The following is a 112,860-nucleotide window of genomic DNA, read 5'->3' as shown; positions in this document are numbered from 1 at the left end:
CCGGCTCGTGCTCGACGCCGTACGCGGCCAGCCGGGCCAGGATCTCGTCGAGACCGGACACCCCGAATGTGATCATGGTCCCGCCCACCCGCGCGGCCCGCATGTGCCGGTCGTCGATGACGACCCACGCGTTCTCGCCGACCTGCCACAGGTACTCCTCGCCGATGATCTCGTCCGCCGGGCGGCCGAAGAACACCTCGTACCACTTCTGCGACGCCGCCCGGTCGCGCACGCACACCACGCTGTACAGATCCACCGGAATCACTCCTTCGCCATCGGTTCTGGAGGAAGACCTCACCCGTGGCCGGAACTCATCGGGGCGCGGGCCGGACCCGGTTCAGATCACGCACTCGTCGTCGTGGAGGGGCCCGGCGGCCGTCTCGGCGATCCGCCGGTAGTCGGGGCACTGGGTGAAGTCGTCGGCCGCGCACTGCATCACGTGCTCGATGAGCGTCTTGGAGGCGGCGATCTCCTGCAACCGGCGTTCCAGCTCGGCGTGGTGCCGCCGCAGCAGCGCCCGGCGCTCGGCCTGGCCGGAGACGGTGAGGATCTCGCGGATCTGCTCCAGGCTCATGCCCCCGGCCTTGGCACGGATGATCGTCAGGACGCGGACGACGTGGTCACGGGTGTAGCGGCGGCGGCCGTTGACCCTGGCGGCGGGGGCCAGCAGGCCCATGGCCTCCCAGTGGCGCAGGACGTGCGGAGCGAGGCCGAACCGGTCGGCGAGCTCCCCGATGCGCATGTCGGCACTTGACTTCATGTTGACATTAACTTGCAGACTTGCCACCACGTCAAGCTGATTCGGAGGCAAGGACAATGTTCGACGTCGTCATCGTCGGCGGGGGACCGGCCGGCATGGCCGCCGCGCTGGCACTCGGCCGGGTCCACCGGCAGGTGTCGCTGATCGACGCGGGGGAGGGGCGCAACGCCCCCGCCGACAACGTGCACAACTTCCTCACCAGGGACGGAACGCCCCCTGCCGAGCTGCGCGAGCTCGGCCGCCGGGAGCTGGCCGCGTATCCGTCGGTGCGGATCACGACGGGCGCCGTCACCGGCGTCCGCACCCTGGACGACGGCGTCTTCCGCCTCGCCCTGTCCGGCGGCGGCACGGCGGACGCGCGGCGGCTCCTGCTGGCCACCGGTCTGGCCGACGAGCTGCCCGGCCCGCGCGGGGTGGAGGCGCTGTGGGGCCGTTCCGCCTTCCACTGCCCCTACTGCCACGGTTACGAGTGCACCGGCAGGCAGGTCGCAGTACTCGGCACGGAACCGGCCCGCGTACGGCTGGCGCTCCAGCTCAGCCGGTTCGCCGCCCACGTCGTCCTCTGCGCCGACGGCCGGCCGCTCGACCAGGGGACACGGGACCTGCTGGAGGCCAACGGCGTCGCCGTACGCTGCGAGGCCGTCGCCCGTCTGGAGGGCGCGGACGGGCGGCTGGAGCAGATCGTGTTCGAGGCCGGCCCGCCCCTCGCGCGGGACGCGGTGTTCGTCGTCAACGTGCCACGCCAGCGCTCCGACCTGGCCGGACGCCTCGGCTGTGACACGTTCGCCGACGGCTGCGTGGAGGTGGACGAGTTCGGCAGGACCAGCGTGCCCGGCGTGTACGCGGCCGGCGACATGGCCCACCGGGCCAGTGTGCCCATGCCGTTGGCGGCCGTCGTCGCCGCGGCGGCCAGTGGCGCCGTCGCCGCCGCGGTCATCGACCAGGAACTGCTGTCCGCCGACTTCGGCCTGCCCGACCCGCTCGCGCGGGCGAAGGGCTGACGGCGATGTCCGTATCCCTCACCCAGGCCGCGCCCGCCGACCCGGCCGAGGGCGGTGGCAAGGTGGCGCTCGCCACGGCCGGCCTGCTCATCGGCATGTTGCTCTCGGTCCTGGACCAGACGGTGGTGGCCATCGCGCTGCCCGACATCGCCGCCGACCTGGGCGGCATGGACGCGATCGGGTGGATCGTCACCTCCTACGTGCTGGCCTCGACCGCCACCGGCGCGCTGTACGGCCGCGTCAGCGACCGGTTCGGCCGGCGTCCCGTGTTCGTCACGGCGGTCGCGGTGTTCGTCGCCGGATCGGCGCTGTGCGGCCTGGCCCAGACGGTCCCGCAGCTCATCGCCGCCCGGACCCTCCAGGGCGTCGGCGCCGGAGCGCTGTTCGTGTTGCCCACGATCACGTTGTCGGAGCTGTACCCGCAGCGCCTGCGCAGCCGGGTCCAGGGTTTCACCGGCGGCGTCTTCGCCCTGGCCAGCGTGGGCGGCCCGCTGGCCGGCGGCGCCGTCACCGACGCTTGGGGCTGGCGCTGGATCTTCTACGTCAACCTGCCGCTCGGCCTGCTCGCCATGGCGCTCACCGCGTACGCGCTGCGGCTGCCCAGGCAGGGCGGGGGCGGCGGGGTCGACCTGGCCGGCGCCGCACTGCTCGCGGGCACGATGGTCAGCCTGCTGCTGGTGGCCGAATGGGGCGGCCGCACGTACGCCTGGACGTCCGGGGTGATCCTGGCGCTGATCGGCGCGACGGTGCTGCTGGCGGCCCTGTTCGTGTGGTGGGAACGCCGGGCGGCCAACCCGCTGCTGCCGCCGCGGCTGTTCGCCGGCCGTGCCCTGCGGGTCGCGCTGCCCGCCACGGCGCTGCTCGGCGCGCTGCTCGGCGGCTCGATCGTCTACCTGCCCACCTATTTCCAGGCCGCGTACGGCATGGGGGCCACCCAGGCGGGGCTGGCGCTCAACCCGTACGTGCTGACGTTCATGGCGGTCTCCTCGCTGGCCGGTGCCCGCATCGGCGCGAGCGGGCGGTTCAGGCCGTACCTGATCGCCGGGGCGGCGGTCGTGGTGCTGGGGTTCGCGCTGCTGAGCCGGCTCACGCCCGGCACGCCGTACGCCGTGCTGGCCCTGGAGCTCGCGGTGCTGGGGGCCGGGTTCGGGCTGCTGATGCAGAACCTGGTGGTCGTCGCCCAGAACGCCGCGCCGCCCGCGGACCTGGCCGCCACCACGTCGGCCACGGTGTCCGTCCGGGGGCTCGGGCTGTCGCTCGGCGTGGCGGTCTTCGGTGTCCTGCTCACCCGCGAACTCCACGACCGCGGCCCGGGTCCGGCGGCGACCGCGGCCGCCATCCCGGACGTCCTGTTCTGGGGCGTTCCGGCGGCCGCCGTCCTGGTGGTGCTGACGGTCCTGCTGCCGCGCCGGACCCCGGCGGAGGGCTGACAGCGGGCTGTGTGCGGTTTGTGAGCGGGAGGCCGGAGGGTGGGGGCGTTCGCGTCACCCGACTTCCGGAGGAACCGGTTCATGTCCCGTTGTGATGTCTCGTCCCGCCGTGCGGTGCGGCCCCGGTGGCCGCGCGTGCTCGTGGCCGCGGTGCCGGCCGTGGGCCTGGCCCTGGCCGCCGCGTTCCCGGCGGGCGCCGTGGCCGCGCCCGCCGGGAACGAGACGCAGGCCCGGCTGCGGCAACTGGCCCGGGAGGTGGTGGCGGCCGGGGCGCCCGGCGTGCTCGTACGGGTCGACGACGGCCGCGGCCGGCCCGTCGAGATCGCCGAGCAGGCCGCCTGGACCAGGCGGGACCACGTGCTCAAGGCCGGGGACGAGTTCCGGATGGGGTCCAGCACCAAGACCATGATGGCCGTGCTCGTGCTGGGCCTGGCCGCCGAGGGCAGGCTCGCCCTGACCGACCCGGTGGACAAGTGGCTGCCGGGCAAGGTGCCGGGCGGCGCCTCGATCACCCTGCGCATGCTGCTGAACCACACCAGCGGCCTGTACGACTACACCGGCGACCCCGCGATCCGCCCCTCGATGCTGGGCACGGACCGGCGGCGGTGGACCCCGGAGAAGCTGCTCGCCGTGGGGGTGAAGCACAAGCCGCTGTTCGCGCCTGGCACACGATGGTCCTACAGCAACACCGGCTACGCCGCCATCGGCGCCGTCCTGGAACGGGTCACCGGCACGAGCCTGGCCGACCTGGTCAGGGACCGGATCACCCGGCCGCTCGGCCTCGACCACACCTACTACGCCACCGATCGCTCCTGGCGCGGCCCGTACGCCCGCGGCTACGAGCCGGACGCCGCCCACATGCCGCCCGCGGTGCCCGCCGCGTTCCGGCGCTTCGCCGGGCCACGCCACGACGGTCATGTGGACGTCTCCGGCCACGACCCGGGGTGGGGCGGCCCGGCCGGGGCGGTGGTGTCCACCACGCGGGACTGGGCCCGCTTCCAGTCCGCGCTGATGTCCGGCAAGCTGCTGCCCGCCGACCAGCTCGCCCAGTTGCGCACCACCGTCCCCATGGACGCGCGACACCCGGACGGCCCCGGCTACGGCCTGGGCATCCAGACCGCCGCCCATCCGTGCGGCACGTTCTGGGGACACGACGGCGGCATGCCCGGCTACCTGACCACCGGCCTCACCGACCGCACCGGCGGCCGTACGGCGGCCGTCCTCGTCTCGGCGGAGTTCTGGGCCGAGTTCGAGGCCGACCCCAAGCTCGCCAAGGCCGCCCAGGCTCTCCAGACGGCCGTGACCTGCGCGATGTTCGGCAAACCCGTACCGGGCGCTAGCTGACCGGCGCGGTGATGACCGCGGAGACCAGTCCCTCGGCCCCTGCCCGCGACATCGCCGCGCCCGCCGCGTGCTCGGCCGCGAACCCGGCGGCGCCCAGGACGGCCTCGGCCCGCCGGGTGAGCCGCCGCGCGTCGGCCTCGCCGGGCCCGGCCCAGCCGCCCAGCACGGTGCCGGCCCCGAGCAGCCGCCCCGCCCGCTCGGGCCGGTCGCGGCCCAGCTCGATCGCGGCGGCCACGACCGCGGTCGCGGCGGCTACCGGCGTGTGCCAGGTCAGCGTCAGGCGCACCGCCGGGTGGTCGAGCCGGCGGGCCGCCCGGTCGGGGAGACCCTCCGCCAGGTCCGCCTGCGCGAGCACGCCCAGCAGCAACGCCGTCAGGGGCGGCGTGGTGGACCGGCCGGGCGGCGCCCCGGCGAGGCCGGCCAGGGCGTGCGCGCGGGCCGCTTCCGTTCGCCCGGCCGTCCATTCCAGGCGGGCGAGGCCCAGGCGCACCTGCGTGCGCGATTCCGCCGACCCGGTCCGCTCGGCCTGGTCGAGCAGGCCGGACAGGTGCCGCCGCCCGCCGTCCACGTCGCCGGACTCGGCCCGGTGCAGCGCGGCGGCCACCTCGTTCTCCATGGTGTGCTCGGGCATGCCGAGCTCGCGGAAGTAGCCGGTGGCGCGTTCGGACAGGGCGGGCGCGCCGGCCGGCTCGCCGGAGCGGATCAGCGCCGAGCCGAGCGCGCTCAGCGTGATCGCCACGCCCCACCGCTCGCCGAGTTCCTCGAAGCCGGTCAGCGCGCGGGACAACACGTCCCTCGCCTCGGCCGCGTGGCCGGTGTTCATCGCCAGTACGCCCGTGACCAGCAGGGACAGCGACCGGCTCCAGGGATCGTGCCCCTCCTCTGGTACGGCCCGATCACCCTCGGACACGATGCCGAGCGCCAGCCGGGCCATCGTGGCGATGGGATGCGTGCCGGGGGCGAGGCCGGCCAGCGCCGTCCTGATCCGGTCGAAGGCCGCCTCCGCCTCCTGCGGCCCGGCGGCCTCGGTGGTGGCCAGCGCGTGGGCGGCGGCGACCAGCGCGCGGGCCTGCGGCTCGGCCGGTCCGCGTACCTGGAGCATCCGGCCGAGCAGGTCGAGCGAGTCCGGCGGGAAGTCCTTCAGGAACCAGAACCAGCACAGCGCGACCCCGAACCGGACCGCCAGAGCGGCGTCCCCGGACTCGGCCGCCCAGCGGATCGCGGCCGACAGGTTGTCCCGCTCGGCGGACAGGCGGGCCAGCGGGCGGAGCTGACCGGACGTGCGCAGCCCCGGATCGGCGTCCTCGGCCAGCCGCAGGAAGAACCGGGCGTGCCGGTCCCGCGTACCGGCGACCTCGTCGCGCCCGGCCAGCCGCTCAAGGCCGTACACGCGGATGGTCTCCAGCAGGCGGTAGCGCGGTTCGGCCGGGTCGGCGGACTCGGCCGGGTGCAGCAGGGACTTGTCCACCAGCGCCGCCAGCAGCTCCGGCGCGTCGCCGGTCCCGCCGATCGCCGCCGCGGCGTCCTCGGTGAAGCTGCCGCGGACGACCGACAGCCGTTCCAGCAGGGCGCGTTCGCCGGGGTCGAGCAGGTCCCAGCTCCAGGCGACGGCGGCGGCCAGGGTGCGGTGGCGCGGCAGCGCCGTACGGCTGCCGCCGGTCAGCAGCCGGAACCGGTCGTCCAGCCGGGCCGCGACCGCCTCGACCGGCAGGGTGCGCAGCCGGGCGGCGGCCAGCTCGATCGCCAGCGGCAGGCCGTCCAGGCGGCGGCAGATCTCGGCGACCGCGGTCAGCGCGCCGCCTTCCAGGGCGAAGCCGGGCCGTACGGCGGCGGCGCGGTCGTGGAACAGCCGGACCGCCGCGCTGACCCGGGCCCGTTCCGGCGTCGAACCCGGTTCGGGCCGGTCCAGCGGGAGCACCGGGTGCAGGGTCTCGCCGTCGATCCGCAGGGGTTCGCGGCTGGTGGCCAGCACCCGCAACTTCGGGCAGCGGCCCAGCAGGGTTCCGGACAGGCTCGCGGCGGCGTCGATCACGTGCTCGCAGTTGTCCAGCACGAGGAGCAGGTCGTCGTCCGCGATCGTCTCGGCCAAGTGGTCCAGCACCGCCTCCGGGGTGACCGGGCGTGCCGGCGTGCCTTCCTCGCGGGAGCGCAGCAGGTCGAGCAGCACGCGGGGCACGTCGTCCGCACCGGCCGCGGCCAGCGGGACGAACCACACGCCGCCGGACGGTGTGAGCCGGCGGCCGACCGTGTTGGCCAGCCTGGTCTTGCCCGACCCTCCGGGGCCGACCAGCGTGACCAGCCGGACCCGTTCGAGCAGGCCGGCCACGCGCCGCACGTCGCCGTCCCGGCCCACGAAGCTGGTGAGCGGAACGTCCAGGTTCCCGTGCGCCCGCCGGGGCCCTGGCGGAGCCGCGCCCGCGTCCGCCGTCCGGGGGCGGGGTGGGGCGCCGCGCAGGACCGCCAGGTGGGCCTCCTGGAGGTGGGGGCCGGGGTCGCTGCCGAAGTCGTCGGCCAGCAGGGCGCGGACGCGCTCGTAGGCGGCCAGTGCCTCGGCGCCGCGGCCGCTCATGGCCAGGGCCCGGATGAGCTGGGCGTGCAGGCGCTCACGCAGCGGGTGCGCGGCGGCCAGCGCCTCCAACTCGCCGACCAGGTCGAGGCCCAGCTCCACCGCCAGGTCCGTTCCTACCGCCAGGTCGGTACCCACCGCCAGGCCCGCCCCCACCGCCAGGTCCGTGCCCGGCGCGGGGTCCGCCTCCGATCCGAGAGCCGCCACAGCGAGGTCGGCCTCGATGCGGTCCTCCAGGGCGGACAGGCGGGCCCGTTCGAGCCGTTCGGCCTCGGCGGCGGCGAACGGCGCGGCGCGTACGTCGGACAGCGCCGGCCCGCGCCACAGCCCCAGCGCCGCGCGCAGGACCGCGGCCGCCTCGGCGGGCCGGGACCGCGCGGACGAACGCCGCCCCTCCCGGGCCAGCCGCTCGAACCGGACGGCGTCGACCGCGTCCGGCTCGACCGCCAGCCGATACCCGGCCGGCCCCGAGACGAGCAGCCCGGGATCCCCGAGGACCCGCCGCAACCGCGACACCAGCGACTGCAGCGCGTGCAGAGGCGCCTCCGGCGGCTCCTCGCCCCACAACGCCTCGGCCAGGGTCTCGGGCCGTACGGCCCGCCCGGCGTCCAGCGCCAGCCGGGCCAGCAACACCCGCAGCCGTACGCCCCCGACCCCCGCCGGACCGGCGGCGGTGTCCAGCGTCACCGGACCGAGCACGCCCACGAGCACCCGCCCGCCCGCCCCGGTCACCTCCGCCATGGCCAGGAGTCTGGCACGCGATCAGGCCGTCTCGGCACCAAGGGCGGCCGCCACCGGACGCCGGGCCGCCAGGCGCGCGGGCACGGCGGTGAACGCCGCCGTCGCCAGCAGGATCGCCAGGGCCGCCCCGAACAGCCAGGACGACGCAGGCATGACCACCCTCCCGGGACTGAGGACCGAGCACAACACGACGCCCAGGGGAACGCCGGCCAGCGCGCCCGGCAGCGCCGGAAACAGCTGGGCCGCGGCCAGCCCGGCGGTGACCTGCCCCGGGGTGGCCCCGAGCGTACGGGCGACGGCCATGTTCGCCCGCGCCTCCATGGCGGTGGTCCAGGTGAAGGTGACGGTGTTCACGACGGCGAGCGCGACCAGCAGGAGGGCGACGGCGAGCATCAACCGGCGGTCGTGCTCGCCCCGCAGGTTGGGCAGGGCGGCGGAGCCGTCCAGGCCGTAGCCCCTCTCCGGCTGGGCGTACAGGGCCAGCAGGGCGACGATCGCGATCACCGTGGTCGCGGTGGCGCACGCCTGGAGCACGGCCCGTCCCGGCCGGCGGGCGGTCAGCCGCAGCCCGAGCAGGAACGACGTGGGCAGCAGCGCCGACAGCGCGGTGAGCCGGGGACGGTGACGGGGCTGGTGGGCGGTGACGGACAGCGCCGTGACGGTCGCCGTACGCAGGGCCCGCAGCGTCGGACGCAACGTGGACAGCACCGCCACCGCCACGGCGAGCACGGTCGCCGCGGCGACGGTCGCGCCGGTCAGCACGACGGCGTCGCCGATCCGGCTGGCGGTGGGACTGGCGACGGCGGGCCCGGCCAGGCCGGCGATCGTCAGCCCCAGGGCGTCGCCGGCCAGCGCCAGCGCCAGGTACTCGGTGAGCAGGACGGTGGCGATCAGCCCCGGCGTCGCGCCGACGGCCTTGAGCAGCCCGGCCCGGCGCGTCTGCTCGGCGGCGCGGCCCGCGGCCAGCGCGGCCACCCCGGTGACGGCCAGGAAGCCGAGCAACCAGCTGCCGACGACCAGGATCGGCCGGCTGGACCGCAGGATGACGGTGTCCTGCTGGGCCATGAACTGCCAGGAGTGGAAGTTGATCCGCGCGCCGGGGTCCCGGTGGGCGTCGCGGAAGGCCGTGACGGCGGCGGGGTCGCGCAGCTTGAGGTCGATGGCCAGGCTCACCGGCAGATCCCGCGACGCAGCCAGTGTCCGGGCGTCCGACCGGGTCATCCAGGCCAGGCCGGTGTAGTCGGTGGGGCCGCCGCCCGGCCCGATCTGCGCCGCCCAGGGGTAGATGGAGGTGGCCGCGGTGACGGCGATCCCGACCACGGGGTACGACCGGCCCGCGATGGTGACCCGGTCGCCGACGCCGACGCCCAGCGCGGTGGCGAAGCCGCGTTCGAGGACGGCGCCGCCGGGACGCACCCAACGGCCCGAGGTCAGCAGCGGCCGGTTGACCGTGCCGGGCTTCTCAGCGAAGCCGTGCACGACGACGGGGGAGGACGTGGCGTCGCGGGTGGTGAGGTCGGCGTAGACGATGCGGTAGGGGCCGTGGTGGGCGGTCACCTCGGAGGCCTTCGCCAGCGCGGCCAGCGCCGAGGTCACGGTCCGGCCCGTGTCGCCGGAGAGCGCCACCACGTCGGGCCCGGCGGTGGCCGCGCGGGTCTGCTCGTACAGGGCGTCGCTCGCACCGCGCAGGGACAGGCCGAGGGCCATCGTGGCGGTGGCCACGGCGACCGCGAGCAGCAACATCGCGGCCTGGACCCGGTGCCGGCGCACGTCGGCCAGCACCAGACGTACGACGAGCACGACGGAGCCCATGCCGGTCAGCCCTCCAGCCCGATCAGCCCGCCGAGCCCGCCCGTGGAGGAGCCGGCCAGCCGGGTGTCGTCGACGAACATCCCGTCGCGCATCGAGACCAGCCGGTCGGCGGTGGCCGCGACCCGTTCGTCGTGCGTGACGATCACGAGGGTCTGTCCCGCGGACCGCAGGCCCTCGAAGATCCGCAGCACGTCGAGCGTCGCGGCGGAGTCGAGGTTGCCGGTCGGCTCGTCGGCCAGCACGACCAGCGGGTCGTTGGCGAGGGCGCGGGCGATGGCGACCCGCTGCCGCTGCCCGCCCGACAGTTGCGAGGGCAGGTGCCGGGCACGCGAGTCGAGCCCGACCCGTTCCAGCAGCAGGCCCGCGCGCCGCCTGGCCTCGCGCGGCGAACGCCCGGCCAGCAGTACGGGCAGCTCGACGTTCTCGGCCGCCGACAGCTCCTCCACCAGGTGGAACGCCTGGAAGACGAACCCCACGGACCGGCGCCGCAGCCGGGCCAGGGCCCGCTCGCTCAGCGTGTCGATGCGCCGCCCGGCCAGCCACACCTCTCCGCCGGTCGGCCGCTCCAGGCCGCTCAGCAGGTGCAGCAGCGTGGACTTGCCGCAGCCGCTCGGGCCCATCACCGCCACGGTCTGCCCTTCGGGCACCTCCAGGTCGACCTCGTCCACCGCGCGGACCCGGCTCTGCCCCTGGCCGTGCGTCTTCACCAGGCCGTGGGCCCGTAACACGTTCATGCGTCCTCAACTTCGTCGTCGGCCTCGGACCAGGCGCGTTCGCAGGCGTCCAGCCAGCGCAGGTCCGCCTGCAACCGCAGTACGACGCCTTCCAGCAGCAGGCCGGCGCCCGATCCCGCCGGTTCGGCCAGCGCCGCCCGCTGCGCCTCGCTCAGGCGGCGCATCAGCTCGCGGCGCTGCGCCGCCACCAGCCCGACCGGGTCGGCGAGCCGGGCCGCCGCGGCGGCGACGAGCTTGAGATGGAACTCCGCCAGGTCCGGTTTCGGCCAGCCCACCTCGGCCAGCCAGGCCGCGACCCGGCGCTGACCGGCCGGCGTCAGCGCGTAGACCTTGCGTTCCGGCCGTTCGGGCAGGCCGTCGGCGCGTTCGCAGACCACGAGCCCGGCCTTCTCCAGCCGGGTCAGGGTCACGTAGATCTGGCCGGGGTTCATCGACTCGCCCAGCGGCCCGAGGCTCTGCCGCAGCCGGGCACGCAGGTGGTAGCCGTGCGCCGGCTCCTTGGCGAGCATCGCCAGCACCGCGTCCTGCACGCCACCACCCCCTAACGGTTAGCCAATAGATAGCGGTTAGCCGTACGGGGTGTCAAAGGCGGCGGGCGCGGAAGGTGCGGCGGTAGGCGTCCGGGGGCACGCCGACGGTGCGGTTGAAGTGGCGACGCAGCGTGGCCGCGGTGCCCATGCCGGTGGCCTCGGCGATGGCGTCCACGCTGTCGTCGGTGGTCTCCAGCAACTCCTGGGCGCGGCGGATGCGCTGGGTCAGCAGCCATTGCAGCGGGGTGGTGCCCGTCATGGACCTGAAGTGGCGGCCGAGGTGGCGGGAGCTCATGTTCGCCCGGCGGGCCAGGTCCTCGACCGTCAGCGGCTGGTCCAGGTGGCGGCCCGTCCAGGCCAGCAGGTCGCTGAGGGGGTGGCCGCGCGGCTCCGGGACCGGGGTGGCGACGAACTGGGCCTGGCCGCCGGGCCGGTGCGGCGCGACGACCAGCCGCCGCGCGACCGCGTTGGCCACGGCCGCGCCGTGGTCGCGGCGGACCAGGTGCAGGCACAGGTCCAGGGCGGCGGCCTTGCCCGCGGCGGTGAGCACGCGGCCCTCGTCCACGTAGAGCACGTCCGGATCGACGTCGACGCGGGGATGGCGGGCGGCCAGCGTCGCGGTGTGGGCCCAGTGGGTGGTGGCGCGCCGCCCGTCCAGCAGGCCGGCGGCGGCCAGGACGAAGGCGCCCGTGCAGAGCGAGGCCACCCGCGCCCCGGCCTCGTACGCCGCCCGCACCGCCTGGACGAGGTCCGCCGGCGGCTCCACGTCGACCTCGGCCCAGCCCGGGACGATCACGGTGTCGGCCCGTACGAGCCGGTCGAGCCCGGCGTCGGGTTCGAGCAGGAAACGCCCGTCCGCCCGGACGGGACCCGCGCCGCAGATGACGACCTCGTACCAGCCCTCCACGGGCACCGGCGGGGGCGAGCCGAGCAGTTCGCAGGCCAGCGCCAGTTCGAAGTGCAGGATCCCGTCGGCCACGGCGACAGCGACTGTGCTCACGTCCGGAATTGTACGCATCGTGTCGTTCCGGACGCTCGCGCCGGGATCGCGCTGGTTGCCACGATGTCCGGGTGAATGATTCGGACAGGAGAAAGACCATGACGACGGATTCCACGGTGGCGGTCTACGGCGCGTACGGGCACACGGGCCGCTTCGTGGTGGCGGAGGCATCGCGGCGCGGACTGGTGCCCGTTCTGGTGGGCCGGGACCCCGAGGCGTTGCGGGCGCTGGCGGAGTCGTACCCCGGGGTGGAGGCCAGGCAGGCGTCGGTGGACGATCCCGCCGCGCTGGACCGGGCGCTGGACGGGGCCGACGCGGTGATCAACTGCGCCGGGCCCTTCGCCGTCACGGCCGGTCCCGTGATCGAGGCGGCCCTGCGCGCCGGCATCCCCTACGTGGACGTCGCCGCCGAGATCGAGGCCAACCTCGACACCTTCGAGCTGTACGCCGCCCGCGCCGAGGCCGCGGGGACCGTGGTCGTGCCCGCGATGGCCTTCTACGGCGGGCTCGGCGACCTGCTGGTCACGGCGGCGATGGGCGACTGGACCGAGGCCGACCAGGCCCACATCGCCTACGGCCTGGACAGCTGGCACCCCACGAACGGCACCCGCGCCGCCGGCCGGGTCTCCCGGGAACGGCGCGAGGGCCGGCGCGTCCGCCACTCCGGCGGCCGGCTGGAGTACCGCGACGACGAGGCGCCGGCCGAGAAGTGGTTCTTCCCCGAGCCGACGGGGGCCCGCGACGTCATCGCGGAGTTCTCCATGGCCGACATCGTGACCGTCCCGAGCCACCTGGCGATCCCCGAGGTGCGCACGTACATGACGGTCGAGGCGGCCAGGGACATCGCCAGGCCCGACACCCCGGCCCCGGTCGCGGCCGACGAGCACGGGCGGTCGGCGCAGTCGTTCGTGGTGGACGTCGTCGTGCGTTCGGGCGCCGGGGAACGCCGGGCGGTGGCCAGGGGCCGGGACATCTACGCCGTCAGCGCGCCGCTCGCCGTGGAGGCCGTGCAGCGCGTCCTGACCGGCCGGACCAGGGCCGCCGGGGTCGCCTCGGCGGGGAGGATCTTCGACGCGCCGGACTTCCTGCGGGCGCTGTCACCCCACATCGAGGTCGAGTTCGGCACCACCGGCGAGCACTGACCCACGACCGGGGCCGGGCTCACCCGGTCAGGCGGCGGATTCAGCGTGGCGACGGCAACACGGACAGCTCGCAGGCATAGGAGTCGGTCGCCGTGGCCGCGGGGTAGACCGTGGCGACCCGGACCCCGTGGACGGCCTCCTCCTCGCGCAGCGAATCGGCCAGTTCCCGCAGCGCCGCCTTGCTGGCGACGAACGCCGACCAGCGGGCGACCCCGGTCAGCCCGGGGGAGGCGTTGACGAAGATCACGTGCCCCTTGGCGCGCCGCAACGCGGGCAGCGCGAGCCGTACCAGCTCGGCGGCGGAGGCCACGTTCACCGCCATCGTGCGCCGCCAGGTGTCGGGCCGGACTCGGCGACGGCCTCGACGGGCGAGATCCCGGCGCAGTGCACCACCGCCCGTACGTCCGTCAGCTCTCCCACTGCGATCACCCGGTGCCCGGCCGCCTCCAGGGCGCTGACCAGCGCTGTTCCGATGCCTCCTGTGGCCCCTGTCAGCAGCACGTTCCCCATGCGGGCTCCCCTCTCTCCACGGCGCGAATGACTGATCATCGCCACCGGGGGAGCGGCGCACAACCCGCGACCGGACTCTCGCCGGACGGAGATCCGGAGGGTCGTTCCACATTCACCTCTGGTGCACCGCGCGTATTCAGCGTACTTTACTCAGCACTCAGTATTCAGAGTGTGACATGCTACAGATCCAAGAGGTCACCGTGAAGATCCACAGAATCGCGGCCGGGCTGCTCGCCACCGGACTTCTCGCTGCCGGCTGTGCCACCGGCGGCACGGGCGCGGGCCAGCGCCCTGCCCCCGCGATCGCCGCGTCCACCCCCGCCGAGCTGTCCGGCGAGGTCAAGGTGTGGTCGTTCGACGTCGGCGCCACGGCGCTGAAGCGGCTCGCGCCCGAGTTCACCAAGCTCCACCCGAAGGTGAAGATCGACGTGACCGACGTCGGCTACGACAACATCTACGAGAAGGTCACGGTCGGCCTCCAGTCGGGTACGGGCCTGCCCGACGTCGTGCACCTGGAGGACGAGCGGGTCCCCGGCTACGCCAAGAACTTCCCCAACGGCCTGGCCGACCTCGGCCCGGTCGCCGGCAAGCTCAAGGCGGACTTCGACCCGGCCAAGTGGCGGACCGCCTCCGGCGAGGGCGGCAAGCTGTTCGCGATGCCCTGGGACTCCGCGCCGGTCGGGCTGTTCTACCGGCGTGACTACTTCGAGCAGGCCGGGATCAAGGCCGACGACATCCAGACCTGGGACGACCTGGTCAAGGCCGGCGAGACGCTGAAGGCGAAGACAGGCAAGAAGCTGATGGTCTCCGACCTGGGCAACAGCGCGCCGTTCTTCACCACGCTGTTGCAGCAGCAGAAGCAGGGCATGTTCGTGGACGGCAAGATCGCGGTCAACACGCCCGCCGCGGTCAAGGCGCTGACGTTGATCAAGACCCTGAACGAGAAGGGCCTGCTGCAGAACGAGAAGGGCTGGGACGGCCGGGTCACCGCGACCAAGGAGGGCAAGGCGGCCGTCGCCCCCACCGCGGTCTGGTGGACGGGCACGCTGACGTCGGAGATGCCCGAGCTCAAGGGCAAGTTCGGGGTGATCCCGCTGCCCGCGTTCGAGGCGGGTGGGGTCCGTACCTCGGCCAACGGGGGTTCGATGCTGGCGGTCACGGGCCAGACCAAGAACCAGCAGGCGGCGTGGGCGTTCGTCGAGTTCGTCACGGCGAACAAGGACAGCCAGTTGTCGATGATGAAGCAGGAGTCGCTGTTCCCGGCGTACCTGCCCGCGCTGGCCGACCCGTACTTCTCCGAGCCGGTCGAGTACTTCGGCGGGCAGCCGGTCAACAAGATCTTCGCCGACCAGGTGCGCGACATCCCGGCCGTGGAGTCGACCGATGACGACGCCGAGGCCAGTGAGCTGCTGAAGAAGCTGCTCCAGCGGGCCGTGGTGGGCGGGAAGGACCCCAAGGCCGTGCTCGACGACGCGGCGGAGCAGCTCGCGTCCGCGACGAAGCGGGAGATCGCGTGATCGTTCGGCGCCGTCTGGTCCCCTGGGTTTTCGCGGGGCCCGCCGCTGCGCTGCTGGCGCTCTTCTTCGCCTACCCGCTCGGCGCCAGTCTCTGGCAGAGCCTGCAACGCACCGAGGACGGCGTCACCGAATGGGCGGGCCTGGACAACTACCAGCGGCTGCTGCACGACGACAGGTTCCTGCAGTCCCTGATCAACGTCGGGCTGATCCTGGTCATCCAGGTGCCGATCATGATCGGGCTGGCGCTGGCTCTGGCGTTCGTGCTCAACCAGTCGTGGTTGCGGTTCCGTTCCACGTTGCGGATCGCGTACTTCCTGCCCGCCGTGACGACGCTGGTCGCGTACGCGGTGGTGTTCCGGGTGCTGCTGCGTACCGACGGCGGCATGGTCAACCAGTTGCTCGGCGTCGAGATCGCCTGGCTGGACGACCCCCTCTGGGCACGGGTGGCGCTGATCGGGTCCATCACCTGGCGGTGGACCGGCTACAACATGATCATCCTGCTGGCCGGGTTGCAGGCGATCGGCAAGGAGCAGTACGAGGCGTCCGCGATCGACGGGGCCGGGCCGCTGCGCACGTTCGTCAGCGTGATCGTGCCGCAGCTCAAGCCGGTGATCCTGTTCTGCTCGATCACCTCGACGATCGGCACGCTGCAACTGTTCGACGAGAACAAGCTGCTCACCGACGGCGGCCCCGACGACGCGACCACGTCCCCGATCCTGCTGCTCTACCAGGTCGGCTTCAAGCAGTTCGACTTCGGTTACGCCGCCGCGATGGCCTGGGTGGTGGTGCTGCTCATCGGGGTGCTCTCCTACGCCCAGTTCAAGTGGTTCGGGAAGGAGAAGGCATGAAACGCCTGCTGCTCTGGCTCTTGATGGCAGTCGGCGCCGTGATCAGCATCGCGCCGTTCTACTGGATGTTCGTCGCCTCCACGCACGACACGACGGAGTTGTTCCGCAGCCCGCCGCCGTTCCTGCCCGGCGACGACCTGCTGGCGAACCTGAAGTCGCTGGAGGAGACGATCGGCTTCTCCCGCGTGGTGCTCAACAGCCTCGGCACGGCCGTCGTCTACACGGCGCTGTCCGTGCTGGTCAGCGCCATGGGCGGGTACGGCCTGGCCAAGTACCAGTTCCGCGGGCGCGGCCTGCTGCTCGCGGTGATCCTGGCGACCATGATGATCCCGTTCCAGGTGCTGCTGGTGCCGCTGTTCCAGATGATGGCCAGCATCGGCTGGGTCGACTCCTACGAGTCGATCATCATCCCGTTCCTGGCGAACTCCTTCGGCATCTTCCTCATGCGTCAGGCCTTCCTCGACTTCCCCGACCAGCTCATCGAGAGCGGACGCCTCGACGGGGCAGGCGACCTGCGCATCTTCTACCGGATCGTGCTCCCCGTCGTACGGCCGCAGCTCGGCGCGCTGGTCATCTTCACCTTCATGAGCCAGTGGAACTCCTTCATCTGGCCCCTGCTCATGCTCACCAGCGAGGAGAAGTACGTGTTGCCGGTCGCGCTCAGCCACCTCACCGGGCTGACCCGCGTCGACTACTCCGGGCTGATGCTGGGCGCGCTGCTCGCCACGCTCCCGCTCATGCTGATCTTCTTCGTCTTCCAGAAGCAGTTCGTCTCGGGGCTGCTCGGCGGAGCGGTGAAGGGATGAGCCGCCGGCCGCGTCCCTGACCGCGGCCTGCCGGAGTGGCCCGTACCCGAGCGCCACTCCGGCCGGCGAGCCCATCAGCGCGGTGGCTCGGCCGGGCCCTGCGCGGCGATCGCCGCGAGCCGGTCGGCGAGGCTCCTGAGCGCCCCTCGCAGTTCGTCCGGCTGGTGGACGGTGAAGGGCCATTCCAGCGAGGCGAGCAGGTGTGCCACGCTGTCCAGCCGCTCCGCCCGCGTGCGCAGGAGAACGCCGCCGGGCCGCGTGGTGAGGGTCACCGCCGAGCGCGGCACCCGGCGGGCGATCGCGTCGAGCGGGCCGTGGACCGTCACCTCGACCTGCCAGCGGTAGGTGCCCTGGGCCAGGGTCGAGGTCAGGTGGGCCACCGGGTCGAAGCCGTCGGGGGCGGCGAAGCGGCGGTCCCGGGGAGTGAGGGAGACGATCCGGTCGATGCGGAACGTCCGCAGGCCGTCGCGGAGATGGTCGTGGCCGACGACGTACCAGCGGCCGGTGTGGAAGACCACGCCGTAGGGGTCGAGGTCGCGTTCGGTGTGCTCCTCGCGCCAGGACCGGTGGCCGATGCCGACGGTCGTACGGGAGCGGGAGGCCTGGGCCAGCGACAGCAGGACCCTGGTCTCGGGCGCCTCCCCGCTCACGGCGTTGGCGGTGAACGACAGCGTCTCTCTCATGGCGGCGAGCGGTTCGCGCAGGGCGTGCGGAAGCACCCGCTCGATCTTGACCAGGGCGCCGGCGCTGGCGGGGGCGGCCGTGCCCATGCCCAGACGTTCCGCCGCGAGCAGGCCGAGGACGACGGCCAGAGCCTCGTCGTTGGTGAGGACCAGGGGCGGCATCCGGTAACCGCGGGCCAGCCGGTAACCGCCGTACCGGCCGCGCTCGGCCTCCACCGGGATGCCCAACTCCCGCAGGTGGGCGGTGTACCGGCGCACCGTGCGGACGTCGGTGTCCAGCCGCTCGGCCAGCTCCGCCCCGGTGAGCCGGGCGTTGGACTGGAGCAGCTCCAGCAGGGTCAGCACACGGGTGAGGGGATGCGACATGGATCACTCGGCATTTGAGGGCGGATTCTGTCCTGTATTGACTATACGCTCCCCGGCAGTACCTCACTTCTGGGAGATCACATGGCCAACTTCGTCCTCGTCCCCGGTGCCTGCCTCGGGGCATGGGCCTGGGAAGACACCGCCCTCGCGCTGCGGAAGCAGGGCCACACCGCGTTGCCGCTGACCCTCACGGGCCTGGCCGAGCAGGGCGTCCTGGGCGGGCCGCAGACGGACCTGAACACGCACATCGAGGACATCACCGCATTCGTCGAACACGACGACCTGCGCGACGTCACACTGGTCGCCCACAGCTACGCCGCCGCCCCGGTCACCGGAGCGGCCGGACGCCTCGGCAACCGGCTGGCGCGCGTGGTCTACGTGGACGGCGCCCCGTTCGCCGAGGGCATGAGCATGATGGACCTCATACCGCCCCAGGCGGCAGAGCGACTGCGCGAGCAGGTCGCCGCCTCCGGCGATGGCTGGCGGCTGTCGTTCGAGACGGTCCTGGGCCTGTCCAGCAGCACCGACGGCCTCGACGCGGACCGACTGGACGTGCTGCGCGCGCGTGCCACCCCTCAGCCGTTCGGCACCTTCACCCAGCCCCTGACCGGGCCGGTCGAGCCCGGCGCCGACGTGGACCGCGTCCTGATCGCCTGCCACGACTTCACGCGCCTGCTGGACGCCGGTCTGCCCATGCTCGCCTACCTGAGCCGGTCTCCGTGGCGGCGCTTCGACCTGCCCACGGGACACTGGCCGATGGTGTCGGCCCCCGTCGAGCTCGCCGACCTGCTCGGCAAGGCCGTCTCCTGACCGCCCGCGGCCGCGTATGACGTAACTCACCCTCGCCGAAACCCTCTCGCACGTCACATCTCGGCGGCCGATGCCGTCAAGAGGGCGAAGAGGAAACGAGGAGGGTCCCATGCGCTCGCCGGTACGCAAGCGTCTGTCGTCAGGGCTCGGTCATTGGTCGTTCATGTTCGGCGAGGTGGCGATCTGGTCCTTCGCCGTCCTGCTGCTGACCGGGGTGTTTCTCATGGTGTTCTTCGACCCCGACATGTCCCCGGTGCTCTATCAGGGCGTCTACACGCCGCTGAACGGCGTCCCGGTCAGCCGGGCGTTCGACTCGGCGATGCGGCTGAGCCTGGAGGTGCGCGGCGGCCTCTTCGTCCGCCAGGTGCACCACTGGTCGGCGCTGGTGTTCGTGGCGGCCGTCGCGCTCCAGTTGTTGCGGATGTTCGTCACCGCCGCGTTCCGCCGGCCGCGCATGCCGCAATGGCTGATCTGGGTGACGCTGCTGCCGCTGGGGATGGCCGCGGGGGAGACCGGCAACGTCCTGCCCGACGACATGCTCTCGGGCGGGAGCCTGTGGCTGATCCAGTCGGTCCTGCTGTCCATCCCCGTCGTGGGTTCGTACGCGAGCCAGCTGCTCTTCGGCGCGCAGTTCCCCGGCGACACCATCATCCCCACGATGTACTGGGCGCACGTGCTGGTGGTCCCGGCCGCCATCGCCGTGCTGCTGGCCGCCCGCGAATGGCTGGTGCGGCGGCACGGGCACTCGCGGTTCGGCGCGTCGGCGCAGGGCCGCCCCGGCGCCCGCCCGCTGATGGCGGGCGCGACGATCGGGGTGCTCGTCATCCTGGGGCTGGCCTTCCAGATCGCCCCGATCTGGCTGTACGGCCCCGCCGGCCCCGGCCAGATCTCGGCCGGGTCGGTGCCCGACTGGTACATGGGCTTCCTCGACGGCGCCCTGCGGATCATGCCGGGATGGGAGCTGACGATCGGGGGGTACACGCTCAGCCTCGCGGTCCTGGTCCCAGCGCTGGTGATGCCCGGTGTGTTCTTCACCGTCCTGGCCGGTTACCCGCTGGGTGAGCGGCTGGTCCTGCGGCGCCTGACCCGGCGGGACGCGCTCGGCCGGCCCAAGAGCCGGAGCCGCCTGGCCGCCGAGCTCACCGGTCCCGCCGTACTGGACCGGCCGCGCGAGGCGCCCGTACGGACCGCCGTCGCGGCGGCCGGCGTCGGTTTCTACGGGCTGCTGTGGGCCGCGGCGGCCAACGACCAGCTCGCCCACCAGTTCCACCTCTCGGTGGAGGCCGTGACGATCTTCTTCAGGTACGCCGTGCTCCTCGGCCCGGTCATCGCGTTCTGGCTGACGTACCGGCTCTGCCTGGGCCTCCGGCTCCAGGACCGGCACGTCCTGGAGCACGGTCAGGAGAGCGGCGTGATCGTCCGCGACGCGGAGGGCGGGTTCCACGAACGTCCGATGCCCGTCGAGCACGAGCGGCAGCCGGCCGCCCTCAGCCCGCGACGGCCTTGACGAAGAGGTCGCCGGTCGCGGTCTTGACCAGGTCGGCCTTCCCCGTGACGGGATCGACGACGGCCACGTCGGCCGCTCCCTCCAGCGGGACCACGATCCGGCCCCCGCTGAACGCGATCCCCCTCTGGACGGTGTGGGCCAGATAGTCGCCCGCGAGCCTGCGGTCGGCGGACGGGTCCTTCGGGGACAGCAGCAACAGGGTCGGGTCGTTGGGATCGCTGCCCAGGGCGGCCACCCGGCCGTCGGCGGAGGCGGCCAGGTCGGCGTCCCACGGCGATCTGAGGGTCGTCACCGTGCGGATGGGGTCGAGGGTGAGGTCGTAGAACCGCAACCGGCCGCACTGCGGCGCGAACACGGCCAGACCGGTACGCGGGACGTACACGAGGCTGTCCCCGAAGCCGGTGCACGGCCTGCCGTCCTCGTCCTCGGGCGGCGGGAGGCGCACTCCGGCCAGCCGCGCGGCCGTGACGTCGCGCAGGACGGTGACCGCGCCGAGGGGCGCGTCGTCGCGGGAGCCGACGTCCTGGCGGCCAGGCCCGTCGTCGTGATCCTCGGGGGCGACGACCGCGAGGCCCACACCGCCGCCGGCGAGCGGGCCGAGGGCGAGGCGGTCGCCGAATCGGTCGGCGACCTCCGAGTTGCCCGGCACGCCGGGTGTGTCCTGGGTGATGCGCCGGACGAACGAGCCGTTCCTGAACAGGTAGACCGCGCCGCCCGGCCGCTCACCGGGCGCGCCGATCGCGACGAGGTCGCCGTAGGCGGCGACGGACTCGCCGAACGCCGCGTCCTCCTGCGGCCTGGGCGAGACGAGCCTGCGCGGCGGCGCGGCGGCCCCGCCGTGCAGCACGTAGACCGCGCCCGCCCCCTTCCTGCCGGCCACGGTGAGGGTACGGGTGCCGACGACGAGATCGGCGCAGCGGTCGTCGTCGACCCGGGCCATGGTCACCGACCAGCCGAAACCCTTCATCCTGTTCCCCGGCGGCGTGGGGACGCGGATGACCTTGCCCGCCACCAGGACGTCCACCTGACCGGTGGTGCCCAGGTAGCCGAGGGCGATGTCGTCGCGGCCGTCGCCGTCGAAGTCACGGGCGCCCGCCCGCGAGCAGTCGCTCCGCACCGGGCCTACGAGCGGGGGACGGGACACGGCCGCGACGGGGGCGGCGGCGGCCGTCACACCCGCGGGCGGCGCGGCACCCGGCGCGGAACAGGCGGCCAGCCCGGACACCAGCACCACCGCGAGCGAACGGCCGAAGGACGGCAACCGGCGACACCCCCTTGTCGATCACGCCATCCTTCCCGCAACCCCGAGCCCCCGGCAACCGCCCAGCACCGCGAGACACCGGGATCCGGGCGTACGGCCGCGCTACGGCAGCAGGGCGCGCACACTCTCCTCGATGGAGGCGGCCGCCGCGGCGAAGGCCGAGAAGCGTTCGACCCCCGAGCCGAGGACGCCCAGGAAACGCAGCACCCGGCCGGGCGCCTGCTCGCCGCCGTCCAGCTCGCGGCCGACCTCCTCGGCGGCCTCGATCGCCTCCCTCAGCTCGGGGTGGCGCTCGACGTCCGCGCGCAGGTCGGCGAGGAGGGCGTCGAGCCGGGTGCGCACGTCGCCGAAGCGGCGGTGGTCCTCGATCTTGTGGGAGTGCGCCTGGGCATGCGGGCCCGCCGCCATGGCGTCGGCCCGGACGTGGGCGTGGCCGCTGATGTGGATGCCGTGGTTGTCGCTCATCCCGCGCTCCGCTGCGCCGCCGAGGCGGCCTGGCCGAGCCCCTGCCTGATGCGGCTCTCCGCCCGCGCCACCGCGCCCGTGCCGGCCGCCATGCTGTTGGTGGTGACCTGGGCCTGGCCGGTGACGAAGATGCCGTTGTTGAGGATGGTCGTCTGGCGGTCGCGCAGGTCGCTCACGTCGACGTTGTGCTCCTCCAGGAAGTCGGCGACGGCGTCCATGATGCGCTGCTCGGCGGCCTTGACGTACATCTCCTTGTCGAGCTGCTGGAAGTAGCGGTGGTAGAGGTTGTCGGTGGCGCGTTCGCGGGGGTTGTGGGCGGCGCCGTAGTTGAAGGTGTGGCCGCGGATGGCCTTGATGCCGGCCCGGTGCTGCCGCCTGCGCCTGCCCGGCTCCGACACGGCGGCGACAGTGTTGGGGACGGCCAGCAGCAGCCCGCCGAACGTGCGGCCCAGCGCGGCCACGGCCAGCCGGGCCATCCGCTGCGCCGGCGGGTGGTTGACCAGCCGGTCGACCTCGCGGTACGCCTCGCGCAGCGGCGGCAGCAGCGAATAGCCGGCCTCGGTGAACATCATCCCCTTCTCGGCCAGCAACACGAACCGCAGGAAGATCGAGATGACCACCTCGCCCTCCCAGCCGGTCACGCTCACGGTGAGGTACGGGCGGGCGCGGGTGCGGGGGTTGTCGCGCAGCTCGTGGATGAACCGTTCGCTCACGATCGGCACGGGCGGCAGGAGGGCGTCGGGGAGCACGGCCGCCTGGAGCTCGGGGTCGGTCTCGTAACGCAGGTCGAGGCCGTTGACGAACAACTTGTTCTCGACGGTGAGACCGGGCAGGCCGAGGGCGCCGATCTCGGCCCCCACCCGGTCGTAGAGCTCGCCGACCGCGAAGGGCACGACCGTCTCGCCCGGCCTGGCCTTGGCGACGTTCATGGTGAAGGACCAGTTGTTGATCCTGCTGCCGTGGCCGACGAACGGGGAGTAGTCGGCGAACACCGTGACGTTCCCGGCGCCGCGGTCGGCGATGTCGACCAGGTGGTCGCGCATCGAGGGCGAGCTGGGGAGCGGCGCGTCGGCCGGGTCGAAGGAGTCGCGGGTCAGCTTGGTCAGGATGACCGACTCGTAGGCGTCGTAGAGCTCGACGAAGACGACGAGCCAGGCCAGGAACAGCGGCAGCAGGACGAGCGAGCTGGACAGCGTCAGCAGGGTGACCACGGCGAGCACGGCCAGCACGGCGTCGCGTACGCGCTGGCGTCTTTGGGCCATCAGCGCGTATTTCAGCATCGTGGCCAGGTCGACGCCGGGGGACTGGGCGACGGCCCGGAACCGGTCATGAAGAATGGAGCGAATGGTGGAATTACGCACTTTCGCATCCATCAGCATGGCTATGCAGAGATATCTGGTCACTTCTGTCGCGGCAGGGCGATCGCCCTGAAAATGGCGGCCGCAATTCGCGCAGACCTGGGAGTCGGGGAGGTTGGGGCTGTCGCAGTGACCGCAGTTCATCGGCTCGTCCTCTGGTCAGGGCATTCGTGGAGCCTGACGTTACCCCGACTTTAACGAGCGCGGGCTCCGCGCCGCCACGCGAATAGAATGCGCCTTGCCGACATTATTCATTAAATGCCGATAAATAAACCGTGGCGGTCCGGGCGCGTCACACGGTTCTCAGGGGTGCCAACCTTTCGCCACGCCCACAACGTCTGGAGGGTATCGAGATTGAGGAGAGACGTTGGATCGCGACACCGCCTTCCGGGCGTTCGTGGAGGCTCACCAACGCGCGTTGACGCGCCTGGCCTACCTGCTCACCGGAGAGGAGCACCTCGCGGAGGACCTCGTGCAGAGCGTGCTGGTCCGCCTGTTCGGGCGATGGTCGAGGTTGAGCCACGTCGGCAACCTTGACGCCTACGCGCGCAAGGTGATGGTGAACCAGTACATCTCGTGGCGGCGGCGGCGCGGTTCGGACGAGGTGCCGACCGCCGAGCCGCCCGACCGCGCGTACGTGAGCGAGGACTCCGCCGTGCTGCGGATCGTCCTGCGCCAGGCGCTCATGCGGCTGACGCCCAAGCAGCGCGCCGTGCTCGTCCTGCGCTTCTACGAGGACCGGCCCGAGCGCGAGGTCGCCGACCTGCTGGGATGCTCGGTCGGCACTGTCAAGAGCCAGGCGCACCACGCGCTGGCCCGCCTACGGACGCTGGCGCCCGAGCTGGCGCCGAGACTGCCCGCCCTGGACGACCCGGCCCACAGTGAGGGGGCACGCCGATGACCTGGCTCGGAGATCAGCTCGGCCGCATCGCGGACGACATGCCGGAGCGCGACCTGGCGACCAGGGCGATCGAGGCCCATCAACGCAGGCGGCGCAACGTCATGACCTTGGCCGCCGCCGCGGTGGTCGTCGTCACCGTGCTCGCCGCCACCGTCGGCGTACGGGCGCTGCCCGGCGAGCCGCACACCGCCGTACGCCCGGCGCAACCGCCCGAGCGGTCCGTCGTCAAGGTCGGCGTGGTGCCGAGCGTGGAGTCGGCGCCCGTGTACGTGGCGCTGGAGCAGGGCTATTTCGCGGAGGAGGGCCTGACGGTCCAGCCGCGGATCGTCAGCGGCGCCGCCGCCGCAGTACCGGAGCTGGCCATGGGCACACTGGATCTGGCGCAGACCGACTACGCCACGCTCTTCAAGACCGACGAGCTCGGCAAGTCCTTCAGGATCGTCTCCAGCCTCCACCAGGCCGCGCCGGGGAGCTTCGCGATCGCGGTGGCCCCCGGGTCGGGGATCCGCACCGCGGCCGACCTCAGGAAGAAGAAGATCGCGGTCCCGAACCTCGCGGGGCTCGGGCAGCTGGCGCTGGCGGGCGTACTGAAGCGGGCCGGGCTGACCTTCCGGGACGTCCTGCTGGTCGAGAAGCCCTACCCCGAGATGCTCCTCGCCATGGACAAGGGGCAGGTCGACGCCGCGCTGCTGGCGGAACCGTACGTCACCGTCGGCCGCGAGAGCGGGCGCGCGCGGATCGTGGAGGACCCGATGACCCGCGAGTTCGCGAACGTGTACACCGCGGGCATGTCGGCCACCGACGAGTGGATCAGGGCGAACCCCCGCACGCTGGCGGCCTTCCGGCGCGCGCTGGTCAAGGCACAACGCCTGATCGCGACCGACCCCCAGCAGGCACGCGACGCGCTGACCCGCTACACGAAGATCACCACGGCGTCGGCGGCACACGTCGCGATCGGCTCCTATCCGGCCGAACCGGACCTGGCGCAACTTCAGCGGGTCGCCGACCTGGCCCGCGCGTACGGGCTCCTGGTCCGCCCGGCGGACCCCGCGGACACCGTCGCGAAGGGCGGCTGACCTCAGATCTCCTTGAGGAAGACGATCGCGTCCGCCTGGTGGACGGTGGCGGGGTCGAGGGCCAGGTAGGTGTGGTCCACCGGCACCCGGGGCGCCGGCTTCTCGCCGAGCGCCGCGACCAGGCGGGCGGGATCGACGACGGCGCGGGCGTGGGGAAGGGCCGACAGGATCCCTTCGAGGGTGCCGGGCGCGGGCACGTCGGCGCCGCGCGTGCCGAACGTGGCGGCGGCGAAGGCGTACGCGTCGCCGAGGCGGGTGGCGAGGATGGCGCCCGCGCTCCACCACTGGAGGGGCACGTTCGCGAACCACAGGTGGCTCTTGTCGCGTTGCAGGTGGCGGTTGTGGGCGAAGGCGAGCGTGGGGCCGCGCCGGGCCTCGCGGCGGACGACGGCGTCCAGGTTGCCGGCCATCATCGCGTCACGTTGGCTCATGAGCCTGCCGAGTCGGGCGGACGAAGGGTCGGCCATGCCGGCGTGGTAGCGCAGCAGCCCGGCGGCGGTCCGCGCGTACAGGTCGGCGCGCCACCAGTCGTCGTGGGACGTGGCGGCCGTCAGGTGGGGGGCGTGCGCGGTCAGCAGCGCGCCGAGGTCGTCGGCGATCAGCCGCAGCTCCTTGACCTCGGGCCCGCCGCCGACGGACCGGGCGGGGTCGGTGAGCGCGGCCGGGTCGGTCCAGGGCTCGTCGGGGCCGAGCAGCCCGTCGAGGGTCTCGCGCGTCACGGGCAGGTCGAGGTGGGCGGAGAGGTAGTCGTGCACCGCGGTCAGGACCGGGCGGGGACCGGCCGGGCCGGCCAGCTCCAAGGGCGCGTCGAAGCCGTGGAAACGCAGCCGGTCGTACGCGGCACGCCGCTCGTTGTACGCGCGCATCCAGCTCAGGAGCTCGCGGTTGGCCGCCGAGGCGCCGAACCCGTGGCTGAAGCCGCGGCTCATCGCCTCGTCGAGGGTGCCGGCCCCGCCGCCGGCGTACGCGTCGGCGGCCAGGCCCGCCAGGCAGTCGCTCTCCAGGGCGATCGAACGGTAGCCCTCGTGCTCGACGAGGTGGCGGAAGATCTCGTTGCGCACTTCGAGGAAGGCTTCGACACCGTGGGTGGGCTCGCCGAGGCCGAGCACGCGGACGCCGGGGGACAACAGCGCGGTGAGGGCGCCGCCGGTGAGCTCCCGGGCGGCGTCCCGGATCGAGGTCGTCATGCCTTCAACCGTATCGTTGAACCAGTCGTGTAAACTTTGGCCGACCTTTCGGCGGTTGCGAAGGACGTACCTTCAAAATGCGGTTGCGACCCATCGATCTGGCGCGCGAGCACGGCCTGTCCACGCAGGCCGTGCGCAACTACGAGGACGCGGAGATCCTTCCGCCGGCCGGGCGTTCCCCGCACGGCTACCGCGTCTACGCCCCGCGCCACGCGGCGGCGCTGCGCACGTTCCTGGCGCTGCTCCCGGCCCACGGCCACGCGACGGCGGGGGCGATCATGCGGGCCGTGAACGGCGGCGCGACCGAGGAGGCGCTGCGGCTGATCGACGACGGCCACGCCCAGCTCGCCGGCGACCGGCTCACGCTGGAGGCCGTGGAAGAGGCGCTGCGCGACCTGGCGCCGCCGAGCGAGCCGGCGCCGGGGGTGACGTTCATCGGGCCGCTGGCCCGGCGGCTCCGGATCAAGCCGGCGACACTGCGCAAATGGGAGCGGGCCGGGATCACCGTGCCCCGGCGCGACCCGCGTACCGGCTACCGCGTCTACACCTCCGCCGACGTGCGCGACGTGCTGCTGGCCCACCAGCTCAGGCGCGGCGGCTACGGCCTGGAGCGCATCCGCCAGGTGCTGGAGCAGGTACGCGCCGCGGGCGGCCCGGAGCCGCTGCAGGCGACGCTCCAGGAGTGGCACGACCGGCTCACCGCGCGGGGCCTGGCCATGCTGGCGGGCGCCGCGGCGCTGGACGCCTACCTCCGGACGCCCGGCGGCCCGATGCCCGGGAACTTCCGCGGCCCGGCCGGCATCTAACACGCCGTGGACGCGTCGAACACCGGGGAACCGCAGCACATCGGGGAATACTGGCTGGCCGGCCGGCTCGGCTCCGGCGGCCAAGGCGTGGTGTACGACGCCTACGACCGCGAAGGCCGCCGGGTCGCGCTCAAGGTCCTCCACATGGCCGACAACCAGGCGAGCCGCGAACGGTTCGCCAAGGAGGCGACGGCGGCCGGGCGGGTGGCCTCGTTCTGCACCGCCCGGGTGCTGGCCAGCGACCTGTCGGGCAGCCGGCCGTACATCGTCAGCGAGTACGTGCCGGGGCCCAGCCTGCGGCGGGCGGTCGAGCAGGGGCGCAGGTTCGCCGGGGACGACCTCCACCGGCTGGCCACGGCGATCGCCACCGCGCTGACGGCCGTGCACGACGCGGGCGTGATCCACCGGGACCTGAAGCCGGACAACGTGCTGCTCGGTGCCGACGGCCCGCGCGTGATCGACTTCGGCATCGCCCGTACCGAGGACATGTCGCTGACCAGGACCGGCGAGGTGGCCGGCACGCCGACGTACATGGCGCCCGAGGTGTTCACCGGGCAGCGGGCGGGGGCGCCCGCCGACGTGTTCGCCTGGGGCTCGATCGTGGTGTTCGCCGCCACGGGCGAGGACCCGTTCCGCGCCGACAACCTCGGCGGGGTCATGCACCGGGTGTTGTCGAAGCACCCCGACCTGGGCGCGCTGCCGCCGCGCCTGGCCTCGCTGGTCTCGGCCGCGCTGGAGAAGGACCCGGCGGCCCGTCCCACCGCCCGCGACCTGCTGCTCGCCCTGGTCAGCGGCAACGACCCCGACCTCCGCGGGCTGCTGACGGCGGGCAGCCGCGCCGCCAGAGGCGTGCACGTGCCTGACCGGGCCGACCCGGCGCTCGGCACGATCGCCGAGGACGCCTACGGCGCGCTCGCCCCCGAGGAGCGGGAGCTGGCCGCCGAGGTGTTCCTGCGCCTGGTGACGGTCACCGACGACGGGCACGAGACCGCACGCTGGGCGCTGAAGCAGGACCTGCTGGCCGGCCGCTCGGAGCGGGAGACCCGGGCCATCGAACGCATCCTCCAGGCGTTCTCCTACCTGGTGACGCAGAAGGACGACGCGGTGGCGCTGTCGCGTCCCGCGCTGCTGCGCGCCTGGCCGCGGCTGCGGGTCTGGGTGGACGACGACCGCGACGGGCTCGCCGTGTTCAGCCAGCTCAGCGACGCCGCCCGCCAATGGGCCGACCACGGCCACAAGGACGGCGACCTGCTCCAGGGCAGCCGCCTGGACCAGGCGCTCACCTGGGCCGCCACCGGCCGCAGGCACATCACCCTGACCCCGCTCGAACGCGACTTCCTGGCCGCGGGCACCGGCCTGGCCCGGCGGCGGGTGCGCCGCCGGCGGCTGACCACGGCGGCGCTGGCCGGGCTGCTGGTGGTGGCGCTGGCGGCCGGCGGCCTGGCCGTGCTGCGCGGACAGCAGGTGGCCGAGCAGAGCCGCCTGGTCGGCCTGCAACGCGACCAGGCGGTCGGCCGGCAGGTCGCGGCCGAGGCCGACCGGCTGCGTACGACCGACCCGGCCAAGGCGATGTTGCTCAGCGTGGCCGGGTGGCGGCTGGCGCCCGGCCCCGACACCCGGCGCAGCCTGACGACCTCGCTGACGATGCCGGAGAGCGCGGTCTTCCGCGATCCCGGGGCCAAGGGCGTCTCCGCCGCGGCCTCGGCGGCCGGCGGCCGGGTCCGGGCGATCGCCGGCGAGGACGGCGTACGCGTCTACGACGTGCGCGCCGACCGGCAGACCACGTTCTGGCGGTGGCCCGACGGCCTCGACGCGCTGCCGACCGCGGCGGCGCTCAGCCCGAGCGGGAAGACCCTCGTGGTCGTGAGCAGGAGCATGGCCTACGCCTGGGACACCATGACCGGCACGAAACTGCGCGAGCACCGCGTCGGCGAGGGCAGCCCCGGCGTGCACGTCGCCTTCGACGGCAACGAGAACCTGGCCGCGGTGATGCGGGAGAGCTCCCTGGAGTTCCTGTGGGACACCAGGACCGGCGCGTCCTACACCCCGGAGCTGGAGGCGGACCGGGCTCCGGCGATCGCGGCCTCCGGCGCCTACATCGCGGGAGTCGGGCCCAACCAGGGCGGGCTGAAGGTGATCCGCCTACCCGGTCTCACCGTCGACACCCGGATGCCGAAGGCGTGCGGGTCGGTGGTGGCGTTCACGCCGGACAGCAGGAGGCTGCTGTGCGCGAACGGCGACGTCACGGTCTGGGACCTGGCCACCGCCAGGAAGGCGCCCGACGAGGAGCGGCCGTTCTGGCAGGAGTCGGCCACGGGCGACCTGCCCGGCGGGCGGCTGCGGCTCAGCGCCGACGGCCGCCGACTGCTGGCCGTCGAGGGCCGTACGCTGCACCTGTGGGACGCCGCCGACGGCGACGAACTGGCCGTCTACCAGGCGGAGGGCGAGCCAGAGGAGGTCTGGCTGCAACCCGACGGCCACACCGTCCGCTACCTGCTCGACAGCTCGACCATCACCGCCGACCTCGCCTCCCGCCTCACCTCCGCGAAACTGCCGCAGGGGTACGACGTCGGCGTGTTCAGCCAGGACGGCCGCCTGGCCGCCGTGACGCGGGACGCCGCGCCGATCCGCGTATGGGACACCCGCCGCCTGAGTGTCCCGATGACCGGCAGCGAGGGCGCCGTCGGGGAGCTGTTCAACCCCGCGGGCACGCGGCTGACCGCCGACGCCCAGGACTCCTCGGTCGGCCTGTGGGACGTGGCCACCGGCCGCCGGCTGTGGCGCCACCCCCTCCCGAGGACGCAGTTCGTGTTGTCGAAGGCGTTCACCCCCGACGGCGGGCGGCTGGTGGTCTCGCTCAAGGAGCAGAGCGAGCGGGACGCGCGCAACGAGCTCGTCGTCCTGGCCACCGACACCGGCCGGGTACTGGCCCGGCACCCTCTCGCCACGGCGACCGGCACCATCGTCCCCACCCGCGACGGCAAGAGGCTGGTCACCAGCGCCGGCACGATCTACGACCTGGCCACCGGCCGGGCCGCCGGCTCGGGGTTCAACCGGTCGGGCGAGGCCATCGCGGTCAGCCCCGCCGCGCCGCTGCTCGCCCTCGGCTCCGGCACGGTCGAGCTGTGGGACGTCGCCAAGGGCGCCGAGCTGCCGCCCGCGATGCGCGTGGCGAGCCGGGCCCAGGTCGAGAGCGTGCTGTTCAGCCACGACGGCTCCCTGCTCGCGCTGATCGGCAGGTCCATCGGGGAGACGTTCAACGACGTCTACACCGTCCAGGTCTGGGACGTCGGCTCGCGCGAGCGGATCGGCTCCTTCCCCATCGACATCCTCGACCAGCTCGCCTTCAGCGCCGACGACCAGACCCTGTACGTCGCGGGCAACTCCTCGGCGGCGATCATCCGCGTGCCGGTCGGCGCCGAGGCCGTGGCCCGGCTGGTGTGCGAACGCGCGGGCCGGACGATGGACGCGCGCGAGTGGGACCAGTACCTCAAGGGCGTGGCCTACCGCGACGTCTGCTCCGCCGCGCGGCCCTGACGCTCACGACGCGGCCGGTCGTCCGGGGGCGTGACCTTCGGCGGCACGCGCAGCGTCAGCATGGCGACGTCGTCGTCGTTGTCGGCCGGGCGCACCCGTTCCAGCAGCAGGTCGCCGAGCGCGTTCAGCGGCCGGTGGGTGTGGGAGGCGGCGTACCGGCTCAGGCGGGCCAGCCCGTCGTCCAGGGAATGCCCGGGGGACTCGATCAGGCCGTCGGTGTAGAGCACGAGGGTGGACCCCGGCGGCAGCTCGACGACGGCGTCGGTACGGTCGGCGCGGAGGCCGGTGCCCAGCAGGAGGCCCTGCCCGCCGTCCAGGAAGCAGGTGCGCCCGTCGCGCTCCACCAGCAGCGGCGGCGGATGGCCCGCGTTGCTCCAGCACAGCAGCCAGCGGCCGTCCTCGGTGTGCTCCAGCCGGGCGAGGACGACGGTGGCCATGGTGGCCTGCGCCATGCGCCCCACCGCCCGGTCCAGCCGGTCGAGTACGGCGCTGGGCAGCTCCCGCTCGGCGCCGGCGTACGCGCGCAACATGTTGCAGACCTGGGCCATCCCGGCGGCGGCCTCCAGGTCGTGGCCCACCACGTCGCCGATCACCAGGGCGGTGGCGCCGTCGGGCAGGGTGAAGGCGTCGTACCAGTCGCCGCCGACCTGGGAGGCCCGGGGCGCGGGCACGTAGCAGGCGCTCATCTCCAGGCCGGGCACCGAGGGCAGGCGCGGCAGCAGGTGGCGCTGCATGGTCTCGGCGACGTGGCGCTGCCGCTCGTACAGGCGGGCGTTGTCCAGCGCGAGGCCGGCGCGGCGGGCGATGTCCTCGACCAGCAGCAGGTCGGCCGTGGTGAACGCGCCGGGCCGCTCGGCGCGTCCCAAGGTCAGCGCCCCGAGCACCTCGCGCACACCGCGGATGGGGGCGATGCCGGCCGAGTGCATGCCGGTCTCGCGGAACAACTCCTGCTGGAACACCGCGATGCCGGAGTCGGGGGCGCCCTGGTAGGTCTCCGGCCCGGTCAGCGTCGCCGTGACCCCGCGCAGGGCCCGCGACAGCGGCATCGGTGACTCCTCGGGCACCGCCGGCATCGGCCCCTCCAGCTCCTCGTGGTGCACCAGGACGCCGTTCTCGTGGTGCACGACGGCGGCGCGCGACACGCCGCCGTGCTCAGTGAGCAGGTCCACCACCACCCAGTCGGCGAGCAGCGGCACCACCAGGCGGACGAGCTGGCGCAGCGTCTCGTCCACGTCGAGGCTGGAGGTGAGCGTCGTGGTGGTCTCGGCCAGCAGGGCGAGCCGGTCGAGCTGGGACATCGAGGACGTGTCGTCGCCCGGATCGACCGCCTGCGTGCCGGGATCGTCGGCATCGTGGAAGAGCACCAGTGCCCCGGACCTGCCGTCTTCGAGGTCGCAGGGGGTGACCAGCCAGGAGGTCGGCAGCAGGGAGCCGTCGCCGCGCGCCAGCCACTCCCGGTGGCCCTGGGAGGTGCCGCCGGTGAGCAGCGGCCGGCGCATCGCGCACCGGCTGCGCGGCAGCGTCTCGCCGTACCGGCCGCGGTGGAGCAGGTCGTGGGCGTCCTGGCCGAGCAGTTCGGCGGCGGTCCTGCGCAGCAGCTGCTCGGCGCGCGGGGTGACCTCGACGATCCGGCCGCCGTCGTCCACGACGTACGCGCCCGCGTGGGTCAGGTCGCGCAGCCGGCGGGGGCTTGCATCGTCCGCCTGGTGCGGCCCGGCGTCTTGCTTGGGCACGTCCATGGTGTTCGCTCCTTCCGTCCACCTCCTACCCGTCGGCCTCTTTGGTCACCTTTCAGCCGCTGGGGTCCTGACAGTATGGCCGACCGTTCCGGGGGCCGGTCGGCGTGAGCGGTCCGGTCACACCGCCTGGTCGGCGCGGCCGCGCCAGTCGGACGCCGACAGCCGGTACAGCACGTGCCTGCGCAGCCGGTGGCCCGGCGGCAGGACGGGGTGGTCGAAGTCGCCGGCCGCGTTGTGCGTCATGCCGAGCCGGCGCATGACCGCGCTGGAGCGCAGGTTCACCGTCGCGGTGAAGGAGACCACCTCGTCCAGGCCCAGCCTGTCGAAGGCGTGGCCGAGCGCGGCCCCGGCGGCCTCGGTCGCGTACCCGTGGCCCCATGCGGCGCGGCGCAGCCGCCAGGCGATCTCCACCGCGGGCATGAACGCCGCCTCGAACGCCGGCCGGTGCAGGCCGGTGAACCCGATGAACTCGCCGGTGGCCGTGACCTCCAGGGCCCAGCGGCCCCACCCCTGCCGGGAGATCAGCTCGTCGCTCGCCGCCGCGAACGCGTCGCTCTCCTGCCGGGTGAGCGTGGCGGGGAAGTGCTCCATGACCTGCGGGTCGGCGTTGAGCTCGGCGAAGGGCGCCAGGTCGGACGGTTGCCAGGGCCTGAGCGTCAGCCGTTCGGTGCGCAGGACGATCGGGGATGCGTCGGTGTTCACCGGCAGATCCTACGGCCGGCCCGGACATGACCGGTGATCACCAGTGGATCACAAGGCAGCGCCGGTAGACCGGGGCGGGTGAACGACGATCTTCATCCGCTCAGCCGCCGGGAAGGCCCGTCCGAGGCGGACGAGCCGTCCGAGCCCGAGCGGCCGCTCGTCCTGCACCGGAGGTGGGGACACCGGGGACGGTGCTGGGTTCTGCGGTCGCTGGACGCGGACACGATCGCCATGGTCCTGGCGCTCCTGCTCGGCCCGTTCCGGTGGCTCGAACCGGCCTTCTGGGTGGTGGTCTGGCCCTTCCGCCGGGTCTTGCGGTTCTTCGCCTGGATCGGACGGCTTCTGTCCGCGCTGGGTGATCTGTAGTGGTCGCGTCCGCGGGCGGCCTCACGGCGAGAGCCGCGCGCGGTCGCTGCCGCCGTCCGACAGGAACGACGCCAGCGCCCCTCCCTCCTCGGCCACGGCGGCGCGCTCGGCCCCGGACAGGCGGCGCAGCGGGGTGACGAGCACGGTGTCGTCCTCGACGGTCCAGGTGGCCGAGACACGGCCGTCGACCAGGACCACCCGGGCGCCGGCGACCGACAGGCCGCGGTGGGCGTCGTCGATGATCCGGCCGCGGTCGTCGTAGCCGAGGATCGCGTTGTCGAACGCCGGCAGGAACCGTACCGGGGCGGGCGTGCCGGGGTCGGGACGCGGCGCGTCCGGCAGGTCCAGCAGCTCCCGGCCGCGCTCGTCGCGGAAGGCGACCAGCTCCTCGCGTACCGCGGCCACGGCCGCCGGCAGCCCGGCCAGCCCGCTCCAGGCGCGCAGGTCGGCGGTGGCCGCGGGGCCGAACGCCGCCAGGTAACGCCGTACGAGAGCCTGCCCCACGGCATCGCGGCCGTCGGCGGCCGGCGGGTCGATCTCGCGCCCCAGCCAGGACGACAGCGGGACGTTGCGCACCCCCGCCTTCGCCCGCCACAACCCGCGCGGCGGCAACTGCGCCATCGGGACGAGCGCCGCGACCAGCATCTCGCCCAGCGCCCGCGGCCCCGGCGCGGGCCAGCGCCCGGCCACCTCCCGCGCGAGCTGCGACATCGACCGCGGCTCGCCGTCGGCCAGCACCGCCCGGCCCGCCGCCGCGAGCTCGTCGAGGTCCACCCCGGCCAGCTCGCGGCGGTAGACGCCGAGCACGCGCTGGCGCAACATCGCGTCGTGGCGGGCCCGCCAGGCCAGGACGTCGGCGGTGGCGACCAGGTGCACGGTACGGCGCATCAGATGGGTTCGCACCACGCCCCGGCCGACCAGCAGGTCCGACAGCGCCGCCGGATCGAAGCCGCGCAACCGCGACCACAACCCGGCGAACGGTTCCTGCGGCTCCTGCGCCTGAAGGCCGCACAGGTGCGCGACGGCGTCCAGGACCGGCATCTCCGCCCGGTCGAGCAGCAGCTGGCGGGCGAGTGTGGCGCGGTTGAGCGCCCTGACACCGAGCACGGTCATCGGCGCACGCCTCCGGACGAGCACATGTTCACCTCCGCAGCCCTTTCTGGCGGGCCGTCAGACCGCGTCGCTGAGGGCGGCGGTGGCTTCGTTGGAGGTGGCGGCGAGTTCCACGATCCAGGTCACGCCGAACCGGTCCGTCACCATGCCGTGGAGCGGCGCCCACTGCGCGGGCCCCAGCGCCCGTACCACGCTCGCGCCCTCGCACAGGTTGTTCCAGTACGTGGTGACCTCCTCGGCCGTGCCCGCCGTGAGCGACACGTAGAACGCGTTCTCACCCCGGTCCCACGGCAGGCGGGCGGGCACGTCGTAGGCCATCACGCGGAAACCGCCGGCTGCGGCCACCTGTCCCCACATCACGTGGTCGGCCTCCGACGGATCCTGGACGTTCCCGGCATCCTTGTACGTCACGACGGTCGCGTCCCCGCCGAACACCTCCCCGTAGAAGGCGAGCGCCGCCGCGGCCTCGCCCCGGAAGTTCAGGTGGATCACAACATCGATGGACATGACAGCTCCTTGCTGATTGCATTCATGGTGGTCCGGCCGGGTTTGGCGGTTTCGTTCCACCCCGGCGCCGGTGCCCATGGTGGCAAGGGAAGCGGTCAGGTTGTGGCCTCTTCTTACGGCACCATGGAGAACATGCAGAAGACCTCGGCACGCCTGCTGGCCCTGCTCGCGCTGGCCCAGATGCGCCGCGACTGGCCGGGGGCGCTGCTGGCCGAGCGGCTGGAGGTCAGCCCGCGTACCGTACGCCGGGACGTCGACCGCCTGCGCGAGCTCGGCTACCCCATCGCGGCGATCAAGGGCCCCGACGGCGGCTACCGGCTCGACGCCGGGACCGAGCTGCCGCCGCTGCTGTTCGACGACGAGCAGGCCGTCGCGCTGGCCATCGCGCTCCAGCTCGCCACCACCGCCGGCGCCGGCATCGAGGAGGCCGCGGCACGCGCGCTCACCACCGTCCGCCAGGTCATGCCCGCACGCCTGCGCCACCGCATCGACACCCTCCGGATCACCGCCGTCGAACGGGCGGGCGTACGGTCGGAGCCGCAGGTCGACAGCAAGGTGCTCATGGCGCTGAGCGCCGCCGTCCACGCCCGGGAGGTGCTGCGCCTCGACTACCCCTCAGAGACGGACGACGGCACGCCCGCCCCGCCACGCCGGGTGGAGCCCCACCACCTCGTCACCTGGGGCGGCCGCTGGTACCTCGTCGCCTGGGACCTCGACCGCGCCGACTGGCGCACCTTCCGCGCCGACCGCGTCACCCCGCGCACCCCCACGGGCCCCCGCTTCACCCCGCGCGACCTGCCCGGCGGCGACGTGGCCGCCTTCGTGACCGCCCGCTTCCGCGGCTCGGACGACGCGGGCGGCTGGCCCTGCCGCGGAGAGGTGCTCCTCGACCTGCCTGCCGCGGTCGTGTCCCGGTACGCGCGCGACGCGGTCGTGGAGGAGGCGGGGCCGGGGCGGTGCCGGGTGGTCATGGGGTCGTGGTCGTGGCTGGGACTGGCGTCCGCGCTCGGCAGGTACGACGCCGACATCGAAGTCATCGGCCCTCCCGAACTCAAAACCGCCTTCGCCCACCTGGCCACCCGCTACACCACCGCCGCCTCCTCATGACCCACCCTCTACGGCCCCACGATTGCGGCCGTCATCTGGCCTTTTCACACCACCAGGCTCAGAGCGACCTCACCACCGACGGCAGCAACCCGCCCCCGATGACGACACACTGCTTGAGAACACGAACCTGGCTGATTCGTCCCCCATCCGGCGGCGGGAACCATCCGGCATGTGGCAGACGCCGTCAACATAGCCGTCGAACAAGATTCGGCACCCTCACGAAGCCATTACGGGCGGTGCCGAATCACGTTTTACAGAACTGCGAGCCGTCATGCAGGGTGCTTGATGTCGATTCCAATACTTGGTTGACCGCTCCACCCTGAGCCGTATTCCAGCGTCAGCGACTCAACGGTGGATGCCCCTGACACGAAAAGCGCCCACCAGAGCTCCTCGCAAGGGATGTGACCCTCACCTGCCGTATCAACCCAAACGCATACCCTACCGTTTTCATCGGCAGTCACATCCCACCAGGACCATGCCCGAAGAGCCGGATCGAAACAATAGATCCACTCCTCCGAACTCCATGGACGCTCATCTCTGGTCGCAAGATATCTACGCTTCCCTTCACTTCCAATCAAATCTCCCGGAATATCTCCGGTCTCACCCCTGGAAAGCGCCAGGAACCAGGCGGGGAGAGCATCCACCGAAAGCTCATCGCTGTCAAACGACCAGCAGTCCAAGCAGGAACGTCGGCCCCCCTGAAGGGCGCCGTCTCAAGCGGCGCAACTCTCGTTCGAGGTCCTTGCGGCTCATCAGTTCACTCTCATCGATAATTCGACCCGATCCAGGGATGACAGCGTCCATCAGTCCAGGGATATGGTGATCGCGAAGGCCAAATAGACCCGGGCCATCAGATTGGCCAGGAGCCCTTTTCAGAGCCTGATGCCATTCACGCGGCTTGCGTTTGGGAGACGCCCGGGGGCGGTAGAGACGGTCCCGGACGCCCCTACTGGGTCAGCACCTGGGGCAGGTGCGCGTGCCGATGGCGATGGTGCTCCTCCCGAAGGCGTTCTCACCCACAGTAGATCGATCGTTGCAGGTCGCGGTGCCGTCCTCCTTCGGGCCGAGACGAATCCTCCGTCAGGCCGGGGACGAGTCCTTCCTCAGGCCGCAGGACCGCCCTCCGGGAGGAGTCCGGATCGTTGTCACGCGCCGACAATCGGCAGTGCGGCCTCGGAGATCATCGGGGCAGTCCGGTGGCCGCCACAGATGCAGGACCCGCACCTCGCGTACGCCGCGACCTCACCGCAGGAGTCCATGTGACCCGTCTTCGTCCCGCATTCACCGTCGCGCTGCTGGCTGCGGCCGTCGTGGGGGCACTGTCCCTGCCGGCCCAGGCAACCGAAGGCCAGACGTGCAACACCGGCCCGAACGGTCCCGCCTGCCATTCGCCCGGCTGGGGAACCAAATAACAGGAAGGATCACCATGCGCCACGCACGTCACCTCGTCATCGCCACGCTTGTGGCCGCCGCTTGGACAGTCCCCACCTCCGTTCCTGCCCAGGCCGACAGCCGGACCGACTGCTATCAGATCTTCAACTACAACTACCAGGTCCTCGTCAGTCAAGGCTGGACTCCGGAGAAGGCCCTCGCTGAAGCGCTCCTCTACTACGAGGAGTGCCAGCACATCCATGAGAACCCCGCGACGGACCACCCGACAGACTGACACCCCGGCGAACTGGCGCTGACGCTGTATGAGCGCCTCGGCAACCGCCTCGGGCAGGCCAACGCGGTGCAGCAAGTGGGCTGCCTGCACACGCAAACCGGAGACCACCTGACGGCCGCCGATCTGCTGACGCGTGCGCTGACCTTGTTCCGGCAGGGGGCCGAAACTAGGTCAGCGCAGCAGCGACTTACCGGCCGTCTCATCGGGCCGGAGCAGGCAACCAGGGTGTACCGGCAGGCGCTGGACCAGGCCCGACGGATCGGCAGCCGGTTGGACGAGGTGCGCGCGTTGGCCGGTGGCGACAAACCGACTGCCTTTGAACCCAGAACAGTCCATCGAGGTCGAAGGAACGACGGGAAAGCCATGGCGGTACGGGATGTTGAGCAGTTCAGGGCAGTGCGTGGCCAACGGCGTGGGGTCAGATAGCCGGATCGACGTGGCACCGACGTGGTAGCCCCCGTACGAACCGGCCCGCAGCAGGAACCAAGAGGCCGCCGCACCACCCCTCCGCCAGTCTCATGGAGGAGGCAGGCGTTGGCGCTCACCCAAAATGTGAGCGCCAACGCGCGCACCGCTTCACAGATCCTGAACAAGACCTCAACCAGGCGCGGCTTGGCTTCACGCCTACAGCGGATTCACGAGCGACGGAGTTGACATGAATGCCATCGCAAAGTTCGGCACCGCAGGCGCGGCGGGTACGTTCGCCCTGATGCCCGCAGGCGGGACGGCGCAGGCTGCAACCCAGGCCGTGACCCCGCAGCGACTCCAGCGCCGCCGGGTCCATGAGCAGGCCGCCGACCCCACATCAAGTGGTTGTGCGACAAGCCGACCGTGAAGAAGTGCATCCCCTAGTGCACCAGCGGTAAGAACCTCTCGCCCCCTGCTCCTGTGTGGCCGCTTCTGGAGCCGGAACCGCTTCTCCCGCCGCTTTCCTCCCGCCCTCGGCCAGCACCTCTGGCCTCCTCCTGAGCGGGCCCGTTCTATCGGCGGCCTCCTCTTGCGACCTGGCCGCTCCTCCGTTTGCCGCTGCCTCGCGGGCCCGGGGGCTTTCTGGTCGTTCCGGGCCGTGCGGGTGGGTCAGGTGTTCGGGAGGCGTGCGACGTCGGAGACCGGTCCGAGGTGGCGGAGCTTGTCGGGGTTGACCACCGAGTGGACCGCCTGGACCACGCCGTCGGCGACGTCGAGCTCGACGACGGCCGCCACCCGCCCTTCGGCGTCGTACATGACGGCGCCCGGCCCTCCGTTGACCCAGGCCGTCCGGACCGAGACGCCCAGCTTCAGAACCCGGCGCAACCCCGCGACGAGCAGCTTGCCCACGCGCGACGCCCCGGCCGCCGGTCGCCCGATCGCCTGCGCCTTGCCGCCGCCGTCCCCGCGCAGCACCACGTCGGGCGCGAGCATGCCGAGCAGCGCGTCCATGTCACCGCCCTCGGCGGCCTCGAAGAACCTGCGGGCCAGCTCCTCGCCCTCCGCCCGCCGCGCCGAGGACGGCGCGCCGCCGCGTGCCTGCCTTCCTGTCGCGATCCGCTGCCTGGCGCGGGCGAGGATCTGCCTGCAGTTCACCTCGGACTTGCCGGTGATCCTCGCGACGTCCTGGTAGCCGTACCCGAACACCTCGCGCAGCATGAGCACCGCCCGCTCCACCGGCGAGAGCGACTCCAGCAGCACGAGGAACGCCATCGACAGCGAGTCGGCCAGCTCGGCGTGCTCGGCCGGGCCCGGCTCGCCGGCGAGCTGGACGACCGGCTCGGGCAACCAATCTCCCACGTACGTCTCCCGTCGCACCCGCGCCGAGCGCAGGTGGTCGATGCCGAGCCGCGTCACCGTGGTCGTCAGGTACGCCTTCGGGTCGGTGATCGCGGTGCCCGCGTTGCACGCCCGGGTCATGCCGAGGAAGGCGTCCTGGACGATGTCCTCGGCGTCGCCCACGGATCCGGTCATCCCGTAGGCGATGGAGAACAGCAGCGGCCGGTACCCGGTCACGCCCTGCTCCTCCGCCGCGTGCGGGGAAGCTGTCTCATCGGCTCGCGTACCGCGGCTCATCTTCTCGGCCTTCTCGCTCGGAGCTTCTTCCGTACGACGCCCAGCAGGCTAACCGAGCAGCCCAGCCGGTCGTCCCACCCGGACCGACAGGCCGTCCCTCGGGCATCCAGCCCCGGACCGGGCGCCCGCCACGGGCCGGCTCATCGGTGGGGAGCGGGCGGGGTGGGGGCGGGGTCGTCACCATGCGACTTGGCCCAGGCGGTCGATGAAGGTTCCGGTGGGGCCGGAGGGGGTGAGGGTCGCGAGTTCGATGATCGGGTCGGTGCCCTCGGTGACCGTCAGCTGGCCGGTGTGGTGGTTCATGTCGGTGGCGGTGAACTTGTGGTTGGCGGTCTCGCCTGGCGTGACGGCGTTGAACTTGATGTGGGGGAGCGCCTGGGCGTACCGGACGGTGATCATGTTCAGGGCGGCCTTCGAGGAACTGTAGGCGAGCTCGTGCATCTTCGAGACGGGCTGGTCCGGGTCCGTCACGACGGCGAACGAGCCGCCGCCGCTGGACACCATCACCACTCGCGGACTCTCCGCCGCCTCCAGCAGGGGCAGGAGCGCGTGCGTGACCCTGATCGGCCCGTAGACGTTGGTGTCGTAGACCGCGTGGATCTCGTCGGCCGTCGCCTCGGCGGGTGGGACGATGTTGCCCGGCGCCCCGGCGTTGTTGATCAGTACGTCCAGGCGGCCGGTGTGCTCGCGGACGAGCCGTACGGCTCGGGTCACCGACTCGTCGGAGGTCACGTCCAGAGGGATCATGATCACGTTGGCGCCGCCGTCGGTCAGTTCGGCCGCTGCCGCGCGCCCTCGGGCCTCGTCGCGCGAGCCGAGGAAGATCGTCCAGCCGAGTTCGCCGAGCCGCCGGGCGGCTTCGAGGCCGAGGCCCTTGTTGGCTCCGGTGATCAGCGCCGTGGTGGGTTCCGTGTTCGTCATGCGCTCTAAGACGGAGGACCCCGCCCACCCGTGACAGCTTGTGACCGACCTCACACGCCGTCCACGTGACCTTCAATTTTCGGATTTGAATTTCCAGAAATTAGAAAATGTTAGAGTGTCGCCGTGACTGCGGAGGCGGGCGCGGTGACGCCTTGTAAGCATTGCGGAGCTCCCGTCGAACAACGGGCGGGGAGAGGGCGGCCCAGGTCGTACTGTCCGGAGAAGGGTTGCCAGGCCGCCGCCAAGCGCGAGCGCGAGCTGCGGCGGGCCACCCCCGGGCTGGAAGGGGCGCTGGCCAGGGCCGAGCAACTGTACGACCGGATGGAGAGCGGCCTCGTCGCCGCCATCGAGCCGCTGGCCAAGGCGCTGGCCGACGAGCTGAGGCCGGCCGGGGTCGAGGCCAAGATCAGCTCCATCCAGGCGGAGGCGCACACACGTGTGGCGATCGCCAGGACCGAGCGCGAGCAGGCCTTCGAGCAGATACGCCTGGCCCGCGAGGCCACCGAGCACGCCCGGCGGCAGACCGCCGAGATGCGTACGCGGCTGGAGGAGGCCGAGCACGAACGGGAGACCGCGCTGCAGGACGCCGAACGCGCCCGCGAGCAGGCGCTGGCCGCGTTGCGCGAGGCCTCGAGCACCGAACGGCAGGCGTTGCAGACCGCGGAGACGGCGGTCCGGCGGGCCGAGCTGGCCGAACGGCGGGTGAAGGAGACCTCGCGGCAGGCCGAGCTGTCCGAGCAGACCAGGGATCAGGTCGTTCAGGAACTGGCGGAGCAGGTGGAGTCGGCCGAGGGGCGGGCCGAGGAGGAACGGGCGCGGGCCGTACAGGCCGGGTCGGAGGCCGGCCGGGCGCGGGAGGAGAGAGACCGGGCCCGGGAGGAGACGGCGGCGGCCACGCGGGCGCGTGAGCTAGCCGAACGTGCGATGATCGCCGCCGATGCCCGGGAGGAGGCGGCCACGCGGGAGCGGGAGCGCGCGGTGGAACGCGCCGAACGTGCCGAGCGGGCCGCCGCCGAGGCGGAGCGGGATCGGGCGGTCACGCAGCGGGAGGCCGCACAGGCGGCGGGCGAAGCGGGCGACCTGGCCGCGAAGCTGGCGGCGTCGGAGCGGGAGGCCGCCGCGGCGCTGGCCAAGGAGCACAAGCAGTACACGCGGGAGAAGGCGCGGGCCGCCGCGGCGGTCAAGGAACGTGATCAGCTGCTGGGGGAGTTGCGGCTGGAGCGGATGCGGCTGGCCGACGTACGGGCCGAGCTGGAAGCGGCCCGTACGGAGGCCGCCCGGCTACGGGAACGAGCCGTCGCGGCCGAACTGCGGTCGGCCCAAGGGGGCTGACACCTGCCGGGCAGGTAAGCGCCGGGCGTGTGTCGATCCGGCGGCCTGCCTCGGTGGATACGGCCTGCCTCGGCGTGATCCGGCTGGGCGGCGAGACACGCTTTCGACGGCGGACGGCCTCAGCGCGTGCCCCCAGAGAATGACCTGCGAGTAGGAGCGGTACGGCGAACCGGGGTTACTGTCACATCCGTTGACAGTCGTCGTCTGAGCAGGCAAGCCTTGCCCAATGGCGAAGTCTGACCGCCGGAAGCGCCTGGAGCCCTCGTTCGTGGTGGGCGAGCGCCGACTCGACCAGCCAGGCCGCCTCCACGTCTCGCTCGCCGAGTGCCTGCAGTCGGTCGGCCCGCCGCATACGCAGTTCGCAGGTCCCGAAGTTGATTATCGAGTCGATCAGCGCGGTGAAGGGCCGTACACTCTCCGGAACCTCGGAGAGATCCTGTCGAAGACGGGTCGCCGCCTCCCCGAATTCGACGATAATTCGTTGTTCCTCGCTCAATGGATCGGGAACGCCAGGCATCTTGCTCCCGTTGTGAGATGGTCCGAGTGGGATATGCGGCTTGCCCCGTCAGGGAACACCGACCAAGCGTTCGGCAAGAAAGTAGTGGCCACCATTCTGTCCCACGGCCGCGTCGACATAGAAAGTGATGAGATCGGGCCTGTTTCCCCCGGCGATGTAACCGGCCGCGATTCCCACGCCCGCGGTCTCCCAGCCCAGCCCATTGGGTGCTTGAAGGGGGATCGGCTGGGTCCATCCGGCGATGGTGTTTCCTCGTTTGTCGAGGCTGGTCAGCCGGACATGCGCCCGGTTCTCTCCGTCCGGGTTGTCCACGTGCGCGACGGCGAGCACCGGGGCGCCGTAGTGGAACGTGGTGATTCCGAGCCCCTGGTTCTCCGCACCGAACCAGCCGGGGATCGGCTTGATCGGACTCCAGCCGCCCTGCGGGACACCGGACACGTCGAGGTCCCAGCCGATTCGGTAGTAGGCGCGATTCTCTCCGCCCGGGTTGTCGATGTGCGCCACGACGAGATCCGGGCGGCCGTTTCCGCTTATGTCGGTGATGCTGATGTCAGCGCCCTGGTCCTCGGCTCCGAACCAGCCGGGGACGGACTTGATCGAGCTCCAGCCGCCCACGGGGTCGCCTTGCTGGTTCAGGTTCCAGCCGATCCGGTAGTGCCCGGTGTTCTCTTCGCCGGGGTTGTCGATGTGGAAGACGACCAGGTCTGGCCTGCCGTTGCCACTGATGTCCCAGACGGCGACGCCACCGCCCTGGTCTTCTGCCCCGAACCAGCCGGGGATCGGCTTGGCCGGGCTCCAGCCGTCCCGCGGGACGCCGAACGCGTCAAGGTTCCAGCCGATTCGGTAACGGCCGAAGTTCTCACCAGCGGGGTTTTCGATATGGAAGACGATCAGGTCTGGCCGGCCGCTGTCATTGACGTCCCACAAGGCGACGCCGGCTCCCTGCCCTTCGAGGCCGAACCCTCCCGGGACGGTCTTGCGCCCGTTGAGCACGGCCCACCCATAGTTTCCGCCGGTGATGTGCAACGCGGATGTCAGATTGGGGCCACGCGGGACAGCGGCCACCTCGGCGTCAGGAAGGACCTTCACATCCGACCAAAGCCAACTCGCCCGCAGCGTGGCCTCGTCCGGAATCCACCGCCGCGAATTGAACTCGATGAACCACACCTCGGGCGCACCTAGGGCACGAATGAGATCGCCATTCTGAACAGGCATCGCATCCTCGTGATCTTTATGTCATCAAAGTCCAATGTAAGCATCGCCCTATCCGCCCGCAATATTCTGGCCACAAGCGGCCATTGCCGTCGTCCGGCCCCACCCGCCGATAACTTGCCCGGCCAGGAGCTACATGATCATGGGACACGCTCTTGGAGTGTCCTGAAGATCTTGACGGTATGGCCAAGTGGAGTTTCGGGATTCAGACTCGGGTCATGATGGGCCGTCGGAGGGTTCCGGCCGGGGCCTGAGGTGTGGGTCGTGTGCCGGGAGATGATCCCGGCCGGGAGCGTGTTCGCGTTCCTGGCCGAGCATCGGTGGGGGCTGTTTCCGCCGCAGGCATTCGCGGACATGTACGCGGCGGTCAACGGACGTCCGTCGGTGCCGCCGGACCTGCTGGCCACGGTCGTGGTGCTGCAAGCGCTGCATGGGCTGTCTGATGAGGAGGCGGTCGCGGCGCTGCGGTTCGATCTGCGGTGGAAGGCCGCCTGCGGGCTCGGCCTGTATGACCAGGGCTTCGATCCGTCGCTGCTGACCCATTTCCGGCGCCGGCTGGCCCGCTCATCGGATCCGGGCCGGATCTTTGCGACCGTGCACACCGTGGTGGAGCAGACCGGGGTGCTGGCAGTCCGCACCCGGCGGGCGCTGGACTCGGCCGTGCTACTGGATGCGGTCGCCACCCAGGACACGATCACCCAGCTGATCGCTGCAATCCGCCGGGTGGCCCGCCAGGCGCCTGGGGCGAGCGCGCTGGTGATGGCGCATTGTCACGCCCACGACTACGCCGACCCGGGTAAACCGAAGATCGCCTGGGACGATGAGGAGGCCAAGGACGTGAATACATTCAGCGACGAACGAGGGTCCGGCTCAGACACCTGGAGGTCTCCATGCCGGGAATCATCCGCAAGATCGGTGTGCCGCTCGTCGCGGCGGCGCTCGCCGTCCTGACGGCGGCCGCCTCCGCGACGGCGGCGACGTCGAGCGCCACGGCCGGGCCGGCCGCGCCCGCGGCCTACTTCCTGGTGACCGACATCACCCGTGCGGAGTTCGTCATCCAGCTCACCGACCCCGAGAAGATCCAGCATGCCCGCGACCTCATCAGCGGCGTCACCTACGACCGCCCCCACATCATCGGGCGGATCATGAAGAGGCCCGTCCCGTACAACCCTCGGTGGAGCTACCACTACTACCCCGAGACGATCGACTTCTTCGACGTGAGCATCGAAGTGTGCGACGCCACCTTCCCCTACGTCGAGGACCACCTGGACGAGGCGGGCGGCGCGTTCCTGCCCGGACTCGTGTTCTGTCCGTGGACGTCGCGGCTGGTCCAAGAAGTGTCACCGTTCTGACCGCGCCGGCCCGCCGGGCTCGGCGGCTGGCGCGAGGCGTGTTTCGGTACTCGTGAGCAGCCTCATGACGCAGGCGGCTTCCGAGGCGGCCGCTGTCCTGCTGTTTCGAGGGTGAACGTGGGGAAATCGTTGGCTGCGCCCGCCGGTTCCGTCGGGTGACGTACGGTCGGCGCGGGCCGCCGGGGAGCGGCTTCAGCAGTTCGGGAGCGAGTGTGATGCTGTCGCACTCGCTCCTTTCGTGTGCCGGGGGCCGGGGTCAGGAGGGGAGGGTGAGTTCGGCCCGGTCGCGCTGGGTGTGGAGGTTCCAGTAATGCTGGGCGAGGGTGTCGGGGGCGATGGTGGGGTAGCCCTCGGGCGGGTTGTCGCCGATCATGGCGCTGACCGCGACGACACCCGCGTAGACGCCCTGCTCGGCGAGGGTGTTGTGGAGGTTGTGGACCCAGTTGCGCAGGCCCGCCTGGGCGGCGTTGAGCGTGGCGAGGAACGGATACGGGCTGATCGCGCCGCCGCCCGTGGTGTAGAGCAGGGTTCCGGCCCCGGCCTCGATCATGGCGGGCAGTACGGCCTGGGTGGCGGCTACGGCACCGTAAAGGATCTCCTGGATCGCGGGCGCCAGGTTGTCGAGGGTGACGTCGGCGGGGCGTACCTGGACCAGCCCGGCGTAAGGGGAGAACTCCAGCACGTCGATGCGCCCGAACCGGGTGGCTGCCGCCTGAAGGGCGGCGGTGAGTGAGGCGGGGTCGGCGGCGTCGGCCGGGAAGCCTTCGGCGGCGACGCCGTGCCGGGCGAGGCCGGTGGCGAGGCGGCCGAGGTTGTCCTTGCTGCGGGAGATCAGGGCGACGTCGTAGCCGTGGCCGCCGAAGACCTTGCCCAGGGAGGCACCCAGTCCGGGGCCGGCGCCGACGATGGCGATGGTGGGCATGACGGAAGTCCTCTCGTCGATCGGGCGAAGGTGGAAGACGCCGGTAGGCCGGTGGCCTGCGGCGGGTCAGAGGTGGGCGGAAAACGCCGTTGGCTCGTGGCGGTCAGAGGTGGGTGGAACGTTCTCAGGTGGGGTCGACGGCTCGCAGGATGCGCGTGGCGATCGCGCCGAGCTGTCGTTGCTGGGTCTTGGTCAGCGGGTCGATGACCAGGCGGCGGACCTCGGCGACGTGCCGGGGCGCGGCCTCGGTGACGACGGCCATGCCCTCCTCGGTGAGGGCGGCCAGGGTCGTACGGCCGCTGGCGGGATCAGGAGAACGGGTCACCCAGCCGCGTTTCTCCAGCCGGGCAATCACGTTCGACAGCCGGGACAGCGACGCGCCCGCGTACTCGGCGAGCAGGCTCATCCGCATCGTCCGGTCCGGCGCCATCGACAACGCCGACAACACCATGTACTCGAACTGGCTGATCCCGGTGTCCCGCTGCATCTGGGCGTCCAGTGCGGCGGGCAGCCGGTTGAGCAGCAGTGCCAGCGCGTACCAGCTCTGCCGCTCCTCGTCGTCGAGCCAGTTCGGCTCCCCGGTGTCTCCCACACCCACACCATACTTCAAGCTTGAACCTATCTGAGCACCGCCGTCAGCGCGGCCGGACTGCTCGTTCCCGTATGGGATGCTTCAGGCCATGAAAATAAGGAACGGGCGAATTGACGACATTGTCCCCATTGTTGCCCTGCACGTGAGCAGTTGGCGTACGGCGTACGCGGGGATCATGCCCGACACCTTCCTGAACGGCCCGCTGAACGACGACCGGCTGGCGTTGTGGCGGGAACGGCTGGCCTCACCCGTGCCGGGATCGGGGTTGTTCGTCGCCCATGACGGCGACGGGGAACTGGCCGGCTTCGTCTACCTGCTTCCGGCCGACGGCGGGCGGATCCTGCTCGACAACCTCCACGTACGGCCGGGCAGCACCGGCTCAGGCGTCGGAACACACCTGCTGCGGCGAGGGCTGGCGTGGGTGGCCGACGAGCATCCCGGCCGGGAGGTCTACCTGGAGGTGCTCAGCGCGAACACCCGCGCCATCGCCTTCTACGAACGACACGGCGCACACCGCACGGACGAGCGCATGTGCCGCTTCGAGCAGGGATTCGAGCTGCCCGAGTTCGAGTACGCCTGGCCGGTGAACTGATCGGCCGGACATGCTCGCGACGGAGGCGCGGCACTTGCGCCGGCGTGCCCGTCCCCCCTCCGGTCGCAAGGAGGTCAGCGGAGAGAGCGGAAGAAGGTTCTGATGTCCTCGATCAGCAGGTCAGGGGCCTCCATCGCGGCGAAGTGGCCGCCGCGGTCGAACTCCGACCAGTGCACGACGTTGTGCTCGCGCTCGGCGATGCGCCGGACCCCCGCGTCGCCGGGGAAGACGGCGACGCCGTGCGGCACCCCCGAGTACTCGGCCGCAGCGCCCCACCCCTTCTGTCCCTCCTTGTAGAGGCGGGCGGCCGAGGCGGCGGTCTCGGTGAACCAGTAGACGCTCACGTCGGTGAGCAACTGGTCGAGGTCCACGGCGTCCTCGGGCAGCTCGCGGGCCGGGTCGGTCCATTCCTTGAACTTCTCCACGATCCACGCCAGCTGCGCCGCCGGCGAGTCGTGCAGCCCGAACGCGAGGGTCTGCGGCCGGGTCGCCTGGATGATCGCGTAACCGGCCCGGTCCTGGTCCTGGTACTGGCCGAGGCGGGCCAGTTCGGCGGGGGCGAGCCCCTCGAACTCGGCCGGGTCGCCGCTGGGGAAGCCGAGCGCGCCGTTGACGTGCACGCCGGCGACGTTCCCCGGCGCGGCGCGGCCGAGCATCGGCGAGATCACCGAGCCGCTGTCGCCGCCCTGCGCGCCGTACCGGCGGTAGCCGAGCCGGTCCATCAGCACGGCCCACGCGCGTGCGACCCGTTCCAGGTCCCAGCCGGTCTCGGTGGTCGGGCCGGAGAAGCCGAACCCGGGGATCGAGGGGGCGACGACGTGGAAGGCGTCGGAGGGGTCGCCGCCGTGCGCCGCCGGGTCGGTGAGCGGGCCGATGACGTGCATGAACTCGGCGACCGAGCCGGGCCAGCCGTGCGTGACGATCAGCGGCAGCGCGCCGGGCTCGGGGGAGCGGACGTGCAGGAAGTGCACGTTCTGTCCGTCGATGTGGGTGGTGAACTGCGGGAACGCGTTCAGCCGCGCCTCGGCGGCCCGCCAGTCGAACGTGGTGCGCCAGTACTCGGCCAGCCGGCGCGCGTAGCCGACGGGGACGCCGTACGACCAGCCCACGCCGGGCAGCTCGTCCGGCCAGCGGGTCGCCGCCAGCCGGCGGCGCAGGTCGTCCAGCCGTGCTTGCGGGACATCGATGCGGAACGGGTGAATGCGCAGGTCGTCGTTCATGCCACCCACGTTAGGCAGCGGTTAGGACAGTTCCGGTCCTAGGATGGACGGCATGCTGGAGACCTCGGCGCGGTTGTTGCGCCTGTTGTCGCTGCTGCAGACGCCGAAGGACTGGTCGGGCGCGGAACTGGCCGATCGGCTCGGCGTCTCCGGCCGTACGGTCCGGCGCGACGTCGACCGGCTGCGCGAGCTCGGCTACGTCGTGCACGCCGTCGCGGGCACGCCCGGCTACCGGCTCGGCGCCGGCGCGGGGCTCCCGCCGTTGCTGCTCGACGACGAGGAGGCGGTCGCGGTCGCCATCGGGCTCGGCACGGCGGCCGTGTCCGGCGTGACCGGCATCCAGGAGACCTCGGTACGAGCCCTGGCCAAGCTGGAGCAGGTCCTCCCGTCGCGACTCCGCAACCGCGTCGGCGACCTGCGTACGGTGACAGTGCCGCTGACCGGGCCGGCCGCGGCCGTGGACCCGGCGGTGCTCACGGCGATCGCGGCGGCCGTCCACCACCGGGAGAGCCTGCGGTTCGACTACCGCTCCCACGACGGCACCGCCGACCGGCGCGCCGCGGAGCCGGGCCGGCTGGTCAACTCGGGTCGCCGCTGGTATCTGGTGGCCTGGGACACCGGCCGGGAGGACTGGCGTACGTTCCGCGTCGACCGGTTGCGCCTGCACACCCCGAACGGGCCGCGCTTCACCCCCCGCGAACCGCCCGGCGACGACCTGGTCCGCTACGTCTCCGAGCGGATCTCCGTCGACCCCTACCGCTACCGCGGGCGGTTCACGGTGCACGCCCCGGCCGATGTCGTCGCGGCCCGGATGCCGCCGACGATGGCGGTGGTCGAGCCGGCGGACGACGGCGCCTGCGTCCTCAGTGCCGGCTCGAACTCCCTCGACGAGCTGGCCATGTGGGTCGCGCAACTCGGCGTGCCGTTCGAGGTGCACGACCCGCCCGAGCTCGTCCGGCACGTACGGGAGCTCGCCGACCGCCTGCTCGGCTCAGTGCGGTGAGAAGGGGCCGCCGGTCAGGGGGCGGCGACGGCGGTCTGGGTCTGGCGGCCCAGCCCGTCGATGCCGAGCTCCATCCGGTCGCCCGGCTTCAGGTAGACCGGCGGGTCGAAGCCCATGCCGACGCCCGCGGGCGTGCCCGTGTTGATCAGGTCGCCGGGTTCGAGGACCATGAACCGGCTCAGGTAGCGGACGATGAAGACGGGGTCGAACAACATGTGGGCCGTCGAGCCGGTCTGGCGGCGCTCGCCGTTGACGTCGAGCCACATGCCGAGGCTGGTGACGTCGCCCGCTTCGTCCGGCGTGACCAGCCAGGGTCCGCACGGGTTGAACGTCGGGGCCGACTTGCCCTTGACCCACTGGCCGCCGTGGCGCAGCTGGAAGTCGCGCTCGCTGACGTCGTTGACCAGCACGTATCCCGCGATCGCGGCGCGCGCCTCCTCGTCGCTGTCCAGGTAGTGGGCCCGGGTGCCGATCACGACGCCGAGCTCCACCTCCCAGTCGGTGGCCGAGGACCCGCGCGGGATGTGCACGTCGTCGTCCGGCCCGACCAGCGTGTTCGGTGCCTTGGTGAACACGATCGGCTCGGCCGGCGGCTCCTGGCCCGACTCGGCGGCGTGGTCGGCGTAGTTCAGGCCGACGCACAGGATCTGGTGGGGGCGGGCGATCGGCGCGCCGACGCGCTCACCGGCGAAACGGCGGGCCGCGCCCGCGGCCACGCGCTCGGCGACGGTCGCCGCGAGCGTGTCCAGGCCGGCGGCGAAGAAGGCGCCGTCGAAGTCGGTGACCACGTCGGACACGTCGACGTAGGTCTCGTCGTCGATCGCGACGACCGGACGTTCGGCGCCGGGGGCGCCGATACGCATGAGTCTCATGAACAGGTCCAGCTTCTGGTGTGGGGGTCGATCGGGGGAGCGGTGCCGCCGGAGGGGCGTCAGGCCGGGAGGGTGACGGTCTTCCCGGACTGGATGGACTCGTAGGCGGCCTCGACGACGCGCATGGCGTACACGGTGTCGCCGGAGTCGATCAGCGGGGGCCGTCCCTCCACCAGCGACTGCACGTAGTCGGTGACCTCGGTGATCACGGACTCGTAGTGCCAGCCGCCGGGGTGCCAGGCGTCGGGGCCAAAGGGGACCTCGGTGATCGCCTCGCCCAGGAAGTCGTGCTGACCGCGGAAGACCTTGACCACCGGGTCGGACATCTGGTCGACGAGGATGCCGCCTTCGGTGCCGAACAGCTCCAGGCGCTCGCTGTGGGGCACCTCGGACACCGAGGTGAACCCGCACGAGAAGTGGGCGCCGCTGCGCATGCGGCCATACACCTCGGCGGTGTCCTCGATCTCGTTGTCGAGCGGGAACACCTTCTTGGAGACGCCGGTCAGCTCGTCGAACTCGCCGAGCAGCCACTTGAGCAGGTAGAACGAGTGGGCGCCGGTGTCCATGACCAGGCCGCCGCCGAGCTTGAACTGGGTCCTCCAGTAGCCGGGCATCGACAGGTGGGCCTTCTCGTTGGAACGCAGGTACGTCCTGGCGTGGATGACCTCGCCGATGGCGCCCTCGCGCAGGAGCCGGTGCACGGCCTGGTAGGCGGCGATGTAGCGGCTGTTCTCCGCGACCATGAAGTGCACGCCGGCCTCGGCCGCCCGCCGCTGGATGGCCACCGACTGCTCGTACGTGGGCGCGACAGGCTTTTCGAGGATCAGGTGCTTGCCGGCGTCCAGCACCGCCATCGCGGCGTCGTAGTGCAGGTGGTGCGGCAGGATCAGGTCCACCACGTCGACCCGCGGGTCGTCGATCAGGTCCTGGAGGTCGGTGTACGTCTTGGCGCCGAACTCGGCCGTGAAGGCCGCCGTCGCCTCGGGGTTGACGTCGCAGCCGGCCACGAGGTCGACCACGTCGGACATCCGCTTGTAGGCCGCCGCGTGGGTCTTCGAGATCAGTCCGAGACCCGCGATGCCGACGCCCGGCTTCGACACTGTCATGTGATTCTCCAGTAAAGGATGTGACGAATGGATGGTTGGTGGCGACCGGTGCCGCGGGCCTCAGCCCTTGAGCGAGCCGGCGAGGACGTCGGCGCCGTACCGGCGCTGGAGGAGGTAGTACACGATCATGACCGGCAGCGCGACCATGATCGCCGCCGCGCAGGTGATCTGGTAGTTGCTGCCGTACTGCAGGCCGACGAAGAAGTTGAGCGCGGCGGGAACCATCCGCAGCTCCGGCTGCGAGATCATGACGACCGCGAGCAGCAGGTTGTTCCAGGTCCAGATGAACAGGATGGTGGCCAGGGCGAAGATCGGCGAGCTGGCCGTGGGCACGATCACCCGCCAGAGCGTCTGCCACCGGTTCGACCCGTCCGTCCGCGCCGCCTCCAGCAGTTCGCGGGGGAACGACTTGAAGAACGACGTCATCCAGTACGTGCCGAAGGCCATCGAGCCGCCGATGCACGGCAACATCATCGACCAGTAGGTGTCGATGAGGTCGAAGGACCTGAACTGGTAGTACAGCGGGATGACGGTCGCCTCGTAGGGCACGATCAGCCCGAGGACGAACAGCGGGAACAGCAGCGACGAGCCGCGGAACTTCATCGTGCCGAACGCGTAGCCGGTAAGGATCGAGAAGAAGACCGACACGCTCACGACGACGCCGGACAGCAGGATGCTGTTGAGCAGCGAGCGCCCGATGCCCGCGTCCGGGTTGTTCCACGCGCTGATGAAGCTGTCCAGCGACCACTGGCTCGGCCAGGCCAGCCCGCTGACGGAGGCGTCCGGCGGGTTGAAGGCGACGAGCGTCGTGGAGATGAAGGGGTAGATCGCGAAGGCCGCGAACAGGAGCAGGACCACGTACGACATGGTGTTGCTGCGGCGTGAGATCATCGTGTTATTCCGATCTGACGAGCCGGTTGACCAGGCCGACGCCGATGAAGATGACCAGGGTGAGGAGCACGGCGATGGCCGCTCCCGGGCCGATCTGGCCATTGACGAACACGTCGCGGTACATCATCAGGGACGGCGTGGTCGTGGCGTAGCCGGGGCCGCCCTGCGTCGCCATGAGGGGCAGGTCGAAGATGCGCAGCGACAGGGTGAGGGTCATCACCAGCGACACGCGCAGCTCGTGGCGGATGCCGGGCAGGGTCACGGTGAAGAACTCCCGCACCGGTCCCGCGCCGTCGATGCGCGCCGCCTCGTACAGCTCCTTCGGGATGTGCTGCGTACCGGAGAGCAGCATGACCACGACGAAGCCGAACGTCGCCCACAACCCGACGATCCCCAGCGCGGGCAGCGCCAGGCCGGCGTCGCCGAGGAACGGCCGGACGAAGTCGGGGCCGAAGACGGCCTCGATGATCGCGTTCAGGGAACCGTCCAGCGAGTACAGCCAGCGCCAGGCGATCGCGACCACCGCGAGGGCGATCGTGTACGGCAGGAAGAACACGAACCGGAAGAAGCTCAGCCCCCGGATCCGGGTCCGGGCGATGATGCCCACGAGCAGCAGGGCGATCACGACCGGCAGCACACAGCTGAAGACGACGAAGACGAGCGAGACCCGCAACGACGTCCAGGTGTTCGGATCGGTCAGCACCTGGAGGTAGTTGTCCAGGCCCACCCACGTCTGGGGGGAGAGCCCGTCCCATTCGAGGAACGACAGGCGAACCGTGTCGGCGATGGGAACGAGGACGAACAGCGCGTAGAAGATGAAGCCGGGCAGGATGAGCAGGTACGGCATCCCGCGGACCTCGCCCCGCCGGAGCCCCCGGCGGGGTCGCCTGCGCGACGGCGTCGCCGGGCCGGCGTCTGTGGTGACCGTGACGGCCATGTGCGATCTACTTCCCTACGTTGCGCGACCGGTGCGGTGCGGTGACCCGCACCGCACCGCCGCGTCGTGGCGTGTCCTGAGGAGTCTTAGGCGCTCTGCCCGGCGGTGGCCGCCGGCTGGGTCCCTTCCGACCGTGCGGGGAGGCCGATGATCTCGCGGGCCTCGTCGGGGGTCGCCACTTCGCGGCCCATGAGGTGGGCGATCTTGACGATCTCGTCCACGAGCTCGGCGTTCGAACGCGACTCCGACCCGTCCGGCAGGTACGGGTTGTCCTCCCAGCCGACCCGGACGTGGCCGCCGAGGCTCATGGCCATGGCCAGCAGGCGCCACTGCATCTTCGGGTTCATCACGCTGACGTTCCAGTTGACCCTGGGCGGCAGGTGCCTGACCAGGTACAGCAGCGAGTCCTCGGTGGGGGGCGTCCAGGCGCCGCCGGGCCAGCCGAGGAACAGCGTCGTCCAGACCGGGTCGTCGAGCAGGCCCTGGTCGCGGATGAACTCCAGGTTCCAGAACGCGCCGGTGTAGAAGGACTCGACCTCGGGCTTGACGCCGTGCTCCTTGGCCGCCTTGCAGAAGGCCTCCAGCTCGGGGCGGGTGTGGATCGCGTACTGCTCGTTGGCCGGGTAGGCGGGGTCGGGGCGGAAGTACTCGTCGTGCACGTTGAAGGCGTAGGACATCATGTCCGGGCGCAGCTTCATCAGCGTGACCTTCTCCTCCAGCCGGGCGCTGGCGATGCCGAACTGGATGATGGCGTCGCGCTCGGCGCGGATGCGGTCGGTGAGGTCGGCCCAGCCGTCGTAGTCGGTACGGGAGAGCTGCCGGCCGTCCTCCTGGATCGAGTCCTCCAGGTAGTGCACGCCATGGTGGTGGACGAGCGACGCGCCGGAGTCGATGGCCCGTACGTACTCGCCGGCGACGGCGGGCACGTCGTCGATCTTCGGCATGCCCTTGAAACCGGGATACGACATCGAACTGTCGACGGTTACCGTGATGATGACCTTGTCCACGAATGGCCTTTCTCGCATGGCGGTGCCCCCCGGGCACCGTCGGGAGGGGGAACGGGTCGGGCGCCTCGCCCGCCGGTGAGGGCCGGCGAGCCGCCCGATGAGTCAGGAACGGGTCTTCATGTAGTCGGCCCAGTTCTTCTGGACCGACTCGTTGTACTGCTTCGGCGTGATCTCGCCCGACAGCAGCCGCTGGGCCTCGGCGCCCTGGAACGTCAGCATCGTCGGGGTGGGCCAGTCCTCCCAGGTGAACAGGCCGTTCTCGGACGAGAGCCGCTCGTAGGCGGTGACCATCTGCTTGAGCAGCGGGTCGTCGATCTTGGCGTTGACGCCCGCCTTGGTCGCCGAGGGACGGCCGGCCGCGATCTGGGCCGCGATGGCCTCGTCACCGGCGGTCACGTAGTCGATGAACGCCGCCGCGCAGTCGGGGTACTTGGTCTTGGCGGAGATGCTGAAAGGCAGGCTGTAGCCGCCGACGGCGGCGTGCTTGCCGCTGTCACCGGCGGGGAAGAGCATGAAGCCGGCGTTGTCGCCCAGGGCCTTGCCGACGTCGCCCAGCGCCCAGGAGCCGGTGACGAAGAAGGCGGACTGCCCCTTGCCGAACCGGTTGGTGGCGTCGGTGAAGCTGGACGCCAGCGCGTCGGAGTTGAAGTAGCCCTTCTCCATCCAGGTACGGAAGTCGGTCGAGCCCTTCAGGTGCCCGTCGTCGTCGTACGTGCTGCCGGGCTTGTTGTAGACCCAGTTGTTGATCGCGTCGGGGGCGACGTACCAGCCGTTGAACAGCGACAGGTTGTGCAGCGCGGGCCACTTCTCCGAGTCGCCGAGCATGACGGGGGTGACGCCGGCCGCCTTGGCCTTGTCGAGCGCCTGGACGAAGGCCGCCTTGTCGTCGAGGGTGGCGGGGTCGATGCCCAGCTTGCTCAGGACGGCCTTGTTGTAGAAAACGCCGACGTACTGGATGGCGGGCGGCACGGCGACGAGGTTGCCCTCGCCCAGCGCCTTGCCGTCGGCGGTGAACTTGTTGACCGTCAACGCGGACTCAGGGAACTTCTCACCCCACCCGAACGCCTTCGCGTACGGGTCGAGGTTCAGCAGCAGGCCCGCCTTCCACAGCGCGCCGTTGATCGCCCAGCCGGAGTTGCCCTGCATGACGTCGGGCGGGTTGTTGCCGGACATCACCAGCTTGATCGTGCTGGCGGAGGAGGCCCAATCCTTGATCTGCAGGTCGATGGTGACGTTCTTGTTGGCGGCCTGGAAGGACTTCACCTGCTCCTTGAAGCCATTGGCGATCGCCTCGCCCGCTTCCGACATGCCGACGGTGAGCTTGACGGTGCCGTACTTGCCGCACGACGTGCCCACGTCGGTGGGCGCGGCGGCCGGCTTCGTACTGACCGAGGAGCCCGCGCAACCCGAGGCGCCGATGGCGGCGGCCGCGGCTACAGCGGTCAGAGCTCTTGCGGAGCGATGGTGTCGGAGCATCCTGTCCTCCTTGAAATGAGCCACGAAGCCTCCGCGTCTTGCGTTGCCGGAGGGGGTTCGATGGCGGTGACTCCTCGCGTCCTGAAGTCTCATCCACAAGGTCGGCGACGACGGGCACCCGCGAGCGGCCGTAGCCGGCTCGACTTCTCGCTGTGATCAGCAGCGAAGTGTTGCGTCAGACGAACTGTGTTGCATCAAGGGACGTTAGTGGTGCCCGACGCTATGGCGGACCTTAAGGGCATGTCAACCCCCGTCTTCCGCATATTTCCTCCATATCTCCTGTGTGCTGAACCAAGTCCATGTGTTGCATGTGACGACAAGTGGTTGCATATTTCGCAACACTTGTGGATGCTGTGTGCACACCGAACCTGCCCCCCGGAGGAAGGCGACCAGTGGGAGCAACGCCAGCCACGGCCACCATGCAGGCCACCATGCAGGCCGCCGTGGCCACCTCGATCCCGAGCGAACGGCTCGCCGTCACGCGCGTGCCGCGCCCGGTGCCCGAGACCGACCAGGACGTCGTCCTGCGCGTGCACGCCTGCGGCATCTGCGGCACCGACCTGCACGTCCTCGCCGGGCACTCGTACCGGCCCGAGACGCCCTTCGTGCTCGGCCACGAGCCGGTCGGGGTCGTCGTGGAGGCCGGAGCCGGGGCGCGGGAGTGGCTGGGACGCCGGGCCACCATCACCCTGTTCACCGGCGAGGGCTCGTGCGCGGCCTGCCGGGCGGGCGACGAACGGCTGTGCCCCGACCTGGTGTCGATCACCGGCGTGCTCGGCGTCTGGGGCGGCTACGCCGACTACCTGCGCGTACGGGCGGGGCAGCTCGTGGAGGTGCCGCAGAGCCTGTCGTGGGAGGACGCCTCCTCGCTGGTCGACGGAGGGGCGACCGCCGCGAACAGCGTCCGGGTCGCGCTGGGCCGCGATCCGCGCCGCGTGCTCGTCCTCGGCGCGGGCCCCATCGGTCACCTGTGCGCCGAACTGCTGCGTGTGCACGGCGTCCCCGTCCAGGCGGTCGAGCCCAACCCGCTGCGCCGCCAGGCGCTCCGGGACCTCGGTCACGACGTCGTCGCCTCGGTCGAGGAGGCCGCCGCGCCCGTGGACGCCGTCATCGACTGCACGGGCGTGCCCGCCGTCATGGCGCCGGGGCTGGACGCGCTGAACCCGCACGGCACGTACCTGCTCGCCGGGTACGCGCGGGTCCCGGAGGTGGACTTCGCCGTCGTGGCCCGCAAGGAGGCCGACATCCGGGGCATCCGCTCGGGCCGCCGCGAGGATCTGGAGTCGATCATCGCGCTGGCCGCGGCCGAGAAAATCCGACTTCCTCAGACCGCCCGATGGCGGCTCTCCCAGGCGAACGACGCGCTCGACGCGCTGCGCGCCCAGAGGGTCCCGGGCAAGGCGGTCATCGTCCCCGACAGCGTCTGGAAGGATGAAGTGGCATGAAGATCGCTCTGGACCCGGCGATGCTCCATGGAAAACCGGTCGAGTACGCCGCCCGCGCGACCGCCGAGGCCGGCTACCGCTATCTGGAGATGGGCAACCGCGACGACTTCATCCCGGCGAACGGCCCCATGTACGCCACGGCGGAGCAGCTGCGCGGTTTCCGTGACGCGGCCAACGGCTCCGGCGTCGACATCGTCTCGGTCGCCGTGATCCAGGCGTGGTCCAGCCCCGACGAGGACGTCCGCAAGCAGGCCGTCGCGTGGTGGCGGGACGGCATCGCCGCCGCCGTGGAGCTGGGCTGCCGGCGCGTCAACACCGAGCTGTCCGGCCATCCGGATCAGCCCGAAGCCTGCCGGGCGGCGTTCCTGCGCTCGATGGAGGACCTTCTTCCGGTGCTCGAACGCGAGGACGTCGAGCTCGTCGTCGAGCCGCACCCCTGGGACTTCATCGAGACGACCGCCGGCGCCCTAGACCTGATCAAGGAGGTCGGCAGCCCGCGCCTGCGTTACCTGCACTGCGTGCCCCACGCCTACCATCTGGAGGGCACCGTCACCGAGCAGGTGGAGCTCGCCCGTGGGAAGTTCGACCACGTCCACGTCGCCGACACCTTCCGGCCCGGACGCACCATCGTCAACCCGCCCGGGGTCGAGTGCCGGATCCATCAGCACTTCGACCTCGGCCGCGGCGAGCTCGACTGGGCCGAGGTGCGCCGGGCGCTGGCGGCGGTCGAGTTCGACGGCATCCTCACCGTGCAGGTCTTCGGCTGGGAGGACGAGGCCGAGAAGTCCTTCAGAACGAACCGCGAAGCAGTCGATCAACTCTTCGGCCTGAACGGCGGACAATCCTTGTCATGACGACGAACCAGAGCCTTGGTACGAACGACCTCTCCGACGGAGAGGGCCGTACCGCCTCCCCCATCCAGCGCGCGCTGCGTGCGCTGGAGCTGCTTTCCGCGGACCCGCTCACGGCCGCCGAGCTCGCCCGCGAGCTGGACGTCAACCGCAGCACCGCCCTGCGGCTCCTCGGGGAACTGGTCGCCACGGGCTACGTGGCCCGCAACGAGGCGACGAAGCGGTACACGATCGTCCCGGCCAAGTTCTACGGGCTGATCCAGGCGCCGGAGACCGACTGGAGCCAGATCATCGACCCCGTCCTCGCCTCGATACGGGACGAGACCGGCGACGCGACGATGCTCGCGGTGCCGGCGAAGGACACGATGGTCTACCTCGCCTTCTTCCCCACCCGGCACGTCGTGGCCGTCTCCGAGCAGTTAGGGACGATCCGGCCGATGCACTGCTCGGCGCTGGGGAAGGCCTACCTGTCCGCCCTCGATCCGGAGTCCCTCGACACGCACCTGGCCCGCCTGTCCTACGCGGGCGGCACGGAGCACGCTGCCAAGGGGCCCATCGAGTTGCGGCGTCGCGTGGAGGAGTCGCGCGAGGTCCGCTACGCGATCGACAGGGACGAGACCTTCGACGGCGTCAGGTGCGTCGCGGTGCCGGTGCGGATCCGCGGATCCCTGATCGGCGCGGCCGGGATCTCCGGCCCGTCCAGCCGCCTGACCGACGCGCGTATCCCGCAGCTCGGGCAGTATCTGGCCAAGTGCATGTCGGACCTGTGACCCGACCCGATCCGGGTCACGGGCCGAGCCACTCCGTCAGCGTGTCGCCCGTCAGGGCCTCGAAGACGGTGTCCACCTCGTCCGGGCCGGCCCGGTGTGCCGTGCGCAGGAGGTCGACGACGGTGGCGAGGAGGTCGTGGGCGAACCCCGGCGGCTCCTCCCAGGCGGTCAGCGCCTCCACGAGAGGGACGACGGCCTCGCCGTACCGGTGCGCCCGGGTCAGCGCCCATCCCCGGATGCCGAGGCTGCGTACCCGGTCCGGCAGGTAGACGTCAGGGTTGAGCTCGGCCAGCTCGCCGTGCAGCAGGACGGCCCGTTCGGTGACGGGCAGCGCGTCCCGCGGCCGTCCCGTCTCGGTGAGCAGGGTGGCGTAGTTGTCCAGCGAGGTGGCCAGCGCGGGCAGGTGGGCGTACCGGTCGGCCTCGATCAGCTCGTCGTAGAGGCCGATGCCCAGCTCGGCGACCGGGAGCGCCTCGTCCCGCCGTCCCGCCTCCGCCAGGCGGGCGGCGTGGGTGCTCAGCGACCTGGCTAGACCGGGCAGGACGGCCTCCCGGTCGAGCTCGGCCAGCTCGCCGTACGCCAGCGCGGCCTGCTCGGAGTACGGCAGCGCGTCCAGCAGCCGCCCCGCCTCCGTCAGCCGCATGGCGTGGTTGGTCAGGGCCATGGCCAGGTCGGGCAGGCGGGCCACCCGGTCGCGCTCGGCCAGCTCGCCGCAGAGCCGGACGGCCTGCTCGGACATCGGCAGCGCCTCCGCCGGCCGTCCCAAGTCCGCGAGCAGCAGGGCGTGGTTGTTCAGCGACATGGCCAGGGCGGGCAGATAGGCGTCCTGGTTGACGCCGGCCAGGTGGCGGCGGAGCTGGAGGGCCCGTTCGGAGATCGGCAGCGCCTCGGCCACCCGTCCGGCCTCCGCCAGCACGGTCGCGCGGTTGTCCAGCGACGAGGCCAGGTCGGGCAGGTGGGCCTCACGGTCACGGGCGGCCAGCTCGTCGTAGAGCCGGACGGCCTGCTCGGAGATCAGCAGGGCCTCGTCGAGGCGCCAGGCCGCGCCCAGCCGGTTGACGTGGTTGTTCAGCGACATGGCCAGATCGGGCAGGTAGGCGTCGCGGTCGTGGGCGGCCAGCTCGTCGTAGAGCTGGACGGCCTGCTCGGAGACCGGCAGCGCCTCGTCCAGCCGGCCCGTCTCCGCGAGTCTGGCCGAGTGGTTCGTCAGGGACATCGCCAGGTCGGGCAGGTAGGTGTCGCGGTCGTGGGCGGCCAGGTCGCCGTAGAGCCGGACGGCGTGCTCGGAGATCGGCAGGGCCTCCGCGCGGCGGCCCACGGTGGACAGCAGGTTGGCGAGGTTGTTCAGGGCTCCGGCCAGTTCGGGACGGCGATCCTCCTCGTCGTGCTCGCTGAGCCGGCGGTACAGGTCGACGGCCCGCTGACAGGATTCCAGGGCGGCGTGGTGCTGACCGGCGTGGACGAGCCGGATGGCGTGATTGACGTGCAGGGCGGCGTGCGCGGCCGGGTCGGTGGTGGCGGCCAGGTAGTGGCCGGTCAGGCGGGTGGACAGCGCGGCCATGCCGATGTCCGGGTCGATGTGCCGGCCGGCGGGCAGATGGTCCTCGACGTGCCCCAGCAGGTCGGGGTCCACGCCGGGCAGGTTGGCCAGGCGGGCCAGGGCCGCGCCGCCGGCGTGCAGCATCAGCTCCGGACGGGCGGCGAGCAGCGGGTAGAGCTGGGTGGTGGCGACGTGCGGCCAGCGGCGGGCGGTCTCGATCAGCATGGTCAGCGCCGGACGGACCCACGGCGGCGCCTGCCCCTGCTCGCCCGCCGGTCCGGCGGGCACGGCCAGCAGCCCGGCCAGGGCGTGACCGGCCCAGTCGTCGGGCTGGAGGACGGCGGGCTCGGCGCCGGGCAGGGAGAGGGCGGCGAAGTCTTCGGCCAGGCGGTCCGGGTACAACGGTTCCAGGACCGTGCCCGGCTGCGCCGGGGGATAGCAGTAGCCGTGGTCGTCGAGCAGGGTGTTGGCCTGTTCGACGGTCTCGGCCAGGGCGGCCAGCCGCAGGACGGCACGGGCGTGCGGACGGGCCAGCGGCCGGGTGAACGTGGCGGTGAACACCGCCCGCCCGAGCGCCGTCGGGTCGCTGGCCAGCGGTTCCGGGGTACGGCGGTGCAGCTCGGCCCAGTGCTCGCGCTCGCGCCGCAACAGGTACGCCGACGCGCGCGCCGGCCCGGCCGGCTCCTCCTCACCGTGACGCAGGGCGTCGACCGCGGCCAGCGCCGCGATGTGCACGGTCAGCACCTGCGCGTACGCCTCGTCGTCGGCCAGCCCGGCGGGAGGGGCGATGGTGGCCGCCTGGCCGGGCGGCAGGCCGAGGTGGGTCGCGAAGTGGTCGCGGGCGTCGGCGAACAGGCGCTGCCGCAGGTCCGGCCCGGCGACCAGCGGTGACAGCGGCTGGGCGTCGGCGTCGGTGTCGAGCACGCGGTCGATCCAGGCGGCGATGCTGTCCCACCACACCCCGGCCGGGCGGGCCAGCAGCAGCACCCGTACCCGGCCGGTGCGCAGGGCGGGCTCCTGGAGGAGTTCGTACAAGGCCGGGACCGGCCAGCGTTCGGCGTAGTCCACCACGACCAGCACCCCGGGCCCGTCGGCCGGGACCTGGGCGTCGGCTGTGGCCTGCGCTTCGGCGGTGCCGGGGGCGTTGGCGGTGGCCTGCCACACCTGCCAGCCGGCCGCGCGGGACAACTCGGCGAACCGGGCGGCCAGCCGGGTCTTGCCCTGCCCGCCCGGCCCGTGCAGCAGCCGCACTCCCAGGCCGGGGCCCTCGTCGCCGTCGCGCCAGGCGGACAACCGGCGCAGGTCGTCCTCCCGTCCGCTGAAGGGCACCGCGCGGTACCCGGCGCGCAGCAGCAGCGAGGGCTGCCGTCGTACGCGGGCCGCCTGTACCGGTCGGGGCGCGGCCGGGAAGTCCTCCAGGCGGTAGGCGGGTTTCCACTGGTGGACGTTCAGCACACCGTCCTGGACGGCGTTGACCACCCCGCCCGCGCGTGGCGCGTTGACCTGCGTCTGCGCCGCGACCGGCGGCTCGGTCACGAGGACGGCTCCCGGCCGTCACCGGGCGGCGGGGTCGCGGCGGTCACGGGGTTGTGGATGTTCAGGGTGCCGCCCTGGACGGCGTTGACGATCCCGCCCGCCGACGGCAGGTTGAGCTGCGTCTGCGTGACCGGCGCCGGAGCGGCGCCCCCGGCCTCCGGTACGTGCGGCGGTCCCGCGTCCACCCGCCCGGACCGCGACTGCGACACCAGCGCGGCCACCGCGACCACCAGCCCGGCCGCGCCGACGAACATGCTCACCACGCTGGCCCGCTGGTCCAGCACCGAAAGGACGTCGGGCGGCAGCCCCAGCGGGTCGGCGAGGAAGCCGACCAGCCCGGCCACCAGCAACACCGTCATCGCCACGGCGACCGCGACGACCGCGCCACGCCGCCCCCGCCCGCGTCCGGAATCCGGGTCCGTGTTGGACATGTCTCCAGACTGCTCCCGCACCGGCCGATCGGGACCGGAAGCGACCAAGACGTTACCCGTCGCGGTTCACCCCAGCGCGGCGACGGCCTTGTCGGTGGAGTCGTGGAAGGAGAGCAGCCGGGTCAGCCCCATGATCTTGAAGGCGTGCGTGAGGTCGGGGCTGAGACCGGCCAGCGCCAGGCCGGCGCCGGCGTCCTGGGCCCGCCGGTGGGCGCTCACGAGGACGGAGATGCCGGTGGAGTCGCAGAACCGCAGCCCCGACATCTCGATCACCAGTCCGTCGCCCGGCGCGAGGGCGAGTTCGTCCAGGGCCGTGTGCAGGCGAGGGGAGGTGTGGTGGTCGAGGTCGCCGCCCACCGCGAGGACGCGGACGCGTTCCGAATGCGGCCGGCAGGTGATGGTCAGGCCCTGGTCGTGCTGCACGGAGGCTCCTCGGAGGGACGCCCGCCGAGGGGGCGGGGACGGACAGGGCGTCCGGAACACGAGCCGGGCAGGCGCGCGGGCCCGGCCCTTGGAGTGGTTTGCCCTATTCTACCTACGGTCAAGCTGATACCTGACCTGCTGATCCACGCCCGCGACGGCACCATCGCGAGCCCGGCACGACCGGCCCGCGAGCGCAGTGAACGAAGGGGTTCCAGATGGCACGCGACGACGACGGCGAGCGCACCCCTGCGGCGGCCGGCGCCGGGATCTTCACCGTGGACGACGAGGTCGGCCGCGACCTGGCCGAGGTCGACTGGCAGGCGACCCCGCTGGGCCCGCCCGAGCACTGGCCGCAGAGCCTCCAGACGGCGGTGAGCATCCTGCTGTCGTCCCGGTTCTCCATGTGGATGGCGTGGGGGCCGGAGCTGACGTTCTTCTGCAACGCCGCCTACCGCCGCGACACGCTGGGCCAGAAGTACCCCTGGGCGCTGGGCCGGCCGGCCGGCGAGGTGTGGGCGGAGATCTGGGAGGACATCGGCCCGCGGATCGACGCCGTCCTCGCCACCGGGAAGGCGACCTGGGACGAGGCGCTGCTGCTGTTCCTGGAGCGGGCCGGCTATCCGGAGGAGACGTACCACACCTTCTCCTACAGCCCGCTACGCGACGATCACGGCTCGGTCGTCGGCATGCTCTGCGTGGTCAGCGAGGAGACCGACCGGGTCATCGGCGAGCGGCGCATGGCCACCCTGCGCGATCTCGGCTCCGACCCCAGCGTGGTCCGCACCGAGCGGGAGATGCTCGCCTTCGCCTGCCGCCAGCTCGACCGGAACCCGAATGACCTCCCCTTCACCCTGACCTACCTGTTCGACGGCGACGGCCGGGCCCGCCTGGCCGCCGCGACCGGGATCCCCGCCGGGCATCCGGCCGCCCCCGCCGTCGTCGCGCCCGGCGACCCGGACGCGGTGTGGCCCGCGGCGGCCCCCGCGCGCGGGGAGACCGCGCTCGTACCGCTCGACGCGGCCGCCTACGCCGGGCTGCCGGCCGGGGACTGGCCGCAGCCGCCCACGCGGGCGCTGGTGGTGCCGCTGCTCCAGCAGGGAGGCATGCCGTACGGGTTCCTGGTGGCCGCGCTCAACCGCTACCGGCCCCTGGACGACGGCTACCGCGGGTTCGTCGAGCTGGCCGCCGGGCACGTCGCCACCGGCATCTCCTCCGCGCGCAGCTACCAGTCCCAGCAGCGGCGGGCCGAGGAGCTGGCCGAGCTCGACCGGGCGAAGACGGTCTTCTTCTCCAATATCAGCCACGAGTTCCGCACGCCCCTCACCCTGATCATGGGCCCGGTGCAGGAGCTGCGGAACACGCTGGCCGAGGCCGCCCCGGAGGTGCGCCAGGACCTGGAGGTCGTCCACCGCAACGCCCTGCGCCTGGGCAGGCTCGTCAACACCCTGCTGGACTTCTCCCGCATCGAGGCCGGCCGCATGCAGGCCCGGTACGAGCCGGTGGACCTGGCCGCGGTGACCGCCGACCTGGCCAGCGTCTTCCGTTCGGCGATCGACAAGGCCGGCCTGGACTTCCGGGTGGACTGCCCGCCGCTGGCCCGGCCGGTCTGCATCGACCGGGGCATGTGGGAGAAGGTCGTGCTCAACCTGCTGAGCAACGCGCTGAAGTTCACCTTCGAGGGCTCGATCACCGTCACGGTCGGCGAGCGGGACGACCACGCCGTGGTGACCGTCGCCGACACGGGCATCGGCGTCGCCGCCGACGAGGTGCCCCGCCTGTTCGAACGGTTCCACCGCATCGAGAGCGCCCGCTCGCGCTCCGACGAGGGCAGCGGCATCGGCCTGGCGCTCGTCCAGGAGCTCGTCGGCCTGCACGGCGGCACCATCACCGCCGACAGCGCCGAGGGCAGGGGCACGGTCTTCACCCTCCGGCTGCCCTTCGGCGCCGACCATCTGCCGGCCGGCAGCCTCGTACCGGCCAGGGACGCGGAGGCGATCACGGCCGGCGCCGAGCCGTTCGTCCAGGAGGCGTTGCGCTGGCTCCCCGAGGACGACACCACCGAGGGGGCGGCCGCCTCCGACGTCCCGGCCGCGGGCGGCTCCCCGGCGCCGGGCGACGGCGCGTCCGCCCGGGTGCTGATCGCCGACGACAACCGGGACATGCGCGAATACCTCGTCCGGCTGCTCAGGGGGGCCGGCTACCAGGTGACCGCCGTCGGCGACGGGCTCGCGGCCCTCGACGCCGTGCACGCCGGCGCGCCGGACCTCGTGGTCAGCGACGTGATGATGCCGCGCCTGGACGGCCTGGCCCTGGTCGCGGCGCTGCGGGCCGATCGGCGTACGGCGGGGGTGCCGGTGCTGCTGCTGTCGGCCCGCGCCGGACAGGAGTCCTCGATCGAGGGCCTGGCTGCGGGCGCGGACGACTACCTGGTCAAGCCGTTCTCCGCCGCCGAACTGCTGGCGCGGGCGCGGGCGAACGTGGAGCTGGCGCGGATGCGCAACCATCACGCCCGCTGGCGCAACGCCATGATCGACTCCTTGCAGGAGGCGTTCTTCGTCACCGACGAGGACGGCGCGGTGATCGAGATCAACTCCGCGTTCACCGACATCCTCGGCTACGGTCCCGAGGGCCTGCCGTACACGCCGCGGCACCCGTGGTGGCCGGACGAGGAGGGCGATCCCCACGGCCACGGCCTGGTCGCCGAGGCGTTCGGCCAGATCGTCGGGGAGGGCAGGGGCAGCGCTGTCATCCCCGTCACCCACCGCGACGGGCACCAGGTCTGGATCGCGGTCACCTTCAACGCGGTCACCGACCCCGACACCCGGCGGCGCCGCGTCGTGGGCACGTTGCGCGACGTCACCGCCGAGCACTACCTCGTGCAGCGCGAGAGCGCGCTGGCCGCGCTCAGCGTGCGCGTCTCCCAGGCCGACAACCTGGACGACGCCCTGGCCGGCGGGCTGGAGGCGCTTCAGGAGGTCTGGCACGCCCGGCAGGTGGCGGCCGTCGTCTGGGCCGGCGACGGCTCGCGCGCCCTGGTCCGCGCACCGTCCGGTGGCTGGCAGGACCTGCCGGAGCAGGTACGCGCGGAGCTGACGGCCCTGCGCGGGCAGCCGCCCCTGCGGGCGGTCGCCTCCGGGACGGACGGCGCCGGCATCACCCTGGAACATCCCGACGGCCTGCTCGCCGTGTGGATCGACCTGGGCCAGAACCGGCCGTTCACCCGCGAGGACCAGACCCTGCTGGCGTTGCTGGCCGGCCACCTCGGCCAGGGCCTGCACCGGGTACGCCAGCTCGACCGGCAGCGCGAGGCGGCCGTGGCGCTCCAGCGTGCCATCCTGGGCCCGTCCCGGCTGCCCAGCGGCTTCGCCGTGCGCTACGAGCCGGCCACCCGCCCGCTGGAGGTCGGCGGCGACTGGTACGACATCGTGCCCCTGACCGGCGAGCGCATCGGGATCGTCGTCGGCGACTGCGTGGGACGCGGGCTGGAGGCCGCGGCCGTCATGGGACAGCTGCGCAGCGCCTGCCGGGCCCTGCTGCTCCAGGACGCCGGGCCGGCCCAGGTGTTCGCCGCGCTCGACCGGTTCGCCGCCCTCATCCCGGGCGCCAAGTGCACCACCGCCTTCTGCGGCGTCCTGGACACCGCCACCGGCGACCTCGTCTACGCCAGCGCCGGCCATCCTCCCGGCATCCTGGCCCACGCCGACGGCACCACCGAGCTGCTGGAGGGCGGCCGTTCGACCCCGCTTGCCGTACGGTCGGGCCGCGGGCGGACGGAGGCCAGGTGCACCATGCCGGCCCGCTCCACCCTGCTGCTCTACACCGATGGGCTGGTCGAACGGCGGCGGCGCCCGCTGACGGCCGGCATCGACGAGGCCAGCGCCGCCGTCCAGGTCGGGCGTTCCACGCCGATCGAGGAGCTGGCCGGCGACGTCATGTCCTCCCTCACCCCCGACGGGGGCTTCAACGACGACGTGGCGCTGCTGCTCTACCGCCAGCCCGCCCCGCTGGAGGTGGCCTTCCCGGCCGAGTCGAGCCAGCTCGCCCCCGTGCGCTCGGCCTTGCGGGAGTGGCTGGCCCGCTGCCAGCTCACCCCCACGCTGGTGCAGAACGTGCTGGTGGCGGCGGGGGAGGCGTGCGCCAACGCGATCGAGCACGGGCACCGCGACGCCCCCGGCCGGACGATCCGCCTGCGGGCGGTGGCGACCGGCGGCGACCTGCGCCTGACCGTCGTCGACTCCGGCCGCTGGAAGCCGCCGGAGCCCGAGGCGAACCAGCACCGCGGCCGGGGCGTCGCGCTCATGCGCGCCCTGATGAACGAGGTCACCATCCAGCCCGGCGCGGCCGGGACCACCGTCGACATGCATGCGAGGATCAGCTCATGAGCACCCCTCTGACGCTGTCGGCCTCGACGCGGCCCGACGGCACCGCGGTCCTCGCCGTCACCGGTGAGATCGACATGAGCAACGCCGCCGCTCTGGAGGAGGCGCTGAGCAGCACCGGCGAGGGGACGGTGCTGGTCGACCTGAGCGAGGTGGAGTACCTCGACAGCGCCGGTCTGACCGTCCTGTTCACGTACGCCTCGCGCATCCGGCTCGTCGCCAACCCCCTGCTCGAACCCGTCCTGACGATCTCGGGCTTCGCCGACGTCGCGACCGTGGAGGACGAGTCGCCCTCCTGAGATTCGAGGGCTTGCGGCCGTACGGCATCGCATCTGCGAGGGATAAGGAGCTTGCGCCTCGCAGACAAGTGCGGGTCGGCCTATGCTGGGCATGGGCCGGGCAGTCGGCCCTACGGGCAAGGAGGCGGCCGGTGGAGCCCACGTCGCTGGAGACGCAGAGCCAGGTCCTGCTGACCGGTGAGGTCCACCGGCCGTCCCTGCTGAGCATGGCCGCGCTCCGGTCGATGCCGCAGCGGGAGACCACGGTGAGCTTCGAGTGCCGCACCTCCGGCCCGCGCCGCCACTACTTCGCCGGGCCGCTGCTCATCGACGTGCTCCGGACGGCCGGGCCGCGGTTCGACCCAGACGAGCGCAAGGGCCGCCTGCGCTTCCTGATCTCCGTACTCGGCCGCGACGGCCATCGCGCGGTGTTGTCGTGGGGCGAGATCGACCCGGAGTTCGGCAACACCCCGGCGATGCTGGCCGTCGGCATGGACTGCCAGGCCCTCGACGAGCAGGGGCCGCACCTGGTGATGCCGGGCGACCGGTGCGGCGGGCGGCACGTCAGCGGCGTCACCGGCATCAGGGTCTGCGTGGACGACCGGTTATGGGGATGATCGGCCGGGAGGTCGGTCACGCCGGGTAGGCGTGGGTCTCGGTGGCCTTGACCGAGGCCCAGATCCGCTGGCCGGGGGTCAGGTCCAGGTCGGCCACGGCGGCGGGGGTGATGTCGGCGAAGGCAGTGAGCGGGCCGTCGAGGTGCACGCGTACGTTGTCGCCGTGGCGTTCGATGCCTTCGATGCGGGCGTGCCAGAGGTTGCGCGGGCTGCCGTCGGGCCGGCTGCGGTAAAGCGCCACGGCGGCGGGCGGGAAGGCCACGAACGCGGGCCCGTCGAGCTCCTCGGACGCGTGCAGCAGCACCTCGCCGACCTTGACCCCGGTGCCGCCGGCCACGCCGCGGTAGAGGTTGAGCCCGACCAGGCGGGCCACGTAGTCGGTGCGCGGGTGGCGGGCCACCTGGGGCGGCGGGCCCTGCTGGACGACCGTGCCGTGCTCGATGACGATCAGCCGGTCGGCCAGCACCATCGCGTCGAGGGGGTCGTGGGTGACCAGCACGGTCGCGCCGTCGAAGTCGGCCAGGTGGCGGCGGAGCTGGGAGCGGATCTCCAGGCGGGTGTGGGCGTCGAGCGCGGCCAGCGGCTCGTCCAGCAGCAGCAGCCCGGGCCGTACGGCCAGCGCGCGGGCGAGCGCGACCCGCTGCGCCTGGCCGCCAGACAACCGGCGCGGTTTGGCGGCGGCGTACGCGGCCAGGCCGACGCGGTCCAGCAGCGCGGCGGCGATCCGGCGGGCCTCGGCCTTGGGCACACCCTGGCAACGCGGCCCGAAGGCGACGTTGTCGAGGGCGGTCAGGTGCGGGAAGAGCAGGTAGTCCTGGAAGACCATGCCGATCGGGCGGGCCTCGGCGGGCAGCGGGTGCAACGGCGTGCCGCGCAGGGTGATCCGGCCGCCGCTCATCGGGGTGAGCCCGGCCAGGGCGCGCAGGGCGGTGGTCTTACCGGCGCCGTTGGGGCCGAGCAGCGCCACCACTTCCCCGGCGGCCACGCTCAGGGAGACGTCGAGGGTGAACGCGGGCCGGGTGACCACCACGTGGGCGTCGAGGGTCATGGCGCGCTCACCCACCGGTCGCGCAGGCTGGCCAGGATGACCACCGAGACGGCCAGCAGCACCAGGCTGAGCACGATCGCCGCCTCCGGCTCGGTCTCCAGCGCCAGGTAGACGGCCAGCGGCATCGTACGGGTCGTGCCGGGGAAGTTGCCGGCGAACGTGATCGTCGCCCCGAACTCACCGAGCGCCCGCGCCCAGCACAACACCGCCCCGGCGACCACGCCCGGCATGACCATGGGCAACGTCACCCGCCGGAACACCGTCCAGCGCGAGGCCCCGAGCGTCGCGGCGGCCTCCTCGAAGCGCTGGTCGGCGCCGCGCAACGCGCCCTCCACGCTGATCACCAGGAACGGCATCGCGACGAACGCCTCGGCGACGATCACACCAGCCGTCGTGAACGGCAACGTGACGCCGAAGGTGGCCTCCAGCCACTGCCCGGCCAGGCCGCGCCGGCCCAGCACCAGCAGCAGCGCCACGCCGCCGACCACCGGCGGCAACACCAGCGGCACGGTGACCAGCGCGCGCACCAGCCGCCGCCCCGGGAACGACACCCGGGCCAGCAACCAGGCCAGCGGCACCCCGAGCAGCAGGCAGAAGGCCGTGGCGACGGTGGCGCACAACAACGACAACCGCAGCGCCTCCAGCACCTGCGGCTCGGCCAGCCGCTGGAGCAGCGTTGACCAGGGGGCCCGGACCAGCAGCCCGGCCAGCGGCAACACCAGGAACGCCAGCCCCGCCAGCGCGGGCACGACCAGCATCCACGGCGGCCGCCCGGAGACCTCGCGGCCCGTGGCCGCAGGTCCGGCGGGCCCGCCGCGCGGGTCCGCCGGGCCGGGCCTAGTGGAACGGCTCATGGACGGTCAGGGAGCCTCGAAACCGGCCTTGGCCAGCACGTCCTTGCCCTGCTGCGACAGCACCAGGTCGACGAACTGCTTGGCCAGGTCACCGGCCGGGGCCTTGGACAGGGTCGCGATCGGGTAGTCGTTGATCGCCTGGTCGGCCTCGGTGAAGGCGATGCCGGTCACCTTGCCGCCCGAGGCGATCACGTCCGTCCGGTAGACCAGGGCCGCGTCCACCTCGCCCAGTTGCACCTTGGTCAGCGTGGCCTTGACGTCCTGCTCCAGTGTCACCGGCTTGACCGTGAGACCGGCCGCGGCCAGGGCCTTGACCGCGGCGGCGCCGCACGGCACCTGCTCGGCGCAGAGCGCCACCTTGACCTTGGGGTCGGTCAGGTCCTTCAGCGCGTCCACCTTGGCCGGGTTGTCGGCGGGCACCGCGATCTGCAGCTTGTTGCGGACGAACGTGACCGGCCCGCCCGCCAGGGAGGCGTCGGTGACCGTCTTCATGGTGGCCGGGCTGGCCGCGGCGAACACGTCGGCCGGGGCGCCCTGGACGATCTGCTGGGCCAGGGTGGCGCTGGAGCCGAAGTTGAACTTCACCGTCGTACCCGGATGGGCGCTCTCGAAGCTCTTGCCGAGCTCGGTGAACGTACCGGTCAGCGACGCCGCGGCGAACACCGTCACCTCCTTCGCGGCGGCCTGGGCCGGGGCGGAGGAGGCGGACGTGGCCGGCTCGGCGGAGCCGCAACCGGCCAGGCCCGCCAGCGCGAACGCCGCGGGCAGGGCGATCGCCCAGCGGGACAGACGCCTGAACACCAAGGGGGACTCCTCACACATGACTGGCCACGCGCTCGTGGCCGGGGATCTCCACGACGACGTTGGTGGACTTGATCACGGCGACCGTCACCACCCCCACCTCCAGGCCCAGCTCGTCGGCTGCCTGGCGGCTCATCAGCGACACCACCCGGAACGGCCCGGCGGCGATCTCCACCTGCGCCATCACCGCGTCGCGGATCACCTCGGTGACGATCCCGCGGAAGCGGTTGCGGGCCGAGGAGCGCCCGCCTTCGCCGTCGGTCTCGATCTGCGAACGGGCGAAGGCCGCCAGATCGGCGCCGTCGACCCGCCGGTGGCCGTGCTCGTCGCGCTCGGCCGAGAGCCGGCCCGCGTCCACCCACCGGCGGACGGTGTCGGAGCTGACCCCGAGCAGCGCCGCGGCCTCGCTGATCCGAAACGTCGTCACAAACCCACACCTTACCTTCCGCATAATCCACCCTGAAGCCAGGTCTTGGTCCGCAGCAGCGGCACGATCCCCGGCTCTGCCCTCGCATTCACGGGAGCGGAAAACCAGGGTCGGCCGCGCCGCCGCCGCCGGACCATCCTGCACCCCTCGGTCAGCGGGGCGCGACGCTCGCCGACGACCGGTACGTCAGGCCCGCCACGGCGAGCGCCACGACCACCAGCAGGGCACTGACCCACAGCGAGGAACGGTAGCCGAGCCCGGCGGCGATGACGGCGCCGCCGAGCGCCGGGCCCGCGGCCGCGCCCACGTTGAGCGCGGCGGTCGCGAAGGAGCCGCCGAGCGAGGGCGCCCCGGCCGCCGCGTACAGGACGCGGGCGATCAGGGTCGCGCCGACCGCGAACGACAACGCTCCCTGGACGAAGACGAGCACGAACACCGCGACCGGCACGGCAGCCGCGTACGCGAAGAGCGCCCAGCCGACCGGCAGGGCGAGCCCGCCCGCGAGCAGGACCGGCAGCGGCCGGGTGTCGGACAGCCGCCCGGCGGCGCTCACCCCGGCGAACGACCCCAGCCCGAACAGCGCCAGAATCACCGGCACCCACCCCTCGGACAACCCGCTCACCTCGGTGACCAGCGGCGACAGGTACGTGAAGGTGCAGAAGGTGGCGGCGTTCACCAGCGCGCCCAGCGTCAGGGCGACCAGCAGCCGGGGGTCGCGCAGCGTGCGCAGTTCCCGCCGGGCACGGGGAACGGCCGTCTCCAGACCGCCTTCCGGCACCGACCGTACGACGGCGAGGACGGCCGGCAGCGAGATCAGGGCCACCGCCCAGAACGCCGACCGCCAGCCGAACGCCTGGCCGAGCACGGCGCCCGCGGGCACCCCCGCCACGCACGCCAGCGTGATGCCGCCGAGCAGGACGGACGTGGCCCGCCCCTTGGCGTCCGGCGGGACCATGCCGGCCGCCGTCGCGATGCCGACGGCCAGGAACCCGGCGTTGGCCAGCGCGGCGAGCACGCGGGTCACGAGCAGCACGGCGAAGTCGGTGGTGACCGCGCCCGCGACGTGCACGAGCACGAACGCGACGAGGAAGACGAGCAGCGCCCGGCGGCGCGGCCAGCGCAGGCTGAGCAGCGCCATGAGCGGCGCCCCGACGATCATGCCGGCGGCGAACGCGGACGTCAGCGCGCCGGCGGCGGGGACGGACACGTTCAGGTCGGCGGCGATGTCCGGAACCAGGCCGGACAACATGAATTCCGATGTTCCCTGGGCGAACACGGCCAGCCCGAGAACGTAGATGGCGAATGGCACGAGCGAGACTCCAAGACGCAACGCGAAGGAACGCGACGCGCCGGGCACGCCGGAGGGCGCGCGGCGCTACCGCGTGAGGGAAGGACCCGGGTTCGACGCCACGACGGTGGCGGAACTCACGGGCGGAACCAGTCCGAACGAGGGTGATCCGGTGACGGGAAGGCGCGCGGTCTCAGGGACGGCGCTGCCGCATGACATCACGAGAAGCCACCGACGACCGGTGGCTAGCGTCTTGACGCCTCGGGACTGGACACGCGCCCCACCCTAGCCAACGATCATCGGTCGCGTCCATTCGGGCCGCGTCCGGTCTCGGCGGGGGTCGTCGGCCTAGGGTGAGGCGGGAAGATCGGCCGGTCGGGGGGAAGCAGGTTGCACCGAATGTCCTATGAGCAGTCGCGGCGTGCCCTGCTGACGGCCGCGGCCCTGCTGCCGCCGGCGGCCTGCGGCGCCGACGAACACCGGGCGTCCGTGCCGCCCGCGGCCCCTCCCGGCAGCCTCTCCGCACCACCGTCCGGCGGGCCGTCCCTGGGGGTGGATGCGGCGGCAGGGGCGCGGGCGCGGCTGGCGGCGCTCGAACGGCGGCACGGCGCCCGCCTGGGTGTGTACGCCCTGGCCACCGGCACCGGAGCCACGCTGGCCCACCGCGCCGACGAACGTTTCGCGTTCTGCTCCACCTTCAAGGCGCTGGCCGCCGCGGCGGTCCTGCACCGCAACCCGCTGTCCCACCTGGACGACCGCGTCACCTTTACCCGGGCCGACGTCGACTCCATCTCACCGATCACCCAGCACCACGTCGCGACGGGGATGACCGTACGGGAGCTGTGCGAGGCCGCCATCCGCTACAGCGACGGCACCGCGGGCAACCTGCTGATGCGCGACGCCGGCGGCCCGGCCCGGCTCACCGCCTTCCTGCGCGGGCTGGGCGACCGGGTGAGCCGCATCGACCACTACGAGCCCGAGCTCAACAGGATGGGCCCGAAGAACCCACGCGACACCACCACCCCTCGCGCGATCGCCGCCGACTACCGGGCGCTCGTGCTCGGCGACGTACTGGACCCGGCCAAGCGCGCGCTGCTCGAAGGCTGGCTCGTACGCACGACCACCGGCACGGCGCGCATCAGGGCCGGGCTGCCGAAGGGCTGGAAGCCGGCGCACAAGACCGGCACCGGCGACCACGGCCGGGCCAACGACATCGCCGTGGTGTGGCCGCCCGGCGTGCCCCCGCTGGTGGTGGCCGTGATGAGCGACCGCCCCGGCTACGGCACGCCGCCCAGGGAGGCGCTGATCGCCGAGGCCACCCGGGTGATCGTCGCCGCCCTCACCTGACCAGCCCGAACCGGGTGGTGATGGTCCGCAGCCCCTCGACCACTTCGGCGGCCGAGGGCGCGGCCTCCGGGTCGTTGAGCCATTGGGCCATCACCCCCAGCAGCAGCGCGAGGTTCACCGAGCCGACCGCGCGCACCTCGCCCTCGGTGATCTCCTCCTCCGGTACGCCGGTGAGCTGCGCCGCCATGCCCCGCCGCCCCTCGCGCTGACCGGCCACGAGCTGCTCGCGCAGCTCCGGCGAGTGTTCCGCCTGGACCAGGGCCTCCAGGTTGGCCAGCCACAGCGTGCGGTGCTCGTTGATGGAGGCGATCAGTTGCGCCCACATCGCCGCGAAACGGTCGGCGGGTTGTTGGCCGGCGTCGTCCAGGGCGGACAGCGCGGCGCCGACCTGGTGGCCCCACTCGTCCATGGCCTCGATCAGGGCCGCGTTGAGCAGCGCCTCGCGCGAGCCGAAGTGGTAGCCGATGGCGGCCATGCTCACGCCGGAGGCCGTGGCGATGTCGCGGACGGTGGTGCGCCCCCAGCCCTTCTCCTCCAGGCAACGCCGCGCCCCGGCCAGCAGGTCTTCCCGATTTCCCATGGCCCGCAGCCTAGCACGTACGCCTTAGACAGATGTCTTGCGCATTTGCCCAACTCTGCGTACGGTGTGGAGCGTTCACCGACGAAAGAGGACATTCCAATGCGAATCCTGATCTCCGGCGGCAGCGTCGCCGGTCCCGCCCTGGCCTACTGGCTGCACCGTCACGGCCACCAGGTCACCGTCGTCGAGCGCGCCCCGGCCCCGCGCCGCGGCGGCGCGGCCATCGACTTCCGCGGCTCGGCCCTGGACGTGCTGGAGCGCATGGGCCTGCTCGCGGAGATGCGGCGGCACGAGACCACGATGACCTCCATGACGATGGTCGACGAGACCGGCGGCACGATCGCCGTGCTGCCCGCCAGCGCGATCTCCGGCGAGTTGGAGGTGCTCAAGTCCGACGTCACGAGCGTGCTGTACGAGGCCACCCGCGACACCGCCGAGTACCTGTTCGACGACACCGTCACCGCGCTCGACCAGGACGCGACGGAGGTGCGGGTGCGGTTCGAGAAGGCCGCGCCGCGTACGTTCGACCTGGTCGTCGGCGCCGACGGGCTGCACTCCAAGGTGCGCGCGCTCGCCTTCGGCCCCGAGTCGCGCTACGTGCGCAACCTCGGCATCTACGGCGCGCTGTTCACCACCGGCAACATCCTGGACCTGCGGGACGCCGGCCTGATGCACAACCCGCCCGGCCGCAGCGCCCTCGCCTTCACCGCCAACGGCAACAGCGAGCTGCGGGTCGGCCTGTCCTTCGCCGCCGACGACCTGGTCTACGACCGGCGCGACCGCGCCCAGCAGGAACGCCTGGTGGCCGAGCACTACGCGGACGCGGGCTGGGAGGTGCCCCGGCTGCTGGCGGCCATGCGGGAGGCGGAGGAGTTCTTCTTCGACTCCTCGGGCCAGGTGGTGATGGACACCTGGACGAACGGCCGGGTCACGCTGCTGGGCGACGCCGCCTACTGCGCGGCGCCGACCTCCGGCCGCGGCACCTCACAAGCCCTGATCGGCGCGTACGTGCTGGCCGGCGAGCTGGCCGAGGCCCCCGACCACGTCACGGGCCTGGCCGCCTACGAGCACCGCATGCGCGACTACGTCGAGCGCAACCAGCGGCACGGCCGGGCCGCGGCCCGCTGGTTCTTCGGCGCGCCGGACGAGCCCCTGCCCGACGAGGCCGACGACACGGTCGCGCTCAAGGACTACGCGGGCTGAGCCCGGCCGTCGGGCCTCGCGGCGTCCTCGGCGGCTCAGAGCCAGCCGGCGTCGCGGCAGATGCGGATCGCGTCGATACGGTTGCGCCCGCCGACCTTGCTGATCGCGTTCGACAGGTAGTTGCGGACGGTGGCCTGCGACAACGAGAGCTGGGTGGCGATCTGCGCGGTGCGGATGCCCGACGCGGCGGCGCGCAGCACCTCGGTCTCGCGGGTGGTGAGCGGGCTGCTGCCGGTCTCCAGCGCGGCGGCGACCAGCTCGGGGTCGATCACCCGCTCGCCGCGGGCGATGCGCCGGATGCCGTCGGTCAGCGTCTGGGCGGGGGCGTCCTTGACGATGAAGCCCCTCGCGTGCGCCTTCAGCGCGCGCAGCAGGTTGCCCGGCTGGCTGAGGCCGGTCAGCACGAGCGTGCGGCAGGCGGGCAGCCGTTGCGACAGTTGCTCGGCCGCCGACAGGCCGTCCAGGCCGGGCAGGTCGATGTCGAGCACCGCGACGTCCGGGCGTACCCGCAGGGCGGTGGGCAGCACCTCATCGCCGCGCTCGATCTCGGCGCGGATCTCCATGTCGTCCTCCAGCGACAGCAGGGCGACCAGGGCCGAGCGGATCATGTGCATGTCCTCGGCGATCAGTACGCGGATCACGTGTCTTCCTCGGGAACCTCGATCAGTACGCGGATCACGTGCCTTCCTCGGGGACCTCGACCGACAACCGGAAACGACCGTCGTGGACGGCGGCGGCCGACGAACCGGACGCCGCGCGGGCGCGTTCGGCCACCCCGGCGAGCCCCGTCCCCGGGCCCGCGACGCCGCGCACGCCGTCGTTGACGATCTCCAACCGTACCGTGCCGCGGTCGCGGGCCACGGTGATGGCGCAGGTCCTGGCCTCGCTGTGGCGCAGCAGGTTGGTGGCGCCCTCGCGGATCGCCCAGGCCAGCGCGTCGTGTGCGGGCCCGGACAACGGCGGCAGGGCGGCCACGTCGAGCCGGGTGTCGACCCCGGCCGCGCCGAGCAGGGCCGCCGCGCCGTCGATCTCGGTACGCAGCGACACCGCCAGCTCGTCGCGGGTGATCGCGCGTACGTCCCTCAGGGCGTCGCGGGCCACGCCGGTCAGGCTCTCGATCTCGGCACGGGCCGCGCCGGCGTCCTTGGCCAGCAGCCGCAGAGCCAGGTCGCCCTTGAGGGAGATCACCGACAGGCTCTGGCCGAGCAGGTCGTGCAGGTCGCGCGAGACCCGGATCCGCTCCTCGCCGACCGCGGCGGCGGCCAGCTCGGCCCGGGTGGCCTCCAGCTCGTCGAGCAGCAGCACCAGCCGGGCCCCGGCGACCAGGGCCCCGCCGAACACCATGAGGCCGAGCAGGGGATAGACGCCCGAGAGGAGGGCCTGAGGGATCGTATGGGCGTGCCACACCTTGGTCACCTCCATCACCGGGACGTGCAGGATCTGGGCGCACGCCGCGACCGTGCGTACCGGGCCGCGCAGCAGCATGACGATCGAGGCCAGAGAGAAGACCGCCACGGCCTCCCACTGGGAGCCGAGCCACCACAGGGGGACGTTCGCCAGCAATATGAGGGCCGTCAGGGTCCAGGGCCAGCCCGCCGGACGCGCGCCCCGCGAGGCGGCCAGGCTGTGGCGGAGCTGGAGCGCGAGGGCCACGAGGACCACCGGCGTCGCCAGGACCGGGTCCCCGGGCGAGCCCTCCATGCCCATGCCGATGTAGACCGGCACCTGGGCGGCCAGCGGCAGGTGCAGCGCAATGAAGGGCCGGTGCGGATGCCGCAGCACCCACGCGGGCGGGATCTGCGGGGTCATGCCGGCACCTCGATCGTCTCGGCCACGTCGTCGGCGCGGACCTCCAGGAGCACCCGGCCGCCCTCGACGGTGGCGGAGATCGTGCACGCGCGCACCCCTTCGGCGCCGAGCAGGCGGGTGACCGCGGCGCGCAGGGCCGTACGGGGGTGCGGCGGGATCGTCTCGGGGACCCCCTGCCGGGGCAGCTCAAGCCGGGTCTCGACGCCCGCCGCCGACAGCAGGGTGGCCGCCGTCTCCAGCTCGGCCCGCAACGACGGTTGCCGGTAGCCGCGTACCCGCCGCCTGGCCTCGGCCAGGGTGCGCCGCGAGTCGTCGGCGAGCCCGCTCAGCTCCTCGGTCAGCGCCACGGGATCGGCCGGGCCGGGGGTCAGCGCCGCGGCGACGCGGTCGCCGCGGGCGGCGATGGAGGCCAGCGCGCCGCCGAGCGTACGGCGCAGGTCGTCGTCGATCCGGCGCCGCTCCTGCGCGACCGCCTGCTGGGCCAGCGCCTCCCTGGCCGCCTGCAACCGGGTCAGCGCCGCGGCGAGCCAGACGAGCAGCAGCAGCGCCCCGCCGCCGCACAACACCGAGAACGCCACCCACGCCGCCGACTGCCACGGCAGGTCCAGCAGGAGCGCCGCCGGCGCGGCCACCGCCACCAGCCCCGCGAAGACCAGGTACGACCACGGCGCGGGCAGCACCAGCAGGGCCGACACCACGAGCCCGGCGTAGGCCCGCGGCCACATGTTCCCGGCCAGGGGCGTGACGCCGAGCACGATGACGGCCATCGCCGTGAACGTCCACCGTCCGGCCGGCGGGCGGACGGCGCGGGCGGCGTACCAGACGTGGCGCAGGTGCAGCGGGAGGTAGGCCGCGGTCGCTGCCAGGCTCCACAGGCCGTTGTGGCCGTCGTTGCCCTCGTAGCTGAACGACAACGTCACCTGCAGCAGTGGCAGCAGGGAGCTGCACGCGACCGCGGCGACCGGCGCGAGCCGGACGATCCGGTCGGACCGCCAGAACTCGGCCACTTTGCCCACCGCCCGTCGACGTCGCCCGGCTGACCAGGGTAGGGGGCCGGGGCGGGTGGCGGCACCGTCGGGCAGCCGGGGCCTGGCGGTGGTGAGCGGCAGGGCCATGAGGTTCCCGTCGCGGTTCAGACCGCGGACGGCGGGAGACCGGCGATCGGCTCTGCGGGCGAGGTCTGCATCGCTGCCTTCCTCCAGGTGGTGGTCGAGGGCTCAACCCTGTACCTGGAGGCCGGCGGCGAACAGATGCAAATGTCACCAGATGAGCGGTGAATCGCGCGGCGTCAGCTCACCTCGCGCACAACCATCACGTGGTCAGCTCACCTCGCGTACGGCCAGCCCGTGGTCGCCGCCCGCGGCGATGAACGTGAGCCCCGCCCCCCAGGCGTTCTTGAACGGCGGCATCGGCACCGGGACGCCGGTCCCCGTCTGGCCGGAGTTGTACTGACCCCAGCCGTACGCCTCGCCGCCGCCGGTCAGGGCCAGGCCGAAGGCGCAGCCCGCGGCCACGTCCTTGACGTCCGACAGGCCCGGGACGAGCTGCGGCTGCTTGACGACGGTTCCGGTGAAGGCCACCTGGGCCTCGGTGTTGTCGCCCCAGCCCCACACGTTGCCCGATCCGTCGACCAGGTAGCTGTGCCGGCATCCGGCGGCCACCGCCCGCACCTGGCCGTACCGGCCGACGACGTGCACCGGGCTGTAGGCCGCGGTGACGGAGGTGGTGCCGTTGCCGAGCTGGCCCGAGTTGTTGGCCCCCCAGGCCAGCAGCGTGCCGTCGGCGCGTACGGCCAGCGAGTGGTAGAAGCCGGCGGCGATGTCGTAGACCGGCCCGCTCTCCCCGCCTAGGCCGGGCAGCACGGTAGGACCGGCCTTGGCCACGCCGGTGCCGTCGCCGAGCTGGCCGCGCGAGTTGTCCCCCCAGACCAGCACGGTGAAGTTGTCGCGCAACGCCATGCTGTGGAACCAGCCGGCCTCGATGTGGGTGATGCCACGCAGCTCGCCGACCTGCTGCGGGGTGGCGTACGAGCCGCCGAACGAGCCGAGGCCGAGTTGCCCGGCGTAGTTGGTCCCCCAGGCCCAGACGTGGCCGTCGCCGGTACGGGCCAGGCTGAACCCCCATCCCGCGGCGACCTCGACGATGCCGCTCAGCCCCTGCACCTTGACCGGGACGTCGCTGTCGGTGTGGCCGCCGTCGCCGAGCTGGCCGTTGTTGTTCTGCCCCCAGGCCCAGACCGAGCCGTCGGCGGCGATGGCCAGCGAGTGGGTGAGGCTGCCGGCGACCTCGGTGAAGCCCTGCTCCTCGGCGCGTACCTTGACGGGGAGCTGCTGGTCGGCGTACCCGCCGTCGCCGAGCTGCCCGAAACCGCCCTTCCCCCAGGCGATGGCGTGCGTGGCGGGCGGGGCCGCCGCCTGGGCCGGTACGGGTGCCGACAGGGCGGTGACCGCCACGACGGCCGCCAGCAGGGCGCCCAATCGTCTGCCGAGCCTCCTCGGGGTGGAGAGCTGCATCTGACCTCCTCATGGTCGGGCGCCGCCATCGGACGACGGCGCCTCAGACCATGGGCGTTCCAGATCGTTCCATCCCGTTCCATCCGGGCCCGCCCGGCGGACGGGCCCGGGAAGCGGCTAGTTCACGCGGGTGACCCGGCCCAGGGCGGGGACCGGCAGCGGGCTCTTGGCCCGGATGTAGGACTCGAACGCCTCGATGTCGCGCACCTTCTCGACCCGCTCGGTGCCCTCGGTCAGCACCGAGAAGCCGTCGCCGCCGCTCGCGATGAAGGAGTTGGCGGTCAGGCGGTACTTCGCGGCCGGGTCGACGACGGTCCCGTTGAGCTTGACGGTCGCCGGGTCGATCTTGTCGCAGGCGGGCTTGGCGTTGTCGTAGGTGAAGGTGAGCCCCTGCGAGACGCCGAGCACGCGGGCGACGGACTGGCCGCACCACTGCTGCTCCAGCAGCCGTTCGAGCTGGGCGCCGGTGAGCGTCATGGTGACGAGCATGTTGCTGAACGGCACCACGCGCAGCGCCTTGCCGTGCGTCACCAGGTTCGACATCTCGTTGCCCGTGGGATTGACGATCAGGTCGCCGCCGATGCCGCCGCCGTAGGGCGGCTGGATCGCGATCTGGGCGCCGCCGTTCTCGGGGGCGGAGGTGGCGAACAGCCGGCCGTCGGCCAGGGCGTAGGCGATGGTGGACTCGCCGACGGTGTTGCGCTGTGCGGTGAGGTCGCGGCTGAGCAGTCCGACGGGCCGGTCGAGCAGCTTCTGCGCCTGCTCGTCGGTCTTGCGGCGCAGGGCCGCGATCCGGGCGTCCGGCTTGATGTCGTGGGTGACCGTGATGTTCTCGGCCTTGGACGAGGTCGGGTTGCCGGTCGCCCGGTCGACGGTCAGCACGATCTTGGTGACCTCGCGTGTGTGCGCCGAGGTCTGGGTGACCGGGATGCCGTTGATGACGCAGTTGTACGGGTTGTGCGTGTGCCCGGAGATCACCGCGTCGACCTCGGGGTCGAACTTCTGCACGATGTCCTTGATCGGCCCGGTCAGGTTGTTGCACTCGTTGGGCAGGCCGCCGCCGGCCTGTCCGCCGCCCTGGTGGATCAGGACCACGATGGTCCGCACGCCCTTGGCCTTGAGCTCGGCCGTGTACTTGTTGACCGCCTCGGCCTCGTCGCGGCCCTCCAGCGGCTTGGTGGGGCCGGGAGCCTCGTTCAGCGCGTTCTTGAAGTCGACGCCGATGATGCCGACCTTGACGCCCTTGACCTCCTTGACGATGTACGGCGTCAGCGCGGGTTTGCCGGTGGTGGTGTCGACGATGTTGGCGCCCAGGTACGGGAACTCGGCGCCCTTGAAGTTCGGCAGCGCGCAGCCGTCGATCGGGTGGCAGCCGCCGTTCTCCATCCGGCGGAACTCGTCGATGCCCTCGTCGAACTCGTGGTTGCCGACGCTGGAGGCGTCCAGGCGCATCATGTTGAGCGCCTGGATGCCCGGTTCGTCGTGCAGGGCGGTGGCGTTCATCGTGCTGGAGGAGAAGTTGTCGCCGGCGGCGAGCCGCAGTGTGCCGTCGGGGTTGTCGCGCTGGAGCCGGTCCATGTGGGCGGCCAGGTACTCGGCGCCGCCCGCCTCGACAGGCCCGGACGGCGTCATGGCGAAGCTGGTCGGGAAGCCCGAGTGGAAGTCGTTGAAGGCCAGTAACTGAAGGTCCACCGAGTCGGCCTGGGTGGGCAGCAGGCTGGTGCTCCCGAGCACCAGCGCCATGAGGAGGTTCCGCATGGCGTCGAAAGTGACATACTCCCAACACTCCGCACAAGGGGGAAATTTTCTAACATTTGGCGTTCAATGTGAACTATTGACATCACATCGGGAAAGCGAGATTGTTCCTCCCATGTCACCGATCCTGGCCAGAATCCGAGGAGTCGAGCCCACCCTCACGGCCACCCACCGGCGCATCGCCGAAGTGATCTTCGCCGAGCCCGACGGCGTGGCCGCCTCGACCATCAGCGAGCTGGCGGAGCGGTGCGGCACCTCGCTCACCACCGTCACGCGCTTCTGCCGCGAGCTGGGCCTGGCCGGTTACCCCGAGCTCAGGCTGGCGCTGGCGGCCGAGCTCGGACGCAACGACGCCACCCCGCGCGAGCCGGGCCTGATCGCCTTCTCCCCGGACGACCCCACGAGCCTGGTGCTGCGCAGCCTCCTGGCCAGCGACATGCGCGCGATGGAGGAGACCGCGGCCCAGCTCGACCTCGACTCGGTGGACCGGGCCGCAGCCGCCCTCGTGGGCGCCCGGTTCATCGACTTCTTCGCGGTGGCGGGCAGCGCCGGTGTGGCCATGGACCTGCACCTACGGCTGCACGCCATCGGCCGGCCCGGCGCGCTGTGGACCGACGTGCACAGCGCCGTCTGCAGCGCCAACGCGCGCGACCACCAGGACGTGGCACTCGGCATCTCCCACACGGGCACCACGGCCGAGGTGGTCGAACCGATGACCATCGCCAAGGAACGCGGCGCCACCGCCATCGCCGTCACCAACTTCCCGCGCAGCCCGCTGGCCGAGGCCGCCGACATCGTCCTGACCACGGCCGCGCAGGACACCCCCTTCCGGGCCGGCGGGGTGGCCGCCCGCCACACCCAGATGCTCGTCCTGGACTGCCTCTACATCGGCGTCGTCCAGCGCACCCTCGAGACCAGCAACCAATTGCTGACCGCCGCCACCGAGGCGGTCGCCAAGCACCGCCTGCCCCCACGCTAGGAGCCCCCATGCGCCTTGCCGCCGCCGCTGTCGCCTTGGCGATGGCGGTCACCGCCTGTGCCCCTTCGGCCACCCCCCGTACCGAGGAAGGCAAGATCACCCTCTCCGTCTGGGGGTGGGGTCCCGACGCGAACTACGACAAGATGTTCGCCGAGTACGAGAAGTCCCACCCCGGGATCGACGTCGACGCCCGCGCCTTCACCACCGCGACCGAGTACGACACGATCCTGTCCACCGGCCTGGCCGGCGACCAGGGGCCCGACCTCGCCTGGCTGCGCGCGGGCGCCAACCTGCAACCCCTGGTCGAGGCCGGCCGGCTGCTCCCGCTCGACGACGTGCCCGGCCTGGCCGCCTACGATCCGAACGTCCTGAGCTACGCCAAGGGCGACAAGGACGGCAAGGTGTACGGCGTTCCGTTCGCCCAGCAGACCCTCCAGGTGATCTACAACAAGAAGATCTTCGCGGACAACGGCATCACCCCGCCGAAGACCTACGACGAGATGATCTCCTCCGCCGAGAAGCTGAAGGCCAAGGGGATCGTGCCGTTCGCGTTCGGCGGCAAGGACGACTGGATGTTGCCGATCGTGGCCAGCATCTTCGGCACCGCCACCTGGGGCGGCAACGAGTTCCTCGCCGATGTGAAGGCCAAGAGGAAGAAGTTCGCCGACCCGCGCTTCGTCGAGGGCATCGACCGGCTCAACAAGCTCAAGCCGTACTTCCCGGAGGACATGGCCGGCGTCTCCTACACCGACGCGCAGATCCTGTTCTCCTCCGGCAAGGCGGCCATGTTCCCCGGCGGCCTGTGGGAGCTGAACTTCTTCGGCGAGAACGCCAAGGGCGTCGAGCTGGGCGTCTTCACCCCGCCCACGCCCGAGGGACCGGGGCTCATGCCCGGCTTCACCGACGGCTCGTACGGCGTCAACGTCAAGACCAAGCACAAGGCCGAGGCCCTGAAGTTCGCCGCCTGGCTGGCCTCCAAGGAGTACGGCCAGCTCTTCACCGACACCTTGCGCATCTTCTCCGCCGTGCCCGGCGTCACCCCCAAGGACCCGCTGCTCAGGGAGGTGTCCACCACCTTCGGCCAGCACGGCGCGACCTACTTCATGAACGAGTTCGCCTACGGCAACCCCTCCTCCGCCGCCGTGTTCTCCAAGGCGCTGCAGGAGATGTTGCTGGGCCGCGTCACCCCCAAGCAGGCGGCCGAACAGCTCGACAAGAGCGTGTCCGGATGGCTCTAGGTTCGCGGCGGGGATCGTCGTACCTGTTCCTGATCCCCGCCTTCCTCCTGTACTCGATCTTCGTGGTCTACCCGCTGTTCACCGGCCTGAGCTACAGCTTCTTCTCCTGGAAGGGCACCCTGCGTGACGGCCCCGCCGGGCTGGACAACTACGCCGGCCTGCTGTCGGAGGCATTCCTCGACCACCTCCTGCCGGCGCTCGGGCACAACTTCCTGCTGTTCGCCGGCTCCATGCTGGTGCAGAACACGCTGGGCCTGCTCTTCGCGCTGGCGCTGTCGCGGGCGCGGCGCGGCAAGCGGGCGCTGCAGACCATGTTCGCGCTGCCGTACCTGGTCAACCCCCTGGTCATCGGCTACCTGTGGACCCTGCTGCTCAGCCCCTCCTTCGGCCCGGTCAACATGTTGCTCAAGCCGCTCGGCCTGGCGATGCCGTGGCTGGGCGACCCGGACACCGCGCTGCCGACCGTCATCCTGATCACCTCCTGGCAGTGGGTGGGCTTCCCGATGTTGTTGTTCAGCGCCGCCCTCGGCGGCATCCCCCAGGAGTACGCCGAGGCCGCCAGGACCGACGGCGCCGGCCCCGGGCAGGTGTTCTGGCGCATCACGCTGCCGCTGCTCAAGCCGGCGATGGCCACGATCACCATCCTCAGCTTCATCGGCAGCATGGGCACCTTCGCCCTGGTGTACGCGCTCGGCGGCTCCAACGGCAGCCCGGCCGGCGCCACGGACGTGCTCGGCCTGCTGTTCTACCGGACGGCCTTCGCCTCGGGCGACGTCAACGCGCTGGGCACCTCGTCGGCGCTGGCGGTCTTCATGTTCACCTTCATCTTCGGCTCGACGCTGCTGCTGGAGCGGGTCCTCAGGAGGAAGGCGTGAGGGCGCTCGGCATCAGGATCCTGCTCTGGGGCTACGCCGCCTTCTCCATGGCGCCGCTGCTCGTCATGCTGCTCAGCTCGCTCCGGCCGACCAGCGAGATCTTCGACCGGCCGATCGGCTGGCCCACCGGGTTCGGCAACTACGTCAAGGCGTGGACGGAGGCGTCCTTCTCCACGTACGTGGTCAACTCGGCGATCGTCGTGGTCTGCTCGGTGTTGCTGGGGGCCGTGGTGTCCTTGCTGGCGGCGTACCCGCTGGGGCGCCGGGAGTTCAAGGGGCGCGGGCTGTTCGGCGCCTACTTCATCTCCGGCATGACGTTGCCCGCCCATCTCGGCGTGCTGCCGCTGTTCTACCTGCTGGAGAGCATGGGGCTGGTCGACTCGCTGACCGGGCTGATCCTGGTCTACGCGGCCGGGTCGGTGCCGTTCAACGTGTTCGTGCTGACCGCGTTCTTCCGCCAGCTCCCGCACGAGCTGGACGGGGCCGCCGCCCTGGACGGCGCGGGGCCGTTCGCGACCTTCTGGCACGTGATGCTGCCACTGGTACGGCCCGCGCTGGCGACCGTGGTGGTCTTCCAGTTCGTGCCGATCTGGAATGACTTCTTCTACCCCCTGGTCCTGATGCGGGACGAGAGCAAGCTGACCCTGCCGGTCGGCCTCACCCACTTCTTCGGCCAGTTCCAGAACGACTGGGGCACGCTCTTCGCCGGCCTGGTGATGACGACGATCCCCCTGGTCGTGCTGTTCGTCCTGGCCACGCGCCAGATCGTCGCCGGGCTGACCGCCGGCATGAACCGTTGAGGACACTTTTATGGATCTTGTGATGGCTTTCGCCGACGAGGCACGCGCCCGATTGGACCTGTTGGCGGGCGAACAGCTGCCCCTCATCAGACGCGCGGGCACGCTGATCGCCGCCACCGTGCGCGCCGGCGGCGTCCTGCACGCCTACGGAACAGGACATTCCGAGGCCGTGGCGCTGGAGGTCGCGGGCCGGGCGGGCGGGCTCATCCCGACCAACCGGCTCACCCTGCGCGACCCGGTGGTGCTGGGCTCGGCCGATCCCGGCGCATTCGACCCGCTGGCCGAGCGTGACCCGCTCACCGCGCACCAGGTGCTGGCGTTGCACACGGTGGAGCCGTCCGACGCGTTCCTGATCGCCTCCAACTCCGGCGGCAACGGCTCGACCGTGGAGATGGCCCGGCTGGTCAAGGAGCGCGGCCTGCCGCTCATCGCGATCACGTCCCTGGCCCATTCGACCGCCATCACCTCGCGGCATCCGTCGGGGGAGCGGCTGTTCGAGCTGGCCGACATCGTGATCGACAACCTGGCCCCGTACGGCGACGCCGTCCTGCCGACCGAGCACGGCCCGGTCTGCGGCATCTCCTCGATCACCTCGGCGCTGATCGTCCAGCTCATGGTGGCCGAGGCGATCGGCGAGCTCCGGTCGGACGGCGCGGTCCCGCCGGTCTACCTGTCGGCCAACATCCCCGGCGCCGACGCGCACAACGACGCCCTCGTGGCCCGCTACGCCGGCCGGATCAGGACCGGTGCGCTGTGAACCTGACCATCGCCGTCTTCTGGCCGCCCCCTCCCCACGAGACGACGGCCGCCCGCTACCGGCAGATCGCCGAGGCCGGGATCGACCTGGTCATCACCGGCAACTACCTCGCCGACCGCATCATCCTGCGGCACACGCTGGCCCTGGCCGAGGAGGCCGGGCTGGGCGTGCTGGTCGCCTCGGACCCGCGCGTGGACGTGCTCATGCGCGACCTGGACGTGGACCCCGCGCCGCTGCTCGCCCAGGTCGTCGACGACTACCGAACGTTCCGCTCCTTCCGGGGCGTCAGCCTCATGGACGAGCCGGAGGCCGGGCAGTTCGCGCGGGTGGCGGAGGGGGTCGCCGCCGTACGCGCGGCGGGCGCGTTCGCCTACAGCAACCTGCTGCCGAGCCACGCCACCGGGCCCTACGACACATATGTGGGGGAGTTCGCCCGGCTGGTCCGCCCCGACGTGCTCTCCTTCGACCGCTACCCGTTCCTGGCGGACGGCTTCGACGAGGGCTACTTCGGCGACCTGGTCACCGTCCGTGAGCACGCACGCCGGGCCGGGCTGCCCGCCTGGATGCACGTCCAGACGCTGGCCTACGACGGCCACCGCGAGCCGTCGGCCGCCGAGCTGGCCTGGCAGGTCAACACCGCCCTGGCCTACGGGTACACCGGCATCCAGTACTTCACCTACTGGACGCCCGACCCGGCACGCGGCGAGGGCTTCCACCCGGCGCTCATCGACGGCGACGGCGTCCCGACCGAGCGCTACGGCATCGTGCGCGACCTCAACCTCGGCTGGCTGCGCCCGGTGGCGGCCGAGCTGACGGAGTGGACGTCGGTCGAGCACACGGGCGACGTCCTGGTCGGCCATTACGGCGAACGCCGGCGGTTCGTCTGCAACGCCCGCTTCGACCGGCCGGTCGAGGTCACGATCGACGGGATCACCGAGTCCTTCGACCCGGCGTCCGGCTCCTACCAGGCGTGCGGGCCGGTCCTCACGCTCGCGCCCGGCGCGGCGCGGCTCGTCCGGTGATGTTGTTCGCCGGTGTGGACGCCGGCGGCACCACCACCCGCGCCGCCGTCCACGCCGCGGACGGCACCAGGCTCGGCCACGGCACCGCCGGTCCGGGCAACCCGGCCGCGCACGGCGCCACGGCCGCCGCCGCGGCGATCGGGCAGGCCCTGCGCCGCGCGCTCGACGGCCTGGACCCGCGCCTGGTGGCCGCCTCCGTGGCCGGGGTCGCGGGCGGGGACGACGACTTCGCCCAGGTCCTGGGACGGGTGTGGGCCGAGTGCGGCATCCCCGAGCCGCCGCGCACGGCCGGGGACGTGGAGGTCTCGTACGCGGCCGGGACCGCCGCGCCCTCCGGCACGCTGCTGCTCGCCGGGACGGGCGCGGCGGCGGCCCGGTTCTCCGGCCGCGCGGTCACGGCGGTCGCCGACGGGCTCGGCTGGCTGCTCGGCGACGAGGGCGGCGGGTTCTGGATCGGCCGGGCCGGGGTGCGCGCGGCCGTCCGCGCCCTGGACGCCGGCCTGCCGTACGGGCCGCTGGTGGAGCTGGTCAGCGGGCACTTCGGCGTGACGGGCGAGCCCCGGCGGCGGGCCGACGGCATCGTACGGCTGGCGCAGGCCGACCGTATGCTGCTGGCCGCCGCCGCGCCGCTGGTCACGCGGGCGGCGGCGGCCGGGGACGGGGACGCGGCCGACATCGTCGCCGAGGCGGCGCGGCGGCTGACCGCGACGGCGGCCCGGCTGTCCGGCGAGGGGCCGATCGTGCTGGCGGGCGGCGTCCTGGCGGCGGACGGCCCGGTGCGTACGGCGGTCCTGGCCCGGCTGGCCGGGCGGGAGGTGACGACCGCCCGCGACGGCACGGCCGGGGCGTGCTGGCTGGCCGCCCTCGACCGGCTGGGCGACCGGGCCGCCCACGACCGCTTCACGGCCCCCCACGGAAGCTGACGCGACCTGGGCCTTCCGCCTTCGGTCGTACGCGGGCGCGACCGTGCTGCCGGGGGAGTAGTCCCAGGTGTCTCCTCCGGGACGACGACCGGCCGCGGCCCGTACGGCGATGATCGTGACTCCGCCGAACCCCCGCCCGGAAGGACGCGTCATGTCATCGCTCATCCGTCATGTCACCCCGATCCCCCAGGAGCGCGCCAAGGGCCTGCTGGCCCAGGTGTACACGCAGGTGGACGCCGAGTTCAGCAGCATCGGCCCGGCGGTGGCGATGATGTCGCCCGCGCCCGAGCTGATGGCGGCGGGCTGGTCGCTCATGCGCGAGTCCCAGCTGGCCGGCGAGGCGTCCGCGGTGGACAAGACGCTGGTGGCGCTGGGCGCGGCGCGGGCCAACGGCCTGGACTACGACGTCGAGGCGTTCCTGGCCGTGCTGCGCCTGCTGGGGGAGGCCGAGCTGGCCGAGGCCGCCGGACGCGGGGAGCCGCCGGCGGACCCGGACCGCGCGGCGCTGCTGGAGTGGGCCGCCTCCACCGGGCTGGCGGCGCGCGAGCCGCTGGAGGCGCCGTTCGCCGGGGCGCGGGCCGCGGAGTTCCTGGGCACGCTGCTGTTCACGCACTTCATCGACCGGGTGGCGGCCGCCATGCTGCCCGCCGGGCTGACGCCGGGCACGCTGGACCCGGCCGACCTGCCGCCGTTCGAGGGGGCTCCCGTCCTGCGGGGGCCGGGTCAGGACCTGCGCCCCGGCACCACGCTGCCGCTGCTGGACGGGCTGCCCGCGCAGGAGCCGCCCGCGTGGGCGGACGGGTTGCCGATCGGGCGGGCGTACGCGGCGCTGGCCGCCACGGCGGCCCAGGGCGCGGGGTTGCTGACGCCCGCCGCCGCCGAGACGGTGTCCCGGGTGATCGCCGAGCACCGGGGCCGCCGCCTGCCCGAGACCGGGCCGCTGGAGGAGCCGCTCGCGGCGCTGCCGGAGGAGGAACGCGCGGGGGCGCGGGTGGCGATCCTGGCGGGCCTGGCCCCCGAGGCCGTCACCGACGAGCAGGTCGCGGACTGGCGGGCCACCGACCGCCGGCTGAGCGACCACTGCACCGTCTACCTGCTGGCCCACGGCGCGATGACCGCCGTCACGCACATCGAGGCCGACCTCACCCGTACGGCTCCGGGCGGGCGTTGACCACCGCCGGGCCTCAGGGGCGCAGCGCCTTGAGCGCGAGGTCGACCAGCGCGTCGGCGTACTGCGGGGTGAGCGGGCCGGAGCGCAGCAGCCAGCGCTGGTAGAGGGGGGCGTAGATCAGTTCGAGCGCCAGGTCGAGGTCGGCGTCGGCGGCGATCTGCCCGGCACGCTGGGCGCTGCGCAGGCGGGCCTTCTTGGCCTCGTCGACCGGGGCCGCCAGCTTGTCGCGGTATTGGGCGGCCAGTTCGGGATCGTTGACGATCTCCAGGTTGAGCGCCCTGATCGGCGCCTCGAAGCCCGGGTCGGCGAACTCCGCCACGGTGGCCCGCATGACGGTCTTCAGATCGGCCTCGATGTCGCCCGTGTCGGGCAGCACCACGCTCCCGTCGCCCCCGTCGCTCGCGTCGCCGCCCTCGCTCAGCGCGAGGAAGGAGTCGAAGACCACGGCCCCCTTGGAACGCCACCACCGGTAGATCGTCTGCTTGCCGACGCCCGCCCGCGCGGCGATCGCCTCGATGGACACCTTGGCGTATCCCACCTCGGAGACCAGTTCCCTGGCCGCCTGGAGGATCGCCTGCCGGGAACGCTCGCTGCGGCGCGCGGGATCGGGCTTGTTCACGCCGGCCATGATACCCCACCGACGAGACGATACGGTTCGTCTTGACAAGACGACCGGGCGTGCTGGCACACTGTGGGCACACGGCGAGACGGACCGTCTCGTCTTGGCTAGTCGAGGAGGCGAGAACGCATGCGCGTTTGGTTCATCACGGGTGCGTCCCGGGGTCTGGGCAGGGCGTTCACGGAGGCGGCACTGGACCGGGGCGACCGCGTCGTCGCCGCCGCCCGGAACGTCGAGCCGCTGGCCGAGCTGGAGACCCGGCACCCGGGCGCCCTCGTACGGCTCCCGCTCGACGTCGCCGACCGCGCCGCCGTCCGGGAGGCCGTGGACAAGGCCGCGGCCGCGTACGGACGGCTCGACGTCGTGGTCAACAACGCCGGCGGCCTGCTGTTCGGCATGCTGGAGGAGGCCACGGAGGAGCAGGTCAGAGCCCACTTCGACGTCAACCTGTTCGGCGCGCTCTGGGTCACCCAGGCAGTGCTGCCCTACCTGCGCGCCCAGGGGTCGGGACACATCCTCCAGGTCACCTCGATGGGCGCGGGCGGCGGCGTCGCCTCGGTCGGCCTGTACGCGGCGGGCAAGTCCGCGCTCGACTCGATCACCCAGGCGCTGGCCATGGAGGCCGAGCCATTCGGGATCAAGGTCACCAATCTGCAGATGGGCGGCTACGACACCGGCCTGTTCACGCTGGGCACCACGACCACCGAGCCCGACCCGATCTACGACGGGCTGCGGGCCGAGCTGGCCGCGATGTGGGGCGAGGACGCCGGAGTGCCGCCGAGCGACGCCGCGCCCGTCGTCATGGAGCTGGTCGACCTGCCCGACCCGCCGCGCCGGCTGATCGTCGGCGGCGTGTCCTACGACCTCGTCAAGCAGATGGACGAGGCCCGCCGCGCCGAGTACGAGGCATGGGAGCACCTCAGCCGCAAGGCGGCGGGCTGAGCCCCCGCCCGCCGATCCCCCTTCCGACCTGCGGCGACGGCAGGCGGACGGCGGAGATGGACGGGGCTTCGCCGCGGTTCCGGCACAATTGCCGTGTGCGAGTCGGATTGCTCGGGCCGTTCGAGGTCCGAAACCCCCAAGGGGCCATGGTCGAGGTTCCCGGCGTTCGGCTGCGCGCGTTGCTGGCCGCCCTCGCCCTCGAACCGGGCCGGATCGTCACGCGTGCGAGGCTGGTCGACTGGATCTGGGGGCAGCGCCCGCCCGCCGACGAGGTCAACGCCCTCCAGGCGCTGGTGTCCAGGCTGCGCAGGGTGTTGCCCGAGGGCGTGATCGAGGCCGACTCCGGCGGATACCGGCTGGCCGTGCCGTCCGCCGCCGTCGACGTGTGCCGGTTCGAGCACCTGGTCGGCCAGGCCCGCGCCGCCGAGCCCGCCGCCAGGGCCGACCTGCTGCACTCGGCCCTGGCCCTGTGGCGCGGCACGCCCATGGCCGACATCGCGTTGCAGGACAGCGACACGTTCGACGCCGTGGTCGCCCGCCTCGACGACCTTCATCTCACCGCCCTCGGCGACCGCATCGACGCCGACCTCCGCCTCGGGCGCGGCGCGGAGCTGGTCAGCGAGCTGACCGGGCTGGTGGCCGCGTACCCGCTGCGGGAGGGGCTCGTGGCGGCGCTGATGCGGGCGCTGGCCGAGGCCGGGCGCGGCAACGAGGCGCTGACCGTCTACCAGCGCACCCGCGAACGGCTCGCCGACGAGCTGGGCGCCGATCCGTCGGCCGAGCTGTCGGCGCTGCACACCGCCCTGCTGCGCGGCGAGCTGGGGGAGCGGGCCGACACCCGCAGGACCAACCTGCGCGCCGAGCTGACGACCTTCGTCGGCGAGCACGACGACGTCGCCGCGGTCGCCGCCCTGGCCGCCAGGCACCGGCTGGTCACCCTGACGGGGGCGGGCGGCTCCGGCAAGACGAGGCTGGCCGCCGAGACCGCCCGTACGATGCTGGCCGAACTGCCGGACGGCGCGTGGCTGATCGAGCTGGCCGCGGTCGGAGCGGGCGTCGAGCTCGCGCAGGCCGCACTCACCACGATCGGCCTGCGCGACCAGGCGCTGCTCGGGAGCGGGCGCGGCGGCGACTCGATGGACCGGCTCGTCGCCGCGGTCCGCGAGCGCTCGATCCTGCTGATCCTCGACAACTGCGAGCACGTGATCGAGGCCGCCGCCGCCTTCGCCGACCGGCTTCTGGGGGAGTGCCGCGGCCTGCGCATCCTGGCCACCAGCCGCGAACCGCTCGGCATCACCGGCGAGGTGCTCTGGCAGGTCGAGCCGCTCGCGCTGCCCGCGCCGGGCGCCACACCCGTCGAGGTCGGGGCGTCGCCCGCCGTACGGCTGCTGCGCGACCGCGCCGACCTGGTGCGCAAGGACATCGGCGCCGACGCCCACACGCTGGCGGCCATGGCGCGCATCTGCCGGGCGCTCGACGGGATCCCGCTGGCGATCGAACTGGCCGCGGCCCGGCTGCGCACGATGTCCGTCGACCAGCTCGCGCGCCGGCTCGACGACCGCTTCCGGCTGCTGACCAGCGGCAGCCGTACGGCGCTCGCCCGGCACAAGACGTTGCGCGCGGTCGTCGACTGGAGCTGGGACCTGCTGAGCGAGGCCGAACGCGGCGTGTTGCGCCGGATGTCGGTGTTCTCCGGCGGGGCGAGCCTCGACGCGGCCGAACGGGTGTGCGGCGACGAGGCGTCCGCCGGGGAGCAGGTCTTCGACGTGCTGACCGCGTTGACCGAGAAGTCGCTGCTGCTCGCCGACGGCGAGGGCACGCCGCGCTACCGCATGCTCAACACCATCAGGGAGTACGCCGCCCACCGTCTCGACGAGGCCGGGGACGCCGAGGCGGCACGGCGGGCGCATCTCGCGTACTTCACCGAGCTGGCCGAGACGGCCGACTCGCACCTGCGCCGGGCCGAGCAGTTCGAGTGGCTTGTCGTGCTCGACGCCGAGCACGACAACGTCATCTCGGCCGTGCGCTGGGCGATCGCCGAAGGACGGGCCCACGAGGCGATGCGGCTGGTCGGAGGCGCCGGCTACTACTGGTTCCTCAGCGGCCACCGCGCCGAGGGCGCGGAGCTGAGCATCGCGGCGGCCTCGCTTCAGGGTGAGGTGCCCGACGAGGTACGAGCGCTGGCGTGCCTGATGGTGGCCGTGTTCGTGACGTCGGGGGTCGGCGGCGACCAGTACCAGGCACGGGAGTGGATCCAGGAGGCCCATCGGCTGACCGAGCGCAGCGGATCCCGCCACCCCCTGCTCGGCTTCGCCGCGCTGCTGGAGCGTACGCTGGCGGGCCCGACGGCGTTCCTGCCCACGGTCGAGCCGCTGATCACCAGCGGCGACCCGTGGGTGCGCGCGCAGGCCAGGCTCACCCGTGGCCGGTTCCGGCTGACGCTCAGCGCCGACGAGACCGGCGTCGACGCCGACAGCGAGACCGCTCTGGCCGAGTTCCGCGCGCTGGGCGACCGGATGGGCATCTCCCTGGCGCTGGCCTTCCTGGCCGACCGGCTCGCCATGCGCGGCGAGTTCGCCCGCGCCTGCGACCACTACGAGGAGGCGGCCGTGGCGCTCACCGAGGTGGGCGCGACCGAGGACGTGGTCGGCGTCCGCGCGCGGCAGGCGCAGCTCTACTGGCTGCTCGGCGACGAACGGTCCTGCGCCTCGGCCATGGCGGAGGCCCAGCGGTACGCCGACGGGATCGTCTGGCCCGACTCGCTCGCCGAGCTGGCCTTCGCGCAGGCCCAGCTCGCGCGCTGGCGCGGTGAGCCGGCCCAGGCGTACGAGCACCTGGCCACGGTGCGGGCCAAGATGGACCACCTGGAGCGGGCCGGTTCCGTCCAGGCCAGGGTCATGGACCTGAAGGGTTACCTCACCGACGACCTCGCCCTGTCCCGCACCTACCGGGCCGAGGCGTTGGACGCGGCCATGGAGCACATGTTCCCGCCGATGATCGCCGACGTGCTGATCGGCATCGCCGACCTCGCGCTGCGCCAGGGCGAGTACGAGCAGGCCGCCCGGCTGGTCGCGGCGAGCGACGGCGTACGCGGCACGTCCGACCGTTCGCAACCGGACGCCGAGCGCATCCGCGCGGAGACACGCGACCGCCTCGGCGAGACCCGGTACGCCGAGGCGACTCTCGACGGGCAGCGCCGGGACTTCCGCGAGCTGGCCGAGATCACCCTCACCTCGTGACCGCCCCCCGGCCCTCGCCGCGGCGGGGGCCGGGGGATGGCGGAACGTCACCTCCGGCGACTCCGCGGCGACGGTCCCGGGCCCTGGTCAAGGGCCGAAACTGTCAGTGTCACCAGGCATGATGTGACTATGAGCGACGCCCCTCCCTACACCGCCCTCGCCGACGAGACGGCCTACGCCGAGGCCGTGCAACTGGCCGTGGACTCCGCTGCCGCCTACTACGCCGACGGCACGTCCACCCTCGACGACGACGCCTACGACCGGCTCGTGCGCGGCATCCAGGCGTACGAGGAGGCCCATCCCGAGCAGGTGCTGCCGACCTCGCCGACGGGCAAGGTGGCGGGCGGCGCGGTCGTGGGCGACGTGCCGCACACCGTGCCGATGCTCAGCCTCGACAACGTGTTCGGCGCCGAGCAGCTCGCCGACTGGGCCGCCTCGGTCGAGCGCAGGCTGGGCCGCCCGGTCACCGCGTGGAGCGTCGAGCCCAAGCTCGACGGCCTGGCCATCTCCGCCCGCTACCGCGGCGGCCGGCTGGCCCAGCTCGTCACCCGCGGCGACGGCACGGCGGGCGAGGACGTCTCCCACGCCGTCGGCACCATCGTCGGCCTGCCCGAGCGGCTGGCCGAGCCGGTCACCGTCGAGCTGCGCGGCGAGGTCATGATGACGACGTCGCAGTTCGAGGAGGCGTGCGCCAAGCGTTCGGCGCACGACGGCACCACGTTCGCCAACCCGCGCAGCGCCGCCGCCGGCACGCTGCGCGCCCAGGACCGGCCCTACGTGTGCGAGCTGACGTTCTTCGGCTACGGCGCGCTGCCCGCCCCCGGCGACGACTCCGACCTCGCGACGCGCCTGCGCGAGCTGCCGCACAGCCAGGTCATGGAATGGGTGGCCGGGCAGGGCGTGCAGACCACCGCCGTCACCGCGGTCGCCGGCATCGTCACCGACACCCTGGAGCGGGTGCAGGAACGCGTCGGCGAGATCGCCGCGGCCCGCGCCGGGCTGCCGTTCGGCATCGACGGCATCGTGATCAAGTGTGACCTGGCCTCCGACCAGGCCGAGGCCGGGTTCAGCTCGCGCGCGCCGCGCTGGGCGATCGCCTACAAACTTCCCGCGACCGAGAAGATCACCAAGCTGATCGGCGTGGAGTGGAACACCGGCCGCACTGGCGTCATCGCCCCGCGCGCCGTGCTGGAGCCGGTCGAGCTCGACGGCAGCGTCGTCACCTACGCCACCCTGCACAACGTCGCCGACATCACCCGGCGCGGCCTGATGCTGGGCGACAGCGTGGTCGTCTACAAGGCGGGCGACGTGATCCCGCGCGTGGAGTCCCCGGTGGTGCACCTGCGCACCGGCGAGGAGCGGCCGATCCCGATCCCGCAGGTCTGCCCGATCTGCGGCGACGCCATCGACAGCTCGCAGGAGCGGTGGCGGTGCGTGCGCGGCCGCGACTGCCAGGCGATCGCCTCCATCGTCTACGCCGCCGGCCGCGACCAGCTCGACATCGAGGGCCTGGCCGAGAACCGCATCAAGCAGATGCTCGACGGCGGCCTGATCACCGACTTCGCCGACCTGTTCTTCCTGACCCGCGAGCAGTTGCTCGGCCTGGAGCGCATGGGCGAGACCAGCACCGACAAGCTGCTGGCGGCGTTCGAGCAGGTCAAGGGCAGGCCACTGAGCCGGGTGTTCGCCGCGCTCGGCGTACGCGGCACCGGCCGGTCGATGAGCCGCCGCATCGCCCGCCACTTCGGCACGATGGAGGCCGTCCGCGCGGCCGACGCCGAGGCGATCCAGGCGGTCGAGGGCATCGGCCCGGAGAAGGCGCCGGTCGTGGTCGCCGAGCTGATCGAGGTCGGCCCGCTCATCGACAAGCTGGTCCGGGCGGGCGTCAACATGACCGAGCCGGGCTGGACGCCCCCCGCCGACGGAACGCCGTCCCCCGAAGGAGCGGCGGCCGAGCCGACGACGGTCGACCTGCCGCTGACCGCCATGTCGGTGGTGGTCACCGGCGCGATGACCGGCCCGCTGGCCGAGCTGTCGCGCAACGAGGTCAACGAGCTGATCGAGCGGGCCGGGGGCAAGGCGTCCTCCAGCGTGTCGGCCAAGACGTCCCTGCTGGTGGCGGGGGAGAAGGCCGGCTCCAAGCGGGCCAAGGCCGAGAGCCTGGGTGTGCGGATCGTGACATCGGAGGAGTTCGCCGCACTCGTCGGCTCCTTTCTCTAGCTCCATGAGCCAAAGCAGGCGCCGTGGAGACGAGCTGCCACCACGACATTGCCCCCAGTGGTGACGGCTTGAGCGCCATGCTCAGAACCTGCGGTCGCGGGTGGCCTCGGCCGGCCGCGCGCGTCATGGTGTCGTCGCCAGCGGCGCCTGCCAGCAGCGCCCGAGCGTGTCGACCGGCCAGTCCTTGCGTCCGGTCTGCCACAGGTCCAGCACGCGGCCCGCGCGGTGGTGGGTCGGCTCGGTGTACGGGCTGCCCGTGGTCACATCCGGGTCAGGCGCACCAGCGCGTTACTCCGGGACGCAGTGCACGAGGGAGTAGACGTTGAGCAGCCTGTCCGTGGGGTTCTTGGCCCTGACCTCGTAGCTGCGGGGTTTGCCGTCGGAGTCGAACACCAGGGCCGCCTTGGACACGATGACGTCCGGCACGGCCGCCTGGTTGTACCAGTCAGTGATCTCGTAGCCGCCGCTCACCGCGATTTGCCCGCGCAGGCACTTGCCGATGTAGGACCCTTCGGTGTGCGGATGCAGCAGCTTGCTCAGAGCACCCTCGAATTGGCCGTCGAACGGGTTCGGCCCCTCAGGACCCGTGGGTCCGGCAGGGCCCGCAGGACCAGTGGGGCCCGCAGGACCCTGCTGGTTCCATGTGATGACCCGCTCCCCGGCCGCGCATCCCTCCGGACCCGGCTCGCCGGTGGGCGCCAGTTCCGTCTGCGTCGTCGGGGAGGGCGACGGGTTGGCCGTGGGCCGCGCGGTGCTGGGAACGCGCAGCGTGCCGTTTGACGTGACGCACGCTGTGATCACACCGTCGGAGGCCACCACCCCGGCGACCGCCACCCCCGAGCCTCCCACGATCAGCCCCGCCACCGCTCCGACCGCCAGCATGGTCTTCCTGCCGCTCATCGTGCCCCTTCCTGCCGTATGACGACCCCACGCCGTCGGGATGACGCCCACCCTTGTGCATGGCACTGGTAACCGGCTTGGAAGTCACTGCGATCTTCAGGGCGTCCGAGCGATCACCCGAAAGATCTTGAGCCGGTCGGGGTGTGCTTCGGGTTCGATCGGCGGATGGCCTCAGGGAGCCGGGAGCTGGTCAGTGGGGGTGCCCTCAGCGGCTGCGAGGGTTTTGTGGACGACGCCGACCGAGACCTTGACGCCGGCGGCGATGGTGCGGATGGATTCCCCGCGCTCGCGGGGGGCGAGGATGGCGGCGCGTTTGTCGGCGTCGACCACCGGCCGGCGGCCGCCGACCCGGCTGCGGGCGGCGGGCCGCCTCCAGGCCGTTCTTGGTCTTGCGGACGATGTCACGGCGCCGCCTGGGCCGCCGCGGTTCGGCATGGACGAAGTTCGTCATGCACACCCCGCACATCACCGGGCCCCGCTCGAAGCTCCCCGGGCCGCCGGCCAGGTCGGCGGCGCGCCGGTCGTGGCGCGGTACGGCCAGGAGGATCACGACGATCCGGCCCGCGGCGGTGCTCTACGCCCTCGCGCTGGAGCTGGTGTGGCTGCCCTTGCGGACGGCGCTACCGTGGATGATCCACATGATCATCCTGGAGCGCACGCTGGTGGCCGCGTTGATCGCCGGGCCGGCCACGGCCCTGGCGGCCCGGTTGCTGCCCGTCCGGGGGAGCCGGTCACCGCCGAACCCGTACGGGGGGTGAGGCTTCCGGCGGCACGATCCTGTTGACATGGAATGGCATTCCGCGTTCGATCTCCTCCATCAGGAGGTGGACATGCGGAGAACTTCGCGATGGTTGGCCTCGGCGGCCCTGGGCATGGCCGTCGTGTTAGGAAGCGCGGGACAGGCGAACGCCGACGGTCCCTCGATCAGCGACCCGGGCGTTCCCGACGTACGGATCGAGGCGCCCGAACCCGGCGGGTGCAAGGCGTGGGACCCGACGCTCGGCGGCGACGCCGCGACGAACCGGCAGCTCAACGAGAACGTGCCCTGTGGCTGGTTCCCGTCGATCGCCAAACTGGCCAACGGCGACCTCTACGTCGCCTACTCCTACGGCCCCAGCCACTCCAACTACAGCAAGATCGCCGCACGCCGGAGCAGCGACGGCGGCCACACCTGGTCGGCCCGCCAGATCATCGTGGACGACCCCGCCATCCCCGACGAGAAGGAGCCGAGCCTCACCGCCCTGCGCGACGGCCGGCTGCTGATGACCTACTACGACTACTCGCCCGGCCGGCCCAACAAGCACCGGCGGCAGGTCTATCTGCGCAGTTCGTCCGACAACGGTGTCACCTGGTCGGCGGCGACCACGCTCGACTCGCTCGTCTGGGACTTCCCCACCAGCCAGACGGCCTCCGACGGGGAGCTCGTCGAGCTCGACGACGGCACGCTGCTGCTGCCCGTCTACACGATGCGCGCCCTGGACGGCTCGATCGGCAAGTGGGGCGTCCACGTGCTGCGCAGCAACGACGGCGGCCTCACATGGAACCGCTCGGACGAGCGCGTCGTGATGTGGGACGGGCCCACCGGCACGATCGACTACAGCGAGCCGGCGCTGGCCGACCTGGGCGGCGGGCACGTCCTGCTGCTGGCCAGGACGGCCGGCAATCCCGCCGGGACCATGCGGCAGAGCGAGTCCTTCGACCACGGCGCGACCTGGAGCGCGCCGGTGGACGTCCCCGGGCTGTACGGGCACGCGCCGCACTTCCTCAAGCTGCGCGACGGCTCGTTCTTCCTGACCTACGGCGACGTGTCGGGCGCGTTCGCCTCCTCGCGGCCGGTGGTCGGCAGGTTCTTCGACCCGCGCCGGGGGTGGGCCGCCACGCAGGGCAAGATGATCTACAAGACGCCCCGGACGAGCCAGCAGGCCTGGGTCTACTTCCCCTCGTCCGACATGTCGTACCCGGGCAGCGTCGAGCTCGACGACGGCACGGTCTTCACGGTCTACTACGACCGGCTCGAAGGCATCATCGGCGGCACCTACACCCGTCCCGCCGAGAACCGGCTCGACCTGTGGGGGATGTACCAGGCCGGGCGGGCGACCGTGCAGACCGACATGACGGTCACCTCGCCGAGCAGGCCGTCGCTGCAGCCGTACGGACCGATCGACGGCAGCATCGACTACTGGCACTCGGCCGCGGCCGACGGGCCCGCGCCGCCCGTGCGGCAGTGGACGCTCACCCTGGCCGACCCCGTCCCGATCGGCCAGGTCGGGGTGGTGCTCAAGCCCGGGTACGCCGAGTCGGCGACGGTCGAGGCCGGCGGGCGGACGGTCGCGACGTACACGATGCGCCGCACCGACGCCCTCGACTGGACGCCGGCCGGAGGGACGCTCGCCGGCCAGGTGCGCGTCTCGATCACCGACTCCAGCCGCAACGGCGACGCGCTGCTCACGGAGGTGGCGTTGCGCACCTGGCCGACGACGTTCTCCAGGGCGTCCTAGTCAGTGCCTGCCGGTGATCGGCCAGCGCGCCACGGCGGTGTCGCCCTCCACGACGTGGGCTCGGCTCCACATGTTGACGACGCCGCAGCCGTGGTTGGGCAGGATCCGCAGCAGGTCGCCGACCCGCAGCGCGTCCACGCCCTCACCGGTCAGGTAGCCGTGCTCCTCGTTGGCCTTGGCGAAGGTCAGCGAGGGCCGGTCGACCACCAGCCCGAAGCCGGAGCCGTTGACCGAGGCGTCGGAGCTCATGGCCTTCAGCCCCGCGTCGACGATCGCGACGCCCCCGCGCGGCGTGCTCACCACCCGGGTGAGCACGGTCAGCGCCGTGCGGGACAGGCCGGCGGTGCCGAGCGCGACCTGGTTGCTGTCGTAGAAGACGTACGTGCCCGCCCGCGCCTCGGTGACGCCGGGGACGAAGGGGGCGGTGGTCGCGCCCGGCGTCGATCCGACGGAGACGATCTCACAAGGATGGCCCGCGGCGCGCAGCTCCGCCGCCACACCCGCCAGCACCTCGCCGACGAGTGTGCCCGCCTTGTCCATGCCCGGCCGGTCGCCCAGATACGTCATCAGATGCCCCTCGTGGGTGAGCACCCCGCGCAGTTCGAGCGACGGCAGGGCGGCCAGCTCGGCGGCGAGCGCGAGCGCGTCCTCAGGGGCCACGCCGGCCCGGCCGAGCCCGGTGTCGACCTCGATCAGGTACGGCTGCCGCCGCCCCGCCGCCCGCGCGGCCTCCGCGAGCGGCCGGGCCACCTCGACCGAGTCGACCGCCACGGGCACGCCCGCCCGTACGGCGAAGTCCACCTTGGCCGGGCCCACCGGCTGATGGGCCCACACCAGATCGCGGATGCCCGCCTCCAGCAGCGCCGTGACCTCGGCCGCGGTCGCGCAGGTGAACCCGATCGCGCCGTGGTCGAGCTGGAGCCTGGCCACGTCGAGGCACTTGGAGGCCTTGAAGTGCGGCCGCAGCCGCACGCCGGCCGAGGCGGCGAGCGCCGACATCTCCTCGATGTTGCGGACCAGCCGGTCACGGTCGATCAGCAGGGCGGGGGTCGGCAGCTCGGCGAGCGGCGCCGGGGCGAAGGCGTTCACCGCACCCCCAGCAGCTCGCGCGGGTCCTCGTCCAGCAGGCGCTCGATCGTCTCCGGCCGGACGCCTTCGAGCCCGGGGATGCGGATCGCGGTCAGCGACCGCAGGCCGGCGACCGCCTCGTCCGGCGTCCAGAGCGGGTAGTCGGAGCCGAAGAGCAGTTTGCCCGTCACGCCCCACTCCTGCGCGCGGACCAGGGCGAGGAACCCGTCGAGCGGCCTGGCCCAGTTCGCGGAGACGTCGGCGAAGACCCGCGGGTTCTTCCTGAGCACGATCATCGTCTCGCGCTGCCACGGGTGCCCGAGATGGGCGACGATCTGGGTCAGGCCCGGGTGCCGCCTGGCCACCGCGTCCACGACCAGCGGGTTGGTCACGCCGAGGTCGCCGTGGGGGCTCGGCGTCGCGCCCATGTGCCACAGCAGCACCAGCCCCGCCTCGGCCGCCGCGGCGTAGAAGGGGTCGTGGGCGGTCCCGGCCGGGTCGAAGTGGGCCAGCACCGGGTAGAGCTTGATGCCGCGCAGGCCCTTGGCCACCCCGTCGGCCAGCTGTTCCAGGACGTCGGGATCGGTCGGGTCGAGCGCCATGAAGCCGACGGTCTCGGTACGGGTGTCGGCGCAGAAGCGGGCGACGAACTCGTTCGACGTGGCCACGCCGGCCGAGGTGGCCCGCAGGCCGAAGACGAACGCCGCGGTGACCCCTTTCATGGCCGCGTCGTAGTCGGCGGGCGTCACGTCGGTCCACGGCCTGCCGTACACCGGGCGCCAGTTCGCCTCCCACTCGCAGCCCCAGTGCTCGGACAGCAGGCAGTGGGTGTGCACGTCGATCATCAGGTATGGCTTCCTTCCGTGGACGACAGCGAACGGTGGATCACGCGCAGCGCGGCGGCCAGGTCCGGGTCCGCGGCCATCTCGGCCGCGGTCGCGCGCAGCTCGGCCACGTAGCCGCCGTGCCGGTCGGGGTCCAGCTCGCCGGCCGGGCCCGAGACGCTGACCGAGGCGACCCACCGGCCGTCGATCTCCAGGGGCACGGCCAGGCAGCGCAGCCCGATGTTGGACTCGTTGTCGTCGTAGGCGTAGCCGCGCTCCCTGGTCAGTTCGAGGTCGGCGCGCAGCTCCGCGAACGTGGTCAGCGTGCTGCCGGTCATCGCCTCGTACGGCTCCTCGGGCAGGTGCCGGGCCAGCGCGTCAGGCGCGAGCCCGGCCAGGAGCAGCTTGCCCAGCCCGGTGGCGTGCGCGTCGGCTCTCGACCCGCTCATGGCCGTGTAGCGGATCGGCCGGTCCGGCTCCTCCACGCGCAGGTGCAGCACCTGGGTGCCGTCGAGCACGCCGAGATTGGCCGTCTGCCCGGTGGTCGCGGCGAGGGCGGCCAGGTAGCCGCGCGCCGCGGCCGAGGCGTCCAGCGTCGAGACGTACGCCGTGGACAGGTCGAGCACCTTGTGCCCGAGCCGGAACGAGGGACGCTCGTCCACCCGCACCACGTACCCGGTCTCGGTGAGCACGGCGAGCAGCCGGACCAGCGTGCTCTTCGGCAGGCCGGTCTCGTCGTTCAGCTCGCCCAGCGTGACCGGGTGCTTGGCCTTGGCCAGCCGCTCCAGCAGCGCGAGCCCTCTGGCGAGGGCGTGGGCGTGGTAGTTGGCCGCGGCCGGCTTGTCGTCGTCGATGGTTCGTCTCATGGGTTCACTTCCGTCTGCGACCGCAGAACCCGGCCCGGCCGCGCGCCGGTGTGGACGCCGTCGTCGATCACGACGGCCCCGTTCACGACGACGAGGTCGATGCCCGCCGGGTAGCGGTGGGGATGGGTGAAGGTGCTCAGGTCCTCGATCTTCTCCAGGTCGAGCAGCAGCAGATCCGCCGCGGCGCCCACCCGGATCGAGCCGCGCCCCGCGAGCCCGAACAGCTTCGCGGGAGCCCCGGTGCATTTGTGAACAGCCTGCTCCAGCGTGAGCCGCCCGGGGCCGACGTGGTGACGCAGGAGGCGAGGATAGCAGCCGTACGAGCGGGGGTGCGGCGTGCCCCGGCCGGTCGGACCCGCCGGGTCGAGCGCGAACCCGTCGGAGCCGATCACGGTCATGGGATGGGCCAGCGCGGCGCGCAGATCGTCCTCCGAACGGCCGAAGGCGACCATGGCCACGGCGTTCCCGCCTTCGGCCATCAGGTCGAGGGCGTCGTCGTCGGTCGCGAGCGGGCTGCCGTCGACGAACACGTCCGGCCAGTCCCACCAGCGGTCCGCCCATTCGCCCCTGATCCGGTCGCGGACCCGCGGGTCGCGCAACCGCAGGCGCATGGCGGCCTCGCCGCCGTCGTGCGCCCAGCCGGGCAGGAGCTGGGAGAGGTTCGCGCTGCCGGCCAGGTAGGGGTAGACGTCGGCGCGCACGTCGGCGTCGGCGGCCTCGATCAGCCGCAGCGCCCGTGCCACCCCGCCCCAGTTGCGGCGGCCGACCGCCGCCAGGTGGGAGATCTGGGTACGGCATCCGCTCGCCTCGGCCACCCGTACGGCCTGCCGTACCGACTCGGCCAGCCCGTCGGTGTAGTCGCGCAGGTGCCAGGCGAACACCCCGCCGTACGCCGCCACGACCTCGGCCAGCATGACCAGCTCGGCCTCGTCGGCGTAGCTGGCGGGCGCGTAGATCAGCCCCGTGCTCAGCCCGACGGCCCCGTCGTCGAGGGCGGCGGCGAGCAGCTCGCACATCCGGGCCCGCTCGGAGGTCGTGGCCGGCCGGTCGGCGAAGCCCACCGCGGCGGCGCGCAGCGGCAGGTGCCCGACGAGCGAGGCGGTGTTCACCGACGGGCCCGCCGCCGTCAGCGCCGTCCGGTAGCCGGCCAGGTCCCGCCACGACCACTCGACCGCCGGGTCGACGTCGATGAAGGCGACGGCGGCGCGCAGCGCGGCCGTGTCGGTCCCGGCCTCCAGCGGCAGGACCCCGAGGCCGCAGTTGCCGAGCACCTCGGTCGTGACGCCCTGGCGGATCTTGCTGTGCGCCCGCGGGTTGCTGATCAGGGCCAGGTCGGAGTGGCTGTGCACGTCCACGAAACCGGGGCAGACCATGCGCCCGCCGGCCTCGACCACCCGGGCCGCGGCCTGCCCGCCCAGGTCGCCCACCGCCTCGATCCGTCCGGCGGAGACCGCGACGTCCGCGGTGCGGGCGGGCGCGCCCGTGCCGTCGACGAGCAGGGCGCCCCTGATCAGCAGGTCAGTCATCGTCGATCCGGAACGTGCCCTCGACCTCGACGGGACTGCCGAGCGGCAGCGCCGCCACGCCGATCGCGGCTCTGGCGTGCGCCCCGCGCTCCGGCCCGAGCACGGTGAGCAGCAGCTCGGTCGCGGCATCGGCCACCAGGTGCTGCTCGGCGAAACCGGGCACGCAGGCGACGAACACCGTCAGCTTGACCGCGGTGACCTGGTCGAGCGAACCGGTCTGCGCGAGCACGGCGGCGAGCACGTTGCGGGCGCACTGCCAGGCGCAGGCGCGCGCGGTCGCGAAGTCGACGTCCGCGCCCGTCGTGCCGGTCGCGAGCAGCCCGCCGCCGGGGACGGCCGCGACCTGGCCCGAGGCGACGATCAGGCTGCCGTCGCGCCGTACGGCGGCGACCGGCGGCCGGTCAGGACGAGCCGGAGGTGTGTCGGGAAGCGTGTCGAGCACTGATGGTCTCCTCTGGGAAGTGGCAGGCGCTCGGATGCCCGGCGCCGGAACGGTCTTCGAGCGCCGGCTCCTCGACGGCGCACCGCTCCCGCGCCTTCCAGCAGCGGGTACGGAAGCGGCAGCCCGACGGCGGGTCGGCGGGGCTCGGCACGTCGCCCGACAGCAGGATGCGCTCTCCCGCGCCGCGCAGCGAGGGGTGCGGGATCGGCACCGCCGAGATCAGCGCCTTGGTGTATGGGTGGGCAGGCCGCAGGAAGATGTCGTCGACCTCGCCGATCTCCACGATCTTGCCGAGGTACATGACGGCGACCCGGTGACAGATGTGCCTGACCACCGACAGGTCGTGGGAGATGAACAGGTAGGCGAGGCCGAGCCGGCGTTGCAGGTCCGCCAGCATGTTGATCACCTGGGCCTGGATGGAGACGTCCAGCGCGGAGACCGGTTCGTCGAGCACGAGCACCCGGGGCCCGAGGGCGAGGGCGCGGGCGATCCCGACCCGCTGCCGCTGCCCGCCGGAGAACTCGTGCGGGTACCTGTTGGCGTGCTCGGGCGCGAGCCCCACCAGCTCCAGCAGCTCCCCGACCCTGGCCTCGTCGTACACGCCCTGCACGCGCAGCGGTTCGGCCACGATCTCGTGCACCGTGAGCCGCGGCGACAGGGACGCGTAGGGGTCCTGGAAGACGATCTGGATCTCCCGTCGCAGCGGGCGCAGTTCGGCCGGGGAGAGCGCGGACAGGTCGTGCCCGCCGTACAGGATGCGGCCGGCCGTGGGGTCGGCGAGCCGTACGAGCAGGCGGCCCGTGGTGGTCTTGCCGCATCCCGACTCGCCGACCAGGCCGAGGGTCTCGCCGGCCGACAGGGTCAGGTCGATCCCGTCCACGGCGTGCACCGCGCCGACCTGGCGCCGGAGCAGCCCGGCCCGGATCGGATAGTGCTTGACCAGCCCCTCTACGCGGAGCACCTCCGTGGTCGTCATGCGAGCTCCTCGTGGAAGTGGCAGGCGGTGGCGTGCCCGGCGCCGAGGCCGACCAGCTCGGGCCTCGACGTGCGGCAGGCGGCCCGCCCCGGCGCCAGCGGGCAACGCGGATGGAACGGGCATCCGTCCGGTGGCGCCAGCAGGCTCGGCGGGCTGCCCGGGATCGGGACCAGTTCGCCCCGCGAGGACTCCACCCGCGGCCTGCTCGCCAGCAGGCCCCTGGTGTAGGGATGCCGGGGAGCGTCGAAGACGGTGTGGACGTCGCCCTGCTCGACCACCCGGCCCGCGTACATCACGGCCACCCGGTCGGCCAGCTCGGCGATCACCCCGAGGTCGTGCGTGATGACGATCGCCGCGGCCCCCGTCCGCTCCCGCGCGCCCCTCAGCAGGTCGAGGACCTGGGCCTGGATGGTCACGTCGAGGGCGGTGGTGGGCTCGTCGGCGATGAGCAGCGCGGGCTCGTTGGCCAGGGCCATCGCGATCATCGCCCGCTGCCGCATGCCGCCGGAGTACTCGTGCGGGAACTGCCGGTAGCGCGTCTCGGGGTTGGGCACGCCGACGGAGGCGAGCAGCGCGAGCACCCGCTCCCGGACGGCTGCGCGGGACAGGCCCCGCCCGTGCAGCCGGACCGCCTCGGCGATCTGCCTGCCCACCGGGACCACCGGGTTGAGCGCCGTCATCGGGTCCTGGAACACCATCGCGATCTCGCCTCCGCGCACCGCCCGCATGGCGCGCGGGGACAGGTCGAGCAGGTTCCTGCCGCGAAAGAGGATCCTGCCGCGGGTGATCCGGCCGGGCCGCCTGACCAGGCCGAGCACGGACATCGCGGTGACGCTCTTGCCCGATCCCGACTCGCCGACCACGCCGACGACCTCGCCGGGCCGCACGTCGAGGAAGACGCCGTCGACGGCCTGGACGAGCCCGTCCTCGGTGGGGAACCGGACGGCCAGGTCCTCGATGGACAGCAGCGGCTCGTCCATCAGCGCACTCCTCTCGGATCGACGGCGTCGCGCAGCCCGTCGCCGACGAAGTTGACGGCGAGCACCGTGAACGCGATGGCCAGGCCGGGCGGCACCCAGAGCCACGGCATGGTCCTGATCAGGGTCAGGTTCTGGGCATCGGTCAGCATGTTGCCCCAGCTCGCCTGCGGCGCCTGGACGCCCAGGCCGAGGAAGGACAGCACCGCCTCCAGCAGGATGGTCTGCGCGACGAGCAGCGTCCCGACCACCGCGACCTGGGCGAGCACGGCGGGCACGACGTGCCGGGTGATGATCGAGGCGCGGCCCGCCCCGAACGCCCGCGCGGCCTGCACGTACTCCTGCTCCCGCAGGCTCAGCGCGAGTCCGCGGACCACCCGGCAGGCGGTCGGCCAGTTGCAGGCGGCGAAGACCACCACCAGCATCGGCGCGCTCGGCCCGAGGATCCCGGCGAGTACGACGACCACGACCAGCGAGGGGAAGGAGAGCACCACGTCGGCGGCGCGCATGATCAGCGCGTCGAGGGCTCCGCCGGCCACGCCGGCGACCGCGCCGAGCAGCGTGCCGATCAGCACGGCCGCCAGGGAGGCGGCCAGGCCGACGAGCAGGGACACCCGGCCGGCGTACACCAGCCTGGCGAACACGTCCCGGCCCGAGGAGTCGGTGCCGAGCAGGTGCTCGCCCGAGGGTGGGCGGCGGAACGCGGCGAGGTCCACCGCGTTCGGGTCGTGGCCCGTGACCACCGGCGCGCACAGTGCCACCAGCACGATGAGGAGGAGGAAGGCCGCGCCGGCCAGGGCCATCCGGTTGCGCAGGAACCGGCGCAGCGCCAGCCGCGCGGGCGAGCGCCGCGCGACGGGGGTGGTGAGGGCGGTCGTGGTCATCGCAGGCTGATCCTCGGGTCTGCCACCGCGTACAGCAGGTCGGCGGCCAGGTTGCACAGCAGCACGAGTACCGCGATGAACAGCGCGAAGCCGATCACCACCGGATAGTCGAGCTGCCCGATGGAGCTGATCGCGAGCTGGCCCATCCCGGGCCAGGCGAAGACCTGCTCCAGGGCCACGGCTCCGGCGAGGAGCTGCGGCACGTAGATCATGACGACCGTGATGAGCGGGATCAGCGCGTTGCGCAGGGCGTGCCGCAGCAGGACGCGCGGCGGCGCGGCGCCCTTGGCCTCGGCGGTGCGGACGTAGTCGGCGCCGAGCTCGGCGATCAGCCCGCCGCGCACGTACCGCATGAACGGCCCGGCGATGGACAGGGCGAGGATGGTGGCGGGCAGCACCAGGTGCGCCAGCACGTCCGCGCCGCCGCCGTCGTCCGGGTTCGTCATGCCGGAGGAGGGCAGCCAGCCGAGGGTGAGCGAGAACACGTAGATCGCCACGATGCCCACGAAGAAGCTCGGCACGGAGATCACCGCGAGGCTGACGGCGGCCGAGGCGTAGTCGGCCGCGGTGTTGCGCCTGACCGCTGCCAGCGTGCCCGCCGGGATCGCGACGAGCAGGCCGAGCGCCAGCGCGGTGCCCATCAGCAGGACGGTCGGCCCGAGCCGCTCGCCGAGCACCGCGCCGACGGGACGGTGGCTGACGAAGGAGTAGCCGAGGTCGCCGGTGAGGGCGTCGCGCAGCCAGACGACGTACCGGACGAGGACGGGGTCGTCGAGCCCGAGCTCGGCCCGCTTGCGGGCGATGAACTCCGGGCCGCCCGCGGCGAGTTGCTCGGGGTTCACCATCATCCGGACCGGATCTCCGGGGGCGGCTCTGACCAGCAGGAACACGCCAATGCTGATGAAGAGGAAGACGGCCACGTTGACGGCGAGGCGGCGGGCGACGTACGTCAGCACGGCGGTCTCCTCCGGCTTGCGATCCTGTTCACCCCGCCAGGCTCCACTCGTCGGCGTTCCAGAAGCCCACCGTGAAATCGCCGTTCGGCTTGAAGCCGCGCAGCCGGGTGCCGTAGGCCCAGATGACCTCGGGGTTGTAGAGCCAGACGTAGGCGGCCTGGTCGTTCTCCCGCTTGGCGGCCTGCTGGTAGAGGGCGGACCGCTCGGCCGGGTCGGTGACGGCGTCCGCGGCGCCGGTCAGGCGGTCGATCTCCTTGTCGCAGAAGTGCGGGATGTTGCCGCCCTTGGGGTAGAACGCGTCGCACCTGAGGATCGGGTTGCTGCTCGACGGATCGGCGGCGTACGTCCCGCCGCCGAAGAGGGCGAGGTCGTAGGAGAGCTTGTCGTAGGACTCCAGCAGCTCGGCGGCCTGCACCTGCTTGAGCTTGACGTCCATGCCCGCGGCGGTCAGGGCCCCCTGGATGACGGTGGCCGCGGCGTCGCGGTCGCGCTGCCCGGGGATCCAGGCCAGCGTCACCGGCTTGCTCGCGTCCCATCCGGCCTCGCCGAGCAGCTTCTTGGCCGCCTGGACGTCGTAGGGGTAGGCGTTGAGGCCGGCGGGCAGCGCGGGCTTGGCCACGTACGAGGAGTTCTGGACGCTGCCCTTGCCCGCGAGCAGCTTGTCCACCAGCGACTGCCGGTCGATGGCGTGCAGCATGGCCTGCCGCACCCGGGGGTCGGCGAAGCGCTTCTGCGTCTGGTTCACCGCGATCCTGAGGAAGCCGGGGCTCGGCTTGCTCGCCACAGTGACGCCGGGCAGGGACTGGACCGCCTGGAGGTCGGTGGGGGAGATCTGGGCCAGGTCCATCTCCCCGGTGCCGAGCTGCGCGGTCGCCACGTCGGACGTGACCGGCTTGAGGAAGATCCTGGGGATGCCGACGGGCTTGCGGTAGTTCGGGTTGGCGGCCAGCTCGACGTACTGGTCGGTCTTGTAGTCCACGAACGTGTACGGCCCGAGCCCCGCGGTCGGCTTGTTGAAGAAGGCGTCGCCCGCGACCGCGTCCACCGGGACCGCGCCGAGCACGTGCTCGGGCAGGATGAAGCCGAACGGGCCCGCGATCAGGGAGAGGAACCCCACGTTGGGCTTGTCCAGGGTGATCACGAAGGTGGAGTCGTCCGGCGCGTCGAAGGAGGCGCCCGCGAGCTTGCCCGCCATCGCGCTGCCGCTGCGCGCGTCGGCGAGCAGCTTGTAGGTGAACAACACGTCCTTGGCGCCGAACGGCTTGCCGTCGCTCCACTTCAGGCCGGTGCGGAGGTGGAAGGTGAACGACTTGGCGTCCTTGGAGATCTCCCACCGTTCCGCGAGGCGCGGCTCGTACTCGGCGGCGTCGTCGACGGTCAGCAGGTTGTCGTAGATGAGCTGCATGACCTGCTGGTCGGGGCCGGTCGGCGGATCGAGCGGGCTGAACCGCTTGGGCTTCTGGTACAGGTAGACGTTGAGCGCGCCCGCCGTGCCCGCGCCGCGGTCACCGCTCGTCCTGGTGGGGTCGGAGCAGGCCGTCAGGGGCATGAGCAGGGCGCCCGCGACGATCAGCGCGAGCGGTCGTACGGTCATGGGGTCTCCCTCGGTGAGACGGAGTTGATCAGTGAACCCAGGCCGGTGATCGAGACATGGATCTCGTCGCCGGCCGAGAGGAATTCCCCCGAGCTCGCGCCGACGCCCGCGGGGGTGCCGGTCATCAGCACGTCCCCCGGGTGCAGCGTCATGACGGCCGAGGCGAAGGCGACGAGCTCCGCCACGCTGAAGATCATGTCCTTGGTCGAGCCGTGCTGCTTCACCACCCCGTTGACCCGCAGTTCGATGTCGAGCGCCTGCGGGTCGGGCACGTCCTCGCGGGTCACGAGATACGGGCCGAACGGGGCGAAACCATCGAGCCACTTGCCGGCGAGCCAGTCGAAGAAGCCGACCGCCGGATCGTCGGTGTCACGGTCGAAGCCGTACGACATGGACCGTGCGGACACGTCGTTGGCGACGGTGTACCCGGCCACGGCCGAGAGCGCGTCCTCGATCGCCAGCCCCTTGACGGTCCTGCCGATGACCACGCCCAGCTCCGCCTCCCAGTCCACCTGCTCGCTCACCGAGGGCAGCCGGATCGCCTCGCCGGGCGCGAGGACGGCGGTCGGCGGCATCAGGAACAGGCGTGGCGCGAGCCGGCTCTTGTCCAGCGCGGGCGCGCCCGCCTCGGCCACGTGCGCCTGGTAGTTCGCCGCCACGCCGATCAGCTTGGCCGGACGCGGGATCGGCGCGAGGATCCTGACGTTCTGGAGGAGGTGCTCCGTGCCGCGCGGCGCGGCGGCCGGGCCGTCGGCCAGCCAGACCGACAGGTCGCCGTCACCGAACTCCTCGATCCGGTCCTCGCCGTGCAGGCGGCCGTGCCGTACGGCGCCGTCACGCATATAGGTCAGCAGTCTCACGACGCCTCCTGATCGCCGACCGGCTCGGGCCGGCCGCTCTCCATGGACTTCCTGGCGGCCTCCACCAGCAGCAGCGCGGCCAGGCCGTCGGCGGGGCCGAGCTCGGCGGGGCGTCCGCCGGTGATCGCGGCGTGCAGCTCGCCGAGCATCCGGTGCACGGTGCCGTGCCCGGCCCACGCCGTGCGCTCGCCCTTCTCGTCCCGTACGGTGACCCGCGGGCGGGTGGCGTCGGCCAGGAGCGTGCCGTGGGAGCCGCTGATCCGGTACCGGTGCAGGGACGGCCCGCGCACGCCCGCGATCGGCGCGGTCCGCCCGGCGACGACGGTGCTGGTCATCCCGCGCTCGTGCGTGAGGCAGAGGGTGACCAGGTTCTCCGGGCCGTCGGCGGGCCCGGCCAGGGCGTACACCGTGGTCACCGGCAGGCCGGTGATGGCGTGGACGGCGTCGGTCGCGTACGGGGCGAAGTTGAGCAGTTCGCCGTACGGCCAGACCGGGCCGCCGCCCGCGACGAGGAAGTCCGCCTGGACGTTCCACGGCAACCCCACCCGGCCTGCCGCGACCGCGGTCCGCGCGCGGCGGACGGCCGGGTTGAAGCGCTGGTGGTAGGCGGGCAGGCAGACCAGGCCGGTCCCGGCGGCGACGGCCGCGATCCGCGCGCACTCCGCGGACGTCAGCGCGACCGGCTTGTCCACCAGCACATGCTTGCCTGCCCGCAGCGCGGCGGTGACGACCTCGACCCGGCGCTCGAACGGCACGCAGACGCTCACGACGTCGACGTCCGGCCGGTCGAAGCCGTCCTCGGAGGCGCCGACGATCTCGAAGCCGGGATGGGCGGCGAACCCGGGGGCGTACATCTGCGACTGGTGGTCCTGGTGACCCACGCCCGCCGAGCCGGCGAGCAGCACTCCGAGAGTTCTCACGAGACCTCCACCGGCAGACCCGAGACCATCGACCGCTCGGCCGCGACGCCGAGCGCGACGGCGAGGGCGGCCTCCTCGCCGGACACCGGGGTCCGCGTGTTCCCCGCCGTGACGGCGTCGAGCCAGGCCCCGAGCTGGGCCGCGAAGCCGTCCGCCACGCCGGGGTCGAGCAGGTGCGAGCCCTTCTCGTCCCACAGCAGCGGGCTGTCGCCGTCCCACGCCATCGTGAGCAGGCCGCCCGTGCCCTGCACCACGACGTCCCGATGGGACAGCGTGGCGGGGCGGTGGGCACGGCTCATCTCGCAGATCGCCACCGCGCCGTCGGCGTACTCGACCACCATCTCCAGGTAGTCGTGGACGTCGAGCTCGGTCGCGGTCCTGCGCTGTCCTCGGGCGTACACCGAGACGGGACGGCCGCCGATCCACCAGGTGACCAGGTCCAGCAGGTGCACGCCGTTGTGCAGGGCGTGGCCGCCGGACCTGGCCGGGTCGATCACCCAGGTCCGCCAGTCGGGCCAGATCCAGCCGCCGAGCAGCGCGAGCCGGACGAGCGTGGGCCGCCCGACGGCGCCCGCCGCGATCTCGTCGTGCACGGTCCGGGCGTAGTCGTAGAAGCGATGGGAATGGGCCACGGCCAGGACGAGGTCGCGCTGCGCGAACGCCGCGACGATCGCCTCCGCGCCCTCGGCCGTGGTGGCGAGCGGCTTCTCCAGCAGCAGGTGCTTGCCCGCGGCCGCCACGCGCAGGGCCAGATCTTCATGGGTGTCGTTGGGGGTGCAGACGATGCAGGCGTCAACGTCCGGACGGGCCAGCGCCTCGGCGACGTCGGCGGTCCACGGGACGCCGCCGTTGCGGTGCGCGGCCGACCTCGCTCGATCGGCGCTCACGTCGGCGAAGCCCGCCAGCACGCACCTGGGATCGGCCGCCACCGCCGCGACGTGCAGGTCCGCGATCGCGCCCGCGCCGATGACCAGGACGCCCAGTGGACTCCTCGAC

The 112,860-nt window shown here is 72.4% G+C and carries 103 protein-coding genes and 1 pseudogene (2 of these 104 running past the window's edge); 42 read left to right on the top strand and 62 right to left on the bottom strand.

Going from position 1 to position 112,860, the window contains the following annotated elements:
- Positions 1-256: the 5' portion of a VOC family protein gene (locus DMB42_RS47155; protein WP_125646884.1), read on the bottom strand. It extends 89 nt beyond the left edge of the window; 256 of the gene's 345 nt are visible here — the first part of the coding sequence; the start codon lies at positions 254-256; its stop codon lies off the left edge, out of view.
- Between the two features lie 81 nt (positions 257-337).
- Entirely contained in the window at positions 338-760 is a 423-nt protein-coding gene (locus DMB42_RS47150) for a MerR family transcriptional regulator (protein ID WP_260478352.1), read from the bottom strand.
- A 56-nt stretch (positions 761-816) separates the two neighbouring features.
- Here DMB42_RS47150 and DMB42_RS47145 point away from each other — a divergent pair, with 56 nt between their 5' ends.
- The 3 genes from DMB42_RS47145 to DMB42_RS47135 all read left to right on the top strand — a co-directional run bounded on the left by DMB42_RS47145 (position 817) and on the right by DMB42_RS47135 (position 4,535).
- Positions 817-1,761, top strand: a complete 945-nt coding sequence (locus DMB42_RS47145) for an NAD(P)/FAD-dependent oxidoreductase (RefSeq protein WP_125646881.1) — start codon at positions 817-819, stop codon at positions 1,759-1,761.
- Between the two features lie 5 nt (positions 1,762-1,766).
- On the top strand, positions 1,767-3,191 hold the full coding sequence (locus DMB42_RS47140) for an MDR family MFS transporter (protein ID WP_125646878.1): 1,425 nt from the start codon (positions 1,767-1,769) through the stop codon (positions 3,189-3,191).
- A gap of 81 nt (positions 3,192-3,272) precedes the next feature.
- Positions 3,273-4,535, top strand: a complete 1,263-nt coding sequence (locus DMB42_RS47135) for a serine hydrolase (RefSeq protein WP_125646875.1) — start codon at positions 3,273-3,275, stop codon at positions 4,533-4,535.
- Here the strand turns inward: DMB42_RS47135 and DMB42_RS47130 are convergent.
- The 5 genes from DMB42_RS47130 to DMB42_RS47110 are packed head-to-tail and all read right to left on the bottom strand — an operon-like array spanning position 4,528 to position 11,918.
- Positions 4,528-7,842 carry a BTAD domain-containing putative transcriptional regulator gene (locus DMB42_RS47130; protein WP_125646872.1) on the bottom strand — a complete coding sequence of 1,105 codons (3,315 nt, stop codon included), beginning with the start codon at positions 7,840-7,842 and terminating at the stop codon, positions 4,528-4,530. The genes DMB42_RS47135 and DMB42_RS47130 overlap by 8 nt on opposite strands.
- 21 nt (positions 7,843-7,863) lie before the next feature.
- Positions 7,864-9,654 (bottom strand): FtsX-like permease family protein, encoded by a 1,791-nt coding sequence (locus DMB42_RS47125; protein WP_125646868.1) that lies wholly within the window; start codon positions 9,652-9,654, stop codon positions 7,864-7,866.
- Positions 9,655-9,659: 5 nt separating this feature from the next.
- Positions 9,660-10,388 carry an ABC transporter ATP-binding protein gene (locus tag DMB42_RS47120; protein WP_125646865.1) on the bottom strand — a complete coding sequence of 243 codons (729 nt, stop codon included), beginning with the start codon at positions 10,386-10,388 and terminating at the stop codon, positions 9,660-9,662.
- The gene (locus DMB42_RS47115; protein ID WP_125646863.1) at positions 10,385-10,918 is read right to left on the bottom strand and encodes a PadR family transcriptional regulator; all 534 of its coding nucleotides are present in this window, start codon (positions 10,916-10,918) and stop codon (positions 10,385-10,387) included. The genes DMB42_RS47120 and DMB42_RS47115 overlap by 4 nt, the downstream gene beginning before the upstream one ends.
- A 52-nt stretch (positions 10,919-10,970) precedes the next feature.
- Positions 10,971-11,918 (bottom strand): helix-turn-helix domain-containing protein, encoded by a 948-nt coding sequence (locus tag DMB42_RS47110; protein WP_125646860.1) that lies wholly within the window; start codon positions 11,916-11,918, stop codon positions 10,971-10,973.
- 98 nt (positions 11,919-12,016) lie between these two features.
- Between DMB42_RS47110 and DMB42_RS47105 the strand changes: the two genes are divergently transcribed.
- Positions 12,017-13,060, top strand: coding sequence for a trans-acting enoyl reductase family protein (locus DMB42_RS47105; protein ID WP_125646857.1), 1,044 nt, complete (start codon positions 12,017-12,019; stop codon positions 13,058-13,060).
- A 40-nt stretch (positions 13,061-13,100) separates the two neighbouring features.
- Here the strand turns inward: DMB42_RS47105 and DMB42_RS55730 are convergent, their stop codons facing one another.
- Both DMB42_RS55730 and DMB42_RS55725 read right to left on the bottom strand, forming a co-directional pair.
- Positions 13,101-13,382 carry an SDR family NAD(P)-dependent oxidoreductase gene (locus DMB42_RS55730; protein WP_260478351.1) on the bottom strand — a complete coding sequence of 94 codons (282 nt, stop codon included), beginning with the start codon at positions 13,380-13,382 and terminating at the stop codon, positions 13,101-13,103.
- Positions 13,373-13,570, bottom strand: coding sequence for an NAD-dependent epimerase/dehydratase family protein (locus tag DMB42_RS55725; protein WP_260478350.1), 198 nt, complete (start codon positions 13,568-13,570; stop codon positions 13,373-13,375). Before DMB42_RS55725 ends, DMB42_RS55730 begins: the two co-directional genes overlap by 10 nt.
- Positions 13,571-13,770: 200 nt before the next feature.
- On the opposite strand from DMB42_RS55725, the gene DMB42_RS47095 reads away from it, so the two are divergent.
- Genes DMB42_RS47095 through DMB42_RS47085 form a run of 3 tightly spaced genes read left to right on the top strand, consistent with a single transcriptional unit; the run spans position 13,771 to position 16,741 of the window.
- Positions 13,771-15,087 (top strand): sugar ABC transporter substrate-binding protein, encoded by a 1,317-nt coding sequence (locus tag DMB42_RS47095; protein WP_221762680.1) that lies wholly within the window; start codon positions 13,771-13,773, stop codon positions 15,085-15,087.
- Positions 15,084-15,935: a carbohydrate ABC transporter permease gene (locus tag DMB42_RS47090; RefSeq protein WP_221762679.1), complete on the top strand. Its 852-nt coding sequence runs from the start codon at positions 15,084-15,086 to the stop codon at positions 15,933-15,935. Before DMB42_RS47095 ends, DMB42_RS47090 begins: the two co-directional genes overlap by 4 nt.
- Positions 15,932-16,741 (top strand): carbohydrate ABC transporter permease, encoded by an 810-nt coding sequence (locus DMB42_RS47085; protein ID WP_125646852.1) that lies wholly within the window; start codon positions 15,932-15,934, stop codon positions 16,739-16,741. The genes DMB42_RS47090 and DMB42_RS47085 overlap by 4 nt, the downstream gene beginning before the upstream one ends.
- Before the next feature lie 74 nt (positions 16,742-16,815).
- Here DMB42_RS47085 and DMB42_RS47080 read toward each other — a convergent pair whose 3' ends face one another.
- Positions 16,816-17,790, bottom strand: a complete 975-nt coding sequence (locus DMB42_RS47080) for a YafY family protein (RefSeq protein ID WP_125646850.1) — start codon at positions 17,788-17,790, stop codon at positions 16,816-16,818.
- A gap of 81 nt (positions 17,791-17,871) precedes the next feature.
- Here DMB42_RS47080 and DMB42_RS47075 point away from each other — a divergent pair, with 81 nt between their 5' ends.
- Together DMB42_RS47075 and DMB42_RS47070 are read left to right on the top strand one after the other, a co-directional pair.
- Positions 17,872-18,600 carry an alpha/beta fold hydrolase gene (locus DMB42_RS47075; RefSeq protein ID WP_125646846.1) on the top strand — a complete coding sequence of 243 codons (729 nt, stop codon included), beginning with the start codon at positions 17,872-17,874 and terminating at the stop codon, positions 18,598-18,600.
- Between the two features lie 109 nt (positions 18,601-18,709).
- Complete coding sequence (locus DMB42_RS47070) at positions 18,710-20,107, top strand: cytochrome b N-terminal domain-containing protein (protein WP_185845238.1); 1,398 nt, start codon at positions 18,710-18,712, stop codon at positions 20,105-20,107.
- Here the strand turns inward: DMB42_RS47070 and DMB42_RS47065 are convergent.
- The 3 genes from DMB42_RS47065 to DMB42_RS47055 all read right to left on the bottom strand — a co-directional run bounded on the left by DMB42_RS47065 (position 20,088) and on the right by DMB42_RS47055 (position 23,194).
- Entirely contained in the window at positions 20,088-21,368 is a 1,281-nt protein-coding gene (locus DMB42_RS47065) for a hypothetical protein (RefSeq protein WP_125646840.1), read from the bottom strand. The genes DMB42_RS47070 and DMB42_RS47065 overlap by 20 nt on opposite strands.
- A 102-nt stretch (positions 21,369-21,470) precedes the next feature.
- A complete protein-coding gene (locus DMB42_RS47060) occupies positions 21,471-21,833 on the bottom strand; it encodes a hypothetical protein (protein WP_125646837.1) in 363 nt (120 codons plus the stop codon).
- Positions 21,830-23,194: a hypothetical protein gene (locus DMB42_RS47055; protein ID WP_125646834.1), complete on the bottom strand. Its 1,365-nt coding sequence runs from the start codon at positions 23,192-23,194 to the stop codon at positions 21,830-21,832. Before DMB42_RS47055 ends, DMB42_RS47060 begins: the two co-directional genes overlap by 4 nt.
- A 364-nt stretch (positions 23,195-23,558) precedes the next feature.
- On the opposite strand from DMB42_RS47055, the gene DMB42_RS47050 reads away from it, so the two are divergent.
- The gene (locus tag DMB42_RS47050) at positions 23,559-24,092 is read left to right on the top strand and encodes a SigE family RNA polymerase sigma factor (protein WP_125646831.1); all 534 of its coding nucleotides are present in this window, start codon (positions 23,559-23,561) and stop codon (positions 24,090-24,092) included.
- Positions 24,089-25,168 carry an ABC transporter substrate-binding protein gene (locus tag DMB42_RS47045; protein WP_125646828.1) on the top strand — a complete coding sequence of 360 codons (1,080 nt, stop codon included), beginning with the start codon at positions 24,089-24,091 and terminating at the stop codon, positions 25,166-25,168. Before DMB42_RS47050 ends, DMB42_RS47045 begins: the two co-directional genes overlap by 4 nt.
- 2 nt (positions 25,169-25,170) lie before the next feature.
- On the opposite strand, the gene DMB42_RS47040 is transcribed toward DMB42_RS47045, so the two are convergent.
- The gene (locus tag DMB42_RS47040; RefSeq protein WP_125646824.1) at positions 25,171-26,355 is read right to left on the bottom strand and encodes an erythromycin esterase family protein; all 1,185 of its coding nucleotides are present in this window, start codon (positions 26,353-26,355) and stop codon (positions 25,171-25,173) included.
- A gap of 77 nt (positions 26,356-26,432) precedes the next feature.
- On the opposite strand from DMB42_RS47040, the gene DMB42_RS47035 reads away from it, so the two are divergent.
- Complete coding sequence (locus DMB42_RS47035; protein WP_125646821.1) at positions 26,433-27,161, top strand: MerR family transcriptional regulator; 729 nt, start codon at positions 26,433-26,435, stop codon at positions 27,159-27,161.
- Positions 27,162-27,167: 6 nt separating this feature from the next.
- A complete protein-coding gene (locus tag DMB42_RS47030) occupies positions 27,168-30,698 on the top strand; it encodes a WD40 repeat domain-containing serine/threonine-protein kinase (protein WP_125646818.1) in 3,531 nt (1,176 codons plus the stop codon).
- On the opposite strand, the gene DMB42_RS47025 is transcribed toward DMB42_RS47030, so the two are convergent.
- A complete protein-coding gene (locus DMB42_RS47025; protein ID WP_125646815.1) occupies positions 30,665-32,437 on the bottom strand; it encodes a SpoIIE family protein phosphatase in 1,773 nt (590 codons plus the stop codon). The genes DMB42_RS47030 and DMB42_RS47025 overlap by 34 nt on opposite strands.
- A 117-nt stretch (positions 32,438-32,554) precedes the next feature.
- Positions 32,555-33,139 carry a GNAT family N-acetyltransferase gene (locus DMB42_RS47020; protein ID WP_125646812.1) on the bottom strand — a complete coding sequence of 195 codons (585 nt, stop codon included), beginning with the start codon at positions 33,137-33,139 and terminating at the stop codon, positions 32,555-32,557.
- 78 nt (positions 33,140-33,217) lie between these two features.
- Here DMB42_RS47020 and DMB42_RS47015 point away from each other — a divergent pair, with 78 nt between their 5' ends.
- Positions 33,218-33,505 (top strand): hypothetical protein, encoded by a 288-nt coding sequence (locus DMB42_RS47015; RefSeq protein WP_125646809.1) that lies wholly within the window; start codon positions 33,218-33,220, stop codon positions 33,503-33,505.
- Positions 33,506-33,526: 21 nt separating this feature from the next.
- On the opposite strand, the gene DMB42_RS47010 is transcribed toward DMB42_RS47015, so the two are convergent.
- On the bottom strand, positions 33,527-34,618 hold the full coding sequence (locus tag DMB42_RS47010; protein ID WP_125646806.1) for a winged helix DNA-binding domain-containing protein: 1,092 nt from the start codon (positions 34,616-34,618) through the stop codon (positions 33,527-33,529).
- Positions 34,619-34,675: 57 nt separating this feature from the next.
- Positions 34,676-35,125, bottom strand: coding sequence for a VOC family protein (locus DMB42_RS47005; RefSeq protein WP_125646802.1), 450 nt, complete (start codon positions 35,123-35,125; stop codon positions 34,676-34,678).
- A 132-nt stretch (positions 35,126-35,257) separates the two neighbouring features.
- On the opposite strand from DMB42_RS47005, the gene DMB42_RS47000 reads away from it, so the two are divergent.
- Both DMB42_RS47000 and DMB42_RS46995 read left to right on the top strand, forming a co-directional pair.
- Positions 35,258-36,232, top strand: coding sequence for a YafY family protein (locus DMB42_RS47000; protein ID WP_125646799.1), 975 nt, complete (start codon positions 35,258-35,260; stop codon positions 36,230-36,232).
- Between the two features lie 1,426 nt (positions 36,233-37,658).
- Entirely contained in the window at positions 37,659-37,898 is a 240-nt protein-coding gene (locus DMB42_RS46995) for a hypothetical protein (RefSeq protein ID WP_125646796.1), read from the top strand.
- Positions 37,899-38,975: 1,077 nt separating this feature from the next.
- Here the strand turns inward: DMB42_RS46995 and DMB42_RS46990 are convergent.
- Both DMB42_RS46990 and DMB42_RS46985 read right to left on the bottom strand, forming a co-directional pair.
- Positions 38,976-39,941 (bottom strand): RNA polymerase sigma-70 factor, encoded by a 966-nt coding sequence (locus DMB42_RS46990; protein WP_125646794.1) that lies wholly within the window; start codon positions 39,939-39,941, stop codon positions 38,976-38,978.
- A 177-nt stretch (positions 39,942-40,118) separates the two neighbouring features.
- Positions 40,119-40,862: an SDR family NAD(P)-dependent oxidoreductase gene (locus DMB42_RS46985; RefSeq protein WP_125646791.1), complete on the bottom strand. Its 744-nt coding sequence runs from the start codon at positions 40,860-40,862 to the stop codon at positions 40,119-40,121.
- A gap of 123 nt (positions 40,863-40,985) precedes the next feature.
- Between DMB42_RS46985 and DMB42_RS46980 the strand changes: the two genes are divergently transcribed.
- Positions 40,986-42,194, top strand: a complete 1,209-nt coding sequence (locus DMB42_RS46980; RefSeq protein ID WP_125646788.1) for a hypothetical protein — start codon at positions 40,986-40,988, stop codon at positions 42,192-42,194.
- Positions 42,195-42,375: 181 nt separating this feature from the next.
- Here DMB42_RS46980 and DMB42_RS46975 read toward each other — a convergent pair whose 3' ends face one another.
- Entirely contained in the window at positions 42,376-42,711 is a 336-nt protein-coding gene (locus DMB42_RS46975) for a hypothetical protein (protein ID WP_125646786.1), read from the bottom strand.
- Between the two features lie 48 nt (positions 42,712-42,759).
- On the bottom strand, positions 42,760-43,878 hold the full coding sequence (locus DMB42_RS46970; RefSeq protein WP_148109024.1) for a hypothetical protein: 1,119 nt from the start codon (positions 43,876-43,878) through the stop codon (positions 42,760-42,762).
- A 321-nt stretch (positions 43,879-44,199) separates the two neighbouring features.
- Here DMB42_RS46970 and DMB42_RS46965 point away from each other — a divergent pair.
- Together DMB42_RS46965 and DMB42_RS46960 are read left to right on the top strand one after the other, a co-directional pair.
- Positions 44,200-44,760, top strand: a pseudogene (locus DMB42_RS46965) (transposase); the annotation flags it as partial.
- Between the two features lie 53 nt (positions 44,761-44,813).
- Positions 44,814-45,275 (top strand): calmodulin-binding protein, encoded by a 462-nt coding sequence (locus DMB42_RS46960; RefSeq protein ID WP_125646778.1) that lies wholly within the window; start codon positions 44,814-44,816, stop codon positions 45,273-45,275.
- Positions 45,276-45,531: 256 nt separating this feature from the next.
- On the opposite strand, the gene DMB42_RS46955 is transcribed toward DMB42_RS46960, so the two are convergent.
- Positions 45,532-46,197 carry an SDR family oxidoreductase gene (locus DMB42_RS46955; RefSeq protein ID WP_125646775.1) on the bottom strand — a complete coding sequence of 222 codons (666 nt, stop codon included), beginning with the start codon at positions 46,195-46,197 and terminating at the stop codon, positions 45,532-45,534.
- A 124-nt stretch (positions 46,198-46,321) separates the two neighbouring features.
- On the bottom strand, positions 46,322-46,789 hold the full coding sequence (locus tag DMB42_RS46950) for a MarR family winged helix-turn-helix transcriptional regulator (protein WP_125646772.1): 468 nt from the start codon (positions 46,787-46,789) through the stop codon (positions 46,322-46,324).
- Positions 46,790-46,931: 142 nt separating this feature from the next.
- Here DMB42_RS46950 and DMB42_RS46945 point away from each other — a divergent pair, with 142 nt between their 5' ends.
- Positions 46,932-47,381 carry a GNAT family N-acetyltransferase gene (locus DMB42_RS46945; RefSeq protein ID WP_221762678.1) on the top strand — a complete coding sequence of 150 codons (450 nt, stop codon included), beginning with the start codon at positions 46,932-46,934 and terminating at the stop codon, positions 47,379-47,381.
- 74 nt (positions 47,382-47,455) lie between these two features.
- Here DMB42_RS46945 and DMB42_RS46940 read toward each other — a convergent pair whose 3' ends face one another.
- Complete coding sequence (locus DMB42_RS46940) at positions 47,456-48,601, bottom strand: epoxide hydrolase family protein (RefSeq protein ID WP_125646765.1); 1,146 nt, start codon at positions 48,599-48,601, stop codon at positions 47,456-47,458.
- 52 nt (positions 48,602-48,653) lie between these two features.
- Here DMB42_RS46940 and DMB42_RS46935 point away from each other — a divergent pair, with 52 nt between their 5' ends.
- Positions 48,654-49,604, top strand: a complete 951-nt coding sequence (locus DMB42_RS46935; RefSeq protein ID WP_125646762.1) for a YafY family protein — start codon at positions 48,654-48,656, stop codon at positions 49,602-49,604.
- A 14-nt stretch (positions 49,605-49,618) separates the two neighbouring features.
- Here the strand turns inward: DMB42_RS46935 and DMB42_RS46930 are convergent, their stop codons facing one another.
- The 6 genes from DMB42_RS46930 to DMB42_RS46905 form a co-directional block, all read right to left on the bottom strand.
- Positions 49,619-50,476: a fumarylacetoacetate hydrolase family protein gene (locus DMB42_RS46930; protein WP_125646759.1), complete on the bottom strand. Its 858-nt coding sequence runs from the start codon at positions 50,474-50,476 to the stop codon at positions 49,619-49,621.
- Positions 50,477-50,535: 59 nt separating this feature from the next.
- On the bottom strand, positions 50,536-51,582 hold the full coding sequence (locus DMB42_RS46925) for a Gfo/Idh/MocA family protein (RefSeq protein ID WP_125646756.1): 1,047 nt from the start codon (positions 51,580-51,582) through the stop codon (positions 50,536-50,538).
- Positions 51,583-51,642: 60 nt separating this feature from the next.
- Complete coding sequence (locus tag DMB42_RS46920; protein ID WP_185845236.1) at positions 51,643-52,473, bottom strand: carbohydrate ABC transporter permease; 831 nt, start codon at positions 52,471-52,473, stop codon at positions 51,643-51,645.
- 4 nt (positions 52,474-52,477) lie between these two features.
- Positions 52,478-53,410: a carbohydrate ABC transporter permease gene (locus tag DMB42_RS46915; protein ID WP_125646750.1), complete on the bottom strand. Its 933-nt coding sequence runs from the start codon at positions 53,408-53,410 to the stop codon at positions 52,478-52,480.
- A gap of 86 nt (positions 53,411-53,496) precedes the next feature.
- Entirely contained in the window at positions 53,497-54,417 is a 921-nt protein-coding gene (locus tag DMB42_RS46910) for a 3-keto-5-aminohexanoate cleavage protein (RefSeq protein ID WP_185845235.1), read from the bottom strand.
- 102 nt (positions 54,418-54,519) lie between these two features.
- Positions 54,520-55,893 (bottom strand): ABC transporter substrate-binding protein, encoded by a 1,374-nt coding sequence (locus tag DMB42_RS46905; RefSeq protein ID WP_185845234.1) that lies wholly within the window; start codon positions 55,891-55,893, stop codon positions 54,520-54,522.
- A gap of 392 nt (positions 55,894-56,285) precedes the next feature.
- Here DMB42_RS46905 and DMB42_RS46900 point away from each other — a divergent pair, with 392 nt between their 5' ends.
- The 3 genes from DMB42_RS46900 to DMB42_RS46890 are packed head-to-tail and all read left to right on the top strand — an operon-like array spanning position 56,286 to position 58,959.
- A complete protein-coding gene (locus DMB42_RS46900) occupies positions 56,286-57,338 on the top strand; it encodes an alcohol dehydrogenase catalytic domain-containing protein (RefSeq protein WP_125646741.1) in 1,053 nt (350 codons plus the stop codon).
- Entirely contained in the window at positions 57,335-58,192 is an 858-nt protein-coding gene (locus DMB42_RS46895) for a sugar phosphate isomerase/epimerase (RefSeq protein WP_125646738.1), read from the top strand. The genes DMB42_RS46900 and DMB42_RS46895 overlap by 4 nt, the downstream gene beginning before the upstream one ends.
- The gene (locus DMB42_RS46890) at positions 58,189-58,959 is read left to right on the top strand and encodes an IclR family transcriptional regulator (RefSeq protein WP_125646735.1); all 771 of its coding nucleotides are present in this window, start codon (positions 58,189-58,191) and stop codon (positions 58,957-58,959) included. Before DMB42_RS46895 ends, DMB42_RS46890 begins: the two co-directional genes overlap by 4 nt.
- Positions 58,960-58,975: 16 nt before the next feature.
- On the opposite strand, the gene DMB42_RS46885 is transcribed toward DMB42_RS46890, so the two are convergent.
- The 3 genes from DMB42_RS46885 to DMB42_RS46875 all read right to left on the bottom strand — a co-directional run bounded on the left by DMB42_RS46885 (position 58,976) and on the right by DMB42_RS46875 (position 62,889).
- Complete coding sequence (locus tag DMB42_RS46885) at positions 58,976-62,035, bottom strand: tetratricopeptide repeat protein (protein ID WP_125646732.1); 3,060 nt, start codon at positions 62,033-62,035, stop codon at positions 58,976-58,978.
- Complete coding sequence (locus DMB42_RS46880; RefSeq protein ID WP_125646730.1) at positions 62,032-62,466, bottom strand: hypothetical protein; 435 nt, start codon at positions 62,464-62,466, stop codon at positions 62,032-62,034. The genes DMB42_RS46885 and DMB42_RS46880 overlap by 4 nt, the downstream gene beginning before the upstream one ends.
- Before the next feature lie 66 nt (positions 62,467-62,532).
- Positions 62,533-62,889 (bottom strand): STAS domain-containing protein, encoded by a 357-nt coding sequence (locus DMB42_RS46875; RefSeq protein WP_125646727.1) that lies wholly within the window; start codon positions 62,887-62,889, stop codon positions 62,533-62,535.
- 215 nt (positions 62,890-63,104) lie between these two features.
- On the opposite strand from DMB42_RS46875, the gene DMB42_RS46870 reads away from it, so the two are divergent.
- From DMB42_RS46870 to DMB42_RS46860, 3 genes are all read left to right on the top strand, one after another.
- Positions 63,105-67,271, top strand: coding sequence for a SpoIIE family protein phosphatase (locus DMB42_RS46870; protein WP_125646724.1), 4,167 nt, complete (start codon positions 63,105-63,107; stop codon positions 67,269-67,271).
- Positions 67,268-67,567, top strand: coding sequence for an STAS domain-containing protein (locus DMB42_RS46865; RefSeq protein WP_125646721.1), 300 nt, complete (start codon positions 67,268-67,270; stop codon positions 67,565-67,567). Before DMB42_RS46870 ends, DMB42_RS46865 begins: the two co-directional genes overlap by 4 nt.
- 131 nt (positions 67,568-67,698) lie before the next feature.
- On the top strand, positions 67,699-68,163 hold the full coding sequence (locus DMB42_RS46860; RefSeq protein WP_125646718.1) for a molybdopterin-dependent oxidoreductase: 465 nt from the start codon (positions 67,699-67,701) through the stop codon (positions 68,161-68,163).
- 16 nt (positions 68,164-68,179) lie between these two features.
- Here the strand turns inward: DMB42_RS46860 and DMB42_RS46855 are convergent, their stop codons facing one another.
- The 5 genes from DMB42_RS46855 to DMB42_RS46835 form a co-directional block, all read right to left on the bottom strand.
- The gene (locus DMB42_RS46855; RefSeq protein WP_125646715.1) at positions 68,180-69,211 is read right to left on the bottom strand and encodes an ABC transporter ATP-binding protein; all 1,032 of its coding nucleotides are present in this window, start codon (positions 69,209-69,211) and stop codon (positions 68,180-68,182) included.
- The gene (locus tag DMB42_RS46850) at positions 69,208-70,065 is read right to left on the bottom strand and encodes an ABC transporter permease (protein ID WP_396985965.1); all 858 of its coding nucleotides are present in this window, start codon (positions 70,063-70,065) and stop codon (positions 69,208-69,210) included. Before DMB42_RS46850 ends, DMB42_RS46855 begins: the two co-directional genes overlap by 4 nt.
- 6 nt (positions 70,066-70,071) lie before the next feature.
- Complete coding sequence (gene modA, locus DMB42_RS46845) at positions 70,072-70,869, bottom strand: molybdate ABC transporter substrate-binding protein (protein WP_260478349.1); 798 nt, start codon at positions 70,867-70,869, stop codon at positions 70,072-70,074.
- A 10-nt stretch (positions 70,870-70,879) separates the two neighbouring features.
- Positions 70,880-71,293 (bottom strand): molybdopterin-binding protein, encoded by a 414-nt coding sequence (locus DMB42_RS46840; protein WP_125646709.1) that lies wholly within the window; start codon positions 71,291-71,293, stop codon positions 70,880-70,882.
- 151 nt (positions 71,294-71,444) lie between these two features.
- Positions 71,445-72,602: a Cmx/CmrA family chloramphenicol efflux MFS transporter gene (locus DMB42_RS46835; protein ID WP_125646706.1), complete on the bottom strand. Its 1,158-nt coding sequence runs from the start codon at positions 72,600-72,602 to the stop codon at positions 71,445-71,447.
- A 378-nt stretch (positions 72,603-72,980) separates the two neighbouring features.
- Between DMB42_RS46835 and bla the strand changes: the two genes are divergently transcribed.
- Positions 72,981-73,928 (top strand): class A beta-lactamase, encoded by a 948-nt coding sequence (bla, locus tag DMB42_RS46830; RefSeq protein ID WP_125646703.1) that lies wholly within the window; start codon positions 72,981-72,983, stop codon positions 73,926-73,928.
- On the opposite strand, the gene DMB42_RS46825 is transcribed toward bla, so the two are convergent.
- Positions 73,921-74,508 carry a TetR/AcrR family transcriptional regulator gene (locus DMB42_RS46825; protein ID WP_125646700.1) on the bottom strand — a complete coding sequence of 196 codons (588 nt, stop codon included), beginning with the start codon at positions 74,506-74,508 and terminating at the stop codon, positions 73,921-73,923. The two genes, bla and DMB42_RS46825, sit on opposite strands and share 8 nt — an antisense overlap.
- Before the next feature lie 99 nt (positions 74,509-74,607).
- Between DMB42_RS46825 and DMB42_RS46820 the strand changes: the two genes are divergently transcribed.
- Positions 74,608-75,711: an FAD-dependent monooxygenase gene (locus DMB42_RS46820; protein WP_125646697.1), complete on the top strand. Its 1,104-nt coding sequence runs from the start codon at positions 74,608-74,610 to the stop codon at positions 75,709-75,711.
- A 35-nt stretch (positions 75,712-75,746) separates the two neighbouring features.
- Here the strand turns inward: DMB42_RS46820 and DMB42_RS46815 are convergent, their stop codons facing one another.
- From DMB42_RS46815 to DMB42_RS46795, 5 genes are all read right to left on the bottom strand, one after another.
- The gene (locus DMB42_RS46815) at positions 75,747-76,352 is read right to left on the bottom strand and encodes a response regulator transcription factor (RefSeq protein ID WP_125646694.1); all 606 of its coding nucleotides are present in this window, start codon (positions 76,350-76,352) and stop codon (positions 75,747-75,749) included.
- Between the two features lie 34 nt (positions 76,353-76,386).
- Positions 76,387-77,520: a sensor histidine kinase gene (locus DMB42_RS46810; protein WP_125646691.1), complete on the bottom strand. Its 1,134-nt coding sequence runs from the start codon at positions 77,518-77,520 to the stop codon at positions 76,387-76,389.
- Positions 77,517-78,527: a hypothetical protein gene (locus DMB42_RS46805; RefSeq protein ID WP_125646688.1), complete on the bottom strand. Its 1,011-nt coding sequence runs from the start codon at positions 78,525-78,527 to the stop codon at positions 77,517-77,519. Before DMB42_RS46805 ends, DMB42_RS46810 begins: the two co-directional genes overlap by 4 nt.
- Positions 78,528-78,839: 312 nt before the next feature.
- On the bottom strand, positions 78,840-80,033 hold the full coding sequence (locus tag DMB42_RS46800; protein WP_125646685.1) for a hypothetical protein: 1,194 nt from the start codon (positions 80,031-80,033) through the stop codon (positions 78,840-78,842).
- Between the two features lie 117 nt (positions 80,034-80,150).
- A complete protein-coding gene (locus DMB42_RS46795) occupies positions 80,151-81,791 on the bottom strand; it encodes a bifunctional UDP-sugar hydrolase/5'-nucleotidase (RefSeq protein ID WP_125646682.1) in 1,641 nt (546 codons plus the stop codon).
- A gap of 112 nt (positions 81,792-81,903) precedes the next feature.
- Between DMB42_RS46795 and DMB42_RS46790 the strand changes: the two genes are divergently transcribed.
- From DMB42_RS46790 to DMB42_RS46755, 8 genes are all read left to right on the top strand, one after another.
- On the top strand, positions 81,904-82,767 hold the full coding sequence (locus DMB42_RS46790) for a MurR/RpiR family transcriptional regulator (RefSeq protein WP_125646678.1): 864 nt from the start codon (positions 81,904-81,906) through the stop codon (positions 82,765-82,767).
- An 8-nt stretch (positions 82,768-82,775) separates the two neighbouring features.
- The gene (locus tag DMB42_RS46785; RefSeq protein WP_125646675.1) at positions 82,776-84,005 is read left to right on the top strand and encodes an extracellular solute-binding protein; all 1,230 of its coding nucleotides are present in this window, start codon (positions 82,776-82,778) and stop codon (positions 84,003-84,005) included.
- Positions 83,996-84,880 carry a carbohydrate ABC transporter permease gene (locus DMB42_RS46780; protein ID WP_125646673.1) on the top strand — a complete coding sequence of 295 codons (885 nt, stop codon included), beginning with the start codon at positions 83,996-83,998 and terminating at the stop codon, positions 84,878-84,880. The genes DMB42_RS46785 and DMB42_RS46780 overlap by 10 nt, the downstream gene beginning before the upstream one ends.
- On the top strand, positions 84,877-85,680 hold the full coding sequence (locus tag DMB42_RS46775; RefSeq protein ID WP_221762677.1) for a carbohydrate ABC transporter permease: 804 nt from the start codon (positions 84,877-84,879) through the stop codon (positions 85,678-85,680). The genes DMB42_RS46780 and DMB42_RS46775 overlap by 4 nt, the downstream gene beginning before the upstream one ends.
- 10 nt (positions 85,681-85,690) lie before the next feature.
- A complete protein-coding gene (locus DMB42_RS46770) occupies positions 85,691-86,437 on the top strand; it encodes a sugar isomerase domain-containing protein (protein WP_125646670.1) in 747 nt (248 codons plus the stop codon).
- Complete coding sequence (locus DMB42_RS46765) at positions 86,434-87,459, top strand: hypothetical protein (RefSeq protein WP_125646667.1); 1,026 nt, start codon at positions 86,434-86,436, stop codon at positions 87,457-87,459. The genes DMB42_RS46770 and DMB42_RS46765 overlap by 4 nt, the downstream gene beginning before the upstream one ends.
- On the top strand, positions 87,459-88,382 hold the full coding sequence (locus DMB42_RS46760) for a BadF/BadG/BcrA/BcrD ATPase family protein (RefSeq protein ID WP_125646664.1): 924 nt from the start codon (positions 87,459-87,461) through the stop codon (positions 88,380-88,382). Before DMB42_RS46765 ends, DMB42_RS46760 begins: the two co-directional genes overlap by 1 nt.
- A 151-nt stretch (positions 88,383-88,533) precedes the next feature.
- Positions 88,534-89,553: a DNA-binding protein gene (locus DMB42_RS46755; protein WP_125646661.1), complete on the top strand. Its 1,020-nt coding sequence runs from the start codon at positions 88,534-88,536 to the stop codon at positions 89,551-89,553.
- Between the two features lie 13 nt (positions 89,554-89,566).
- Here DMB42_RS46755 and DMB42_RS46750 read toward each other — a convergent pair whose 3' ends face one another.
- Positions 89,567-90,181 (bottom strand): TetR/AcrR family transcriptional regulator, encoded by a 615-nt coding sequence (locus DMB42_RS46750; RefSeq protein ID WP_125646658.1) that lies wholly within the window; start codon positions 90,179-90,181, stop codon positions 89,567-89,569.
- Positions 90,182-90,301: 120 nt separating this feature from the next.
- On the opposite strand from DMB42_RS46750, the gene DMB42_RS46745 reads away from it, so the two are divergent.
- From DMB42_RS46745 to ligA, 3 genes are all read left to right on the top strand, one after another.
- Positions 90,302-91,114: an SDR family NAD(P)-dependent oxidoreductase gene (locus DMB42_RS46745; protein ID WP_125646655.1), complete on the top strand. Its 813-nt coding sequence runs from the start codon at positions 90,302-90,304 to the stop codon at positions 91,112-91,114.
- Between the two features lie 95 nt (positions 91,115-91,209).
- Complete coding sequence (locus DMB42_RS46740; RefSeq protein ID WP_185845233.1) at positions 91,210-94,353, top strand: BTAD domain-containing putative transcriptional regulator; 3,144 nt, start codon at positions 91,210-91,212, stop codon at positions 94,351-94,353.
- A gap of 129 nt (positions 94,354-94,482) precedes the next feature.
- Positions 94,483-96,573, top strand: coding sequence for an NAD-dependent DNA ligase LigA (ligA, locus tag DMB42_RS46735; RefSeq protein ID WP_125646652.1), 2,091 nt, complete (start codon positions 94,483-94,485; stop codon positions 96,571-96,573).
- 123 nt (positions 96,574-96,696) lie between these two features.
- On the opposite strand, the gene DMB42_RS53855 is transcribed toward ligA, so the two are convergent.
- From DMB42_RS53855 to DMB42_RS46725, 3 genes are all read right to left on the bottom strand, one after another.
- A complete protein-coding gene (locus DMB42_RS53855; RefSeq protein WP_185845232.1) occupies positions 96,697-96,837 on the bottom strand; it encodes a hypothetical protein in 141 nt (46 codons plus the stop codon).
- A 24-nt stretch (positions 96,838-96,861) separates the two neighbouring features.
- A complete protein-coding gene (locus DMB42_RS46730; RefSeq protein WP_125646649.1) occupies positions 96,862-97,473 on the bottom strand; it encodes a hypothetical protein in 612 nt (203 codons plus the stop codon).
- A gap of 171 nt (positions 97,474-97,644) precedes the next feature.
- Positions 97,645-97,878 (bottom strand): hypothetical protein, encoded by a 234-nt coding sequence (locus DMB42_RS46725; protein WP_221762676.1) that lies wholly within the window; start codon positions 97,876-97,878, stop codon positions 97,645-97,647.
- 44 nt (positions 97,879-97,922) lie between these two features.
- Between DMB42_RS46725 and DMB42_RS46720 the strand changes: the two genes are divergently transcribed.
- On the top strand, positions 97,923-98,231 hold the full coding sequence (locus tag DMB42_RS46720) for a hypothetical protein (protein ID WP_125646647.1): 309 nt from the start codon (positions 97,923-97,925) through the stop codon (positions 98,229-98,231).
- Positions 98,232-98,303: 72 nt separating this feature from the next.
- Positions 98,304-99,971 (top strand): sialidase family protein, encoded by a 1,668-nt coding sequence (locus DMB42_RS46715; protein WP_185845231.1) that lies wholly within the window; start codon positions 98,304-98,306, stop codon positions 99,969-99,971.
- Here the strand turns inward: DMB42_RS46715 and DMB42_RS46710 are convergent, their stop codons facing one another.
- The 13 genes in view from DMB42_RS46710 to DMB42_RS46650 are tightly spaced (at most 28 nt apart) and all read right to left on the bottom strand, a layout consistent with a single transcriptional unit that may run on beyond the window.
- Entirely contained in the window at positions 99,972-101,060 is a 1,089-nt protein-coding gene (locus DMB42_RS46710) for an alanine racemase (RefSeq protein WP_125646642.1), read from the bottom strand.
- Entirely contained in the window at positions 101,057-101,884 is an 828-nt protein-coding gene (locus DMB42_RS46705) for an amidohydrolase family protein (protein ID WP_125646639.1), read from the bottom strand. The genes DMB42_RS46710 and DMB42_RS46705 overlap by 4 nt, the downstream gene beginning before the upstream one ends.
- The gene (locus DMB42_RS46700) at positions 101,884-102,729 is read right to left on the bottom strand and encodes an IclR family transcriptional regulator (protein ID WP_125646636.1); all 846 of its coding nucleotides are present in this window, start codon (positions 102,727-102,729) and stop codon (positions 101,884-101,886) included. Before DMB42_RS46700 ends, DMB42_RS46705 begins: the two co-directional genes overlap by 1 nt.
- Positions 102,726-104,255, bottom strand: coding sequence for an amidohydrolase family protein (locus tag DMB42_RS46695; RefSeq protein WP_185845230.1), 1,530 nt, complete (start codon positions 104,253-104,255; stop codon positions 102,726-102,728). Before DMB42_RS46695 ends, DMB42_RS46700 begins: the two co-directional genes overlap by 4 nt.
- Complete coding sequence (locus DMB42_RS46690; protein ID WP_125646629.1) at positions 104,248-104,697, bottom strand: RidA family protein; 450 nt, start codon at positions 104,695-104,697, stop codon at positions 104,248-104,250. Before DMB42_RS46690 ends, DMB42_RS46695 begins: the two co-directional genes overlap by 8 nt.
- The gene (locus tag DMB42_RS46685; protein WP_125646626.1) at positions 104,657-105,673 is read right to left on the bottom strand and encodes an ABC transporter ATP-binding protein; all 1,017 of its coding nucleotides are present in this window, start codon (positions 105,671-105,673) and stop codon (positions 104,657-104,659) included. Before DMB42_RS46685 ends, DMB42_RS46690 begins: the two co-directional genes overlap by 41 nt.
- Entirely contained in the window at positions 105,670-106,653 is a 984-nt protein-coding gene (locus DMB42_RS46680) for an ABC transporter ATP-binding protein (RefSeq protein ID WP_125646624.1), read from the bottom strand. Before DMB42_RS46680 ends, DMB42_RS46685 begins: the two co-directional genes overlap by 4 nt.
- Positions 106,653-107,534: an oligopeptide ABC transporter permease gene (gene opp4C / locus DMB42_RS46675; protein ID WP_125646621.1), complete on the bottom strand. Its 882-nt coding sequence runs from the start codon at positions 107,532-107,534 to the stop codon at positions 106,653-106,655. The genes DMB42_RS46680 and opp4C overlap by 1 nt, the downstream gene beginning before the upstream one ends.
- A complete protein-coding gene (locus DMB42_RS46670; RefSeq protein WP_125646618.1) occupies positions 107,531-108,490 on the bottom strand; it encodes an ABC transporter permease in 960 nt (319 codons plus the stop codon). The genes opp4C and DMB42_RS46670 overlap by 4 nt, the downstream gene beginning before the upstream one ends.
- Positions 108,491-108,518: 28 nt before the next feature.
- Positions 108,519-110,084 carry an ABC transporter substrate-binding protein gene (locus DMB42_RS46665; RefSeq protein WP_125646615.1) on the bottom strand — a complete coding sequence of 522 codons (1,566 nt, stop codon included), beginning with the start codon at positions 110,082-110,084 and terminating at the stop codon, positions 108,519-108,521.
- Positions 110,081-110,944 carry a fumarylacetoacetate hydrolase family protein gene (locus DMB42_RS46660; RefSeq protein WP_221762675.1) on the bottom strand — a complete coding sequence of 288 codons (864 nt, stop codon included), beginning with the start codon at positions 110,942-110,944 and terminating at the stop codon, positions 110,081-110,083. Before DMB42_RS46660 ends, DMB42_RS46665 begins: the two co-directional genes overlap by 4 nt.
- A complete protein-coding gene (locus DMB42_RS46655; RefSeq protein WP_125646612.1) occupies positions 110,941-111,864 on the bottom strand; it encodes a Gfo/Idh/MocA family protein in 924 nt (307 codons plus the stop codon). The genes DMB42_RS46660 and DMB42_RS46655 overlap by 4 nt, the downstream gene beginning before the upstream one ends.
- Positions 111,861-112,860, bottom strand: partial view of a Gfo/Idh/MocA family protein gene (locus DMB42_RS46650; RefSeq protein WP_125646609.1) — the 3' portion only. Its footprint extends 17 nt past the window's final position; the window shows 1,000 of its 1,017 coding nt (coding positions 18-1,017); its start codon lies off the right edge, out of view; its stop codon occupies positions 111,861-111,863. The genes DMB42_RS46655 and DMB42_RS46650 overlap by 4 nt, the downstream gene beginning before the upstream one ends.

Origin of the sequence: Nonomuraea sp. WAC 01424 (assembly GCF_003947315.1) — a bacterium.
Taxonomy (GTDB): Bacteria; Actinomycetota; Actinomycetes; order Streptosporangiales; family Streptosporangiaceae; genus Nonomuraea; species Nonomuraea spiralis.
The sequence above is the reverse complement of the archived record's forward strand: the minus strand, read 5'-3'. Positions and strand labels throughout refer to the sequence as shown.

Excerpts from the sequence above, each read along its gene's own strand:
- DMB42_RS47150 (WP_260478352.1), bottom strand. The coding sequence starts at position 760 with ATGAAGTCAAGTGCCGACATGCGCATCGGGGAGCTCGCCGACCGGTTC.
- DMB42_RS47145 (WP_125646881.1), top strand. The coding sequence starts at position 817 with ATGTTCGACGTCGTCATCGTCGGCGGGGGACCGGCCGGCATGGCCGCC.
- DMB42_RS47140 (WP_125646878.1), top strand. The coding sequence starts at position 1,767 with ATGTCCGTATCCCTCACCCAGGCCGCGCCCGCCGACCCGGCCGAGGGC.
- DMB42_RS47135 (WP_125646875.1), top strand. The coding sequence starts at position 3,273 with ATGTCCCGTTGTGATGTCTCGTCCCGCCGTGCGGTGCGGCCCCGGTGG.
- DMB42_RS47130 (WP_125646872.1), bottom strand. The coding sequence starts at position 7,842 with ATGGCGGAGGTGACCGGGGCGGGCGGGCGGGTGCTCGTGGGCGTGCTC.
- DMB42_RS47125 (WP_125646868.1), bottom strand. The coding sequence starts at position 9,654 with ATGGGCTCCGTCGTGCTCGTCGTACGTCTGGTGCTGGCCGACGTGCGC.
- DMB42_RS47120 (WP_125646865.1), bottom strand. The coding sequence starts at position 10,388 with ATGAACGTGTTACGGGCCCACGGCCTGGTGAAGACGCACGGCCAGGGG.
- DMB42_RS47105 (WP_125646857.1), top strand. The coding sequence starts at position 12,017 with ATGACGACGGATTCCACGGTGGCGGTCTACGGCGCGTACGGGCACACG.
- DMB42_RS55730 (WP_260478351.1), bottom strand. The coding sequence starts at position 13,382 with ATGGCGGTGAACGTGGCCTCCGCCGCCGAGCTGGTACGGCTCGCGCTG.
- DMB42_RS55725 (WP_260478350.1), bottom strand. The coding sequence starts at position 13,570 with ATGGGGAACGTGCTGCTGACAGGGGCCACAGGAGGCATCGGAACAGCG.
- DMB42_RS47085 (WP_125646852.1), top strand. The coding sequence starts at position 15,932 with ATGAAACGCCTGCTGCTCTGGCTCTTGATGGCAGTCGGCGCCGTGATC.
- DMB42_RS47080 (WP_125646850.1), bottom strand. The coding sequence starts at position 17,790 with ATGTCGCATCCCCTCACCCGTGTGCTGACCCTGCTGGAGCTGCTCCAG.
- DMB42_RS47075 (WP_125646846.1), top strand. The coding sequence starts at position 17,872 with ATGGCCAACTTCGTCCTCGTCCCCGGTGCCTGCCTCGGGGCATGGGCC.
- DMB42_RS47070 (WP_185845238.1), top strand. The coding sequence starts at position 18,710 with ATGCGCTCGCCGGTACGCAAGCGTCTGTCGTCAGGGCTCGGTCATTGG.
- DMB42_RS47060 (WP_125646837.1), bottom strand. The coding sequence starts at position 21,833 with ATGAGCGACAACCACGGCATCCACATCAGCGGCCACGCCCACGTCCGG.
- DMB42_RS47045 (WP_125646828.1), top strand. The coding sequence starts at position 24,089 with ATGACCTGGCTCGGAGATCAGCTCGGCCGCATCGCGGACGACATGCCG.
- DMB42_RS47040 (WP_125646824.1), bottom strand. The coding sequence starts at position 26,355 with ATGACGACCTCGATCCGGGACGCCGCCCGGGAGCTCACCGGCGGCGCC.
- DMB42_RS47035 (WP_125646821.1), top strand. The coding sequence starts at position 26,433 with ATGCGGTTGCGACCCATCGATCTGGCGCGCGAGCACGGCCTGTCCACG.
- DMB42_RS47025 (WP_125646815.1), bottom strand. The coding sequence starts at position 32,437 with ATGGACGTGCCCAAGCAAGACGCCGGGCCGCACCAGGCGGACGATGCA.
- DMB42_RS47010 (WP_125646806.1), bottom strand. The coding sequence starts at position 34,618 with ATGACCGTGCTCGGTGTCAGGGCGCTCAACCGCGCCACACTCGCCCGC.
- DMB42_RS47005 (WP_125646802.1), bottom strand. The coding sequence starts at position 35,125 with ATGTCCATCGATGTTGTGATCCACCTGAACTTCCGGGGCGAGGCCGCG.
- DMB42_RS47000 (WP_125646799.1), top strand. The coding sequence starts at position 35,258 with ATGCAGAAGACCTCGGCACGCCTGCTGGCCCTGCTCGCGCTGGCCCAG.
- DMB42_RS46995 (WP_125646796.1), top strand. The coding sequence starts at position 37,659 with ATGCGCCACGCACGTCACCTCGTCATCGCCACGCTTGTGGCCGCCGCT.
- DMB42_RS46990 (WP_125646794.1), bottom strand. The coding sequence starts at position 39,941 with ATGAGCCGCGGTACGCGAGCCGATGAGACAGCTTCCCCGCACGCGGCG.
- DMB42_RS46985 (WP_125646791.1), bottom strand. The coding sequence starts at position 40,862 with ATGACGAACACGGAACCCACCACGGCGCTGATCACCGGAGCCAACAAG.
- DMB42_RS46975 (WP_125646786.1), bottom strand. The coding sequence starts at position 42,711 with ATGCCTGGCGTTCCCGATCCATTGAGCGAGGAACAACGAATTATCGTC.
- DMB42_RS46960 (WP_125646778.1), top strand. The coding sequence starts at position 44,814 with ATGCCGGGAATCATCCGCAAGATCGGTGTGCCGCTCGTCGCGGCGGCG.
- DMB42_RS46955 (WP_125646775.1), bottom strand. The coding sequence starts at position 46,197 with ATGCCCACCATCGCCATCGTCGGCGCCGGCCCCGGACTGGGTGCCTCC.
- DMB42_RS46940 (WP_125646765.1), bottom strand. The coding sequence starts at position 48,601 with ATGAACGACGACCTGCGCATTCACCCGTTCCGCATCGATGTCCCGCAA.
- DMB42_RS46935 (WP_125646762.1), top strand. The coding sequence starts at position 48,654 with ATGCTGGAGACCTCGGCGCGGTTGTTGCGCCTGTTGTCGCTGCTGCAG.
- DMB42_RS46930 (WP_125646759.1), bottom strand. The coding sequence starts at position 50,476 with ATGAGACTCATGCGTATCGGCGCCCCCGGCGCCGAACGTCCGGTCGTC.
- DMB42_RS46925 (WP_125646756.1), bottom strand. The coding sequence starts at position 51,582 with ATGACAGTGTCGAAGCCGGGCGTCGGCATCGCGGGTCTCGGACTGATC.
- DMB42_RS46920 (WP_185845236.1), bottom strand. The coding sequence starts at position 52,473 with ATGATCTCACGCCGCAGCAACACCATGTCGTACGTGGTCCTGCTCCTG.
- DMB42_RS46915 (WP_125646750.1), bottom strand. The coding sequence starts at position 53,410 with ATGGCCGTCACGGTCACCACAGACGCCGGCCCGGCGACGCCGTCGCGC.
- DMB42_RS46905 (WP_185845234.1), bottom strand. The coding sequence starts at position 55,893 with ATGCTCCGACACCATCGCTCCGCAAGAGCTCTGACCGCTGTAGCCGCG.
- DMB42_RS46895 (WP_125646738.1), top strand. The coding sequence starts at position 57,335 with ATGAAGATCGCTCTGGACCCGGCGATGCTCCATGGAAAACCGGTCGAG.
- DMB42_RS46890 (WP_125646735.1), top strand. The coding sequence starts at position 58,189 with ATGACGACGAACCAGAGCCTTGGTACGAACGACCTCTCCGACGGAGAG.
- DMB42_RS46880 (WP_125646730.1), bottom strand. The coding sequence starts at position 62,466 with ATGTCCAACACGGACCCGGATTCCGGACGCGGGCGGGGGCGGCGTGGC.
- DMB42_RS46870 (WP_125646724.1), top strand. The coding sequence starts at position 63,105 with ATGGCACGCGACGACGACGGCGAGCGCACCCCTGCGGCGGCCGGCGCC.
- DMB42_RS46865 (WP_125646721.1), top strand. The coding sequence starts at position 67,268 with ATGAGCACCCCTCTGACGCTGTCGGCCTCGACGCGGCCCGACGGCACC.
- DMB42_RS46855 (WP_125646715.1), bottom strand. The coding sequence starts at position 69,211 with ATGACCCTCGACGCCCACGTGGTGGTCACCCGGCCCGCGTTCACCCTC.
- DMB42_RS46850 (WP_396985965.1), bottom strand. The coding sequence starts at position 70,065 with ATGAGCCGTTCCACTAGGCCCGGCCCGGCGGACCCGCGCGGCGGGCCC.
- bla (WP_125646703.1), top strand. The coding sequence starts at position 72,981 with ATGTCCTATGAGCAGTCGCGGCGTGCCCTGCTGACGGCCGCGGCCCTG.
- DMB42_RS46825 (WP_125646700.1), bottom strand. The coding sequence starts at position 74,508 with ATGGGAAATCGGGAAGACCTGCTGGCCGGGGCGCGGCGTTGCCTGGAG.
- DMB42_RS46820 (WP_125646697.1), top strand. The coding sequence starts at position 74,608 with ATGCGAATCCTGATCTCCGGCGGCAGCGTCGCCGGTCCCGCCCTGGCC.
- DMB42_RS46810 (WP_125646691.1), bottom strand. The coding sequence starts at position 77,520 with ATGACCCCGCAGATCCCGCCCGCGTGGGTGCTGCGGCATCCGCACCGG.
- DMB42_RS46800 (WP_125646685.1), bottom strand. The coding sequence starts at position 80,033 with ATGCAGCTCTCCACCCCGAGGAGGCTCGGCAGACGATTGGGCGCCCTG.
- DMB42_RS46795 (WP_125646682.1), bottom strand. The coding sequence starts at position 81,791 with ATGCGGAACCTCCTCATGGCGCTGGTGCTCGGGAGCACCAGCCTGCTG.
- DMB42_RS46790 (WP_125646678.1), top strand. The coding sequence starts at position 81,904 with ATGTCACCGATCCTGGCCAGAATCCGAGGAGTCGAGCCCACCCTCACG.
- DMB42_RS46785 (WP_125646675.1), top strand. The coding sequence starts at position 82,776 with ATGCGCCTTGCCGCCGCCGCTGTCGCCTTGGCGATGGCGGTCACCGCC.
- DMB42_RS46780 (WP_125646673.1), top strand. The coding sequence starts at position 83,996 with ATGGCTCTAGGTTCGCGGCGGGGATCGTCGTACCTGTTCCTGATCCCC.
- DMB42_RS46770 (WP_125646670.1), top strand. The coding sequence starts at position 85,691 with ATGGATCTTGTGATGGCTTTCGCCGACGAGGCACGCGCCCGATTGGAC.
- DMB42_RS46760 (WP_125646664.1), top strand. The coding sequence starts at position 87,459 with ATGTTGTTCGCCGGTGTGGACGCCGGCGGCACCACCACCCGCGCCGCC.
- DMB42_RS46755 (WP_125646661.1), top strand. The coding sequence starts at position 88,534 with ATGTCATCGCTCATCCGTCATGTCACCCCGATCCCCCAGGAGCGCGCC.
- DMB42_RS46750 (WP_125646658.1), bottom strand. The coding sequence starts at position 90,181 with ATGGCCGGCGTGAACAAGCCCGATCCCGCGCGCCGCAGCGAGCGTTCC.
- DMB42_RS46745 (WP_125646655.1), top strand. The coding sequence starts at position 90,302 with ATGCGCGTTTGGTTCATCACGGGTGCGTCCCGGGGTCTGGGCAGGGCG.
- ligA (WP_125646652.1), top strand. The coding sequence starts at position 94,483 with ATGAGCGACGCCCCTCCCTACACCGCCCTCGCCGACGAGACGGCCTAC.
- DMB42_RS46730 (WP_125646649.1), bottom strand. The coding sequence starts at position 97,473 with ATGAGCGGCAGGAAGACCATGCTGGCGGTCGGAGCGGTGGCGGGGCTG.
- DMB42_RS46720 (WP_125646647.1), top strand. The coding sequence starts at position 97,923 with ATGCACACCCCGCACATCACCGGGCCCCGCTCGAAGCTCCCCGGGCCG.
- DMB42_RS46715 (WP_185845231.1), top strand. The coding sequence starts at position 98,304 with ATGCGGAGAACTTCGCGATGGTTGGCCTCGGCGGCCCTGGGCATGGCC.
- DMB42_RS46705 (WP_125646639.1), bottom strand. The coding sequence starts at position 101,884 with ATGATCGACGTGCACACCCACTGCCTGCTGTCCGAGCACTGGGGCTGC.
- DMB42_RS46700 (WP_125646636.1), bottom strand. The coding sequence starts at position 102,729 with ATGAGACGAACCATCGACGACGACAAGCCGGCCGCGGCCAACTACCAC.
- DMB42_RS46695 (WP_185845230.1), bottom strand. The coding sequence starts at position 104,255 with ATGACTGACCTGCTGATCAGGGGCGCCCTGCTCGTCGACGGCACGGGC.
- DMB42_RS46685 (WP_125646626.1), bottom strand. The coding sequence starts at position 105,673 with ATGACGACCACGGAGGTGCTCCGCGTAGAGGGGCTGGTCAAGCACTAT.
- DMB42_RS46680 (WP_125646624.1), bottom strand. The coding sequence starts at position 106,653 with ATGGACGAGCCGCTGCTGTCCATCGAGGACCTGGCCGTCCGGTTCCCC.
- opp4C (WP_125646621.1), bottom strand. The coding sequence starts at position 107,534 with ATGACCACGACCGCCCTCACCACCCCCGTCGCGCGGCGCTCGCCCGCG.
- DMB42_RS46665 (WP_125646615.1), bottom strand. The coding sequence starts at position 110,084 with ATGACCGTACGACCGCTCGCGCTGATCGTCGCGGGCGCCCTGCTCATG.